Origin of the sequence: Kitasatospora sp. SC0581 (assembly GCF_048159585.1) — a bacterium.
Taxonomy (GTDB): domain Bacteria; phylum Actinomycetota; class Actinomycetes; order Streptomycetales; family Streptomycetaceae; genus Kitasatospora.
On record NZ_JBLRWA010000005.1, the window covers coordinates 57672 to 173014 of the forward strand.

General features: G+C 73.3%; 86 protein-coding genes and 6 CRISPR repeat arrays (2 of these 92 cut by a window edge). Of the genes, 42 read left to right on the plus strand and 44 right to left on the minus strand.

Annotated features, from left to right (window positions below):
- The 18 genes from ACLWS4_RS11335 to ACLWS4_RS11420 all read right to left on the minus strand — a co-directional run.
- Nucleotides 1-3250 carry the 5' portion of a putative baseplate assembly protein gene (locus ACLWS4_RS11335; RefSeq protein WP_416873993.1) on the minus strand. 65 nt of this gene lie to the left of the window's left edge, so the window shows 3250 of its 3315 coding nt (coding positions 1-3250); the start codon lies at nucleotides 3248-3250; its stop codon lies off the left edge, out of view.
- Nucleotides 3247-3636 (minus strand): GPW/gp25 family protein, encoded by a 390-nt coding sequence (locus ACLWS4_RS11340; RefSeq protein ID WP_380741774.1) that lies wholly within the window; start codon nucleotides 3634-3636, stop codon nucleotides 3247-3249. The genes ACLWS4_RS11335 and ACLWS4_RS11340 overlap by 4 nt, the downstream gene beginning before the upstream one ends.
- A gap of 44 nt (nucleotides 3637-3680) precedes the next feature.
- Entirely contained in the window at nucleotides 3681-4013 is a 333-nt protein-coding gene (locus tag ACLWS4_RS11345; RefSeq protein WP_416873994.1) for a hypothetical protein, read from the minus strand.
- 15 nt (nucleotides 4014-4028) lie between these two features.
- Nucleotides 4029-4538: a phage baseplate assembly protein V gene (locus ACLWS4_RS11350; RefSeq protein ID WP_049657827.1), complete on the minus strand. Its 510-nt coding sequence runs from the start codon at nucleotides 4536-4538 to the stop codon at nucleotides 4029-4031.
- Nucleotides 4539-4657: 119 nt separating this feature from the next.
- Entirely contained in the window at nucleotides 4658-5815 is a 1158-nt protein-coding gene (locus ACLWS4_RS11355) for a hypothetical protein (protein ID WP_416873995.1), read from the minus strand.
- Nucleotides 5808-6170 (minus strand): hypothetical protein, encoded by a 363-nt coding sequence (locus ACLWS4_RS11360; RefSeq protein ID WP_416873996.1) that lies wholly within the window; start codon nucleotides 6168-6170, stop codon nucleotides 5808-5810. Before ACLWS4_RS11360 ends, ACLWS4_RS11355 begins: the two co-directional genes overlap by 8 nt.
- Entirely contained in the window at nucleotides 6167-6814 is a 648-nt protein-coding gene (locus ACLWS4_RS11365; protein ID WP_416873997.1) for a hypothetical protein, read from the minus strand. Before ACLWS4_RS11365 ends, ACLWS4_RS11360 begins: the two co-directional genes overlap by 4 nt.
- On the minus strand, nucleotides 6811-7416 hold the full coding sequence (locus ACLWS4_RS11370) for a hypothetical protein (RefSeq protein WP_416873998.1): 606 nt from the start codon (nucleotides 7414-7416) through the stop codon (nucleotides 6811-6813). The genes ACLWS4_RS11365 and ACLWS4_RS11370 overlap by 4 nt, the downstream gene beginning before the upstream one ends.
- A 14-nt stretch (nucleotides 7417-7430) precedes the next feature.
- A complete protein-coding gene (locus ACLWS4_RS11375) occupies nucleotides 7431-13694 on the minus strand; it encodes an eCIS core domain-containing protein (protein WP_416873999.1) in 6264 nt (2087 codons plus the stop codon).
- Nucleotides 13691-14062: a hypothetical protein gene (locus ACLWS4_RS11380; RefSeq protein ID WP_416874000.1), complete on the minus strand. Its 372-nt coding sequence runs from the start codon at nucleotides 14060-14062 to the stop codon at nucleotides 13691-13693. The genes ACLWS4_RS11375 and ACLWS4_RS11380 overlap by 4 nt, the downstream gene beginning before the upstream one ends.
- The gene (locus ACLWS4_RS11385; RefSeq protein ID WP_416874001.1) at nucleotides 14053-16062 is read right to left on the minus strand and encodes an ATP-binding protein; all 2010 of its coding nucleotides are present in this window, start codon (nucleotides 16060-16062) and stop codon (nucleotides 14053-14055) included. The genes ACLWS4_RS11380 and ACLWS4_RS11385 overlap by 10 nt, the downstream gene beginning before the upstream one ends.
- A 41-nt stretch (nucleotides 16063-16103) precedes the next feature.
- Nucleotides 16104-17372: a DUF4255 domain-containing protein gene (locus tag ACLWS4_RS11390; protein ID WP_416874002.1), complete on the minus strand. Its 1269-nt coding sequence runs from the start codon at nucleotides 17370-17372 to the stop codon at nucleotides 16104-16106.
- Between the two features lie 73 nt (nucleotides 17373-17445).
- Nucleotides 17446-18132 carry a hypothetical protein gene (locus tag ACLWS4_RS11395; protein WP_416874003.1) on the minus strand — a complete coding sequence of 229 codons (687 nt, stop codon included), beginning with the start codon at nucleotides 18130-18132 and terminating at the stop codon, nucleotides 17446-17448.
- Nucleotides 18125-18856 (minus strand): hypothetical protein, encoded by a 732-nt coding sequence (locus ACLWS4_RS11400; RefSeq protein WP_387823785.1) that lies wholly within the window; start codon nucleotides 18854-18856, stop codon nucleotides 18125-18127. The genes ACLWS4_RS11395 and ACLWS4_RS11400 overlap by 8 nt, the downstream gene beginning before the upstream one ends.
- Before the next feature lie 14 nt (nucleotides 18857-18870).
- A complete protein-coding gene (locus ACLWS4_RS11405) occupies nucleotides 18871-19395 on the minus strand; it encodes a phage tail protein (protein WP_049649365.1) in 525 nt (174 codons plus the stop codon).
- Between the two features lie 7 nt (nucleotides 19396-19402).
- The gene (locus ACLWS4_RS11410) at nucleotides 19403-21250 is read right to left on the minus strand and encodes a phage tail sheath family protein (RefSeq protein ID WP_416874004.1); all 1848 of its coding nucleotides are present in this window, start codon (nucleotides 21248-21250) and stop codon (nucleotides 19403-19405) included.
- Nucleotides 21251-21442: 192 nt separating this feature from the next.
- Nucleotides 21443-21832 (minus strand): hypothetical protein, encoded by a 390-nt coding sequence (locus tag ACLWS4_RS11415; RefSeq protein WP_416874005.1) that lies wholly within the window; start codon nucleotides 21830-21832, stop codon nucleotides 21443-21445.
- Nucleotides 21833-21941: 109 nt separating this feature from the next.
- A complete protein-coding gene (locus tag ACLWS4_RS11420) occupies nucleotides 21942-23681 on the minus strand; it encodes a peptidoglycan-binding protein (RefSeq protein ID WP_387823794.1) in 1740 nt (579 codons plus the stop codon).
- A gap of 588 nt (nucleotides 23682-24269) precedes the next feature.
- On the opposite strand from ACLWS4_RS11420, the gene ACLWS4_RS11425 reads away from it, so the two are divergent.
- From ACLWS4_RS11425 to ACLWS4_RS11445, 5 genes are all read left to right on the plus strand, one after another.
- The gene (locus ACLWS4_RS11425) at nucleotides 24270-26321 is read left to right on the plus strand and encodes a PEP/pyruvate-binding domain-containing protein (protein ID WP_416874006.1); all 2052 of its coding nucleotides are present in this window, start codon (nucleotides 24270-24272) and stop codon (nucleotides 26319-26321) included.
- Nucleotides 26322-26452: 131 nt separating this feature from the next.
- The gene (locus tag ACLWS4_RS11430; RefSeq protein WP_416874007.1) at nucleotides 26453-27808 is read left to right on the plus strand and encodes an ATP-grasp domain-containing protein; all 1356 of its coding nucleotides are present in this window, start codon (nucleotides 26453-26455) and stop codon (nucleotides 27806-27808) included.
- A gap of 67 nt (nucleotides 27809-27875) precedes the next feature.
- Nucleotides 27876-29015: a nucleotide disphospho-sugar-binding domain-containing protein gene (locus ACLWS4_RS11435; protein ID WP_416874008.1), complete on the plus strand. Its 1140-nt coding sequence runs from the start codon at nucleotides 27876-27878 to the stop codon at nucleotides 29013-29015.
- A 219-nt stretch (nucleotides 29016-29234) separates the two neighbouring features.
- Nucleotides 29235-30483: a CRISPR direct-repeat array (repeat unit 28 nt; unit sequence GAGCAACCCCCGCGAGCGCGGGGCCGAC).
- 191 nt (nucleotides 30484-30674) lie between these two features.
- Nucleotides 30675-30962, plus strand: coding sequence for a glycosyltransferase (locus ACLWS4_RS11440; RefSeq protein ID WP_416874009.1), 288 nt, complete (start codon nucleotides 30675-30677; stop codon nucleotides 30960-30962).
- Between the two features lie 158 nt (nucleotides 30963-31120).
- Nucleotides 31121-32978: a CRISPR direct-repeat array (repeat unit 28 nt; unit sequence GAGCAACCCCCGCGAGCGCGGGGCCGAC).
- A 190-nt stretch (nucleotides 32979-33168) separates the two neighbouring features.
- Nucleotides 33169-33456 carry a glycosyltransferase gene (locus ACLWS4_RS11445; RefSeq protein ID WP_416874010.1) on the plus strand — a complete coding sequence of 96 codons (288 nt, stop codon included), beginning with the start codon at nucleotides 33169-33171 and terminating at the stop codon, nucleotides 33454-33456.
- 64 nt (nucleotides 33457-33520) lie between these two features.
- Here ACLWS4_RS11445 and ACLWS4_RS11450 read toward each other — a convergent pair whose 3' ends face one another.
- Nucleotides 33521-34714, minus strand: coding sequence for a cytochrome P450 family protein (locus tag ACLWS4_RS11450; protein WP_416874011.1), 1194 nt, complete (start codon nucleotides 34712-34714; stop codon nucleotides 33521-33523).
- A gap of 243 nt (nucleotides 34715-34957) precedes the next feature.
- Nucleotides 34958-36268 carry a cytochrome P450 family protein gene (locus ACLWS4_RS11455; RefSeq protein WP_416874012.1) on the minus strand — a complete coding sequence of 437 codons (1311 nt, stop codon included), beginning with the start codon at nucleotides 36266-36268 and terminating at the stop codon, nucleotides 34958-34960.
- A gap of 105 nt (nucleotides 36269-36373) precedes the next feature.
- Between ACLWS4_RS11455 and ACLWS4_RS11460 the strand changes: the two genes are divergently transcribed.
- From ACLWS4_RS11460 to ACLWS4_RS11525, 14 genes are all read left to right on the plus strand, one after another.
- Nucleotides 36374-36670 carry a hypothetical protein gene (locus ACLWS4_RS11460; RefSeq protein WP_416874013.1) on the plus strand — a complete coding sequence of 99 codons (297 nt, stop codon included), beginning with the start codon at nucleotides 36374-36376 and terminating at the stop codon, nucleotides 36668-36670.
- A gap of 230 nt (nucleotides 36671-36900) precedes the next feature.
- Nucleotides 36901-37296: direct repeats of the CRISPR family, unit length 28 nt; unit sequence GAGCAACCCCCGCGAGCGCGGGGCCGAC.
- 93 nt (nucleotides 37297-37389) lie between these two features.
- Nucleotides 37390-39064: direct repeats of the CRISPR family, unit length 28 nt; unit sequence GAGCAACCCCCGCGAGCGCGGGGCCGAC.
- Between the two features lie 173 nt (nucleotides 39065-39237).
- A complete protein-coding gene (gene cas3 / locus ACLWS4_RS11465) occupies nucleotides 39238-42138 on the plus strand; it encodes a CRISPR-associated helicase Cas3' (protein ID WP_416874014.1) in 2901 nt (966 codons plus the stop codon).
- A gap of 234 nt (nucleotides 42139-42372) precedes the next feature.
- Nucleotides 42373-44103 (plus strand): type I-E CRISPR-associated protein Cse1/CasA, encoded by a 1731-nt coding sequence (gene casA / locus ACLWS4_RS11470; RefSeq protein WP_416874015.1) that lies wholly within the window; start codon nucleotides 42373-42375, stop codon nucleotides 44101-44103.
- Nucleotides 44093-44695 (plus strand): type I-E CRISPR-associated protein Cse2/CasB, encoded by a 603-nt coding sequence (casB, locus tag ACLWS4_RS11475; RefSeq protein WP_416874016.1) that lies wholly within the window; start codon nucleotides 44093-44095, stop codon nucleotides 44693-44695. The genes casA and casB overlap by 11 nt, the downstream gene beginning before the upstream one ends.
- Before the next feature lie 137 nt (nucleotides 44696-44832).
- Nucleotides 44833-45975 carry a type I-E CRISPR-associated protein Cas7/Cse4/CasC gene (gene cas7e / locus ACLWS4_RS11480; protein ID WP_416874017.1) on the plus strand — a complete coding sequence of 381 codons (1143 nt, stop codon included), beginning with the start codon at nucleotides 44833-44835 and terminating at the stop codon, nucleotides 45973-45975.
- Nucleotides 45975-46847, plus strand: coding sequence for a type I-E CRISPR-associated protein Cas5/CasD (gene cas5e, locus ACLWS4_RS11485; RefSeq protein ID WP_416874018.1), 873 nt, complete (start codon nucleotides 45975-45977; stop codon nucleotides 46845-46847). The genes cas7e and cas5e overlap by 1 nt, the downstream gene beginning before the upstream one ends.
- Nucleotides 46848-46851: 4 nt before the next feature.
- Nucleotides 46852-47625 carry a type I-E CRISPR-associated protein Cas6/Cse3/CasE gene (gene cas6e / locus ACLWS4_RS11490; protein ID WP_416874019.1) on the plus strand — a complete coding sequence of 258 codons (774 nt, stop codon included), beginning with the start codon at nucleotides 46852-46854 and terminating at the stop codon, nucleotides 47623-47625.
- A gap of 3 nt (nucleotides 47626-47628) precedes the next feature.
- Complete coding sequence (gene cas1e / locus ACLWS4_RS11495) at nucleotides 47629-48651, plus strand: type I-E CRISPR-associated endonuclease Cas1e (RefSeq protein WP_074006006.1); 1023 nt, start codon at nucleotides 47629-47631, stop codon at nucleotides 48649-48651.
- Nucleotides 48648-48926 (plus strand): type I-E CRISPR-associated endoribonuclease Cas2e, encoded by a 279-nt coding sequence (cas2e, locus tag ACLWS4_RS11500; RefSeq protein ID WP_117486717.1) that lies wholly within the window; start codon nucleotides 48648-48650, stop codon nucleotides 48924-48926. The genes cas1e and cas2e overlap by 4 nt, the downstream gene beginning before the upstream one ends.
- Nucleotides 48927-48944: 18 nt before the next feature.
- Nucleotides 48945-49339: direct repeats of the CRISPR family, unit length 29 nt; unit sequence GTCGGCCCCGCACGCGCGGGGATGGCTCC.
- A 220-nt stretch (nucleotides 49340-49559) separates the two neighbouring features.
- The gene (locus ACLWS4_RS11505; RefSeq protein ID WP_416874020.1) at nucleotides 49560-50186 is read left to right on the plus strand and encodes an HAD family hydrolase; all 627 of its coding nucleotides are present in this window, start codon (nucleotides 49560-49562) and stop codon (nucleotides 50184-50186) included.
- Nucleotides 50187-50284: 98 nt separating this feature from the next.
- Nucleotides 50285-51463, plus strand: a complete 1179-nt coding sequence (locus ACLWS4_RS11510) for a helix-turn-helix domain-containing protein (RefSeq protein ID WP_416874021.1) — start codon at nucleotides 50285-50287, stop codon at nucleotides 51461-51463.
- Nucleotides 51464-51921: 458 nt separating this feature from the next.
- Nucleotides 51922-52113 (plus strand): hypothetical protein, encoded by a 192-nt coding sequence (locus ACLWS4_RS11515; RefSeq protein ID WP_416874022.1) that lies wholly within the window; start codon nucleotides 51922-51924, stop codon nucleotides 52111-52113.
- A 588-nt stretch (nucleotides 52114-52701) separates the two neighbouring features.
- Nucleotides 52702-52860, plus strand: a complete 159-nt coding sequence (locus ACLWS4_RS11520) for a hypothetical protein (RefSeq protein ID WP_416874023.1) — start codon at nucleotides 52702-52704, stop codon at nucleotides 52858-52860.
- Nucleotides 52824-53087 carry a hypothetical protein gene (locus tag ACLWS4_RS11525; RefSeq protein ID WP_387823846.1) on the plus strand — a complete coding sequence of 88 codons (264 nt, stop codon included), beginning with the start codon at nucleotides 52824-52826 and terminating at the stop codon, nucleotides 53085-53087. The genes ACLWS4_RS11520 and ACLWS4_RS11525 overlap by 37 nt, the downstream gene beginning before the upstream one ends.
- 715 nt (nucleotides 53088-53802) lie before the next feature.
- A CRISPR array of direct repeats spans nucleotides 53803-55782; the repeat unit is 28 nt; unit sequence GAGCAACCCCCGCGAGCGCGGGGCCGAC.
- A 300-nt stretch (nucleotides 55783-56082) separates the two neighbouring features.
- Here the strand turns inward: ACLWS4_RS11525 and ACLWS4_RS11530 are convergent.
- The gene (locus tag ACLWS4_RS11530; RefSeq protein WP_416874024.1) at nucleotides 56083-56886 is read right to left on the minus strand and encodes an exodeoxyribonuclease III; all 804 of its coding nucleotides are present in this window, start codon (nucleotides 56884-56886) and stop codon (nucleotides 56083-56085) included.
- A gap of 324 nt (nucleotides 56887-57210) precedes the next feature.
- Between ACLWS4_RS11530 and ACLWS4_RS11535 the strand changes: the two genes are divergently transcribed.
- Nucleotides 57211-57984: a GntR family transcriptional regulator gene (locus tag ACLWS4_RS11535; protein ID WP_074003854.1), complete on the plus strand. Its 774-nt coding sequence runs from the start codon at nucleotides 57211-57213 to the stop codon at nucleotides 57982-57984.
- Nucleotides 57985-58630: 646 nt separating this feature from the next.
- On the opposite strand, the gene ACLWS4_RS11540 is transcribed toward ACLWS4_RS11535, so the two are convergent.
- The 3 genes from ACLWS4_RS11540 to ACLWS4_RS11550 form a co-directional block, all read right to left on the minus strand.
- Entirely contained in the window at nucleotides 58631-59794 is a 1164-nt protein-coding gene (locus ACLWS4_RS11540) for an ROK family protein (protein ID WP_049649337.1), read from the minus strand.
- Nucleotides 59795-60040: 246 nt separating this feature from the next.
- Nucleotides 60041-60454 carry a hypothetical protein gene (locus tag ACLWS4_RS11545; RefSeq protein ID WP_416874025.1) on the minus strand — a complete coding sequence of 138 codons (414 nt, stop codon included), beginning with the start codon at nucleotides 60452-60454 and terminating at the stop codon, nucleotides 60041-60043.
- Nucleotides 60455-60492: 38 nt separating this feature from the next.
- Nucleotides 60493-62088, minus strand: coding sequence for a hypothetical protein (locus ACLWS4_RS11550; RefSeq protein ID WP_416874026.1), 1596 nt, complete (start codon nucleotides 62086-62088; stop codon nucleotides 60493-60495).
- Nucleotides 62089-62424: 336 nt separating this feature from the next.
- Between ACLWS4_RS11550 and paaK the strand changes: the two genes are divergently transcribed.
- From paaK to ACLWS4_RS11565, 3 genes are all read left to right on the plus strand, one after another.
- Nucleotides 62425-63774 carry a phenylacetate--CoA ligase PaaK gene (gene paaK, locus ACLWS4_RS11555; protein WP_416874027.1) on the plus strand — a complete coding sequence of 450 codons (1350 nt, stop codon included), beginning with the start codon at nucleotides 62425-62427 and terminating at the stop codon, nucleotides 63772-63774.
- Between the two features lie 83 nt (nucleotides 63775-63857).
- On the plus strand, nucleotides 63858-64577 hold the full coding sequence (locus ACLWS4_RS11560; protein WP_107086481.1) for a class I SAM-dependent methyltransferase: 720 nt from the start codon (nucleotides 63858-63860) through the stop codon (nucleotides 64575-64577).
- A 243-nt stretch (nucleotides 64578-64820) separates the two neighbouring features.
- On the plus strand, nucleotides 64821-66227 hold the full coding sequence (locus tag ACLWS4_RS11565) for a pyridoxal phosphate-dependent aminotransferase (RefSeq protein WP_416874028.1): 1407 nt from the start codon (nucleotides 64821-64823) through the stop codon (nucleotides 66225-66227).
- Nucleotides 66228-66296: 69 nt separating this feature from the next.
- On the opposite strand, the gene ACLWS4_RS11570 is transcribed toward ACLWS4_RS11565, so the two are convergent.
- The gene (locus ACLWS4_RS11570) at nucleotides 66297-67733 is read right to left on the minus strand and encodes an aminopeptidase P family protein (protein ID WP_387967426.1); all 1437 of its coding nucleotides are present in this window, start codon (nucleotides 67731-67733) and stop codon (nucleotides 66297-66299) included.
- Nucleotides 67734-67845: 112 nt separating this feature from the next.
- Between ACLWS4_RS11570 and ACLWS4_RS11575 the strand changes: the two genes are divergently transcribed.
- From ACLWS4_RS11575 to ACLWS4_RS11585, 3 genes are all read left to right on the plus strand, one after another.
- A complete protein-coding gene (locus ACLWS4_RS11575) occupies nucleotides 67846-68469 on the plus strand; it encodes a helix-turn-helix domain-containing protein (RefSeq protein ID WP_380744385.1) in 624 nt (207 codons plus the stop codon).
- A gap of 132 nt (nucleotides 68470-68601) precedes the next feature.
- On the plus strand, nucleotides 68602-69240 hold the full coding sequence (locus tag ACLWS4_RS11580; protein ID WP_416874029.1) for a hypothetical protein: 639 nt from the start codon (nucleotides 68602-68604) through the stop codon (nucleotides 69238-69240).
- Nucleotides 69241-69833: 593 nt separating this feature from the next.
- The gene (locus ACLWS4_RS11585) at nucleotides 69834-70232 is read left to right on the plus strand and encodes a hypothetical protein (RefSeq protein WP_143204603.1); all 399 of its coding nucleotides are present in this window, start codon (nucleotides 69834-69836) and stop codon (nucleotides 70230-70232) included.
- 45 nt (nucleotides 70233-70277) lie between these two features.
- Here ACLWS4_RS11585 and ACLWS4_RS11590 read toward each other — a convergent pair whose 3' ends face one another.
- The gene (locus tag ACLWS4_RS11590; RefSeq protein WP_416874030.1) at nucleotides 70278-71318 is read right to left on the minus strand and encodes a helix-turn-helix domain-containing protein; all 1041 of its coding nucleotides are present in this window, start codon (nucleotides 71316-71318) and stop codon (nucleotides 70278-70280) included.
- A gap of 113 nt (nucleotides 71319-71431) precedes the next feature.
- Between ACLWS4_RS11590 and ACLWS4_RS11595 the strand changes: the two genes are divergently transcribed.
- Complete coding sequence (locus tag ACLWS4_RS11595) at nucleotides 71432-71752, plus strand: hypothetical protein (RefSeq protein ID WP_416874031.1); 321 nt, start codon at nucleotides 71432-71434, stop codon at nucleotides 71750-71752.
- Nucleotides 71753-71760: 8 nt separating this feature from the next.
- On the plus strand, nucleotides 71761-71988 hold the full coding sequence (locus ACLWS4_RS11600; protein WP_049653014.1) for a hypothetical protein: 228 nt from the start codon (nucleotides 71761-71763) through the stop codon (nucleotides 71986-71988).
- Between the two features lie 222 nt (nucleotides 71989-72210).
- On the opposite strand, the gene ACLWS4_RS11605 is transcribed toward ACLWS4_RS11600, so the two are convergent.
- From ACLWS4_RS11605 to bioB, 4 genes are all read right to left on the minus strand, one after another.
- Entirely contained in the window at nucleotides 72211-72657 is a 447-nt protein-coding gene (locus ACLWS4_RS11605; RefSeq protein ID WP_074003766.1) for a hypothetical protein, read from the minus strand.
- A gap of 75 nt (nucleotides 72658-72732) precedes the next feature.
- Complete coding sequence (gene bioD / locus ACLWS4_RS11610) at nucleotides 72733-73467, minus strand: dethiobiotin synthase (RefSeq protein WP_416874032.1); 735 nt, start codon at nucleotides 73465-73467, stop codon at nucleotides 72733-72735.
- The gene (locus ACLWS4_RS11615; RefSeq protein ID WP_416874033.1) at nucleotides 73464-74774 is read right to left on the minus strand and encodes an adenosylmethionine--8-amino-7-oxononanoate transaminase; all 1311 of its coding nucleotides are present in this window, start codon (nucleotides 74772-74774) and stop codon (nucleotides 73464-73466) included. The genes bioD and ACLWS4_RS11615 overlap by 4 nt, the downstream gene beginning before the upstream one ends.
- Before the next feature lie 28 nt (nucleotides 74775-74802).
- Complete coding sequence (gene bioB / locus ACLWS4_RS11620) at nucleotides 74803-76029, minus strand: biotin synthase BioB (RefSeq protein ID WP_375873610.1); 1227 nt, start codon at nucleotides 76027-76029, stop codon at nucleotides 74803-74805.
- A gap of 293 nt (nucleotides 76030-76322) precedes the next feature.
- On the opposite strand from bioB, the gene ACLWS4_RS11625 reads away from it, so the two are divergent.
- A complete protein-coding gene (locus ACLWS4_RS11625) occupies nucleotides 76323-77174 on the plus strand; it encodes a hypothetical protein (protein ID WP_416874034.1) in 852 nt (283 codons plus the stop codon).
- Between the two features lie 106 nt (nucleotides 77175-77280).
- On the opposite strand, the gene ACLWS4_RS11630 is transcribed toward ACLWS4_RS11625, so the two are convergent.
- On the minus strand, nucleotides 77281-79773 hold the full coding sequence (locus tag ACLWS4_RS11630; protein ID WP_416874133.1) for a DEAD/DEAH box helicase: 2493 nt from the start codon (nucleotides 79771-79773) through the stop codon (nucleotides 77281-77283).
- Nucleotides 79774-80256: 483 nt separating this feature from the next.
- Between ACLWS4_RS11630 and ACLWS4_RS11635 the strand changes: the two genes are divergently transcribed.
- Nucleotides 80257-82224, plus strand: coding sequence for a PIG-L family deacetylase (locus ACLWS4_RS11635; RefSeq protein ID WP_416874035.1), 1968 nt, complete (start codon nucleotides 80257-80259; stop codon nucleotides 82222-82224).
- 21 nt (nucleotides 82225-82245) lie between these two features.
- Here the strand turns inward: ACLWS4_RS11635 and ACLWS4_RS11640 are convergent, their stop codons facing one another.
- Genes ACLWS4_RS11640 through ACLWS4_RS11650 form a run of 3 tightly spaced genes read right to left on the minus strand, consistent with a single transcriptional unit; the run spans nucleotide 82246 to nucleotide 85706 of the window.
- Nucleotides 82246-82956 (minus strand): hypothetical protein, encoded by a 711-nt coding sequence (locus tag ACLWS4_RS11640; RefSeq protein WP_416874036.1) that lies wholly within the window; start codon nucleotides 82954-82956, stop codon nucleotides 82246-82248.
- 37 nt (nucleotides 82957-82993) lie between these two features.
- A complete protein-coding gene (locus ACLWS4_RS11645) occupies nucleotides 82994-85222 on the minus strand; it encodes a hypothetical protein (RefSeq protein WP_416874037.1) in 2229 nt (742 codons plus the stop codon).
- 31 nt (nucleotides 85223-85253) lie between these two features.
- Nucleotides 85254-85706: a hypothetical protein gene (locus tag ACLWS4_RS11650; protein ID WP_416874038.1), complete on the minus strand. Its 453-nt coding sequence runs from the start codon at nucleotides 85704-85706 to the stop codon at nucleotides 85254-85256.
- A gap of 270 nt (nucleotides 85707-85976) precedes the next feature.
- On the opposite strand from ACLWS4_RS11650, the gene ACLWS4_RS11655 reads away from it, so the two are divergent.
- Entirely contained in the window at nucleotides 85977-87089 is a 1113-nt protein-coding gene (locus tag ACLWS4_RS11655) for an 8-amino-7-oxononanoate synthase (RefSeq protein WP_416874134.1), read from the plus strand.
- 23 nt (nucleotides 87090-87112) lie between these two features.
- Here the strand turns inward: ACLWS4_RS11655 and ligD are convergent, their stop codons facing one another.
- The gene (gene ligD, locus ACLWS4_RS11660) at nucleotides 87113-88120 is read right to left on the minus strand and encodes a non-homologous end-joining DNA ligase (RefSeq protein WP_181970480.1); all 1008 of its coding nucleotides are present in this window, start codon (nucleotides 88118-88120) and stop codon (nucleotides 87113-87115) included.
- Between the two features lie 66 nt (nucleotides 88121-88186).
- On the opposite strand from ligD, the gene ACLWS4_RS11665 reads away from it, so the two are divergent.
- Entirely contained in the window at nucleotides 88187-89248 is a 1062-nt protein-coding gene (locus ACLWS4_RS11665; protein WP_375873617.1) for an ATP-dependent DNA ligase, read from the plus strand.
- A gap of 79 nt (nucleotides 89249-89327) precedes the next feature.
- Here ACLWS4_RS11665 and ACLWS4_RS11670 read toward each other — a convergent pair whose 3' ends face one another.
- Nucleotides 89328-90797, minus strand: coding sequence for a serine hydrolase domain-containing protein (locus ACLWS4_RS11670; RefSeq protein ID WP_416874039.1), 1470 nt, complete (start codon nucleotides 90795-90797; stop codon nucleotides 89328-89330).
- Between the two features lie 518 nt (nucleotides 90798-91315).
- Here ACLWS4_RS11670 and tdh point away from each other — a divergent pair.
- Entirely contained in the window at nucleotides 91316-92344 is a 1029-nt protein-coding gene (gene tdh / locus ACLWS4_RS11675) for an L-threonine 3-dehydrogenase (RefSeq protein WP_049651233.1), read from the plus strand.
- 84 nt (nucleotides 92345-92428) lie between these two features.
- Complete coding sequence (locus ACLWS4_RS11680; RefSeq protein ID WP_049651232.1) at nucleotides 92429-93622, plus strand: glycine C-acetyltransferase; 1194 nt, start codon at nucleotides 92429-92431, stop codon at nucleotides 93620-93622.
- A gap of 201 nt (nucleotides 93623-93823) precedes the next feature.
- Here ACLWS4_RS11680 and ACLWS4_RS11685 read toward each other — a convergent pair whose 3' ends face one another.
- From ACLWS4_RS11685 to ACLWS4_RS11700, 4 genes are all read right to left on the minus strand, one after another.
- Nucleotides 93824-95437, minus strand: coding sequence for a TolB family protein (locus tag ACLWS4_RS11685; protein ID WP_416874040.1), 1614 nt, complete (start codon nucleotides 95435-95437; stop codon nucleotides 93824-93826).
- A 152-nt stretch (nucleotides 95438-95589) separates the two neighbouring features.
- On the minus strand, nucleotides 95590-96972 hold the full coding sequence (locus ACLWS4_RS11690) for a TolB family protein (RefSeq protein WP_387967464.1): 1383 nt from the start codon (nucleotides 96970-96972) through the stop codon (nucleotides 95590-95592).
- A 163-nt stretch (nucleotides 96973-97135) separates the two neighbouring features.
- Nucleotides 97136-98542 carry a hypothetical protein gene (locus ACLWS4_RS11695; RefSeq protein WP_416874041.1) on the minus strand — a complete coding sequence of 469 codons (1407 nt, stop codon included), beginning with the start codon at nucleotides 98540-98542 and terminating at the stop codon, nucleotides 97136-97138.
- A gap of 192 nt (nucleotides 98543-98734) precedes the next feature.
- Entirely contained in the window at nucleotides 98735-100180 is a 1446-nt protein-coding gene (locus ACLWS4_RS11700; protein WP_416874042.1) for a hypothetical protein, read from the minus strand.
- Nucleotides 100181-100481: 301 nt separating this feature from the next.
- Here ACLWS4_RS11700 and ACLWS4_RS11705 point away from each other — a divergent pair, with 301 nt between their 5' ends.
- Nucleotides 100482-101393: a LysR family transcriptional regulator gene (locus ACLWS4_RS11705; protein WP_049651227.1), complete on the plus strand. Its 912-nt coding sequence runs from the start codon at nucleotides 100482-100484 to the stop codon at nucleotides 101391-101393.
- A gap of 27 nt (nucleotides 101394-101420) precedes the next feature.
- Here the strand turns inward: ACLWS4_RS11705 and ACLWS4_RS11710 are convergent, their stop codons facing one another.
- Nucleotides 101421-102434, minus strand: a complete 1014-nt coding sequence (locus ACLWS4_RS11710) for a hypothetical protein (RefSeq protein ID WP_416874043.1) — start codon at nucleotides 102432-102434, stop codon at nucleotides 101421-101423.
- A 272-nt stretch (nucleotides 102435-102706) separates the two neighbouring features.
- Here ACLWS4_RS11710 and ACLWS4_RS11715 point away from each other — a divergent pair, with 272 nt between their 5' ends.
- From ACLWS4_RS11715 to ACLWS4_RS11745, 7 genes are all read left to right on the plus strand, one after another.
- Entirely contained in the window at nucleotides 102707-104266 is a 1560-nt protein-coding gene (locus ACLWS4_RS11715) for a DUF3604 domain-containing protein (RefSeq protein ID WP_416874044.1), read from the plus strand.
- Nucleotides 104267-104337: 71 nt separating this feature from the next.
- On the plus strand, nucleotides 104338-105126 hold the full coding sequence (locus ACLWS4_RS11720) for a polysaccharide lyase (protein ID WP_416874045.1): 789 nt from the start codon (nucleotides 104338-104340) through the stop codon (nucleotides 105124-105126).
- A 49-nt stretch (nucleotides 105127-105175) separates the two neighbouring features.
- Entirely contained in the window at nucleotides 105176-106738 is a 1563-nt protein-coding gene (locus ACLWS4_RS11725) for an ABC transporter substrate-binding protein (RefSeq protein WP_416874046.1), read from the plus strand.
- 138 nt (nucleotides 106739-106876) lie between these two features.
- Entirely contained in the window at nucleotides 106877-107836 is a 960-nt protein-coding gene (locus tag ACLWS4_RS11730; RefSeq protein ID WP_074003745.1) for an ABC transporter permease, read from the plus strand.
- Nucleotides 107833-108675 carry an ABC transporter permease gene (locus ACLWS4_RS11735; RefSeq protein WP_416874047.1) on the plus strand — a complete coding sequence of 281 codons (843 nt, stop codon included), beginning with the start codon at nucleotides 107833-107835 and terminating at the stop codon, nucleotides 108673-108675. Before ACLWS4_RS11730 ends, ACLWS4_RS11735 begins: the two co-directional genes overlap by 4 nt.
- Nucleotides 108672-110489, plus strand: coding sequence for a dipeptide ABC transporter ATP-binding protein (locus tag ACLWS4_RS11740; RefSeq protein WP_416874048.1), 1818 nt, complete (start codon nucleotides 108672-108674; stop codon nucleotides 110487-110489). The genes ACLWS4_RS11735 and ACLWS4_RS11740 overlap by 4 nt, the downstream gene beginning before the upstream one ends.
- A gap of 17 nt (nucleotides 110490-110506) precedes the next feature.
- On the plus strand, nucleotides 110507-112510 hold the full coding sequence (locus ACLWS4_RS11745) for a hypothetical protein (RefSeq protein ID WP_416874049.1): 2004 nt from the start codon (nucleotides 110507-110509) through the stop codon (nucleotides 112508-112510).
- Between the two features lie 47 nt (nucleotides 112511-112557).
- Here ACLWS4_RS11745 and ACLWS4_RS11750 read toward each other — a convergent pair whose 3' ends face one another.
- The 3 genes from ACLWS4_RS11750 to ACLWS4_RS11760 all read right to left on the minus strand — a co-directional run.
- A complete protein-coding gene (locus ACLWS4_RS11750; RefSeq protein WP_416874050.1) occupies nucleotides 112558-113832 on the minus strand; it encodes a sulfatase in 1275 nt (424 codons plus the stop codon).
- A 3-nt stretch (nucleotides 113833-113835) separates the two neighbouring features.
- Nucleotides 113836-114864 (minus strand): hydroxyacid dehydrogenase, encoded by a 1029-nt coding sequence (locus tag ACLWS4_RS11755; RefSeq protein ID WP_380741226.1) that lies wholly within the window; start codon nucleotides 114862-114864, stop codon nucleotides 113836-113838.
- 64 nt (nucleotides 114865-114928) lie between these two features.
- On the minus strand, nucleotides 114929-115343 hold the 3' portion of the coding sequence (locus ACLWS4_RS11760) for an ROK family protein (RefSeq protein ID WP_416874051.1). The gene runs 800 nt beyond the window's last position; 415 of the gene's 1215 nt are visible here — the last part of the coding sequence; its start codon lies off the right edge, out of view; it ends in the stop codon at nucleotides 114929-114931.

The following is a 115343-nucleotide window of genomic DNA, read 5'->3' on the forward strand; positions in this document are numbered from 1 at the left end:
ACGCGGCGATCTCCAGCGCGCCGAGCCGCAGCAGCCCGTCGTCCAGCTCGCCGTCGTCCCGTCCGAACTGCCGCCGCAGCCTGGTCACTTCAGCACTGACGACGCCCGGCACGGCGGCCGCCGCGGCCACCAGCCTGGAGACCCGCACCGGTTCGCCGAAGCCCAGCGCGTCCGGGTGGAAGAAGCCGAGCCGGCCGTCCGGCAGGGCGCGGTTGCCCAGAACCCGGCGCAACTCGGCCAGGACGTGGCCGCGTTGGTAGCCGGCGGCGGCGCAGACCCGCAGTTCGAGGTCGATCGGCACCAGCAGGGCGGGCCGGACGACCAGGTCGTGGCCGATCCGGCGGTACGCCTCCAGGCCGTGCCCGACCGCCTCCAGCAGGGCCGGGCCGGCCACCGCCTGCCCGAACGGCTCGACGGCGACGTGCACCTCCTGCACGCTGCCCGTCCAGCGGAGCGCGGCCGCGGCCCGCCGGACGCCCGGCAGGGCGGCGGCCAGCTCCGCGTAGTCGGCGGCCGTGACGGCGCGCAGCCGGGTGCGGCCCAGGGCGAGCGGGGCGAGCCGGCGGACCTGGTCGAGCGGTTCGGGCTCGACCCCGCCGGTCGCGGGCAGCGGGTTGCGGACCAGCCGCACCGCGTCCTGCGGCCGGGCGGCGGCGCCGCGCCGGTTCGACTGGGGCGGCCGGTCCCGGCAGACCACCAGGTGGTTGACGGCTTCCGCGCCCACGTTCCCGGCCGTGCCGTTGCCGATCCGGTACGCGACCTCCAGCGTGCCGCCGGGTGCGGGCGGCAGGCCGTGGCGGCCGTCGCCGAAGCGCAGCGCGAGGCGCCCGTCGTCCTCCAGCTCGCCCACGAAGTGCCGGTCCCGGCGGCCGTCGGCGAGCAGGTCCCGGCGCGGCGTCCACTCCTGGCCCGCCGAGGCGGCCCGGACCTCGGGCAGGGCGGCGCGCGGGTCCTGGACGGCGATCCCGGCCGCGGGGCCGGCCAGCGCGGGGGAGTCGGGGTCGAGCCCGGCGGCGTACCGGGCGCCCCAGCTCTGGGCCACCTCCCAGACGGTGGGCCGCCCGAGCACCCCGCCGGAGCGGGCGCGCGCGGTGAGCACCTCCAGGCGGCGCAGCTTGGCGGCGAGCAGGTGGGTGCGGCGGGCCAGCAGCTCGCGCAGCCCGGCGGCGGGCCGCTCCGCGAGCCGCAGCTCCTGCACCACCCGGGCGCCGAACAGCACGGTCAGTTCGGCGAGTTCGGCCCGGGAGAGGTGGTGGCCGTCGCACGCCCGGTGCCACAGCTCCTCCAGCCGCAGCCGGACCCGCTCCGGAACGCCGGCGAGCAGGGCGGCCTGCCCGGCGCAGACGTGCGCCCGGTCGGGGTAGGCGGCCGCCTGGGTGACCGGCGCGTAGCGCAGCAGCGGGCGGAAGGGCTGCGGCAGCACCGGGTAGCGGCTCTGGTCGAGCAGGGTCTCCAGCGCCGCCGCCTGGGCGTCGGCCGTGGGCGGCTCCACCACCGCGCCCCCGCCGTCCTCGCCCTCCGCGGTCGCGCCGGGCGCGAGCAGCACGCTCAGCCCGGCCCGCCGCACCGCCGCCTCGCCGAGCAGCGCGTCCAGGGCGCGGACCTGCTCCGGGCCGAGCTGGCGGCCGTCGCGGGCCTGGTCGAGCAGTTCCCGGATCGCCTCCGCCGCCGGGCTGCCCTCGGCGCGGTCCTCGCAACCGCACCCGCCGGGCCCGCAGGGCGCCGTACGGACCGGCTCCGGCGGCACCGGGAAGGACTCCGGGGCGCCGCCGCAGAAGGTGAGCGAGCGGCCGTGGTCGACCAGGGCGACGTTGCCGCGGGCGACGCTCACGTCGGCGATCGGGCCGCAGTCGCCGCCGCCGTGGGAGGACAGGCAGACCGGGAAGGCGAGCGCGTCCTCCGGCGCCCAGGTGACCTCTAGCACGGGCTGGTCGTACAGCTCGTCGACCAGCGGGGTGACAGAGGTGAGTCGGACGGCCTGGCGGTGCGCGGGGTCGGCGTCGGCGGGCGCGCCGGTGCGCGGGCCGAGGACCTCCTCGATGACCAGCAGGTCGCCGGGGCGCAGCGCCAGGTGGCGGGTGCGGGGCTCGGGCTTGTCGGTGCCGGGCCGGTCGCCGGGCGGGGCGGTGTCCTCGCGCGGGGCCGCCCCGGGCCGGTCGTCGCGCGGGGCCGCCCCGGGCCGGTCCTCGCGCGGGCACGGGTCGGTGTCGGGCCGGTCGTCGCGGAGGGTGGCGGAGGTCGCGCCCCGGGGCAGGACGCAGTCCTGGTCGCCCCAGGTCCAGAACCGGATGGTGTTGTGCGCGGGGTGCAGCACCAGGTCCGCTCCGCCGAGCGGCTCGAACACCTCCACGGCGGCGGTGCGGGCGAGCACGTCCAGGTCCTCGTCCGGGATCACCGTGGACAGCTCCGGGCGCTCCTGCGGGCCCAGCCGGCCGACGTCGACGGCGGCGAACCGGAAGGTGCCGGACCGTAGGGTGACCGAGCGGTCCACCTCCAGTGCGACGAACGCCCGGGCGTTGCAGCCGTCGTGCACGGCATAGTCGACCAGCCGGACGTGCCGGCGCACCGACACCCGGCGGCGGGCCGTGTCGAGGTACGCCTCGGTGGCCACCGCGTCCTGCTGGTAGGAGAGCTGGTCGGCGGTGTAGGCGAGCAGCTCGACCAGGGTGACGCCGAGGTCGGGCAGGTGCCGCTCGGTCCAGCCGGGGACGGTCAGGCTCATCCGGTCCAGCACGAGCCGGCGCAGGCTCTCGTAGTCGCGCGCGGTGTAGTCGATCACCGGGGCCGGCCGGACGGCGGGCGGGCAGCCCTCGTCGGTGCGGCAGTCGTACGGGGACGGGCAGTCGGCGCCGAAGGAGAACCCGGTGTGCGCGTACCGCGGGTCGAAGCCCGGGAACGGGCGGGTGCCCGGCCGGCCGTACGCGTCCGCCAGGACCACGCTCAGCCGGTAGCGGGAGGTGTCGCCCGCCCGGTCGAGGGTGACGAGCATCCGGTCGTCCAGCTCCGGGTCGTCCGCGCGTTCGATGTCGACCGCGAGGGCGCGCAGGCCGGTGATCCGGCGGCCGCCGTCGACCCGGATGTTCTCCGGGCCCAGCTCGTCCGGCGCCCGGCCGAGGAAGGTCACCGTCAGCGTGCGCCCGTCGTCGCTCGGCTCGGCGCCGTCCAGGCCCAGCAGCCGCGCCGCGCGCACGTCGGCCCGGCGAAGTTCCGTGCCGCACTGAGAGGTCGGGAATTCCGCCTGGCCGGTCATGCCGCCACCCCGCCCTCGAACACGTCCTGCCGCCGGGTGCCCGTCCGGCGGACGACGTACGCCAGCTCGACCCGCACCACGTTGTCCTCGCTCTCCACGTCGAGCGCGACGACCTCGATCACATCGCCGAGCCACCGCTGCAGCGCCGCCTGGACGGACAGCTGCAAAGTGGCCGCCAGCTCCGGGCTGTTCGGCGCGAAGACCAGGTCGAGCAGCCCGCAGCCGAAGTCCGGGTGCATGACCCGCTCGCCCGGGCTGGTGAACAGCAACTGCTCGATCAGGTCGCGCACATGGTCGTCGTACGCCGCCCCGGCGGTGCGCCCGCGGCTGTCGATCCGGAACGGGAAGGCGAGGTCCGTCCGGGCGGGCCCTGGCGGTGGTGCCATCAACTCGGCGCCGCCGACGGTCTGTTGGGTGGATCGCGTGGTGCTCATACCCCCTCCGCCCGCTGTTGGACGACGGTGACGACCGGCGGCCCCTGCGGGATCTGCTCGGCGCTCTGGCACAGCCCGGTGGCGGACTGCGGCAGCGCGGGCGAGCCGTTCACCCGGATCCGGGCGGACGGCAGCACCCAGCGGATCGTGACGCAGGGCTGCGGCTTCCCGGCCACGGTGAACGGGCAGCCGGTCACGGTGTACAGGTCGGCCGTGCTGGTGACGGCCTGCCCGGCGACCAGCACCCGGCCCTGGGCGGGCACCGCCGTCGCCTGGGCGCCGTGCGGGCAGATCACCGTCGCATTGACGTGCAGCATTTTTCCGGACAAGACAATCTCCCCCCGTCAGGTCACGCTCAGGGCGTCCTGGTTGATGGTCACGGTGGCGCCGACCAGCGCGATCGAGGCGCCCTGGCCGTTGCTGATCCGGATGCCCGAGTCGTTGATCACGATCGAGGCCCCGCTCGGGATGCGCAGCGTGATCCCCGTGGTCGGGTCGTCGGACAGCACGATCACCCGCCGCCCCGAGGTCTCCAGCACCATGTTCGGGACGCCCGGCGGCCCGGTCGTCGCCTCCACCGGCACCTCCGAGGCGGAGCCGTACCAGCAGCCCGTCCAGATCGGGTAGCTCTGGTCGCCCTGCTCGAACTCCAGCCACACGCCCGCCCCGACCGGCGGCACGGCGTAGTGCCCCATGCCCGGGCCGGCCACCGGGAAGCACGGCATCGCCCAGGTCGACACGGCGTCGCCCAGGACGTCGGGCACCTGGGCCTGGATGCGGCCGATCCCGAGCGGGTCGGTGTTGGTCACCACCGTTCCCCGGTACTTGCCGAGGTAGCGGGTCGGTTCGGCCATGCTGGCAACTCCTGCTGGTCGGGGCGGCCTTGCGGGACTTCGACGCTCTGCGGTGCTGCGGTGCTGCGGTGCTTTGGTGCTGCGGTGCTTTGGTGGTGCGGTGCTGCGGGACTTCGGTGTTACGGGACGACGGTCGGCTGGAGGGCGATCAGGCCCTCGCGGGCCAGGGTGAAGTTCTGTGTGTACGAGCCGCGCTTGAGGTTGTGGGTGACGCTCTTGACGAAGTACAGGCCGTCGTAGGTGATCCCGGCCCCTCGGACGCCGACCAGTTCGCGCGGCCGCAGCACGTGCCCGTACCGGACGACGTCGAGCTGGCCCGAGCCGGAGACGGCGTCCGCCGACTGCATCGCCTTGGCGATCGTCTCGGCGACGGCCTGCGAGGTGTCCTTCTTGGCGGTGTCGGCGATGACCTTCTTCTTCAGCGCCGGCGCCGGCCTGAGCGCGAGCGGCGGCCGCAGGATGCTGACCTCCGGCACCGGCAGGATCGTCGACACCTTGGTCGCCGGCAGCTGGATGCGCGCCTCCGGCTCCTCGCGGGCGGTGCCGTCGAAGGCGAAGGTGAGCTGGTCGACATTGGACAGCGCGTCCATGTTCACGTTCAGCGCGTGCTGCGGGACGCCCAGCCGGACCTCCGGCCCCCAGTAGGCGCGGCTCATCCCCGGGACCGGCCCGGGGTCCAGGTAGAACACGTAACCGTTCGCCTTCGCCAGCTCGTTGACATAGCCGAGGTCGGTGCCCTTCTGGAAGTCGATCCGCCGGGTCGGCATCGGCGTCTGCGGCACCAGCTCCGGGACGACCAGCGGCACCATGCCGTACTGCCCGTACTTGCCGATGATCGCGGCGACCCGGGCCGCCGGGGACATCGCGGGGAAGGGCACACCGGCCTGCTCCTCCAGGTCCATCAGCACCGTCAGGTCCTCACCGGTGACGGTCAGCGTGGACTGGCCGGGCTGGTTGCTGACCCCGACCTCCTGGCGGATGATCACCCCGTCCATCAGCACGGCCGGCGTCCCCGTGACCACCGCCATCAGCACGACCCTGATCTTCGGGTCGAAGAAACCGCCCGGCAGCAGCGCGGTGTTGATCAGCCCGTTCTTCGACAGGTCGAAGGCCAACTGGAACCCGCTGCGCTGCCCCGACGCCACCGTCACCTGCGCCGACAGCAGCGCGTCGGTCACCGGCTGCGGCACCGGCACCGGAATCTGCGGCCCCATCAACAGGCTCAGGTGGATCGACCCGATCGCCCCGCCCCCCGTGACCGCCGAGGCGTCAACCATTCCCCACCCCCGGGCCTGCCCCCGGCACCGCGCCGGGCAGCGCGATCGTGATCCGCCGCCCCGGCGTCGCGGTCAACTCCCGTGGATCGAGCACCGGGTTGGCGTCGGCGATCCGCCACCACTGGTCGGCGCTGCCGAGGTAGCGGTAGGCGAGCAGATCGGGACGGTCGCCTGCACTGACGGTGTGCTCGGCGAGCGGGGTCAGCCCCTCCGTACTCGGCAGCAACCGCCGCCGCAGGTACGGGACCTGGCGCCCGTCCGGCTCCGTGTGCAACGCGACCGGGACACCGTGGTACCGGCTGGTCAACGGGTACGGGGAGGGCGCCGGCAGCGCGTTCAGCGGGTCGATGGTCATTGGAACCCCCCTCCCAGCCCGAGCGCGCCCAACCGGCCGTCGGCCGCGGCACCGCCCAGCCGCTCCTTCTGCGCCAGGTGCGCGAGATACAGCTCCGCCCCGCGGTGCCCGGTCGGCAGATCACTGACGGTCAGGACGCGCAGCCCGATCGCGACAGCGGCCCTGATCGGGTTGAGGTCGATGTCGAAGGCCTCCTCCGTGATGGTCAGTTCGGTCAGCCGCACCGGCAGGATCCGCTTCCCACCCCAGGTGAAGAGCGTCAGCGGCGCCTCGATCGGCGTGACCTCCAAGGTCCCGAGCGAGGCCAACGCCTGGTTCGCCCGCACCTGGGCACTGGTCGGCTGCACCAGCAGCTCGAGCGTCGCCAACTGCGGATGAATCCCGTTCGGCGCCGGAAGGTCCAGCTGGTCGGTCGCGTCCAACTCCGCCGTGAACTTCCAGCTCTCCACGGCCGGCCCCTTCAACCGCAACGCCTCCGTCCGGTCCCCGGTGCCGTCCGCTCCTGCCACCTGCGGCGCCAACGAGCGCTCCAGACTGTCCGGATTGAACTGCAGCACCACGACCCGCTGCGGAGTGCCGCGCAGCGGATCGACGACGACCAGCCCGGCCCTGATCGGCTTCGGCGCATCCGTGTACCCGGTCACTCCCGTGCAACTCCCATGTTGTCGAACGCCGCGAGGATCGAGCGTGCACGGTCCCGCAGGTCCTGGACTTCGTCATTCTCGGAAACGGACTCCAACAGCGGGCGGAGGCTCGGGTACGCCGCGTAGAGCGATGCGAGGATCGACATGTCTCGGACTTCCTTCGCGGCGTCCTCAAGACCGGCGGCGATCCGTGCGAACACATCACTGTCGATGCGGGTGGGCGCCCCTACCCCCAGCCGGATGAGTGCCAAGCCCCGTCGAATGGGGTTTTCGGCGAGATCGGCTTGCTCGACGAGGTCTTCCAGGTTCCACACCGGGAGCTCTTCCTCGGCAATGCGCGCATAGTGCTCCAGGATCTGCAGGTTGGAGCCGGAGGTCTGGACATACCGTTGCCCGGCAAGCTCGTCCTCCACGTAGTGAATCTTCACCGCGGGCCCACAGGACCAGGTGATCTTGTATTCCCACTTGGCCTCCGGATCCAGCCAGCCCTCTCTGACTCGCGGCCACGCGTGGGCCGCGCAGAAGGCCTCGACCTCGGCCTCCCCTGGGCCTGGTCGGAGTACACGCCGGCGGGAGCCGAACTCGATGTCACCTTTACTCATACCGCTCACCATGTTCAAGTCGTTGACCCACTGTGTTTCTCCCAAAGCTTTTCAAGTCTGGCGCGGATGAGCTTCTCCAGCTGGGCGAGTCTCGCTTCGACGACTTGCGGGCTCTCTGCCGCGAGACCCTCCAGTTCCTTCGCCCAGGCCTTCAGGTCGTCGACGCTGGCGAGCCAGGCGCGGAATATTCGGAGCTGCCTTCGGCGCATGTCGGACTTTTCCTGGCCGGCCTTACTGTCCGTGTTGTTGAGCGGGCGCTTGAGGGGATTCCCGCGAGCGCCAACGGGATTGTCCCAGTGCTTCTGGACCGTTTCCATGTGCTTGTGGAGGTTTTTCCGGATCTTCTTGGCCTTCAACTCGCGCATCGGGAAGTCCCGCGCGAACTGCAGAAGATCCGAGTAGTCCACCTCCTCGTCACCGAGCTTCAGTCGACCGCGGCCTCGTGAGGCCATGTCAAGACCCATGGCGGTCAGTGCGAACGTCGCCGGGTCGCGGCCTCCCTCCACCTGGAAGTGCCACTGTGCGAGTTCGGCGGCATTCTGTTGGTGTCGGCCTTCGGGCTTGCCTCCGGAGATGACGGACAGGGCACTGGTTGCCAGTGCGCGGCGCTCCGCAGGAGTCCACTCGCTCTCCAGCTTGGCCGTCCACTCGTTGTGCTTGAGGGCGGCCGACTTCAGGGTATCGTCCTCCCGCCAGGTCCAGTGCACCAGTTGATCTTCCCGTTGGACCTTTCCCGAATAGGACGGTCCCTGGTCCCGTCGTACGCTGGCCAGGATCCGATCGTTGTCGCGATACTCCACATAGCTCGGGATGTTCATGGAATCGCGAGCAGGAATGCTCTGGACCATTCCGGATGCCTGGTACGGAGTCTGGGCGACATCGACCTCGAACCGTTCGACAGTCTGGCGCTTCTTGACGTTCCCCTTGCTGACCAGCCGGCCAAGTTCGGACGTGTCCCTTGCCGCTGATGCCGGCTCGGGTTGAGCCCGTCCGCCGTTGGCCTGCAGGGCCCTCGCGCGGTACTCCTCGCCGATTTTGTTGATCATCAGGACCACGCGGTCGGCAATGTCGACATCGATCCCGTCGACGGCGGTTTCCTGCGGATTGAGCTTCGCCAGTACGTGAAAGGCGGAGGAGCCGACCTTGTCGAGTCCGGTGAGCCGGTACCAGACCCGGAGTGCCCTCAGCACTGCGCTCAGGACCTTGTCCGGCAGTCCTCGGCCGAGCAGCCGGTGCAGTCTCGGGCGCAGACGGGCCAGGATGGCTGCCAGGCGCTGCTGCTTCGCCTCGGGCGAGTTCTCGCGCTTGCGGCGTTGGGCGCGTTGCTGCTGGCGCTTCTGGTGCCAGGTGCGGAGGCGGTCGCGTTGCTTGCGGTAGGCGTCGCGGATCCTGTGGGCGCCGTTGGTGAGGGCGCGGCCCAGCTTGCTGTTGAGGACCTTGCGGCCGAGGGTGCGGGCGGCCGTCCGTACCCGGTTGAGGGCGGCTTTGACGGTCTGGCGGGAGGAGTTGAGGGCGCGGCCGACGGGGGAGGTGGGGCGGCGCGGGGTGGCGGGCTTGGGGCGGGTGGCGGTTGGGCGGTGTTGGGCGGGGCGCTCCGCGTGCTGCACGGTGTGCCGCGCGGGGCCGGTGCGGGCAGGGCGGGCGGGCCGGGCGGGACGGCCGGGGCCGGGCCGGCGCCGCAGGGACTGGGTGGCCCGGCGCAGGCTCGCGCGGGCCTTGTTGACGGCCCGGCCCGCCGCCTTGCGGGCACCGCGACCTGCCCTGGCCAGGCCTTTGAGGATCCGCTGGGCGATCCCCTTGAGCTTGGTGCCGACCGCCTTGCCGGCTCCCTTGAGCTTGCTGAGCAGGAAGTTGGAGATGAAGTCGAGCAGCGCGACCACGCCCGCCGCGACGGCGTCGGCGAAGAGGCAGGCGGCCGATCCGGATTTGACGGCCTTGAGGAAGGCGACGAACTTCCCGATCGCCGCGATGATCTTGCTGATGGTGTTCCAGGCCGCCATCAGCCCCTGGATGATCGTCATGATCGCACCGGCCGCCGGCACGATCATCGAGACCAGCTTCTCGACGACGATCGACACGATCATCCCGGGCAGTGCCGCGACGATCGCCTGCCAGGCCATCCGGCCGATCTGGGCCATCGAGATGCAGCCCTTGACCAGGACGTTGACGATCGTGGACGTCAGCCCGACGACCGACTCGACCTTCTCGTTGAACCAGGTCCGCACCGCGCTCTTGATCGCGCCCCACAGGTAGTGCTGGATGCCGTCGACCGCGGCGGTGCCGAGCTTCTTCAGCCAGCCGCCCGGGTCGGGGGCGATGTCGCCGATCAGGGCCGCGAACTCGCCGAAGACGGCGATCGCCTTCTGGACGAAGTCGATCGCGTCCATGACGGCCTTGCGGACGGCCTCGATGGCGGCCTTGAGTCCTGCCTCCAGCGCGTCCAGCAGTGCGTTCAGCCCGGCGGCGAGCGCGTCGAGGAGCTTGTTGACGGCGTTCTTGAGCCGGTCCGCCCACTCGTTGACCTTGGCGATGGCCTTGTCGCGCCATTCCTCGATCTTCTTGCGGAACTTGTCCCGCAGTTCGGGGAAGGCCGCCAGCAGGACGTCGCAGATCTTGATGAGCGCGTCCGCGAGCTTGTCGATCAGCTCGACGGCGAACTTCCGCGCCTGGTCGATCGCCCAGTTCGCGAACTTCCGGAAGCCGTCGATGATGTCGTTGATCAGGCCGCGGAAGAAGTCGAAGACCTTGGTGACGGCCTCGACCAGTGCGTCGAAGGCCGCCTTGACCTTGGACTTGACCCAGCCCCACCAGCCTTCGGACTCCTCCTTCTTGCGGTCCTTCTCCTTCTGGGCCTTCTCCTCGGCCTCCTTCCGCTTGTCCTGGATCTTCTGGTTGTCCTGCTGCTGGCGGTCCTGGACGTCCTTGTCGGCCCCGGCGCGCTTCTTGTCGATCTGGCCGGTCTTGTCGGTGTGCTCGGCACCGGCGTCCTGGTCCGCGGTGGTGATCTTCCCGTCCTGCTCGGTGCGCCACTGCTCGCGTTCGGCCTTGACCCTCTCTGCGGCGTCGCCCCGTTCCCCGGCCTGGGCCTGGGCGTTGTCGGCGACCGCCTGGTCGACCTCGGCCTGGTTCTGCCGCCGGGCGTCGGCCTCGCCCTGCTTCTGCTGGGCCTGTTCGGAGCCCAGCCGGCCCTGGCCCTCGCCGACCGCGGCCTGGATCTGCGGGCCGCGCTCCTGCTGGGTGACGATGCCGATGCCCGGCTTGGTGTCGACGGCGCCGCCTGCCCTGGCGCCCCCGCGCTTGCCGCCGCCACCGGGGACGGAGGCGGTGAGGGTCTCCTTCGGGACGTCCGGGTAGATCCGGTCCTCGCCCATCGGCTTGGCGGTGTCCTCCCGGCCGACGCCGAGGATCCTGCCGGAGCTCTCCTTGAGCTTCGCGGCCTGCCGGTCGGTGCGTGCCGGGTCGCTCTCCCCGGTCAGTTCGACCTTGGGCGCGGCGCCGACGGTGGTGTTCAGCGCCGGGTCGGTCGAGGGGACGCCGTCGACGGCGACCTGGGCCTGCTGCACCTCCTGCGCCGAGACCTGGTTGCCCGCGTCGTCGGCGACATTGGGCGGGGCGACCCGGTCGCCGGGGTTCCGGCCCTCGACCTTCTTCTGGTCGGCCGTCCGCTGCCCGCCGTCCGCGCCCTCCGGGCCGACCCGCTCCAGCCGCTCCGTCACGGCTTCGGCGGGCGGCGCCGCCTCGGGTGCGCCGGACTGGGTCTGCGGTGCGCCGGAGGGCCGCTGGGTGGTCGGCGGGGCGGCCTGCAGTCGGGCGTGCTGCTCACCGACCGTACGGTCCACCGATCCGTCCACGCCGTCCAGGGTGGTGGCCAGCTGATCGGGCGGAAGGCTCGCGGCGGTGGCGAGCGCGCTCTGCGGGTCCTGGCCGGAGACGTCGGGCGCGGCCGGCTTCTGCTGCTCCTGCCCGCCCTGGGCGCCCCCGGCCGCGGCCCCGCCTCCGCCCGCACAGCCGCCGCCGGCGCCGCCGGTGCCGTCCTGCTCCGCCTCGGTGGTGGGCTGCTGGGGGCCCGCGCAGGCGCCGCCGCCCGCCTCCAGCGAGGCGTCGGGGGCGGCCTGGGCGGTGAGTCCGCCGGGCGCGTCGGCCTGCTCGGCGGCCGGGCCGGGGGCGGCGTCCAGGGCGGTGTCGGGGGCTGCCCCGGGAGCGCTGTCGAGGACGGCGCCGTCCCCGCCGACCGGCCCGCTGCCGCCGACCGGCCCCGGCGCCACGGGGGCGGTACGGTCCGGGCCGCTCGGCTCGGGCGAGGCGGCCGCCTCGGGGGCCGCCTCGGGTGCGGGTTCGGCCTCGCGCGCCGCCTCGGCGGGGGTTTCGGGCTGCGGCGCCTCCGGCTGCGTGGGCTCGGCAGGGGCCGGCGCCGGGGCCGCGGCCGGGTTCGCGGTGGGTTCGGGGCCGATCTCCTGCTCGACCGGCTGCTCCGGCTGGAGGTCGCGGGCGCTCCGGTCCTCGGCCTCGGTGGCGGGGGTCGGCTCGGGGGCGGCCTGGGGTGCCGCCCCGGGCTCCGCCTGCTCGGGCGGAGCCGGGGCCGTCTCCGCGTCGTCCTCCGGCCGGCTGTCCCGCTCGGCCTGCACCTGCTCGGCCTTGGTCGCGGGCGGCTCGGGGAACTCGGGCGCCTCGGCCTGCGCGGGGGGCGTGCCGTCCGCCGACAGGGTGAGCTGATCGGCCGTCGGGACGGCGGACACGTCGAGGTCGGCGGAGGGCAGGAAGTCCCCGGGCTTGAGCTCGGGCCCGGGGACGGCCGACGACGGCCGGTCCTCGCCCGCGGCGGGCGCGTCGTGGACCTCGGAGTCGGCGCCGGGCTCCATGCCCAACGGCCGTTCCTCGTCCGGGGCTTCGCCCTGCCGGTGGTCGCCCTCCAGCAGCCCGTGCCGGGCCAGCGGGCTGTCCTCGGCCCGCGCGATCGCGTCCAGGCGCTCGGGCTTGACCGGCGCGGTCTGCGGCAGAAGCCCGGCGGCGGGCTCCTGCGGCTTCGTGCCGGCCGAGGGCCGGGTGCCGATGCCCTGCTGCTCGGCCTCGGGCGAGCCGGGTACGGTGGCGGCGACCGGCTGGGCGGCGCCCTCCTCGGCCGGTACGGGCGCCTGTTCCGGGCCTGCCGCGGGCGCCTCCTCGACAGCCGACGGCTGCGCCTCCGTGGGGAGTTGGGCCTGACCGGCCTCCGGCTGCGCGGCGGGCTGTGCGGCCGGTTCGGTCTGAGCGGCCTCGCCCTCCGCGGGTGGTGCCTGCTGTCCGTCCTGCTGCTCCGGGCGTTCCTCGTCGCCGTCCTTCTCGTCCTTGCCGCCGTGGCCCTTGCGGTGTTTCCGGTGCTTGCTGCGAGCCTTCGGGTCGTCCGACTGCCGTTCCTCGTCGTCGAGTTGTTGCTTCCGGTCCCGTTCCTCGCGGTCCTCCTGGTCGGTCCGGTCGCGGTCGTCGGTGGTCCGGTCGGCGGCATCGGTCACCGGCTCGGGGGTCTGGGCGGCGTCCACGTCGGCCGGGCGGTGCTCGGCGGCCTCGACCAGTTCCAGCACCCGGGTGTAGTCGGAGGAGGGCAGCAGGACCGCCAGCCGGTCCAGGACGGAGGACTGCAACTCGGGCGCGAATCTGGCGAGTTGGAGGCGGACTCGGCCGGAGGAGTCGGTCGGGTCGCCGCGCAGCGAGCGCAGGATGCCGGACGCCAGCCGGTCGACCAGGGTGGCCGGGTCGAGCCGTTCGGTGCGGAAGCGGTCGGCGTCGACGGTCGCGTAGCGGAGCCAGCCCGGTGTGGCGCTGGGCGTCGCCGTCGTCGGCCGGTCCCCGCTCGCGCCCTGCTCCGCCTCGCGTTCGACGGCGTCCTGCGGCAGGCTCACCGCGCCCAGGTCGCGGCCGGCCCGCAGTGCGCCGAGCGGGTTCGGGGCCTGGATGGTGTGCAGCAGCTCGTGGGTGAGCAGTCGGCGGCCGTCCTCGGCGGCCGGCCGGTACTTGCCCTCGCCGAAGAAGAGGTCCGGGCCGACGGCGACGGCGTCCGCGCCGATCAGCTCGGTCAGCGCGGCGGAGTCCCGGTCGGTGTGCACCCGGACCCGGCTGAGGTCGTGGCCGAGCCGCGCCTCCAACTCCCGGCGCACGCCCGGGTCGAGCGGCTGGCCCGCGCCGGAGACGATCTCCTTCGGCTCGGGGGTGCGGGCCTTCGGTGCCCGGGTCTTGCGCCGGGCCTGGCCGCCCTGCTTGGCGTCCTGCGCGGAGTCCCGGGCGGGGGCGTTGAGTTGCGTCACGTCCGCCCCCGTTCCACGTGCCGCCCGGTACCCGAGAGCCGCCCACCAGCCGGGAGCTGACCAGTACCCGACAGCCCGGCGTGCACGGCGCGGGCGAGCGCCTCGCCGAGCCGCTGCGGTGAGGCGCCCGCCGGCAGCGGCGGCAGCCCGGAGAGCAGGTCCAGCGCGCGGTCGCCGCCCGCCGCGAGCGGTACGCCGCGCGTCTCGACCAGGCGGGCCAGCTCGCCGCGGAACGCCGTCGTCAGCCGCTCGTGGTCGATCCGCTCGAAGCCGTCGAGGACCAGCTCGCCGATCTCGACCTCGATCCGCCCGGCACCCGGGTGTTCGGGGGTGCCCGGCCCGCCTCCGTCCCGCGCGTTCACACCCATCCGCCGACCTCCGAGGGTGACAGCGAGCGCTCCAGCTTCAGGTACTCGGTGCGCGCGGCGGCCAGCATGTGCCGCATCTGCACCGGGCAGCCCTCGTCGGCGGCCAGGAAGGCCGCGGACAGCGCGATGTTGCGGATCGAGCCGCCGGCCACGGTGAGTTGGGCGAGCCGCTCGGGGTCGAGGCCCTCGCTGGGGGTCCGCGGGGGGATGACCCGCCGCCAGATCTCGGCGCGTTCCGGCACCCCGGGGAACGGGAAGTCGACCACGAACCTGATCCGCCGCATGAACGCGGGGTCCAGCGCCTTCTTCATGTTGGTGGTGAGCACGGCCAGGCCCCGGTAGGCCTCCATGCGCATCAGCAGGTAGCTGACCTCCAGGTTGGCGTAGCGGTCGTGGCTGTCCTTGATCTCGCTGCGCTTGCCGAACAGCGCGTCGGCCTCGTCGAACAGCAGCAGCGCGCCGCCGCGTTCGGCCGCGTCGAAGACCCGCCGGAGGTTCTTCTCGGTCTCGCCGATGTACTTGCTGACGACCTGGGAGAGGTCGATGACGAACAGGTCCACCCCGAGCCGCCCGGCGACGACCTCGGCCGCCAGCGTCTTTCCGGTGCCCGAGCCGCCGGCGAACAGCGCGGTCACCCCCAGGCCGCGCCGCAGCACCGCTTCGAAGCCCCACTCCTGGTAGACCGTGCCGCGCCGGCGGACGTGGGCGACGATCTCGCGCAGCGTCGCGCGCTGGCGCTCCTCCAGGACCAGGTCCTCCCAGTCGGCCCGTGGCTCGACCCGCCGGCCCAGCTCGTCCAGGGACATCCGGGCCTCCACCAGCCCGGCGTGCCAGGCCAGTTCGCCGACGTCCTGGTCCTTCTCGGCCGCCCGCCGGGCCGTTGCGGCGGCCGACCGGATCACATGGCCGGGCAGGGAGAACTGCGCGGCCAGCGCCCGGAGTTCGGCCTCGGCGATGCCCGGCGCGCCGTCCAGCGCCTCGGTCCAGATGCCCAGCTGCTCCTCGGGGCCGAGCGTGGGCACGGTCAGCCGGGCGCGGTCGGAGGCCCCGGCCGGCCGGGGCTCGTCGCCGGACACCACCAGCGGCACCGCCAGGCTCGCGAGGAAGGCCTCCGCGCCGTTCGGGGACCGCGGCTGCTCCCGGGCCGGCTCCCCGTCCTCGACCAGCAGCGCGGCCGGGATCAGGATCGCCTCCCGCTGCCACAGCCGGGCGAGCTGCTCGCGCTCGGCGGGCTCGGTGGGCAGGTCCTCGCGGTGCGCGACGTAGAGGCCGAGCCCGGAGCGGTGGGCGGCCGCCGAGGCGATCTCCCAGCGGGTGCGGCGGTCGGCGCCGCTCAGCTCGGCGTGCGGCGGGCCGGTCAGCCCGGCCGCGGACCACCCCTGGGCCAGCTCGGCCGCGCACCGCTCGTGGGGTTCGGGCAGTTCGCCGGGCGGCCCGACCCGGGTGAGCAGGCCGTGCAGCCGTACGTCCAGGTAGGGCACGCCGACCAGGAAGTGCAGCACCCGCTCGTCGATCCGCAGCCGGGAGGCGGTGAGCGCCGTCTCGTCGTCCAGCTCGACCAGCCGGAAGCGGCGCAGCGGGCCCACCGGGGTGAGCGCGCTCCAGTGCGGCCGGTCCAGGGCGGCGAGGGCGAGCGAGAAGGTCGGGTACCCGCGCCCGGGGTCGCCGCCGGCCGCGGCGCACCGGGCGGCGGCGGTGGGGTCGATCTCGGGCGCGGCGGCCAGCACGAGGACGTCCCGCTCGAAGGGGGTGAGCCCGAAGGAGGCGGCGAGCGCGTCCAGGGCGGTGGCGGGCTGCCGCCGCCCGGTGCGGCGGGTGCCGGGGGCGGGCGGCTCGGCGGTACGGGTCGTCTCCGGGGTCGACGGCGGGGCCGGCTCGGCGGTACGGCCGGCCGCGTGCGCGTCGACCCGTGCGAGCACGGCGGCGACCGCGGCCGACAGCGACTGCCGGTGCGACTCGTCCGCCAGGCCTTCGCGGTCCTGCCTGCGGCGCGTTGCCATCTCTCCCCCCGTCCCGTCCGTTGTGTTGGTGCGTCCTGTGGTCAGTGCGTCAGGTCCACCACGGGGCCGGTGAAGGCCCCGTCGCCGGACACCGTCAACTCGCTCGGCACGCCGTCCACTTGGACCCGGGCCAGGTACACCGTCGGCCGGACGCCGGTGACCGGCACCCGGACCGCGAACGGGTCGCTGCGCGGCTGCGACGGCACGGGTGCGCGGAACTGGTAGCTCGCCCCGGCGCGCCCGGTCGGCGGGCTCAACTCGTCCAGCAGCAGCAGGACCTGCTGGTCGTCCCGGAGTGGAACGTCCAGTCGGACGTCCACCTGGGCCGAGACCCCGGCCGGTCCGTCGGTACGGTCCGCCGTACCGATCGGCGCGGCGATCCGCGGCTGCCGGGCGAAGGTCTGCGCGTTGGACTCCACGGCGAGGTGCTCCGCGGCGGGCCGGCCGTCCAGCGCCAGGCCGTGCAGCACCTGCAGCTGGTACACGCCGGGCGGCAGGTCCGCCGGGACGGCGACCACCAGCCGGTCGTCCCGCACACCGCCCGGGGCGACCGGCACCCGGCGCCCGCCCAGCCGGGCCACGACCAGCTCCGCGCGCAGACCGGAGCCGACCACCACCAGCTCCCGGTCCCTGGTCACCGGCCCCTCCTCGGGCGCGCCGGTGGACCCGGCCGGGCGGGACAGCACCCGCTCGACGACCGGCCCGCGGGACGGCACGGCCCGGACGGTGCGGCGCAGCACCGGCTTGCCCGCGACCGGATCGACCTTGCCCTCCACGAACACGGCGGTGGCCTGGTAGGTCACCGACAGCGCGTAGGGGGTCTGGAGCAGCGTGCTCCACAGCTTGGACATCTCGTCGACGTCCATCGTGGTGGGGGTGAAGCGCACCCGCTGCGGCGAGGCGGCGAGGTCCGTCCCCACGAGGTACGGCTGGGCGGCCGCCTCCTCGATCAACTGCCGGGACAGCGCGGGCTGTTCGGTCAGCGTCCGGACGACGCAGCCGAGCAGCCGCTGGCCCACCAGCTGGGACTCCTCGCCGTAGCAGCTGATCAGGTAGTGCAGGTCGAGGGCGGCGGCCGGCCGGGTCAGCACGGTGCCGTCGGTCGCGCGGGTGGGCGCGTCGTGGTTGCGCAGTGAGGCGTTGGGCGTGACCTGGTAGAGGAACACGGTGATGGTCGGGTCGGCGGGTGGTTCGGTCGGCGGCTTGCGGGTGCCGACCTCGACCGCGAACGGGATGTCGGGCGAGAGCGCGCGGGAGACGAGCAGCCGCAGCGCCTCGGTCACCGTGGCGATCGCGAGGTGGTTGCTCATGCGCCCTCCCCGTTTCGCTCGGCGGCATCTGCCCGTGCGCGACGTGTGACGGCCCGCAGGCCCACTCGCCTGGTCATGGCCGCTCCCGGTCGAGGTACGCGCCCAGGTCGAGCGCGGGGGAGGGGCGGGCGGCCGCCGCCCGGCGCGGGCCGGCCGGGGCGCGCTCCGCGGCCCTGACCTCCACCCGCCCGATCTGGACCCGGACCACCCGCTCGGTCGGCCGCGGCCGGCCACGTGCCGCCTGAGCGGCGGCCCGAGCGCCCGCGGCGGCCGGGCGCCGGGCGGCCGGCGCGACGCCGAGCCGTCCCGTGGCCGGTGGCGGGGTCGCCGCCTGTTCCGGGCCCGGCGGCCGGACGGGTGCGGTGACCGCCGGTACGGCCGCCGGGCGGGCGGCCGTACCCTCCGACCCGGGCCCGGCGGGTGCGGCCGGCGCGACGCGAGCGGGCGCGAGCGGGGGCGTGACCAGCAGCGGCGTGCGCGGCAGCGGGAGCGCGGCCGGAGGAGTCGGCGGCGCCTCGCGGAGCGCCGGCCGGAGCGGCCCCGCGGACGGCAGCGGACGCGGTGCCGCCGACGGCCGGGGGAGTGGCGCGGGCCCGGGCTGTCCGACCTCCCGGCCCGACGCGGCGGCCTCCCCGGCGGGCGGCGGCGCCGCCCCGAGCGTCTCGATCCGTTCGAACGGCCCCGGCAGGCGCGGCCGGACGCGGACGGTGTCCCCGCCGGGGCCGCCCTTCGCGACCAGGCGGTCGAAGTAGTCAGGCATCTGCGCACAGCTCCAGGTAGTAGCGGCGCCGCAGCGGGCTGAGCGCCAGGACCTCCGGCTCGCTCCAGCCGTAGGCGGTGGCCAGCAGGTGGACGTCGAGCAGGGTCGCGCGGGCCCAGGCGTCCAGCTCCTCCCAGAGGTAGGAGGCGATGTCCAGTTCGGCGAGGGCCTGTCGGCCGCAGTCGGGGCAGCCGAGGTTGAGCCGGACGTCCGCGCAGGGGTCGGCCGCGGCGGCGGCCTCGGCCACCTGCCGCTGGACCGGCTCGGGGAGCCGCCGGGCGGGCACCGGCTCCCCGTCGTGCTCGGCGCTCAGGACGCACCGCTCCAGCAGGACGGTCCTGGCCTCGCCCGCGGGGGCCCGTTCGGCGGCGGCCAGGTCGCCGGTGGTGGGCAGCCGGAAGCCGACCCGCCAGCCGTCCGACTCCACCCGCAGCGGCCCGGCGGCCGGTCGACCGGCACCGACCACCTGTCCGGCGTCGAAGTCGAACTCCATCTCCTCGGCGCACCCCGGGCAGCCCACCCGTACGGTGAGCTGTTCACCGAACAACTCGCCGCGCAGGCCGAACAGTTCGGCGTCCCGCTCGCCGACCGGTACGGCCAGCAGCTCCTCCGGCCCGGCGGCGGGCCGGGCGACGGCGTGCAGCAGCAGGGCCCGCCCGCTGCGGCCGGCCGCCACCCCGGCCTCCCAGGTGGCCAACAGGGCCGCCTCCCCCGCGAGTTCCATCGCGCTCAGGCCCCTCAGGCCGGCTGCTGGAACGAGGGCTCTTCCGGCTCGGGCGTCTCCTCGTCCCGTTCCCAGCCCTCGACCTCCAGCTTGAGGCTCTGGATGGCCACCGCGTTGGCGTTGGCGTCCAGTTCGCCCAGCACCTGGTACTCGCTCGGCCAGGCCCGGTACAGCTTGTGGGCGACCGCCACCTGGCCGGCTTCGTTGAGCACCTGGATCACCAGGTCCTTGCGGAAGTCCCGGAGCGAGACCTCCGCCCCGCGGCCCGCGCCGACCATCCAGACCTTGTTGGCCCAGCGGTCGAACTCCGGGTCGTGGGTGACCCCGCGCTCCAGGGTGACCGCCTCGAAGTCGGTGCGGCCCGGTGACTTGCGCGGCGCGCTCGGATCGCCCCCGCTGCGGTGCTTCACCACCTCGGTGGTGCGCTTGAGCGGGCTGATCTTGCTGATTCCGGCGACGACCCGTCCGTCCCAGACGACCAGGAACTTGAAGTTCTTGTACGGATCGAACCGGTGCGGATTGACGGTGAACTCGACCATGGAGATCCTAAACCTCGAACTGTCCGGCGAGTTGCTCGATTTTGACGATCACGAATTCCGCGGGCTTGAGCGGCGCGAACCCGACCACGACGTTCACCACGCCGCGGTTGACGTCGTCCTGGGTGGTGGTGTCCCGGTCGCACTTGACGAAGTAGGCCGAGCGCGCGGACGTGCCCTGGAACGCGCCCTGCTGGAACAGCGAGTGCAGGAACGTGCCCACGTTCAGCCGGATCTGCGCCCACAGCCGCTCGTCGTTGGGCTCGAACACGACCCACTTCGTGCCGCGGTAGAGGCTCTCCTCCAGCATCAGCGCGAGGCGCCGCACCGGCACGTACTTCCACTGCGAGCCGAGCACGTCGGCGCCGGCCAGGGTCCTGGCCCCCCACACCACGGGGCCCACCACGGGGAACGTCCGCAGGCAGTTCACCGCGAGCGGGTTCAGCAGGCCGTTCTCCCGGTCCGTCATCGGGACGGTCAGGGCGCGCACCCCGGGCAGGCCGGCCTCCGTGCCCGCCGGGGCCTTCCACACGCCCCGCTGGCCGTCGGTGCGCGCGATCACCCCGGCGACGGTGCCGGACGGCGGGAAGGCGCGCAGCCGCCCGGTGAGCGGGTCGACCAGCTCCAGGTGCGGGAAGTACAGCGCCGCGTGGTCGCCGCGCACCGAGTCGAAGGCGGACAGGCCGGCCCGGGCGGCGTCCAGCGTCGTCCACGCCTGCGGCGAGTCGACGATCAGGAACATCCGCTTCTCCACGCAGAGCGCCTGGGCGGCCGAGACCACCGTGACGGCGTCGTCCACGTCGGTGTAGCCGGCCAGTTCGGGCAGCACCAGCAGGTTGACGTCCTGCACGTCGCGCAGCGCCTGGATGCCGGTCTTGCCCGCCTCGCTGCCGATCAGGTCGGTCAGCCCGGGGGCCCCGCCGTCCTGGCCGCCGGCGAGGGCGAAGACCGGCGGGCTGACCGAGCCCTCCAGGCCGAGGTTGTTGGCCGCCTCGCCGAGGAAGCGGACCACGTCGGCCGGGTCGGTGGAGCCGGCGACGGCCTGGAGCTGCCGGCCGAACGCCGTCACCCGGGTGCCCGCGAAGACGCGTTTGCCCGGGGCGTCGGGCAGCGCGCGGAGCTTGCGTTCGAGCAGCAGGGCGAGCTCGGTGACGGTGGTCGGCGCGGCGCCGTCCACGGCCGGGTCGTAGATCCTGACCGTCCGCGTCACGTCGCCGATCTTGACCTGGACCTCGTGGGTGAGGTCGGGCAGGGCGGCCGCGAACGGCTTGGACACGGTGCCCACCGGGTCCGGCCGGCTCGCCGCCCGGACCTTCACCCGGACCACCGCCGAGCCGCTGTTCACCACCGTCTCGGCGAACCGGGGGCTGCCGTCCTGGACCGACAGGTCCGCGAAGGACTCCCGGACCGCGCCCGAGGTGTCGAACACCTGGAGGTTGAACGTGTCGCCGGGCGTGGGCGTCCGGTAGTCCACGGCGACCCGCAGCGTCCCGCCCCAGAGCCCCGGCTCGACGGCCGTGACGTCCAGGACCGGGGTCGCGGTGGAGGTCTGCGTCGAGGTGAGCGTGGCACCCGCGGCGGCGCCGGTGCCGGCCGCGGCGACCCGGACGACGACCGCGACCGAGCCCCCGTTCAGGAAGAACTGCTGGACGGCGTAGCTGACCGGGCTCTGCGCCGCGAGCCCGCCGAAACGGCGTTCGAAGTCCGCGAAGCTGGTGAGGGTGACCGGCTGGTCGAGCGGGCCGCGCCGGGTGGCCCCGACGAAGGCGGTCACCGAGGTGCTCACCGCGGTGATGGTACGGACGCTGCTGGGAAGTTCTTCGATGTAGACGCCGGGGTAGGTCGGTATCGTCGGCAAATTCCCCCTCCGTTCACTTCGTGCATCAAGGGACCGATGGTGCCCGATGCAGTGGTGGCAGGCTCAGTTTCATAATCGGGTGACAATTCGTCAAGACCTGAACTGAGAAACTTAATTGTATTACTGCGCCTATTTCGTGGGGTTGCGGAGCAGGGAATTCCGCAACCCCGGGTCGGTCTCCCGTCCGGCCGGTCAGCCGCCTTCGGGCAGGTTCCGGTAGTCGGGGCGGGTGGTCGTCGGCGGCGTGGGCGACTCGGTCGCCGTCGGTGCGGCTGGTGTGGTGGCCGCCGTGGTCGGCGTGGTCGGCGTGGCTGCTACCGGCTTGGCGGCCGCCGGCGGGGTGGCCGCCGGCTGCTGGTAGGACGGCGGCCTGGCGGCCCCCAGGAACCAGCCCCAGGTCGCGCCGAACCGGTGCTCCAGGAAGCGGAACACCGCGTAGTAGGCCGTACCGAAGCCGGTGACCAGGGCGGAGGTGACGGAGGCGTTGTCCAGGTGGAGGCCGAGCCGCGCCGCCTGCACCGCCAGGAACGCCACGATGTAGGGCACACAGGTGCGCCACAGGGACAGGGCGATTTGGTACATCGATCCTCCTCGGACGACGTCGGCCGGTGACTGCGGATCAGCCGGCGACCGCGGATCGGCCGGTGGCCGTGGATCAGCCAGTGACTGTGGATCAGCCGGTGGCCGTCGATCAGCCGGTGACCGTGAAGCCGTGCGCCTGGCCGAGCCGCGTCAGCGAGTCGATGCCGGGGATGCCGTCCGCCTGCTGCCCGCTGTACCCGTACCGGCGCTGCAGGGCGGCGTAGGCGTCGATGGTGCTGGTCCCGAACGAGCCGTCGACCCACTGCCCGTCGAGCAGCCCCTCGGCGCGGAGCGCCTGCTCCACCGTGTACACGTCGTCCGGGTACGTGGTGGCGCCCTGGGCCGCGTCCGGGTCCTGGCGGGCGGCCGCGACCACCCGGGACTTCGACACCTCGGCCAGCGGGACCGCCCCGCCCAGCAGCCGGCGCAGCGAGGCCTCGCCGGGCACGCCGTCCGCGTCCCCGCCCGAGTACCCCAGGCTGCGCTGGTAGTCGGCGTAGTTGAGGGTGTCGGCGTCGGTCCAGTCCGGGCCGGGGCCCTGGGTGTAGTGCGAGCCGAAGTTCGCCGCCACCAGCGCCTCGCCGACGATGGTGACCTGCGGACCGTGCGCGCCGTAGCCGTACGACAGGCCGCCGACGCTGCTCTGGTAGCGGGCCGGTGTCGGGTCGGGCTGCGGCGCGGGCTGGGACGGCGGGGTGACCACCGTCCCGGACGGGCGCGGCGCACCGGACCGCACCCAGGCGTACAGCGCCGGGCCGGGGCAGTCGGTCGAGTAGCCGTCCTGGTGCCCCTTGATCTCCGGGCCCGCCGGGCCCTGCTGCTCGCAGTATTCGATCGCGTCCCGCAGCCCGTTGAGCTGCTCCGGGGTCGGCTCCGTCGACCCGGAGGAGCCGACCAGCCCGCACACCGCGTAGTGGGCCTCGTTGAGCGGGACGTCGCCGTTGGCGCTGTTGCGCCGGTTCAGGCCGCGGCCCTCGTACACGAAGCCGTGCTCGCAGACCACGAAGCTGTAGCCGATGTCCGACCAGCCGTCGTCGTTCATGTGCGAGGCCTGGAGGCGCCGCACGTAGGCCGGGCAGGTGTCGTGGGTGTCGAAGGCGTACCGGGTGCCCAGGTAGTGCACCTTCACCCCGGCGCGCGCACCGGCGTACGGGATCGAACCGTTGGGCTCGCGCCATGCCCGCGCGCCCCACTGGTCCCGGCTCACCAGCTGCAGCCCCGGCCAGTCGGGCACCGAGGGTGTGGGATTCGGCGTCGGCGTCGGCGCGGGTGTGTCGGGGGCCGGGGCCTGGCCGCTGCCGGCCCACGCCCTCAACTCGTCCAGCGAGCCGTTGAAGACGTCCGCGTCGAGCGGGTCGTCGCTGTACTGGTGGAAGCGCCAGGACGCTTGGACGCGCGGCGAACCCGGGGACACGTAGTCCGCGATCCACAGGAAGTCGCCCGCGTTGTCGTCCGTCCGGAACCAGTAGTCCCGGTTGGTGTAGAGCCCGACCAGGTGGTCCGGATAGCGCTGTTTGACCGCCGCCAGCCACTGGTTCTTCGCCGCGGTCGCGTCGCCGTCGGCGACAGACTGCCCGTACGGCTCGAAGTCCAGCACCAGCAGTTCGCCCGCGGGCACCTGCCCGACGACCCGGCAGAAGTGCTCGATCTCGCCGTCGACCGGGTTCTCCGCGTGCAGGAAGTGGTAGTGCCCGACCACCAGTCCCCGCCCCCGGGCGTCCGCCAGCTTGTCGGTGTACCCCGACTGGCCGGTGCGACCGCCCTCGGTGGCCTTGATGAAGACGAACTCCGCGTCCCCCGGAATGCCCGACTGGAAGTCGGAGACGTCATAACCCTTCGCGTATGCCATCAGGAAGCTCCCCCTTCGCGCCGATGGCAGCTACGGCCGACCCGCCCGGGCCCGAGCCCGGGACGCGACGCCGACCGGAGCGTCATGCCCACCTCACCGTACCCCTCGGTATGCGTCAACTCCCTTGAAATACAAGGGATCTACGCACTTTCGCCGCATCCGGGAGTGGGCCGTTCCGGGCAATATGCCACTGGCACTGGAGGGTCGTACGCCCTGTCCTGCCCCGGTGTGCAGCCGAGGCCGCCGGGACCGCCGGATCCGTCGGCCGGATCCGATCGGGGTGCGCGGGGAGGGTGCGCGAGGAGTGCGCGCGCCCTCCTGAGGTCGTACAGGAATCAATGATTCCGGAAATGCTCGATCGCTCACCAAGCACCGGTCGCCCCTTGTTGTGACCTTTACCACAGCTTGATGCGGCGGGGCGGATTCCCCTATCGGATTCCCGTGGCCGGATCGTTCCATGATGGCCTGATGTGACATGACCATTCGTCAAACATTGAAATCGAATGGCAATGTGGGCGCCGTCGTACCGACCCTTCTGCACCAGGTGTACTGATCGTGTACACGACGAAGAATGGCTGAACTGTGCGCATGACCCGTTCGGATCGCAACGACGCGACCACGCGGCCCCGCCTCGCCGGCGAAAAGCTCACCCTGGAGGAGTTCTCCGAGCTCGCCGGCCAGGTCGGGGGCTATCCCTATGTGAAAGTCGTGCTCGACCGCGACGAGTCGGTGCTCCACTTCATCGACAGCGCCGACGGCACCCTCCACGTCCGCTACATCGCGTGCGAGATCCTCGGCATGTCGATCGACGAACTGGCGCGCGGACTCGATTCGTTCAATGACGACGTGTACCGGAATCCCGACCGTCGCTTCTATCTCGGCACCCTCGCCCGCCACACCCGCCGCGCCGCGGAAAACGGCCACGAGGCCGACACCTTCCTGTCCCTGGAAACCGTCGACGTCGACACCATGTCCCAGGACATGCTCCGGTTCTTCTACCACCGGGTGCGCGAGCACATCGACCCCTCGCTGCCGCTGGTCCTCAAGCCGGCCGGCCACGAGCAGGAGGGCTACCTCGCCCGCATACCGGAGACCGAGATACCGCGCGTCCTGTCCCACGAGCTCTACTCCGCGGCCTCCTACGTACCGCTGAACGCCGGGACCGCCCACGGACGGCTGCGCGTGTTCGGCTCGGAGGACGAGTACCGGGCCGACCCCGAGCCGCTGGAGTGGCACGACATCGTGGTGATGCCCCGGGTGCCCGAGGACATCCCCCGGGTCTCCGGAATCATCCACACCGAGCACACCACACCGCTCTCCCACATCAACGTGATGGCCGCCGGATGGCGCATCCCCAACGCCGTCGGCGTCGAAGCCGCCGAGCGCATCGACCGCGCCGGGCTGCGCGACCGATGTTGGGTGCACTACCGCGTCGAAGCCGACGGCGGAGACCTCCTCCTCGAAGCCGCCCGGCCCGGCGACCGCGAGGAAGCCCCGCCGACCCCGCCGACCGACCGCGTCGCCGTGGACCTGCCCGACCTCACGCCCACACCGGTCACCCCGCTGTCCGCACTGCGCGAAGGGGACCACGTCCGGTTCGGCACCAAGGCCGCCAACCTCGGCGAACTCACCCACCTGCTCCAGCACGGCTCACCGCGCTGGCTCGGCTTCTACAGCGTGCCCCGGCCGCCCCGGGACAACCTGCTCCGCTACCTCGCCCGGCAACTCGGCGCCCCGGAGGACGCGGACAGGACCGAACTGGACGCTGCCGCGCAACTCCTGGTGAAGGAGTACGCCCACGTGCCGCGCGGCATCGTGCTGCCGTTCTCCCTCCAGCAGCGCTTCCTCGACTCCTCGGCGGAACTCCGCACCGCCGTCGACCGGCTGGACTCCGCCCTCCGGGACGGGACTTCGCTCCACGAGGGGACGCGGATCGAGGAACGCATCGAGGAACTCTGCCTCGAAGCCCAGCGGCTGATCCGCGACACCCCGCTGCCCGACCCGATCCGCACCGAGATCGACCGGGCGATCGACCGGCACCTGTACGGCGCCCACGTCCAGGTCGTCCGCAGCTCCTCCAACGCCGAGGACCTGGCCGGCTTCTCCGCCGCCGGACTCTACGAATCGGTGGCCGACGCCAGCGGCACGGACGCCGTCCTCGACGCGGTCCGCGAGGTCTGGGCCTCGCTGTTCTCACCCCGCGCGGTCCTGCTGCGCCGCCAGGCGGGCATCCCCCTGGACCACTGCCGGATGGCCGTGATCGTCCAGGAACAGGTCGGAGCCACCGTCGGCGGCGTCCTGGTCACCTGCAACCCGCTGAGCCCGCAGGACTTCCGCAACGTCTACCTCAACATCTCGCCGCGCTCCGTGACCGACGTGGTCTCCGGCCGGGGCGCCCCGCTCCAGTACCTGTGCAACACCATGGAAGGCGGCAGCCGCACCGTCTCGCTCGGCACCGCCGGCACCGACCTGGACGCCGGGACCAAGGACCTCGTACGCCGACTGGCCCTGATCAGCAGGCTGTTGCAGTCGCACTTCTCGCCCGACGAGACGTACGCAACCCCGGTCGACATCGAGTGGGCGATCGAGGGCGACCAGATCAGCCTGCTGCAGCTGCGCCCCTTCCGCACCGCCGGCTGACGTGGCCGGCCGACACCGTCGGCTGATGTCGCCGGAACACCGCACGGGCCCGCGCACGAGCGCGCCCGTGTGCCCCTCCGCGCCCTTTCCCGCGGCCGCCCACGAGTGAACTTCTCTCAGGAGCAAGTACGTTGAACCGGATTCTGTACGTCTACGTCAAGGGCGGCGCCCCGCTGGAGTACGCCTTCCCGCGCATCGCCGCCTGCGGGGAGCTGCACGTCCTCGCACTGGCACCGCTGCCCGCGTCCGGGGAGGACGTGTGGCGGCCCAGCTGCACCAGCATCGAGCTGGTGCCCGAGGCGCCGCGCGGGGACGACCTGGTCGAGCTGATCGTGGAGTACGCGAAGGCCATCGGGGCCGACGCGGTGCTGACCCTCTCCGAGTTCGCGGTCCTGGCCGTCGCCCAGGCCGCGATCCGCCTCAACCTGGCCGGCCCCGGCGAGGGGATCGTCCGCGCCAGGGACAAGCGGCTGATGCGCGAGGCCTGGGCCGCCGCCGGGGTCCCGATACCCGCGTTCCGCCGGGTCGACAGCCTCGCCGACCTGGACACCGCGCTGGCCGAGTTCACACCCCCGCTGCTGCTCAAGCCGGCCTGGGGCGCCGGGTCGGTCGCCCAGATCGTGCTGGACAAGCCCGAGGACGCCGCCCCGGCGTGGGCCGAGATCGAGCGCGGACTCCAGGCCGGCAGCCGGGTCGGCATGAACGAGCTGTACGCCGCCGACACCGACCACGACCGCCTCGTCGAGGAGATCGCCCAGGGCTCCACCGAGGGCTGGTACAAGGAGCCCGGCTACGGCGACTACGTCAGCGTGGAGGGGATCGTCGCGGACGGCGTCTACCGCCCCCTGGCCCTCACCGCCAAGCTGCCGACCGTACCGTCCTTCGTCGAGGTCGCCAGCACCTCGCCCTCCGTCATGACGGTGCCGGTCCAGCGCCGGATCGAGGAGGTCTCCCGACAGGCCGTCGACGCGCTCGGGCTGGAGAACTGCGGCACCCACACCGAGCTGAAGCTGATGAAGGACGGCGAACTGGTCGTCATCGAGACCGCGGCCAGGTTCGGCGGCCTGCTCACCACCAGGCAGGTCCACGAGGTCTTCGGACTCGACCCGATCGGCATGCTGGTCCGCCAACTGCTCGGCGAGCGCGTCGACTACCCCGAGGCCATGCCCACCACCGGCACCCGGGCCGCCGCGTCACTGGCCGTCGTCCCGGCCGACGCCTCGGGCGTGCCCTGGCAGAGCACCCCGCTCTGGAACCCGCAGGCCGTCGACTGGCAGAGCCTGCTCTCCCCGGGCAGCACCATCGAAGCCGTCCCCGCCTTCGTGATGCCCGCCGGCCGTCCCGTCCCCGCCTTCGACCCGTCCGCCGGCTCGCGCAACTGGCTGGGGGTCTACCTGCTCAGCGCCGTCGACGCCAAAACCCTGCAGCACGACTGCAACGCCGTGCTGAACGGCATGGAAGCCGCCCTGCACCGGGCCGCCTCCTGACCCCCCGTCCTCCTCCCATCTCCTCCGTCTCCCTCTTTCTCTTTCTCTTTCTCCCCGAGGTTCCATCATGCGTGTACTGTTCGCCGGCGCACCCGGCCTGGGCCACCTGTTCCCGCTGGTCCCACTGGCCAGGGCGATGCGCGAGCTCGGCCACGAGGTCGCGGTGGCCTCGATGGACGGCGGCGAAGGGGTCGCCGCGTCCGGGCTGCCGTACCTGCCCATCGCGCCCGGGGTCGACTGGCGCAAGGAGATCAGGGAGGCCGGCCGCACCCGGCGGCCCGACCTGATGCGGCGGGTGGTCGAGAGCAACTCGGCCGACCGCGAGGCCTTCGTCCCACTGGCCGCCCACGTCAACAGCCGGGTCGCCGACGAGACGGTCGAACTCGCCGCGCAGTGGCGGCCGGACCTGGTGGTGTACGAGTACCAGTTCCCGGTGGCCCTGCTCGCGGCGACCCGCCTCGGCGTGCCCGCCGTCCAGCACGACCTCGGATTCGCCCGCACCCCGAAGCTGCGCGCGCTGATGCTCGCCGAAATGGCGGACACCTTCGCCCGTCACGGAATCGACCGGCTGCCCGACCCGGCGGACACCATCGACCTCGCGCCGCCCAGCATGGCCGGCGACGAGCGGTACGGCACCTCGATGCGGCCCGTCGCCTACAACGGCGAAGGCGAACTCCCCGCCCAGCTGGCCGCACCCTCCCACCGCCCGCGCATCGCGGTGACGCTGGGCACCGTCCCGCCCAAGACCGACGGCCTCACCAGGATCGAGCGCGTCATCGCGGCAGCCGCCGACATCGACGCCGAATTCGTCCTCGCCACCGGCGACCTCGACCTCGGCACGCTCGGCAGCCTGCCGGACAACGTCCGCCCGTACGGCTGGGTCCCCTGGCAGGCCCTGCTGTCGACCTGCGCCGCCGCCATCCACCACGGCGGCAGCAGCACGGCCCTCGGCGCACTCGACGCGGGCATCCCCCAGCTGGTCCTGCCCGACGGCTCCGACCGCTTCATCACCGCGGCCGCCGTCCACCAGCGCGGAGCCGGCCGCAGCGCGACCGCCGAGGAGATCACCCCGGCCCTGCTCCACCGCCTCCTCACCGACGACACCCTGACCCGCGCCGCCCGCGAGGTCAGCACCGAAATCGCGGCGATGCCCAGCCCGACCACCGTGGCGGAGCACCTCACCACCCTCGCCCGCCCCACCCCCTGAGCCACCCAGCCAGGCAACTCCCGAGAGCCTGCCCCGAGATCTCCACGCCAGTTGGCCGCCGTGCCACAGGGGCCCACTCGGTCAGCACCGAGACGCCACAATGAGAGCCCCCCGGCACGCGCCGGGGGGCTCCCTTCTGCGTGGGCCTACCATGCAGGGGAGCAACCCCCGCAGCGCGGGGCCGACCTGCTGTACGGCGCTGCGGACTGGGAACTGGGGGAACAACCCCCGCGAGCGCGGGGCCGACGAAGTTGCCGAACTCGCCCATCCGCCTGCTCTGGAGCAACCCCCGCGAGCGCGGGGCCGACGCGGCGCCCGGGATCGCCGACACCGTACGCAGGGAGCAACCCCCGCGAGCGCGGGGCCGACGACAAGCCGGACGTTGAGCCCCTCCCGGACCCGGAGCAACCCCCGCGAGCGCGGGGCCGACAGCACCGGCCGGGCACCGGTGTTCAGCATGGCGGAGCAACTCCCGCGAGCGCGGGGCCGACGCCGAGGCCAAGCTCACCCAGCTCCAGCAGCAGGAGCAACCTCCGCGAGCGCGGGGCCGACCTGCTTCGACCAGATCGTCTCGCCGAGGACGTCGAGCAACCCCCGCGAGCGCGGGGCCGACGATGCCGAGAGCACCACGCTCCCCTGCATGCCGGAGCAACCCCCGCGAGCGCGGGGCCGACGTGCTACCCGGTGGACGGGAGGTCGGCAGCCCGGAGCAACCCCCGCGAGCGCGGGGCCGACGATCGTCAGCTGGGCTGATCGATCGGGAGCGGGGAGCAACCCCCGCGAGCGCGGGGCCGACGCGCTGGCCAAGCTGGCGCCGAACGCGAGGGAGGAGCAACCCCCGCGAGCGCGGGGCCGATACCGCCAAGGCTGACGGCCGGCGAACCGCGTGGGAGCAATCCCCGCGAGCGCGGGGCCGATTCAACACGTTTTCAACATCCCCGTACACATGGGGAGCAATCCCCGCGAGCGCGGGGCCGACAGCCCACCGAGTGGGTCCTGACGCCCAAGAACCGAGCAATCCCCGCGAGCGCGGGGCCGACGACGACCACGACGACCAGCGCGGCCGCAGCAGGGAGCAATCCCCGCGAGCGCGGGGCCGACAGGAAGACGAAGCAGAGCATGTAGCCCATGGGAGAGCAATCCCCGCGAGCGCGGGGCCGACCCGCACCGCCGCCGCCGGGTCGTACAACGCCCGGAGCAATCCCCGCGAGCGCGGGGCCGACCGACCACCAACTCGAACTTGGCTGCCGAGAGCGGAGCAATCCCCGCGAGCGCGGGGCCGACGGCCTTCGCCGCGGTGGCGCGGGCGACTCCCCAGAGCAATCCCCGCGAGCGCGGGGCCGACGTCAGAGTGGGTGGTCTAGGCCCTGACCAGGGGGAGCAATCCCCGCGAGCGCGGGGCCGACCCCGGTGGCACGCGGGCGTACGTGCGTCAGGAGGAGCAATCCCCGCGAGCGCGGGGCCGACACTTCCTGACCTGCGGTGATCTGCGTCAACTGGCGCCGGTTGATTCAGTTCGATTCGGTTGGCTTCCCATAGCAGACCTCATGCGCCGATCGTTGTCTATTTGTGAATCCAGGGTGGATTGTCAGTGCCTCGATCTACGCCCCGAAGCGTACTCGGACATGGAGGTCGAGGCATGGTCGATGACCGCTGGCAGTGGTACCAGGCGGCAGCAGCACCACCCTTGGCACACTCGATGCGGGCATCCCTCTACTGGTCCTGCCCGACGGCTCCGACCGCTTCATCACCGCGGCGGCCGCGCACCAGCGTGGAGCCGGCCTCAGTGCGACCGCCGAGGAGATCACCTCGGCCCTGCTCCACCGTCTCCTCACCGACGACACCCTGACCCGCGCCGCCCGCGAGGTCAGCACCGAAATCGCGGCGATGCCCAGTCCGACCACCGTGGCGGAGCACCTCACCACCGTCGCCCGCCCCACCCCCTGAGCCACCCAGCCAGGCAACTCCCGAGAGCCTGCCCCGAGATCTCCACGCCAGTTGGCCGCCGTGCGACAGGGGCCCACTCGGTCAGCACTGAGACGCCACATTGAGAGCCCCCCGGTACGCGCCGGGGGCTCCCTTCTGCGTGGGCCTACCAGGTAGGGGAGCAACCCCCGCGAGCGCGGGTCCGGCACCAGCGGGCAGTGGAAGGACGGCACCGCGCTGGAGTAACCCCCGCGAGCGCGGGGCCGACACCCAGAAGTTCGAACTCGCCTGGGACTCAACGGAGCAACCCCTGCGAGCGCGGGGCCGACTGCCGCGGCCATCGTTCTCATCGGCAGCTGGGGGAGCAACCCCCGCGAGCGCGGGGCCGACGCGCCAGGAGGCACTCTACGAGCCCCAGAAGCGGAGCAACCCCCGCGAGCGCGGGGCCGACTCTGCCGAGCGGGTGCGCAGGACCATGGCGCCGGAGCAACCCCCGCGAGCGCGGGGCCGACGACCACCGAGGGCCTCGTCCACTGTGCGCTGCAGAGCAACCCCCGCGAGCGCGGGGCCGACGCGGCGCCCTTCCAGCGCAGGGCTGTCGGCGCGGAGCAACCCCCGCGAGCGCGGGGCCGACCATCTCCCTGTTCGTGCTGTTCCTCGTGCTCAGGAGCAACCCCCGCGAGCGCGGGGCCGACTCCGTGCCGCGCCGGTGGGAGAAGTGCGGCCTGGAGCAACCCCCGCGAGCGCGGGGCCGACGGTACGTGGCGTTGTACTTGACATGCTCTGCCCGAGCAACCCCCGCGAGCGCGGGGCCGACTACGGCGTCGACAACGTGAACTCCACCGCCCAGGAGCAACCCCCGCGAGCGCGGGGCCGACTTACGGACCCGGTCAGGGACCGGCTTGCCCTGGGAGCAACCCCCGCGAGCGCGGGGCCGACTACCTGGACGCCTGCCCGCCCGCCCCGGCCTGGGAGCAACCCCCGCGAGCGCGGGGCCGACTGCGTGCCCGCCCACTGCGCCAGCCTCGCCCGGGAGCAACCCCCGCGAGCGCGGGGCCGACCTGGCCGGCTCCCGCCACTCCTCGGTCATCCCGGAGCAACCCCCGCGAGCGCGGGGCCGACCTCCTCGGCCTGTACGTCGGGTGGGTGAGGGTGGAGCAACCCCCGCGAGCGCGGGGCCGACCCGATTCGGGTGAGGAGCTGGAAGGGCGCCATGGAGCAACCCCCGCGAGCGCGGGGCCGACGGGACCACGGTCCCGTCCTGGCGGTAGATCGGAGAGCAACCCCCGCGAGCGCGGGGCCGACCCAGCGCCGGGGCGGCGAGACGCGCCGCCCGGGGAGCAACCCCCGCGAGCGCGGGGCCGACTTGGCGATCTGGTCGTGCACCCCTTCTCGCGGGGAGCAACCCCCGCGAGCGCGGGGCCGACCAGCAGCTCGAAGCCGTCGCCGCCGCCCGGGCCGAGCAACCTCCGCGAGCGCGGGGCCGACCCGCCTTTTCCGAAGGTTGAAGCGGCTGGCCTGGAGCAACCCCCGCGAGCGCGGGGCCGACGGCCGTCTGGCCGTCAAGCCCGATCTTCCGGAAGAGCAACCCCCGCGAGCGCGGGGCCGACGTGTATCAGAGATACCCAGGCACATGTTCATGGGAGCAACCCCCGCGAGCGCGGGGCCGACCGCCACCCTCAACGGCACCGCCAGCCGCCGCCGGAGCAACCCCCGCGAGCGCGGGGCCGACGAGCTCCTGCAGGATGGCGGCCTGGGCACGGAGGAGCAACCCCCGCGAGCGCGGGGCCGACTTTTCGCGCGCCGATTACAACAATCGAGGTCGGGAGCAACCCCCGCGAGCGCGGGGCCGACCGGCCCAGATGGCCCACATGACCGGCCAGCCGGGAGCAACCCCCGCGAGCGCGGGGCCGACGTCGTCGGCGTCACCGGCGGGAAAGTCGAGGAAGAGCAACCCCCGCGAGCGCGGGGCCGACCCGTTGGTGGTCGTCTGGGTGGGCTGCTGGGTGGAGCAACCCCCGCGAGCGCGGGGCCGACACTTCCTGACCTGCGGTGATCTGCGTCAACAGGCGCTGATTGATTCAGTTCGATTCGGTTGGTTTCCCAGAGCAGACCTCATGCGCCGCTCGTTGTCTTTGTGAATCCAGGGTGGATTGTCAGTGCCTCGATCTACGCTCCGAAGCGTACTCGGACATGGAGGTCGAGGCATGGTCGATGACCGCTGGCAGTGGTACCCGGCGGCAGCAGCACCGTCCTCGGCGCCCTCGACGCGGGCATCCCCCAGCTGGTCCTGCCCGACGGCTCCGACCGCTTCATCGCCGCGGCCGCCGTCCACCAGCGTGGAGCCGGCCTCAGCGCGACCGTCGAGGAGATCACCCCGGCCCTGCTCCACCGCCTCCTCACCGACGACGCCCTGACCCGCGCCGCCCGCGAGGTCAGCACCGAGATCGCGGCGATGCCCAGTCCGACCGCCGTGGCGGAGTACCTCACCACCGTCGCCCGCCCCACTCCCTGAGCCACCTCGCCCGGCACCGGGCGCCGACCGATCCGGGGGCCACTGCCCGTTACCGGACGGTCCGTCAGACCTGCTCCAGGTGCAGCGGCAGGTGGTTCAGCTCCCAGCCGACCGGGCGGCCGCCGGGGATCAGGGTGCCGGGGTCCGCCGCGAGTGACAGTCCGGGGTAGCGGTCGAGGAGCCGCCCGAAGGCGATGGCCGCTTCCAGCCTGGCCAGCGCCGCGCCCAGGCAGAAGTGGATGCCGTACCCGAAGGAGAGGTGGTGGTCGGCCTGGGCGGCCCGCTTCCGGGTCAGGTCGAGCCGCTCGGCGCGGTCGTGGTGCCGCAGGTCGAGGTTGGCGGCGTCGAGGTGGGGGTGGACGGCCTCGCCCCTGCGGATGTGCACGCCCCGCAGGACGAGGTCGCGGTCGGCGTACCGCAGGCGTGCGGAGGGCACCGGGCCGCACCAGCGCAGCAGTTCCTCGACGGCGTGCGGCAGCAGCGTGCGGTCCCGGCGCAGCAGGGTGAGCTGGTCGGGGTGGGTGAGCAGGGCCAGGGTGCCGTTGGCGATCAGGTGGGCGGTGGTCTCGTGGCCGGCGAGGACGAGGATGAGGGTCATGCTGACCATCTCGTCCTCGCTCATCGCCGCGTTGGAGGGGCCGCCGTCCGGGCCGCTGTCCGGGCCGCCGTCCGCGCTGTCGTCTCGCGCCTGGAGCATCCCGCTGATGAGGTCGTTGCCGGGCTCCGCGCGGCGGCGGTCGATCAGTTCCCGGACGTACCGGACCAGGGCGGGTGTTGCCGTCCGCAGCCGTTCGGTGTGGCCAGCCGTCAGGTTCCGGCTCCAGTCGGACCAGAGGTGCCGGTCGGGCTCCGGGACGCCGACCAGTTCGCAGATGACGGCGACCGGCAGCGGGTAGGCGAAGTGCTCGACGAGGTCGACGACGCCGGACTCGTCACGGTGGTCGGGTAGTTCGTCGAGCAGCCGGTCGGTGATCAGCTCGATCGACGGGGCGAGGAGCTGGATGCGGCGGGCGGTGAACTCGCGGGACACCAGCCGGCGCAGGCGGGTGTGGCGCGGGGGGTCCAAGTCGACGATGGCGTTGAGGAAGTAGTGGTGCGTCTCCGGCGGTAGCCCGAGCGCGGTCAGGCCGGCGATGCGCGGGTCGGGGGAGCCGTCGGCGGCGAGGGTGGAGGGTGCGCTGGTCAGGCGGGGGTCGGTGAGGACGTCGCGTACCTCGGCGAAGCCGGACGCCACCCAGCCCATGGACCCGTCGGGCATCCGGCTCTCGCGGACCGGACATCCGCCGGCGTGCTCGGCGAGTACGGGTGCGGGTGCAGGTACCGGCGTTGGTACGGGTGCCGGCGGTGCTACCGCCTGGTCGTTCGGCATCGTGCGTCGTCCCTTTCCGGGGCGGCCCGGTGCCTCGGGCACCGGTCGGGCCTGTCTGAGGCGGTCGGACATCTCTGCGGCGGAGGGGTCCCGGGAGGCGAAGGACGTCCAGGGCCCGGGCCCGCCGGCCGCTCACAGGTGAAGCGGGAGGCGGGTGAGTCGGCGGCCCACGCCCGGCACGTGGACGCGTTCCAGCCGGTCCGGGGCGACGGCCAGCCGGAGGCCGGGGAACCGGGCGGTCAGTGCGCCGAGCACGACCTGCGTCTCCAGGCGGACGAGGGCGGCGCCGAGGCAGAAGTGGGCGCCGTGGCCGAGGGCGACGTGGTCGTCCTGTGCGTCCTGGTCGCGGGTGATGTCGAACCGGTCGGCGTCGGGGTGGTACCGGCGGTCGCGGTTGGCACCGAGGAGCGAGAGGACGACGGCCTCGCCGGCCCGGATGCGGGTGCCGTGCAGGTCGATGTCCTGAGCGGCGAAGCGCGGCCGGGTCGCCGGGACGGAGCCGCCCCAGCGCAGCAGCTCCGTCACGGCCAAGGGGAGCAGGGCGGGGTCGTCGCGCAGCAGGTCCAGCTGGTCGGGGTGGGCGAGCAGGGCGGCGAGGCCGTTGGCGAGGAAGTAGGCGGTGTTCTCGTAGCCGACGTTGGTCACCAGCATCGTCATCGTGACGATGTCCCGTTCCGGGAGGGGAGGTTCACCGTCCGGGGAGGGCGTCACCATCGCGCTGATGAGGTCGTCGCCGGGGGTGCGCCGACGCTCCTCGATCAGCGCGAGCACGTGGTCCACGAGGGCGGGCGCGGAGTCGCGGACGAGGTCGGTGTCCAGGCCGTTGAGGTCGTCCGCCCAACGGCGCCACAGCGGGCGGTCCTGCTCGGGAATGCCCACCATCTCGCAGATCACCGTGATCGAGAGGGGGAATGCGACCTCCTCGATGAAGTCGACGCTGCCGTCGGCGGCCGTCCGTCCGGGCAGCTCGCTCAGGAGCCGGTCGGTGATCTGCTCCACCCGGGGCCGCAACGCGTGGATCCGGCGCGCGGTGAAGTGCGGTGCGACCGCCTTGCGCAGCCGGGTGTGGTCGGGTGCGTCGAGGTCCAGCAGGGCGCGCAGCAGGTACTGGTTCATCCGCTCGGGCAGGCCGAGCCACCGGATCTGCGCCATGCGGGGGTCCTCGCCGGTGAACCCCGGCACAGAGAGCGGGGACTGCACCAGCCGCGGGTCCCCGAGCCCGGCCCGGACGTCGTCGAACCGGGTGATCATCCACGCCGGCAGCCCGCCGGGCAGGGTGATCCGCACGACGGGCGCCTGCTCCCGCAGCCCGCCGAGCACGTCCTCGGGCAGCTCCGGGCACTGCGGATCGAAGATCAACGGGCAGGCGGAGAACTCCGGTTGGCCGGGCGCGGGGGAGTCACCGTCGGAAACCTCGCGCGGATTCGCCGGGCTGGTGGTCATGACGCACCCCACTCTGTGAACGCACTGCTCATGCCCCCTGCAACTCCTACCCGCCGGGATCGGTCACGGCCTCGTCCCCCGCAGGCGTGACGCCTGGACACCGCCTTGCCCGCGCACGCCGAAGCCCGCCGCGGAGTCCGGACGAAGTCCCCCACCGCCACGACGGACCGGGGCCGTCGGCCGCAACGCACCTACGCCACCACCGACCTCAGCGCGATCGCCGAGGAGGTCATCCCGGCCCTGCTCTACCGCCTCCTCACCGACGACGCCCTGACCCGCGCCACTCGCGAGCTCAGCACCGAAATCGCAGCGATGCCTAGCCCGATCGCCGTGGCGTCGCACCTCGCCACCCTCGCCCACCGGGCTGCCGCACGGCCCCGCACGGAAACCCCTCCGCGTTGATGTCGCCGGTCGTCAATGCGCTCTCTCGCCCAGTAAGCCTTCGAGAGGCTGGTCTGCGATCCTCAAGCCTGCGGGGGCTCCTTCCTTAGATGGTCTGTCAGGCAAGGCGGCAATCCCCGCGAGCGCGGGGCCGACGATCGGCGCCCACATGTGGGTGACGGTCCCGGGGAGCAACCCCCCGCGAGCGCGGGGCTGGCCCGGCCTTCCAACAGCCGTACCCGGTCCTGGAGGAGCAACCCCCGCGAGCGCGGGGCCGACCCCCGCGGCGTTGTCCACGGGAGTCCCGAGCAGAGAGCAACCCCCACGAGCGCGGGGCCGACGTCAGCGATACCTTGGCCATCGGTCAGCTCCCGGAGCAACCCCCGCGAGCGCGGGGCCGACAGGCGACCGCAAAGGGGGCCGGAGTCCAACGGGGAGTAACCCCCGCGAGCGCGGGGCCGACGAGATCACCCGATGGGTGGCACCTGCCTGATGGGAGCAACCCCCGCGGGCGCGGGGCCGACTCCCAGGTGTACGCGACGTTCCTGCAGCCCTTGGAGCAACCCCCGCGGGCGCGGGGCCGGCGGCCTTGCCGCGCTTCGAGCTGGCCTGGCGCAGGAGCAAACCCCGCGAGCGCGGGGCCGACCTGCCGCCTCCCGGCAACACACCGGCCGCACCGGAGCAACCCCCCGCGAGCGCGGGCCGACTCACCTGCGGTCGGCACGCTGCTGAAGGGGAGGGAGCAACCCCCGCGAGCGCGGGGCCGACGGGCACTTGGAGCAGGCGGCCGAACTGCTGCGCGAGCAACCCCCGCGAGCGCGGGGCCGACGACCGAACCCTGCGCGCCGGCGGCTCGCGCGCCGAGCAACCCCCGCGAGCGCGGGGCCGACATCCAGCCCGTCGCCGTGGTTCACCGGGCTTCGGAGCAGCCCCCGCGAGTGCGGGGCCGACCCGAGTTCGTGCATCGCCGCCCGGAGTTCCTCAGAGCAACCCCCGCGAGCGCGGGGCCGACAGGGCGCGGCCCTGGTAGGCCTCGGGCAGGCCGGAGCAACCCCCGCGAGCGCGGGGCCGACCCCCACGTTCGGCGCGTTTGGTCAGCGACCGTGGAGCAACCCCCGCGAGCGCGGGGCCGACAGCCGGTGCTTGCCGATGCCGGGGATGATGTGGGAGCAACCCCCGCGAGCGCGGGGCCGACGGGGACCGCACCGCCCAGCAGTGCATCAAGAGGGAGCAACCCCCGCGAGCGCGGGGCCGACGTGCTCGACGCCGTCGAAGCGTTCCACCGTCGCGAGCAACCCCCGCGAGCGCGGGGCCGACGTGCGCAGCTGCTCGACCGCCTGTCGGATGCGGGAGCAACCCCCGCGAGCGCGGGGCCGACAGGGTGTGGCAGCCGGTGCACATGTAGCCCTCGGAGCAACCCCCGCGAGCGCGGGGCCGACACCGTCGTGCCGATGGACTCGGCCCGCGTCCCGGAGCAACCCCCGCGAGCGCGGGGCCGACGGGCCGTTCACGGTCGCGTTGTCGCTGACGCCGGAGCAACCCCCGCGAGCGCGGGGCCGACGCCTGGCCCGCCGTCTCCTTGCTCCCGTCGGGGGAGCAACCCCCGCGAGCGCGGGGCCGACTCGTTGCGGCAGCCGAGCGCGTCGCGGACCTTCGAGCAACCCCCGCGAGCGCGGGGCCGACGCTGGCCAGTTCGTTCTCGGCGGTGCGGAGCTGGAGCAACCCCCGCGAGCGCGGGGCCGACAACGGGACCGCGTCATCCTGGACCTTGATCTTGGAGCAACCCCCGCGAGCGCGGGGCCGACTGGATGCGGCGGGGTAGCGGGAGAGGCTCCCAGGAGCAACCCCCGCGAGCGCGGGGCCGACTCGGTGGGGTCGTAGTGGACGAGCCACTGGCCGGAGCAACCCCCGCGAGCGCGGGGCCGACCCGCGGGCGGCTCGGGCGGCGGCTCGGTCGGCGGAGCAACCCCCGCGAGCGCGGGGCCGACCGATGGTGAAGGTGCGGCGGCGGGCGGTCACTGGAGCAACCCCCGCGAGCGCGGGGCCGACTCGTCGTCGGGGTTCTCGTGCACGGGCGGGCCTGAGCAACCCCCGCGAGCGCGGGGCCGACGCGCTGTCGCCGGCGGCCTGGACGGCGTCGGGGGAGCAACCCCCGCGAGCGCGGGGCCGACTGGATCCTCGCCCCCTGGCCCTCGTACCTGATGGAGCAACCCCCGCGAGCGCGGGGCCGACCGACCACCAACTCGAACTTGGCTGCCGAGAGCGGAGCAACCCCCGCGAGCGCGGGGCCGACGCACTCAGTGGGCCGACCTGCACCACGTGATCGGAGCAACCCCCGCGAGCGCGGGGCCGACCGGCCTGGCGCTGTCCGCCGCCGACGACATCGGGAGCAACCCCCGCGAGCGCGGGGCCGACACTTCCTGACCTGCGGTGATCTGCGTCAACTGGCGCCGGTTGATTCAGTTCGATTCGGTTGGCTTCCCATAGCAGACCTCATGCGCCGATCGTTGTCTCTTCGTGAATCCAGGGTGGATTGTCAGTGCCCCGACCTAGGCTCCGAAGCGTACTCGGACATGGAGGTCGAGGCGATGGTCGATGACCGCTGGCAGTGGTACCCGCCTGAGGTAGAGGGCTGGTTGGGTGCCCTGTGGGGCAAGTCTGCCGGGCGGGCCGGAGGGACGGCCAACCTGCTGTTGTCGCACATGCTGGACACCGCTGCCGTGGCGGAGATCGTCTGGGACCGATACCTGCCGCCGGTGACGCGGCGGCGTCTGGACGCCGTCGCGGGCGGGCCGGGCAAGGGGCGACGGCTGTTCGCCTGGCTGTGCGGGATCCATGACTGCGGCAAGGCCACCCCGGTGTTCCAGTGCCTCGACCCCGCTGGCGAGGCCGCGGTCCGCCAGGCGGGCCTGAGCTGGGACAAGTACGCGGTGAAGGGGGTGTCCTGGCGGCACGACAAAGCCGGTGCCCGCGTGTTGAGGGCGCTGCTCACCGAAGCGACGTGGTCGAAGGAGCAGGTCGGTTGGGTCTGGCCGCTGGTCGCCGGCCACCACGGTCTGATCCCGACACTGGGGCAGCTGAGCCCGCCGAAGAGGAACGAGAGGCTGCAGGGAAACAGCCGGCCCTGGAAGCTCGCGCAGTCGGCGCTGGTGGAGGTCTTCTCCCGGGAGCTCGGCTACGAGGGCGAGGCGCCGCTTGCCGCCGTCGAACCTCTGGAGGTGCCGAGCCGAGCGGTGCATCTCCAGCTGGCCGGCTTCGTGGTGATGGCGGACTGGATCGCCAGCGACGAGCGGCACTTCACGGGCGTGTCGGATCTGGCGAGGGTGACGATGCCGCAGGCGCGGCAGCGGGCTGCGGCAGCGTGGGCGCGGCTCGGCCTGCGCGGTGGATGGGGAGCGCTGCCGGTACCTGGTCCGGAGGCGTTCCAGGACCGTTTCGGCCACGGGCCCAGGCCTTCGCAGGAGTTGGTCCTCGACGTGGTGCGCCGGATGGGCGGGCCGGGCCTGGTGATCGTCGAGGCTCCGATGGGGGAGGGGAAGACGAAGGCGGCGCTGGCGGCGGCCGAGCTGATGGCCGCCCGTCATGGCGCGGACGGAGTGTTCCTGGGTATGCCGACCCAGGCGACCGCGGACCCGATGTTCACCCAGGTCCGGTCGTGGCTGCGAGAGGTCGGTGACGGCCTGGAGGACCAGGTCGCGCTGCTGCACGGCAAGCGGATGGTCAACGCGGAGTGGCGCCGTCTGCTGGAGGGCACCGGTGAGTGGGGGCAGGACGCCGACTCCTACTACTCGTCCGTGGGGGAAGACGAGTTCGGGATGTCGGCCGACTGCTTCGACGGCTGCGAGGGCGGGGAGCGCAGGGTCCCCGCCGAGTGGTTCCTGGGCCGTCGCCGAGGTCTGCTGAGCCCGTTCGCGGTCGGCACCATCGACCAGCTCCTGTACGCCGCGACCCGCACCAAGCACGTGATGCTGCGTACGGCCGGCCTGATGGGCAAGGTCGTGATCCTCGACGAGGTCCATGCCGCCGACGTCTACATGTCGCAGTTCCTGCTGGAGGGCCTGTGGTGGCTCGGACAGGCCGGCGTGCCGGTGGTGCTGCTCTCGGCGACTCTGCCGCCCGAGCAGCGGCGTGATCTGGCCGCCGCCTACCTGGCCGGCACGCAGTCCGCGGAGGCCCCGGCGGCGCCGGAGCTTCCCGGGCCGCAGGGCTATCCGAGCGTGACGGCGGTCTGGCCGAGGCGGGACGGGCAGCCGGAGGTTCTCGTGGAGAGCACCGAGTCGTGGCGCCACGATCTCCAGGTACGGGTCGAAGTGCTCCACGAGCAGCCGGCGGAGACGGATGCCCGGGCCGCGGACGACGGCGCCGGGCCGGCGGATGCCGCCGTGACCGACTACCTGCGGGAGCGGCTGACCGACGGCGGATGCGTGCTGATCATCCGCAACACCGTGGCCCGCGCCCAGGCCACGTTCGACGCCCTCCACAAGGAGTACGGCGCCGACGTGCGGCTCCTGCACGCCCGTCTGCACGCAGGCCACCGGGCCGACCGCACCCAGGAGGTGCTGGAACTCCTCGGCCCGCCGAGAGAAGGATCCGAGCGCCCCGGCAGGCTGATCGTCGTCGCCACCCAACTCGCGGAGCAGTCCTTCGACGTCGACGCCGACCTGCTGATCACCGACCTCGCGCCCATGGACCTGCTCCTCCAGCGCATCGGCCGCCTCCACCGCCACGACGGCGTCAAGCGCCCCCACACGCTGTCCCGGCCCACCGTCGTCGTCACCGGCATCGGCCTCGACGACGACAGGGCGCCGTACATCCTGCGGGCCTCCGAGGGGATCTACGGCCGCTACCTCCTGCTGCGCACGGCCGCCGAGGTCGAAAGGGCGACGACGTCCGACGGAGGCGCGTGGAGCATCCCTGGCCAGGTGCCCGACCTTGTCGCCCGGGTCTACGGCACGGACCCGGTCGTCCCGGCGGCCTGGGCCGAGGCCGAGGCGCAGGGCTGGCAGGAGTGGGAGGAACGGCAGACCGAGCGTCGAGCGAAGGCTGCCGGGTACCTGCTGACCCGTGCCGGTGAGCACGGGGCCCAGACGCTAGCGGGCCTGCACTACGGAGCCCTCGGCAGGCTGGCCGAGGGGCAGTTCGAGGCGCTCGTCCGGGACGGCGACCCGAGCGCGGAGGTCGTCCTGGTGCGCCGCCTCGGGGAGGACGACTTCCGTGCAGTGACGGGCCGCAGCCTCGGCCCGAACGGCGAGGTCGCGGCCGAGGTGGTGGACGACGTGCTCTCCGGCACGGTACGCCTTCCCACCAGGCTGACCGAAGCGGCCGAGCAGGCGCTCGGTCCGCTGCCGGGCTGGCGGGACCATCCATGGCTGCGCCACAGCCTGGCCCTGGAGCTCGACGAGCACGGCGCCGCGGTCATTGGCGACTTCCGGCTGCGCTACGACGACCTGCTCGGCCTCGTGGTGAGCGGAGGAAGACCGTACCGGTAGCGGGGCGTGTGGGCAGGAGAGGCAGAGTGCCGCTCCGCCCACACGACTCCAACCCCGCGAAAGCGGGGCCTACTTGCAGCCGGGACCGGCTCGCAGACAGAGCCAGGGGCCATCCCCGCGCACAAGATCCTGCGGGGCCGAGGAGCAATTCAAGCATTCGCCCCACAGCACACCTTCACCGATGCCACGATGAATCAGCGGCGAGCTAGACAGAGCCAGTTGGGAGTTCAGCGCGTGCCTGGGTACAACCTTGTCGATGAACCGTGGCTGGCGGTGCGCCCCGTCGGCGGCGGGCCTCCCGTGAAGCTGGGGATCGCCGAGGTCCTGGCCCGGGCCCACGAACTGGAGTGCCTCGTCGTCGAGTTCTCCACCCAGCTGCCGGCCGTCCTGCGCCAGGTCCTGCTGCCCGTCGTCGCCCACGCCACTGGCGCACCCGTGACCCTCCGGAACAAGGGCGACCGGCTCGCGCAGAAGGACGGGTTCACACAGGACGAACTGGACAGGCTCCAGGCCCACTTCGACAAGCACCGCGCGCAGTTCGACCTCTTCGACCCGGTCTCCCCCTTCGCGCAGGTCGCCGGACTGCGGACCGCCAAGGACGAGACGAAGGGCTCCGCCGCCCTGGTGGCGACCGCGGCGAGCGGCAACAACGTCCCGCTGTTCGCCAACCGCAGCGACGCGGACCCGCTCGACCTGACGCCGGCCCAGGCCGCCCACTGGCTCCTGCACGCCCACTGCTGGGACACCGCCGCCATCAAGACCGGCGTCGTCGGCGACGACCAGGTCAAGGCGGGCAAGACCACGGGCAACCCGACCGGCCCGCTCGGCCAGCTCGGCGTCATCGTCCCCACCGGGCGCACCCTGTACGAGACCCTCCTGCTGAACCTCCCGGTCACCCCGCCCGAGGTCCTCGGCGTCCCGCAGTGGATGCGCGGCCCGCACGAACCCGCCTGGAAGCCCCGTAAAGCCGAGGGCCTCCTCGACCTGTGGACGTGGCAGGCGCGGCGGATCCGCCTCATCCCGCACCAGGACGAGACCGGTCGGCCGAGGGTCGCGCGGGTGGTCGTCAGCGCCGGTGACCGGCTCACGCCGATGTCCGAGCAAGAGCCGCACACGGCCTGGACGTTCACCGCGCCCGCCAAGAAGGCCGCCGCCGCCCTGCCCGAGCGCAGGCCGCGCCGCCACACCCAGGGCAAGGCCGCCTGGCGCGGCCTGGACGCCCTCCTCGCGCCCACCCGCCAGAGCTCCGACGGCGCCTTCGAGACCAGCGTTCTGCTCGACGAGGTCAGCGCCCTGCGGGAGGACGGCCGGCTCCCCGCCGACTACCCGCTGCAGGTCGAGACCTTCGGCATGGTCTACGGCACCCAGTCCGCCATCGTCGAGGACGTCATTCACGACGCCATCCCCCTGCCCCTGCTCGCCCTCCACCAGGACAGCGAGGCCCACCAGCTCCTCCTGGACGTGGCCGAGCAGGCGGAGCAGCTCGCGAAGGCCGTCAACAACCTCTCCGCCGACCTGCGCCGGGCCGCCGGCGCCGACCCCATCCCCTGGGACAAGGGCCAGCGCCCCGGCGACCTCCTCCTGCACACCCTCGACCCCCTGGTGCGCCGCCTGCTCGCCGGCGTCCGCGACGCCGGAGCCGACGACGACGTCCTGGAGCGGGGCAGGCTCGCCTGGGAGGAAGTCGCCCACCACCGCGCACGGGACGCGGCGAACGAACTCCTGCTGGCCGCCCCGGCCACCACCTTCACGGGCCGCACCATCACCCCGGCAGGCACGTCGGGCACGTCGGGCAAGTCGCAGACCTACAAGCTCGGCACCGCCGGCGCCAACTTCCGGCACCGGCTCGACGAGATCCTTCCCCGGTACGCCGACGCCGTCCGGGAAGCGGCCGCCGCCCGCGCCGCCGGGACCGGACGCGCCCTCGAACCCGATCCCGCCCCTGGAGCGGACCTTGACGACTGAGCACACCACCACCGCCAAGCAGCGCCGGTACTGGGACGAGTACACCGCCCCCGACCACACCTGGCGTCTCGACCCCCGCACCAAGCAGCCGCGCCGGCCCCCCGGCGAGGACCTCGCGGCCATGCGCTCCGGCCTGGGCCGCCCCGTCATGGACAGCCCCAAGATGTGGCCGCTCTACAGCTGCGAGGTCAACGACGTCCTCGCCCTGCGCGACGAGGTCTCCGACGAGCAGAAGGCCGAGCACGCCGCCCTCGCCCTCTACGGCCTGCACCAGCAGAGCCAGTCCAGGCCGATGCACCGCCGCGGCGTCAAGCTCGGCGAGGCCCTGCGGGCGCTGCGCCGCAGCGGCAAGTTCAGCGAGGAGGCGCTCGACACCCGCGTCGCCCAACTCGCCGGTGCCACCAGCGTCTCCGCGCTGCTGGTCCACCTGCGCGGCCTGGTCACCCAGCTGCGCACCGTCGGACAGCCGCTGGACTACGACCACCTGATGGCCGACATCCAGGCCTGGCACCACACCGACCGGCGCCCGCAGGTCCGCCTCAAGTGGGCCGTCGGCTACCAGGCTTGGAAGGACAAGGCGCCCGCCGACTGATCGCCCGCCGGCCGATCGCACGCCGCTCAACCGCACGCCGACCGATCACACGCTGACCGGTCACCCGCCGCCTAATCACCCGCCGCCCAATCGCCCGCCGACCTACGCCCGGACCACCACCCTTCGAGGAGCAGCGCATGACCGACCGCCTCTACATCGACGTGCACATCCTGCAGACCGTCCCGCCGGCGAACCTCAACCGAGACGACAACGGCAACCCGAAGGAGGCCTACTTCGGCGGCAAGCGCCGCTCCCGCGTCTCCTCCCAGGCCTGGAAGCGCGCGACCCGCATCCACTTCGCCGAGAGCCGCGACCGGCAGGACCTCGCCACCCGCACCAAGCGGATCGCCGCCCAGCTCGCCAAGGGCATCGCCGAGCGCACCGGCCTCGCCGCCGAGGACGCCCAGCGGCTCGCCGACGCGCTGATCAAGTCGACCGGGATCTCCGCGGGCAAGAAGGAGGGCGACACCGCCTACCTGCTCTTCTACGGGCGCCGCCAGCTGGACGCCATCGCCGCCCTGGTCGCCGACACGGCCGCCGACCTCGCCGCCCTCGACGCCAAGGCCCTCGACGAGGCGGTCAAGGCCCTGCCGGTCAAGGAGCAGCTGCAGACGGGCCACCCGGCCGACGTCGCGCTCTTCGGCCGTATGGTCGCGGACATCCCGGGGCTGAACGTGGACGCCGCGACGCAGGTCGCGCACGCGATCTCGACCCACGCCGCCGAGCTCGAGTTCGACTACTACACGGCGGTCGACGACGAGAACGCGGCCGACGAGACCGGCGCCGGGATGATCGGCACCATCGGCTTCAACTCGGCCACGCTCTACCGCTACGCGACCGTCGGCCTGCACCAGCTGTGGGAGAACCTCGGCGACGACAAGGCCACCGTCGACGCCGTCGACCTGTTCGTCGACTCCTTCGCCCGTTCCATGCCGACCGGTTACGGCAACTCCTTCGCCCACCGCACCCGTCCGAGCCTGGTCGCCGTCGTCGTGCGCGCCGACCAGCCGGTGAACCTCGTCTCCGCGTACGAGAACCCGGTCCCGGCGAGCCGGGGCATCGTCGCGGAGTCCGCGCGCCGCCTCGCGGGGGAGTTCGCCACCGCCACCGAGCAGTGGGGCGACACCCCGCTGTACGTCGGCATCTGCCACACCCTCGGCACCGCCGACGCCGACGAGACCGGGCAGCAGCTGGCGGAGGCCTTCGGCGCGAACCGCACCTTCCCCGAGCTGCGCGAGGGCCTGCGCACCGCGCTCATCGAGCGGGTGAACGACAACTGATGCCCGCCGACCCCACTCCCACGACGGTCCCGAAGGACGAGGCGCAGGCGGTCCTCGTGCTGCGCCTCGCCGGGCCGCTCCAGTCCTGGGGTGACCGCAGCGCGTTCAACCGCCGCGACAGCCGGCCCCAGCCGACCAAGTCCGGCGTCGTCGGCCTGCTCGCGGCCGCCGCGGGCCGCCCGCGCGAAGCGGACATCACCGACCTGGTCGGCCTGCGCCTGGGCGTGCGCATCGACCAGCCCGGCACCCTGCTGCGCGACTACCACACCGTCAGCGACTACCGGGGCCGGCCGCTGCCGCAGGCCGGGGTGAACGCCAAGGGCGTGCAGAAGCCGACCTCCCCGGCCAAGGACACCCACGTCACCCACCGCTACTACCTCCAGGACGCGGTGTTCGTCGCGGCCGTCCAGGGCCCGGCCGCCCTCGTCGAGACGCTCGCCGAGGCGATCCGCCGCCCCGCCTTCCCACTCGCCCTCGGCCGGCGCTCCTGCGTGCCCACCCAGCCGCTCGCCCTCGGTGCCGTGCGCGACGGCACCCTGGAGGACGTCCTCGCCGACGAACCCTGGCAGGCGGGCGACGCGGCCAAGAGCGCCTACCGGCGGCGGGCCGAGCGAGCCGCGGAGCCGTTCTCGCCGCACCGGATCGACCTGGCCGCGACCTTCGACGACCCGTCGGGCGACGACACCCTCCAGGATGTCCCGCGCTCCTTCGACCCCCGCGAACGCGGCTTCTCCACCCGACGGATCCGCCACGCCTGGCTTACCGTCCCCACCGGCCTCGCCCCGTCCACCACGACCGCGCAACCGTCCGCCGCCGCCTCGGCCGCAGCTGCGACCACCGGCCACGACCCGTTCGCCCTGCTGGGCTGGTGACCCGATGACCTACCTCTCCCGCGTCCGCATCAACCCGCTGCGCGCCGCCAGCCGTACCCTGCTCGCCAACCCCCGCGCCCTGCACGGCGCCGTGACGGCCGGCATCCCCGACACCGAACCCGGTGACCGGATCCTGTGGCGCCTGGACGCCGACCACCCGCGCCGCCCGATGCTGCTGGTCCTCACCCCCTCCAAGCCGGACTGGACCCACATCGTCGAACAAGCGGGATGGCCTGACGCCGACGGCGAGCACTACGCGATCCGCGACTACAGCCCGCTGCTCGGCCAGCTCGCCGTCGGCCGCGAGTTCGCCTTCCGCCTCAAGGCCAGCCCCGTCCAGAACACCTCCAAGCCCGAGAAGCCCAGCGCTCACCACACCAAGAGCGCCGCCGAACTCCACCACCGCTCCTACCGCTTGGCCCACCGCACCGCCGCCCAGCAGCTCGCCTGGTTCCTGGACCGCACCGAGCGCTGGGGCTTCACCGTCCCCGAGGCCCGCACCGACCACCCGGCACCGGGCCTCGAACCGTCGGACTCCGCCGCCCCCGCCGACGCGCGGCCCGCCCGTGAGGTACGGATCACCGACCGCAGCCGCAGCAGCTTCACCAAACCCGGCACCCGCACCGCCGTCACCCTCACCACCGCCACCTTCGAAGGCCGCCTGCGCATCAGCGACCCAGCCCTCCTGCAGACGGCGCTCCTCGGCGGCATCGGCCCGTCCAAGGCCTACGGCTGCGGCCTGCTCACCCTCGCGCCGCTGCCCGCCGGAGCCCGCTGACCGATGGCCGACATCTGGTGGAAAGCCCACCCCCACGACCTGCACCGCCTCGCCGACCGGGTCTCCAGCGTCTACGTCGAGCGCAGCCACATCGACCGCGACGAGAACGCCGTCGTCGTCATCAACAAGCGCGAGACCGTCCGCGTCCCGGCGGCGATGGTCGCCGTCATGCTCCTCGGCCCGGGCACCCGCATCACCCACGGCGCCGTCAACCTCCTCGCCGACTCCGGCACCACCGTGTGCTGGGTCGGCGAGCAGGGCGTGCGTATGTACGCCGCCGGCCTCGGCCCCAGCCGCGGCGCGGCCCTCCTCAACCGGCAGGCCTGGCTGGTGAGTCGGACGAAGGAACGCCTGGCCGTCGCACGGACCATGTACCGCATGCGGTTCCCTGGCGAGGACGTCAGCACCGCCACCATGCAGCAACTGCGCGGCCGCGAGGGCGCCCGCATCCGCAAGCTCTACCAGGCCGAAGCCCGCCGAACCGGCGTCCCCTGGAACGGACGGGTCTACAAGGCCGGCGACGCGTACGCCGCGGGCGACGACCTCAACCGCCTCCTGTCGGCGGCCAACGCCGCGCTCTACGGGATCTGCCACGCGGTCATCACCGGCCTGGGCGCCAGCCCCGGACTCGGCTTCGTCCACACCGGACTGGCCACCTCGTTCGTCCTCGATATCGCCGACCTCTACAAGGCCGAGTACACGATCCCCCTCGCCTTCGACCTCGCCCAGCAGGGCCACACCGAGGAACGCGACGCCCGCCTCGGCCTGCGCGACCGCATCGCCCAGGACAAGCTGCTGGGCCGCATCGTGAACGACGTCAAGACCCTCCTCAGCCCGGAGGGCACCGAGATGCCCGACGTCGAGGTCAACGAACTCTGGGACGAACGCGTCGGCACCGTCCAAGGCGGCGTCAACTGGTCCGGCACCGAAGGCCCGCCGGTCCCCGCCGCCTCCGACCCGGGCATGGGCGACGACCACCTGGCCATCATCGGCCCGGAGTTCACCCAGGACACGAGCAGCCCATGACCGTCATCCTCCTCATCGCCGCCCCCGAAGGCCTCCGCGGCCACCTCACCCGCTGGATGGTCGAAGTCAGCGCCGGCGTCTTCGTCGGCACCCCCAGCCGCCGCATCCGCGACCGCCTCTGGGACCTCCTCGCCACCCGCATCGGCGACGGCCAAGCCGTCCTCGTAGAGCCCGCCACCAACGAACAAGGCTGGACCGTCCGCACGGCGGGCAAGGACCGCTGGAAGCCTGTCGACTTCGACGGACTGATCCTCTCGGCCCGCTCCCGCAGATAAACACGCAGGTCAAGAAGTGTCGGCCCCGCACGCGCGGGGATGGCTCCGCGATGGCGAAGGAGACGCTGGCCACCGCCGGGTCGGCCCCGCACGCGCGGGGATGGCTCCTGATGCTGCTGGCGGCCCGCTTCGAGTGACGGGTCGGCCCCGCACGCGCGGGGATGGCTCCCTCGCGGGTGGACGACGTGACTACCCGTGTGGGTCGGCCCCGCACGTGCGGGGATGGCTCGCAGAAGGTGGCCGAGCGCGAGCGGGACCAGCTATCGGCCCCGCACGCGCGGGGATGGCTCCGGCTACGTGTTCCTCGACTGGACGGAGGACGGATCGGCCCCGCACGCGCGGGGATGGCTCCCGCTCGCGTCTGCCGCTGCCGCGTGCCTCGACATCGGCCCCGCACACGCGGGGGTGGCTCACATCGCGCCACCTCTCGGCTCTCCTTCGGAAAAGGCCGTGAGGTGGCGGTTTGTTGTAGTTGTGGGAGATATGACCGATCTGTCACCATCCCTCGCCATGCACCTCGGCCGCATGGCGATCGTCGCGCAGGACCTGCCCGCCTCGACGCGAGCGTGGATCCCGGGCGCGATCGAGCCGCACTTCACGCCGGCGGCGAGGACGGGTCGGTAGGCTGCGGATATGCGTTCCGTGGTGTTCGACATCGGCGAGACCCTGACCAGCGACACCAGGTACTGGGGTGACTGGGCCCGGTGGCTCGGCGTCCCCACTCACACGATGTCCGCGCTGGTCGGTTCCGTGCTGGCCGAGGGCCGCGATAACGCTGACGCGATCCGGATCATCAGGCCGGGCGTGGATGTGGCCGCCGAGTGGCGGGACCGGCAGACGGCCGGACAGGGGGACTATCTCGACGAGTCAGACCTGTACGCGGACGTCCGTCCGGCGCTGGCCCGACTGCGCGAGGCTGGGCTGTGGGTGGGCATCGCGGGTAACCAGAACTCGGTGGTGTCGGACCTGCTGCGCGGCCTTGACCTGCCGGCGGATGCCATCGCCACCTCAGCCGAGTGGGGCGTTTCCAAGCCCTCGCCGGAGTTCTTCGAGCGGGTGACCGAGTGGGCGCCCGGTGAGCCTGACGGGATCGTGTACGTCGGTGACCACCCGGCGAACGACATCACCCCGGCCCGGGCGGCCGGCCTTCGGACCGCGCACCTTCGCCGCGGTCCGATCGGGCTCACGACCAGTGCGCCTGCCGCGGACTGGACGGTCAACTCGCTGACCGAGCTGGCCGACGCGCTGATCGGCCAGTAGCAGAACCGCCTCGGCGGCGTGCCCGCCGAGGCGATCCGGTCCGGCGCCGGAGGGGTGCCGGTACCGTTCCGAGTGCGACCACGGAACGGAGCCACTCTGTGCCCGAAACCACCACCCTGGGCCTACGGATCGAAACAGCGCGGCACGCAGCGAAATTGACGCGTCGTCAACTAGAAGCGCTGTCCGGCGTCTCGTACAGCACCATCCGCAAGGTCGAGCGCGCCGAACGGTGGCCAGGCGACGGCATCCTGGAGGCACTGACCCACGCACTCGGCCGCACCCCGGAGGACCTTCTGGACGGTCCCGGCCGTACCGACAGCAGAGTGCACGCGGCCGTCCCTGCACTGCAGCGCGCGATCGCCGCGTACGACCTGCCAGAGGACGGCCCGGTCCGCCCCCTTCCGGAGCTGGCGGCGGCCGTCGACCGAGCGGTCGAGGACCGGGTGCAGTCGCAGTACGCCCGGCTCGCTGAGGACGTGCCGGGCCTGCTGGCGGAGCTGTTCCGTGCGGTCGATCAGGCACTCGCCGCCGACCACGCCCAGGCCGCCCGTTGCCTCGCGCTGGCCATTCGGTCAGCGGACGCGGTGGCCTACAAGTACGGGTACCGTGATCTGTCGGCCAGGCTGGTCGAACTGATGCGGTGGGCTGCCGCGCTGGCCGCTGATCCCGCCCTTGAAGCCGCAGCTGCCTACGTTCGCATGGAAACCTTCTTTTCTGCCAACCAGCTCGACCCCGGCCTGCGGTCGCTCAGGGCCGCCATCGATCGGGTGCCACCGCTCAGCACGGAGTCACTCAGGGCTGCCGCAGCGGCCCTGCACATGCGGGCCGCGGTGGTGGCCGGCCGCATGCGGCGGCCCGACGATGCCCGGGAGCACCTGAGGGATGCCGAGGCGCTGGCCTCCCGGGTGAGGGAGCAGCTGTACGACGGCACCGCCGTGGGCCCGGACAGCCTGGAGATCCACCGCCTGGCGGTGGCGGTGGAGTTGGGTGAGCCGGGTGATCTGCGGGAGGCAGTGGATGCCGCGACACGGTGGGCGCCGCCGTGGGACCTGCCTGCCGAGCGCCGCTCTCACTACTACATCGACCTCGGAAGGGCCCAGGTACAGCTGGGCCGACCGCAGCACGCTGCCGATAGCCTCCTGGTGGCCCGGCAGATTGCGCCGCAGCACGTCCGCGAGCACGGGCAGGTACGGACCGAGCTGGCGACGATGGTCCGGCTGACTCGCGGACGCGATGCCCGGGTGATGGCGCTGGCCCGGTGGGCGCGGGCCGTGTAGCGAGCCGGGGTGCCACAGGTTGTGGCACTTCTGGGGGCAGTGGCCGGGGATCGTGGTCCGTGTGACAGGGACACCGAACGAGATCGCTGTGGACCCGGCCACGATCAGCCCTGCACGTCTCCATGGCGAGGCGTGCGTACGGTGCGGCTCCCCTGAGCCGCCGCTGATCGCGGCCGGTCACGTCTACACCCCGACCAGTGCTACCTCGGCTCCGCTCGGCTGGGCCGTAGTTGCGCACCTGAGCTGCATGGAGGAGCAGTGACCTTCCACCTGCCCACCGTTCAGCCCGCAGCCGCTCGTCGTCCGCCCCGCGCGGCGCCCCCGGGCGACGCGGACGCGACCTGGGCCCGGACGCGGCGAGACGAGCACCGGTCCGTCGCCGGCGGCTGCCCCCGCTGCGGCCTGCCGTGGCCGTGCCCCGCCGCCGTGGACGCGCGGGAGCGCATTATGGAGAACCGGTGACGGAGCAGACACAGAGCCAGATCGACACCCAAGCCCCGGCCGACCCTCGCGAACGGGTGTGCGGTCACTGCCGCACCTGCGGCCAGTACGGCCTCGGTACCTACGACGGGCAACTCGGCGCGAGCCTCTACGACTGGATCGCCGACCACGTCGGGTGCCTGAAGCGAGACACGGAGGCGAAGTGGTGACCGGCGACGCGGATGCGTCCTCTGCCTGGATCACCGCGGAACTCGACCAGGCCCGGGCCGTACGGAGGGACGGGCGGCGGACCCTGGACTTGGGGGGCAACGTTCCCGTCCACGCCGGTCAGGAGCTCTGGCTCCGAGCGGTTGCCGTAGCCATGGTGATCAGCGAGGGCAACGAGTGAGCGCCGTCGGTGGGATGCCTGCCGGGGGCTCAGGATGAGTGGGGGTTGTGCACTGGCTGCTGGACATGGGTCAGGGGCCCGGTCCTGAGGGATATCACGGCGTACACCTCCGAGGTGGCCCACTGCCAGCCGGACGCTTCCCCTGCTCCGAGTACAGGAGGTCTGCCGTCACTGCCCGCAGGGCTGGTCGGCGGACCTCCTCCGGGGCGACCTGCTCGGTGAACGTCAAGGCTGCGACCGTGTGGCGATGCTCGCCGAGGTGGTGTCACATGCGCGTGCAGTCCGTGCCGTACCGGCCCGGCGCTCTGGTGTCGGCAGCCGCTCCGGGGCGATCCGTGCCGCGTGCGGGACGCCTTCATCAGGGCCCACAGAGTCCGTCACGAGTGAAGCTCTGCCCGACCACCCCGAGGTGCAGAACCCGGCCCACCACACCCCGCAGCCCGGTAGCCTGCCGCACAGCGACCAGCCCGCGGCCGCCATGGCCTGCCCGATGTGCGGGTCGGGCGCCACCTACCAGACCATGGACGGCCGGTGGGGCTGCACCCAGTGCGGCTCGACCTGGGCCTGAGCAAGCAGGAGGACGGCAGCATGCCGATCTGCGCCGAGTGCTGCACAGCGGATGCAGTCATCGAGGACCTGGACGTGGACCCCCCTCGGCCGTGGTGCCTGGGGTGCGCCACCGCCCTGGTCGCCGCAGGTGACCCGGTGATCAACTACCGGTCCCTGACAGCCTCGGCAGCCGAGTACTCGCGTACTCTGACGGCCCGCAGCACCGCGACGTTGCCGTTCGGGTAGTTGCCGACCGACCACACGACGAACGCGCCCCCGCCCGGCCGAAGCCGAGCGGGGGCGCGGTAGTTCAGAGGCAGAGCCCAGCGAGGACAGCCACCAGCGCGGCCAGCAGCCCCGAGACGATCCCGACGACCGAGGACACCGGGCTGCGCACCTGTCGCCGGTCCGCTTACGGCACTTCCTCGGCCGCAGTACGGGCGCGCTCACCTTCGACCGGGCGCCGCTCGTGGTCGGCGAGCGTGGGTGCTGTGGAGCCACCCCGCGAGCGCGGGGCCGACCGCCGCCTCCCGGTCTTGCGCGCCCGCGCGAAGGAGAAGCCCCCGCGAGCGCGGGGCCGACACGAACCGCACCAGATCGCGGAGGTCATGGGCAGAGCAACCCCCGCGAGCGCGGGGCCGACAGGAACTCGATTCCGTCGCAGTGGTGAATCAGGGAGCAACCCCCGCGAGCAGGTGGTGGGCTACATCCGGATGCCGGAGCAACCCCCGCGAGCGCGGGGCCGACAGCACCGGCCGGTGGTCGGGGATCGGCTCGACCGAGCAACCCCCGCGAGCGCGGGGCCGACCGGGAATCCATCACCATCGTGGACCGCTACCGGGAGCAACCCCCGCGAGCGCGGGGCCGACTGATTCCGTGACGGAACCGGAATCCTCTACCCGGAGCAACCTCCGCGGCGCGGGGCCGACATCCGCGACCTGAACGAGCATGCGTGGGACACGGAGCAACCCCGCGAGCGCGGGGCCGACGCGCACATGGACATGGACGCCTTTGTAAGCCGGGAGAAACCCCCGCGAGCGCGGGGCCGACGGAACCGGTCTTCAACGGTGGGTGGAGGCGACGGAGTAACCCCCGTGAGCGCGGGGCTGATGCGATGGCCACGTCGAACGGCAGGTCGGCGGCGGAGTAACCCCCGCGAGCGCGGGGCCGACGAGCAGTTCGTCAAGTCGGCCGCCTACCAGACGGAGTAACCCCCGCGAGCGCGGGGCCGACCGAACGTCGCCGGCGGCGCGGCGGCGAGCGCCAGAGTAGCCCCTGCGAGCGCGGGGCCGACGACGGTGTGGGTCAGCCCGACTCGATCACCGAGGAGTAACCCCCGCGAGCGCGGGGCCGACACGCCGCTCGGGAGCTGGACGCCGTACGCCCCGGAGTAACCCCCGCGAGCGCGGGGCCGACCCGGACACTGCCCCCGTGGTGGACCACTGGTGGGAGTAATCCCCGCGAGCGCGGGGCCGACGTCCAGGACGACCCGACGCGGGGGCTGTTCCCGGAGTAACCCCCGCGAGCGCGGGGCCGACGTCGATGCCGAGCTGTGCTGCGCGGGTCTTGAGGAGCAACCCCCGCGAGCGCGGGTCCGACCGTGATCCGGTAGCGCTCCAGGTCCGCAGCCTGGAGCAACCCCCGCGAGCGCGGGGCCGACAATTCCGTGTGGGTCGAGGACTACATGCACGAGGAGCAACCCCCGCGAGCGCGGGGCCGACCCCGGCCTGACCTCCCTGGCCCGCATCCTTCAGGAGTAACCCCCGCGAGCGCGGGGCCGACGGTGGTCTGCTCGGACATTTGGTGGCGCTCGTTGAGCAACCCCCGCGAGCGCGGGGCCGACGACGACGATCGAGCGGGCGAGCAGGCCGGAGAGGAGCAACCCCCGCGAGCGCGGGGCCGACTCCCAGTCCCCCGACACCGGCGCGACCACGGAGGAGCAACCCCCGCGAGCGCGGGGCCGACAGGACGGCGGGTCGGGTGAGTGGCTGGTATCGGGAGCAACCCCCGCGAGCGCGGGGCCGACGCAGCCGTTGGCCGGTGATCGGGCGGCGAGGGGGAGCAACCCCCGCGAGCGCGGGGCCGACCCTCGCGGTGAACGAGGAGCCGAGCCCGCTCCCGAGCAACCCCCGCGAGCGCGGGGCCGACGTCCGGGGAGCGTGCCTGTGACGGCGGGGGCTGGAGCAACCCCCGCGAGCGCGGGGCCGACCTCCTCGTACTCAACCTGCTGGCGAGCGGCGCGGAGCAACCCCCGCGAGCGCGGGGCCGACCCGTCGCAGAGCGGGACGACCCTGGTGCGGCCGGAGCAACCCCCGCGAGCGCGGGGCCGACGTGTGTGCCGGTCGGGGTGGGTTGGCTGTCTGTGAGCAACCCCCGCGAGCGCGGGGCCGACCACCGGGACGGCGTCCGGTGAGCGCCGACTTCGGAGCAACCCCCGCGAGCGCGGGGCCGACGCGCTGTCGGGTCGGGTGGGCCTGCGGCGCCGGGAGCAACCCCCGCGAGCGCGGGGCCGACGTTTCGTCCGGGGTGGGGCCGCCGGGCCCGCCGGAGCAACCCCCGCGAGCGCGGGGCCGACCGAGGATGAAGAACTCCTCCCCGGCGGTGGCGTGAGCAACCCCCGCGAGCGCGGGGCCGACGCTGAGCGTGGAGGACGGGCCGGACCTGCCGGAGAGCAACCCCCGCGAGCGCGGGGCCGACTCCGTCTTCTCCGCCGACCAGCCGTGCTTGTCGGAGCAACCCCCGCGAGCGCGGGGCCGACATCTTCAGCGCCCGGGAGATGATCCGGTGCACCGAGCAACCCCCGCGAGCGCGGGGCCGACCGCAGGCCGGGCAGAGGGCCTGGTCCTCGGTGGGAGCAACCCCCGCGAGCGCGGGGCCGACGGTGGGTGTCACCGATGCGCCACGGGCCGGGCGGAGCAACCCCCGCGAGCGCGGGGCCGACGCTTGCTGACCTGCGGTGATTCGCTTCAGCGAGCGCTATTTGATTCAGTTCGATTCGGTTGGCTATCCATAGTGGAGCTCATGGGTAGTTGGTGGTGGAGTTGGCTGGCCTTGTGGTGATGGTGGGCTGGATGGCAAGTGGCGAGCGGGACTTCGCAGGCGGGCTGACGCTGACCAGGGGCACGGTGGAGGTTCCCGGGTCGAAGACGCTTGGGGACGGCGGGGTGAGGAGGTGCCCCGGTGTGCGGTACAACCGCGCACCGGGGCACCTCCAGCCTGCCCAAGTGGTGCTATGCGTCGGTCAGTTGTCCACGTCGTAGGCCACGGTGACTGGGGCGTGGTCGGACCACCGCTCCGCGTGGGTGTCGGCGCGTTCGACGCGGGCGTCGGTGGCCTTGGTGGCGAGGGTGGGGGTGGTGACCTGGAGGTCGATGCGCCAGCCGGAGTCGTTGTCGAAGGCGCGGCCGCGGTAGGACCACCAGGAGTAGGGGCCGGTGCGGTCGGGGTGGAGGGCGCGGACGACGTCGACGTAGCCGGCCTCGTCGTAGACGCGGGAGAGCCAGGCGCGTTCTTCGGGGAGGAAGCCGGCGGACTTCTGGTTGGCCTTCCAGTTCTTGAGGTCCTCGGGGCGGTGGGCGATGTTCCAGTCGCCGCAGACGACGACCTCGCGGCCGTCGGCGGCGGCGCGGGCGCGCAGGGCGGTGAGGTGGACGAGGAATTCCGCCATGAAGCGTTCCTTCTCCTCCTGGCGCTCGGTGCCGACTTCGCCGGAGGGGAGGTAGAGGCTGGCGATGGTCAGGCCGGGCAGGTCGATTTCGACATACCTGCCCGAATTGTCGAATTCATCCGAGCCGAATCCGATCGCCGTGCGCTGCGGCTCCGCGCGGGAGAGGACGGCGACGCCGGCCCGGCCCTTGGTGGCGGCGGGGGCCCAGACGGCGTGCCAGCCGTCCAGGTCGCGCAGTTCGACGGGTAGCTGCTCGGGTTCGGAGCGCACCTCCTGGAGGCAGACCACGTCCGCCTCGGTGCCGGCCAGCCATTCGACGAAGCCCTTCCTGGCCGCCGCCCGGATTCCGTTCACGTTCACACTCGTCACCACGATCACCCGAGCAGCCTACCGACTGGGCGTTCCCGGCCCGAACCGTGACGCGCGGGGTCGGGCGGGTCCCGTCGGAGGGTGTCGATGGTGGTGACAGTGGCTGACAGGAGCTGTCGTGAACGCGGCATGAAGATGTGCGGCAGTCCCATCGAGCCCCGCCATTGGTCTTGACCATCTCCGGACGGAGCACCTAGGGTCACTTACTGCAAGGACCTTTAATAAAGAAGGACGGATAAAGGCCCGCTCTCCCACCTGCCGCGACTGCGGACAGTGGGCTCGGGATCCGCCCTCCTTGTCGCAGGGCGGACAAACTCACGGGTGGAGGACGCGGTGGGGACGACAGGACAGCTTTCGGCGGTGCCGGAGCCGAAGTACTGGCACCTGCGCACGGTGCTGCTGCGGGCCATCGACTCGGAGTTCTCCACCGGTCAGGTGCTGCCCAACGAGCGCGAGCTCTCGGCCCGCTTCGGCGTCGCCCGGGCCACGCTGCGTCAGGCGCTCGACCAGCTGGAGCTGGAGGGCCGCCTGGTGCGCCGCCGGGGGATCGGCACCCTGATCGCCGCCCCGCGGGTCGGCGTCCCGGTCAACCGGCAGGAGGAGGGCTGGCCCGGCACCGCGCGCAACCAGGCCTGGCGGACGGTCGACTGCACCACCGCCCCCGCCTCCGCGCAGCTGGCGAAGGGCCTCGGCATCGCCGAGGGCGCCACCGTGCACACCGTGCGCCGGGTCCGCCTGGTGGAGGGCCGCGCGGTGGCCAGCGAGTCGCTGCACGTCCCGGCCGCCGCCCTGCCGCACCTGCCGGGCTTCCGTGCCGAGAGCGACCGCGCCCGTTCGGTGCTGCGCCAGCTGGAGCGCCTGGAGGTGGACGGCGAGTCCCGCTCGGTCGAGCTGGGTGTCGCCGAGGCCGAGCAGGCCGCCCTGCTGGAGCGCCCGCCGGGCGCGCCCGTCCTGGTCATGACCACCCAGTACGCCTCGGCCGGCCGGCTGGTGGCGCTGGCGGTGGCCACCTACCGGGCGGACACCTGCAAGCTGACCTTCGGCGAGGCCGGACTCGTGGAGGTCACCCCGGTCGGTGCGACGGCCGAGGTCCGTACCGCCTCCTGACGCACCACCCGTGAATCCCTGAACCCCTGAACCATTTTCCGGAAACCCTCAGGTCGAGGCCCGGGCGCCAACTGGCGTCCGGGCCTTTGCCGTTGGGGCCCTGCCGTAAACCGGGCCGGGTCGCCTGGTAGCGTCCGCGTGGCAGTGGTACAGCCACGCAACGGGTGAGGACGGGGGCGACCGGTGAACGCGGTCCTCGCATCGTGGGCGAGGTCGGAGGTGCTGGCCTTCGACTGCCTGTTCCGGGCGGACGGCACGGCCCGGGAGGCGGATATCGACGGGCCGGAGCACCTCCGGCTGGAGCTGGGCGGGCCGGTGGACGTGGCGGCCCTGGTGGCCGATCCGCCGTGGGACGCGGGCAGCGTCGAGGTCATCGACGAGGTCGAACTGCCGGACGGGCTGGGCTACGTGGTCCACGGTGACAGCGGCCTCGGGCGGCCTCAGGCACCTTGGCTTCATCGGTCGGCTCGGACCGGACCGCGGACTGCGGTGGCTCCTGACCATGTCGACCGGCAACCCGTTCGTCGGGGCGTCCGTCGACTGGCCGTTGGCGCACTTCGTCAACGACTGGGGCAGCACGCTCACCCTCGACCTGACCGACCCGGACTTCGCGCCCTGAGGTGACCCCCGCTCCTTGAGCGCGGCGTCAGGCCCGGGGCGGGTCGACGGCGAAGAGCTGCTCCTCGACGTGGTCGAGGGCGACGCGCAGGGCGCCCATCGCCACGACCTCCGAGCCGAGGGCCGCCAGGGCGACCTCGGGAGCGCGCAGGGTGAACTGGGCCAGGCGTTCGCGCAGCGGGTCGAGGACGCCGTCGAGGCCGGCCGCCCAGCCGCCGATGACCACCAGCTGGGGGTCGATGGCCAGGACGAGTGCGGCGACGCCCTGGACGAGGCGGGTGAGGAAGCGGTCCATGGCGACCTTGGCGACCTCGTCGCCCTCCCGGGCCAGCCGCAGTACGCGGGCCACGGCGGCCTCGTCCAGCGGGTTGAGGGGCTTTCCGGTGGTGGACAGCAGGCGCTCGGGGGTGACCTCCTGGCCGAGCAGGTGCAGGGCGCCGATCTCGCCGGCCGCGCCGCCGAAGCCGCGGTGCAGCCGGCCGCCGATGAGGGAGCCGGCGCCCGGGCTGAGGCCGGCCATCACGAAGACGACGTCGTCGGCGCCGACCGCCGATCCCTGCCAGTGCTCGGCGATGGCGGCCAGGTTGGCGTCGTTCTCGATCAGGACCGGGCAGCGGAACGAGCGCCGCAGCTTGGCGCCGAGGTCGAGGCCGGTCCAGCCGGGCATCGCGGTGCCCAGTTGGACGGTGCCCTCGCGGTCGACGATGCCGGGGGTGCCGATGCCGACCGCCCACAGGTTGTCGCGGGAGATGCCGGCCTTGCGCAGCACCTCGGCGACGGCGGTGCGGACGGCGGCGAGCCGGTCCTCGGCGTCGAGGGTCTCGTCCACCGGTTTGAAGTGACTGCCCACCACCTCGCCGGTGAGGTCGGCGAGGATGACCCGGATGTCGTGCACGCCGATCTCGATGCCGAGGATGTGCCCGGCCTCGGCGCGGAAGCGGAACCAGCGGGCGGGGCGGCCGCGGCGGCCGGTGCCCGGCTGGCCGTCCTCCCTCGGCTGCTCGACCTCGGCGACCAGTCCGGTCTCGACCAGGCCCTCGATCACGCCCTCGACCGTCGGGCGGGAGAGCCCGGTCTCGCCGACGAGCTGAGTGAGGGTCACGGAGTGGCCGTTCCGCAGCGCCCGAAGCGTGACCGCCGCGTTGATCCGCCGCAGCAGCGAGGAGTCTCCTCCGGTGAGCCGATCCGCCAATGCGATGCCCTTCGCCGTTCGCGCGACTGCCCTGGCGCGCGGTGTCGAGTGCGCGGTGCCCACCGAATGGCCCGCGGGGGTGCGCCCCCGGAGAACGCGGCAGGGCGGCAGGGGGCCGCCTGCGCGAGGGCCGGAGGACAAGCGGAGCCTACCCGGGGACGGGCCCGGGCGGCGAGGATCTCCGCAGCTCATCCAGGCTTCGGTATCGAAATGGTACGGATCGGGTGGCGGTGCGTGATCCGGACTTCACCGCCCGGCCACGGCGGGCCGGTAGGGGAGCCGCCGGGACAGCACCGACCGGAGGGAACGTTCCGACAGCAGCGGGCCGAGACCGCGCCGGGAGCCGACCGACAGGAGGCCGAGGGTCGAGCAGGCCGAGCCGATCGAGCCGAGGGAGAGGACGGAGCCGATCGAACCGATGGACAGCACCGACCCGATCGAGCCGATGGACAGCACCGACCCGATCGAGCCGATGGACAACACCGAGCCGATCGAACCGAGGGAGAGGGCGGATCCGATCGAGCCGGTCGACAGCACCGACCCGATCGAGTCGATCGACCGGACGGACACGATCGAGCGGATCGAGCGGATCGAGCGGAGGGAACCGATGGAGCCGACGGACCCGCGGGCGGGCCGGGCCGGACGCGCGGAAGTGGTCATGACTTTTGAGCGTAGCCAGCCACACCCCCGCCCGCCCGTCAGTCCACCCGGGCCGCGAACAGCCGCTGCCCCAGCAGCCCCATCGGGTGTCCGTCCTCCGGCAGGGTCAGCACCGTCGGGCAGCCCGCGGCGGTGAGCGCCGCCCGCCACTGCTCGGCGGGGCGGGCGGTGAGGCCGTGGGCGTCGCCGGTGATCAGCAGGTCGAGCTGTTCGGTGGTGGGGGCGAGCAGCAGGAGTCGGCCGCCGGGGGCGAGCAGCCGGACCAGCGCCGGGACGTCCTGCACCGGTTCCACCGCCAGCCCGCCCGCGCTCGCCACCGCGCCCGCGCCCGCCACCGCCGCCCCGCCCGCGCTCGCGATGACGACGTCGTAGCGCCCGCCGTCGGGGGCCGAGTGGTGCTCGATGTGCGGCCGGGGCCGGGTGGTGAGGGCGCGGGCGACGGCGGGCTCGCCGCCCTCCGCGTCCAGTTCGAGGACGCGCAGCGGCCCGGGCCCCTGGTGGGCCTCGGCGGTGCCGCGCACCAGCGCGCCGAGGGCGGCGCCGAGGAAGCCGCGGGAGGCGGCCCAGCGGACGGGGGAGACGTCCGGCCGGGGGGCCTCCTGGCCGGTGATCAGCCGGGGCAGCCGCAGGGCGCCGCGCCGGACCCGGTCCAGGGCGGCGGCCGGGCCGAGCCCGTCGGCCCAGGTCTCGGCGGCGGGGCGCCAGGCCTCCCGGACCTCGGCGGCGTCCGGCCCGGGCCGGCCGTGGAAGACCGGGCCCTGGGCCCCGCCGTCGTGCCGGGTGAGCAGGCCGTGCCGGGCGAGTGCGTCCAGCCAGCGGACGACCCGGGGGCGCTGGGCGGGGGTGACCATGGCGGCGGCGAGGACCTCGGCCTCGGGGTAGCCGCGGGCGGGGTCGGTGAGCACGCCGTTCTGCTGGAGGGTGTGCAGGAGGGCGGCGAGCACGGCCCGGTCGAGCTGGGCGCCGAAGTCGTGGACCTGCTCGGCGGTGACGCCGATGCCGTACTTCCAGGCGGCGGCCGAGGCGTTGGCGGCGTCGGCGCGCAGTCGGCGGTCGGCGGCCTCGGCGTTGCTGTCCGGGGCGCGGACATGGGCGAGGACGGCGCCGAGCGCGTCGACGGCGGCGTACACGTCCTCCTGCCGGGGTTCGGGGCCGACGTGCAGGACCAGGCGCAGCGCGGCGAGGTCGTGGGCGGCGAGCCCGGGCTGTCCGCTGAGCCGCCAGAGCAGGGCGGAGGGCAGGCTGAGGTGGGTGGCCCGGGCGGTGGCGACGGCTTCGAGCTGCTGCTCGGGCCGCTGGTCGGGATCGCCGCAGTGGACGGTGCCGCCGGCCAGCAGGGTGGCGAGGGCGAGGTCGACGGCGAGGTCGGTGACGGGGTGCAGCACGGTGTGCCGGATCGGGGGCGCACCGAGGACGCCGGCCCAGTAGCGCAGCCGCTGTTCGGCGGCCCGGGCGGCGGAGGGCGGCAGGGCCGCGTGCTCGGCTATGCGGCGGGCGAGGGCCTGGGGGAGTCCGCCGGGCGGGGAGACGCCGAGCAGCAGGCCGATGCCGCTGATCGCGCGCCCGTCGGCGACGACGGCGGGTCGGTCGCCGAGTTCGCGCAGCGCGCTGACCAGGGCGGGAGTCGTGGGCACGGTGATCACTCCGGGGTGCGGGACAGAAACCGCACTACTGAACCATGGGGGCGGGGCGGTGAAGGGCGGAAGCAAGTCAAACTTCTGTAATGATTTTCATATCGGCTAGCCAAGCTCCCGACACGAAGTTGCCGCGAAGCGGTCGGAACTTCACATTCCGGAAGGTCCGCGCGATCCCTTGACAGGTGGTTCGGGTACTGGATCAATGGAGCGCAGGGGAGCTGACCGAACGATCGGTCGGTGATCTCGGCCTGGGCGTCCTCGAAGCGAGCGAACCTCGGCCGAGCAGCGAAATCGGCCGAGCAGCGAAATCGGCAGAGCAGCGAAGGAGCGACGATGACCGGCACCGTACCCGTCCCGCGCCGACACCTCGGGGAGCCGCTACCGCCCGAGCTCCTGGACGCCGGCGAGCGGATGGGTCCGGACCAACTGCGCGCCCACCAGCTCACCCGGCTGCGGGCCACCCTGCGGCACGCGTACGACAACGTCGAGCTCTACCGCCGCAAGTTCGACGCGGCCGGCGTCCGCCCCGAGGACTGCCGCACCCTGGACGACCTCGCCCGCTTCCCCTTCACCACCAAGGCCGACCTGCGCGAGGGCTACCCCTTCGGCATGTTCGCCGTCCCGATGGAGCGGGTCCGCCGGATCCACGCCTCCAGCGGCACCACCGGACTGCCGACCGTGGTCGGCTACACCGACAACGACCTCTCCATGTGGGCCGACGTGGTCGCCCGCTCGATCCGCGCGGCCGGCGGCCGGCCCGGCCACAAGGCGCACATCGCGTACGGCTACGGCCTGTTCACCGGCGGCCTGGGCGCGCACTACGGCGCCGAGCGGGCCGGCTGCACCGTCATCCCGGCCTCCGGCGGCATGACGGCCCGCCAGGTGCGGCTGATCCTCGACTTCGAGCCCGAGATCATCATGATCACCCCGTCCTACCTGCTGACCCTGCTCGACGAGTTCGAGCGGCAGGGCGTCGACCCGCGGAGCACCTCGCTGCGGATCGGCATCTTCGGGGCCGAGCCGTGGACGGAGGAGATGCGGCGCGAGATCGAGGAGCGGCTCGACCTGCACGCCGTCGACATCTACGGCCTCTCCGAGGTGGTCGGCCCGGGCATCGCGCAGGAGTGCGTGGAGACCAAGGACGGGCTGCACATCTGGGAGGACCACTTCTACCCGGAGGTCGTCGACCCGTTCACCGACGAGGTGCTGCCCGAGGGGGAGGGCGGCGAACTGGTCTTCACCTCGCTCACCAAGGAGGCGCTGCCGATCATCCGCTACCGCACCCGCGACCTCAGCCGGCTGCTGCCCGGCACCGCGCGGCCGGCGTTCCGGCGGATGGAGAAGGTCACCGGGCGCAGCGACGACATGATCATCCTGCGCGGGGTGAACGTCTTCCCGACCCAGATCGAGGAGATCCTGCTGCGCACCCCGGGCGTCGCGCCGCACTTCCAGCTGCGGCTCGGCCGGCAGGGGCGGCTGGACACCATGACCGTCCGGGTGGAGGCCCGGCCGGAGGCCCCCGCGGAGCAGCGGGAGGCGGCGCGGGCGGAGATCGTCCGGGCGGTGAAGGACGGGGTCGGGATCACCGTCGCGGCCGAGGTGGTGGACCCGTACACGCTGGAGCGCTCGGTCGGGAAGATCAAGCGGGTGGTGGACGAGCGGGGGTTGAGCGAGAGGGGGTGAATCCGGCCGTCGGGCACATGGGCGGGGGCGTCCCGCCGGGCGGGTGGCGGGGAGCACCCCCGCGCGGGCCCTATGCTGCGGACATGCCGAGTGAGCTGCGCACTCTCCGATCCGCTCTCCCGCCCGCCCTTCAGCCCGATCCTCAGTCCGATCCTCGGACCGCCGAGGACCTCGCCTTCATCCGGCGGGAGACCGAGCTGAAGCCCGTCCCCTTCGTGCCCGAGATCAGCCTCCACATGGCCGAGGACGCCATCGCCCTGTGGGAGACCACCGAACGGGCGCGTGGGCGGGCCGGGCTGCCGCCGCCGTTCTGGGCCTTCGCCTGGGCGGGCGGGGTGGCGGTCGCCCGCTACGTGCTGGACCACCCCGAACTGGTCGACGGCCGTACGGTGTTGGACGTCGCGGCCGGCTCCGGGCTGGTCGGGGTGGCCGCCGCGCTGCGCGGGGCGACGGAGGTGCGCGCCGCCGAGATCGACGCCTACGCGGTGGCCGCGATCGGGCTGAACGCCGAGGCCAACGGGGTACGGGTGGACGGCGCCCTGGTGGACCTGGTGGACGGCGACGGCGGGCCCGCCGAGGTGGTGCTCGCGGGCGACGTCTTCTACGAACGGGCCATGGCCGCCCGCTTCCTGCCCTTCCTGGAGCGGGCCGTGGCGCGCGGCGCGACCGTCGTCGTCGGCGACCCGGGCCGGGCCTACCTGCCCCGGGACCGGTTCACCGCGGTGGCGGCGTACCAGGTGCCCGTGGTCGCGGACCTGGAGGACACCGCGGTCAAGACCACGACGGTGTGGCGACTGGGCTGACCGGCCAAGGGCAGCAGCATCACGGGCGACGGGCTGAAGCGGGTCCCCGGTCCGGACGGCGGGTCGGGGCGCGCCCGCCGTCCGGACGGCCGCCGAGCGCTGGCGGCCGGGTCCGGGGCGTGGTCGGCTGGGGCCGATGCGTGTGCGAACGGCATCGTCCGGCCGTGTCCGGCGTCGTTCGGCACCCTTCCGGCACCCTTGCTGGCGCGCTGCCGGACCCGCCCACCCGACAGGGGACCCACCATGACCATCACCGAGAACGGACTCAGGATCGCCTCGCCCCAGGCGATCGCCGACCTGCACGCCGGCCTGCCCGACTTCGAGCAGGCCCTCGCCTTCTACCACCAGCACCTGGCGCCGGACACCGCCGTCGACCTGTCCGTCGCGGAGAACGTCCTGCTCTACCACGACTCGATGCAGCAGGACGTCTTCGAGAAGATCCGGCTGATCCCCGAGCTGAACATCAAGTACATGGCCCCGGTCGGCATCCCGTGGCTGCGCCAGCAGGCGGCGGACCTGCTCACCCGGGCGTTCGGCCGCACGGTCGTGATGGAGGACGTCTTCGGTTGCGCCGGGGTCTCCTCCGCGCTGGAGTGCATCGCCTACGGGCTCATGCGGCGGCAGGGGACGGGCGGCGTGCCGCTCAAGCCCGGGGACGAGGTGCTGATCCCGGCGCCGTACTGGCAGGGCTTCAACTGGTCGTTCCAGGAACGGCCCAAGCTGAAGTGCGTCCCGGTGCACCTGCCCACCCACGGGGAGGACCGCTACCGGCTCACCCTGAACCTGATCGTGAACGCCTACGAGGCGCGGAAGGAGGCCGGGCACAACCCGCGGCTGCTCGTCCTCACCAATCCGCACAACCCGCTGGGCGTCAACTACCCGAAGGAACTGCTCGACGAGATCTACGGCTGGGCGCTCGCGCACACCGACCTCCACATCATCTCCGACGAGATCTACTGCCACTCCCAACTCGACACCGGGACGACGCCGTTCACCAGCGCGGTGGCCCTGGATGCGTACCAGGAGCACGCCGACCGGGTCCACGTGGTCTGGGGCTTCGCCAAGGACTTCGGGCTGTCCGGCTTCCGCACGGGGTTCGTCATCTCCAAGAACGAGGCCGTGCACCGCGCCATGCTCGGCAGCGACGACCCGGCCGAACAGACCCGCGCGCTGCCCTGGTTCACCCCGTTCGACTCGCTGAAGACCTACGTCATCGGGGAGCTGTTCAAGGCCACCGTCGACGGGGAGCCCTACCCGGTGTACGCGATGCGCGAGTACCGCACGCTGCTGAGCGCGAGCTTCCGCAGGACCAAGGACGCCCTGGACGCCGCCGGGATCGAGTACGTCCACCAGGACGGCGACAACGCCGCGATGTTCTTCTGGCTCGACCTCACCAGGTACCTCGGCAAGCGCGCGCCCGGCGAGCACGTGAACGGGCTGCCGGCCATCGGGCCGGACGGGCTCGACCCGAACGAGGAGTGGCTGTTCCGCTACCTCGCCGCCAAGCCCACCGAGGTCTCCCTGCTGCCCGGCGGGACCATGCACAACGCGGAGCCGGGCTTCTTCCGGCTCTGTTTCACCAGCCGGATGCCCGACGACGTCGAGGCCGCCGTGCGGCGGGTGGGCGTGGCGCTGCAGCAGCTGAAGTAGCCGGAGCGGCTCAGGTAGTCGTACGGCGCGAGCGGCACCGGGTACGCCCCGGTGCCGCTCTTCCGCTGCTCAGCCGCGCAGCCGGGCCAGCCAGGCCTCGACCTCGTCGGAGCGGCGCGGGAGGTCGGCGGAGAGGTTCTCGTTGCCGTCCTCGGTGACCAGGATGTCGTCCTCGATCCGCACCCCGATGCCCCGGTACTCCTCCGGCACCGTCAGGTCGTTCTCCTGGAAGTAGATGCCCGGCTCGACGGTGAGCACCATGCCCGGCTCCAGCGGGCCGTCGACGTGCTCCTCGGTGCGGGAGTGGGCGCAGTCGTGGACGTCGATGCCCAGCATGTGGCCGGTGCCCGCCAGGGTGAAGCGGCGGTGCAGGCCCAGCTCGTACACCTTGTCGGCGCTCAGGTCGCCGAACAGGCCCCAGGCGGTGAGGTGTTCGGCGAGCTCGCGCTGGGCGGCGTGGTGGAAGTCGCGGAACCGCCCGCCCGGCCGGACGGCCGCGATGCCGGCCTCCTGGGCCGCGTACACGGCGTCGTAGACCTTGCGCTGGAGCTCGGTGAAGCGGCCGCTGACCGGGAGGGTGCGGGTGACGTCGGCGGTGTAGAGGTGGTTGGTCTCCACGCCGGCGTCGAGCAGCAGGAGGTCGCCGGGGCGGGCGTGGCCGTTGTTGCGCACCCAGTGCAGGGTGGTGGCGTGCGGGCCGGCTGCGGCGATGGTGCTGTAGCCCACGCTGTTGCCCTCGACCCGGGCGCGGACGAAGAAGGTGCCCTCGATCAGCCGCTCGGCGGTCTCGGAGTCGGTGCCGAGGACGCGGACCACGTCCTCGAAGCCGCGGGCGGTGGCGGCGCAGGCGAAGCGCAGCTCCTCGATCTCGAACGCGTCCTTGACCAGGCGCAGCCCGGACAGGAAGACCTCGAACTCCTCGTCCCGCTCGGCCGTGATCCGGTCCGCGAGGGCCTCCTCGACGCCCGCGTCGTGGCGGCGCAGCACGCGCGCCGGGCCGGTGGCGGCGCGCAGGTCCGCGCGGGCGGTGCGCACGTCCCGGCAGGGCAGGCCGAACAGCCGCTCGCTCTCGGTCAGGCTGTTGCGGCGGCCGTCCCACAGCTCGCCGTGGCCGTCCAGCCAGAACTCGCCGTTGTCGGTGCGGGAGCGGTCGCGCAGGTAGAGCACGGCCTCGTGGCCGCTGTCCCCGGTCGGGGCGAGCACCAGGACGCCGTCCTCGGACTGGTCGCCGGTCAGGTAGGCGTAGTCGGAGGAGGGGCGGAACGGGTAGTCGGTGTCGTTGGCCCGCACCTTGGGGTTGCCGGCCGGGACGACCAGCAGCTCGCCGGGGAAGGCGGCGGACAGCGCGGCGCGGCGGCGGGCGGTGTGCGCGGCCTGGGGGACGGGCTCCAGGGCGGTGCGCTCGGTGTCGGCCCAGCCCTGCTTCATGCTCTCCGCGAGCTCGTCCGTGACCCCGCGGGTCAGGCCGTTCTTCCGGTACTTGATGGTCTCGGCGGGCTCGGTCACTGCGGTCTCCTGGTGAGGGTGAGGGCAGCGGGGTGTTTCGCTACGCTGCCCCGTCCGTCGGTGTGCGTCCCGTACGGTATATCGAACACTGCCGCAAGAGAAGAGGCCCAGCGTGAACGACGCCGAGGAATCCGTCCGGGGCGTCCTCGCCGCCAACCTGAAGCGGGTGCGGGCCCAGCGCGGACTGTCGCTGTCCGAGCTGTCCCGGCGGGCCGGGGTCGGCAAGGCGACGCTCTCCCAGCTGGAGTCCGGGGCCGGCAACCCGACGCTGGAGACGGTGCTCGGGCTGTCCAGGGTGCTCGGCGTGCCGATCTCCGACCTGGTCGAGGCCCGGCCGGCCGGCGAGGTGACGGTGGTGCGGGCGGCCGAGGCCGAGGTGCTCAGCGGGCGGGGCGTCGACCTGCGGCCGCTGCGCCGGATCGAGTCCGGGGACACCGTGTTCGAGCTCTACGACCAGGTGGTGCGCACCGGCGCCGCGCAGGAGTCCGGCGGACACACCGGCACCGAGCACACCGTCGTCCAGGCCGGCCGGCTGGGCGTGCGGGTGGACGGCCGCGAGATCGAGTTGGGACCGGGCGACTACATCGGCTTCGACGCCGCGCTCCCGCACGCCTACACCGCGCTGGACGGCGAGCCGGTCCGCTCGGTGCTGGTGCTGCAGTACCGGGCCGAGCAGCACGGCCACCTCGCCGAGGCCTCGCCGGTCCGGCCGGCCGTGTGGGGGCTCTGGCACTGACGCTCCGGCGCCGGGGCTCCGGTATCGGACGGCCTGGCGGGCGGTTCGGTGGCCGGCTCGGCGGGTGGTTCGATGGACGGTCGGATCGTTCGGAATACCGAACGAGCGGGTGGGTGCGGCAGGATGATCATCATGACGGACGCACTCACCTGGCTCGCCGAACCCGAATCGATCGCCTACGGAGGTTACAGCGTCGTGCTCGCCCGCGGCCTGGAGCCGGAGGAACTGGCGGCCCGGCTCGCCGAAGGGCTCCCGGAGCGCACGGCGCGGCCGCTCGACGAGCTCACCGCCGAGGACCTGGTGGAGGAGTACGAGCTGGAGTTCGCCGGCGGCATCGAGGACATCGCGCTGCACCACGGGCGCAGCGGCGACCTCGCCTTCGCGGTGGCGTACGGCTACTGGCAGGGGGAGCTGAGCGTCCGGCCGGAGGTCTCGTGCGGCGGCGCCGAGGTCTACCACCTGGAGTTCGAGGAGGAGAACGGCAAGCCGGTGCCGCCGTTCTTCAGCGCCCACCGGGACGGGCGGGAGGTCTGCTCCCTCAACCTCCACCTGGACCCCTCCTGGGGCCCCGGCGACGTCCAGGGCGAGCCGGCCACCGCCGCCGCTCTGACGGCCGAGCTGGCCGCCGTCGGCCTGCCCGACCACGACCGCGCGGGCGACGACCTCCACCGCACCTGCCTGGAGGTGCTCGGCCGCCACTTCGGCCTCACCCTGCCGCGCGACCTGGTGCGGGAGGCCGAGCTCCCGGCCCTCCTGCTGGAGACCGACTGACGGGGGCGGCCGGCCGAGGCTCCGGCCGGCGCGCCCCCTGCCCTGACCCTGATCCCCCCGGCGGCCGCCGAGGAGGTGGCGCGCCGGGCGGGGTGGGGTGCGGGGTCAGAGCCGCTTGTCAGCCGAGCGTCCGCGACCGGGAGCGGGTCCGCCGGGCCTTGTCATCGGTGCGCTTGAAGGAGCGTGACATCGCTGATCAACTCCCCTCTCCGACGGGTGACTTGGCGGGCTCCCGTGCTCACCGGGGTGCCTGACGCCGATTCTGCGCGAGGTCGGTGGGCGAGGAGAATCCCAGAAATCTGGGACATGTCCGTGCCACCCTTCGCCGTGAAGGCCCGTTCGGGCGCGAGGGCGGTCGGCGTGCACTCCGAGGTGTGCGGCCCGAAGCCCGAGCCGGGGCGAGCCGGCCCGAACCGGGCCGAGCCGGGCCCCGGGTGCGTCAACCCGCCGTGCGGATGTCCGCCCTGGGGCGCGAACTGCGCGGGAACGGCCCGTGAATTGTTCCCCGGTCGGGTGACGGTGCGGCCGGTCGGTGGGGCCCTGCGGGCATCATGGGCCGCGACACGGGACGTCGCGGAACAGGGAGTCGACCGATGGGTAGGCCGATGGCGGAGTTCGGTTGCGCGAAGTGCTACGGCGAGGACGAACGGGCGGTGTGGGGGCGGCAGCGGGAGGGCTTCGAGCACGAGGCGGAAGTGGTGGACGGCTCGCGCTTCGCCGTCAACCTGCGGCGCTGCCTGGGGTGTTCGCAGCGGTTCGTGTGGATCTTCACCGAGGTCGTGGACTGGATGGGCGGGGACGACGCCCAGTACGTGACGATCATGCCGGTGACGGCCGAGGAGGCCACCGGCCTGAGGAGCGGTACCCTGCGCCCCCACGCCCTCGGCGCCCTCGGCCGCGACCGCCGCCACCTGAACCACGACTGGCCCACCGGCGGCCCGGCCCGACTGCACTGGCGCTCCGGCCGCTTCCTCGTCGCCGGGGCCCGCTGAGCAGTGGTGCCGCCGCCCTGCCGAAGCGGCAGGGCGGCGAGGGAGTCAGATGCTCCCGAACTCGCCGGACTTGACGCCCGCGATGAAGGACTGCCAGGCGTCCGTGCCGAAGGCGAGCTGCGGGCCGTCAGGGTCCTTGCTGTCGCGGACGGGGAGGACGCCCGGGAGGCCGGGGGCGACCTCGATGCACTGACCACCACCGTTGCTGTACGAGGACTTCAACCAGGAGGCGGGCTTGACCGTCGCGATGGGGAACATGGCTTGGAACTCCTTGAGCCGGGTGCGGATGAGCGCCAGCGAGTCCGCACATGAGAGGGCTTGGGCCTGGAGCCAATCGTAAACCCTTGACAGGGAACGGATCTTGTCCTCGTCGTCCCGCTCGACGTAGCCCCGTTGGATGGTCTCGAGGTAGGCCATCCAGTCCCCGTCCGGCGAGGTCAGGAGCGTGAACGGCCACGTCGAAGGGAGGTCTTCACCGAGGCTGGACGGCGCGATCTGCAGCATGACGTGGGGAAGGCCGGCGATGCTCTCCAACCGACGAAGCTGCTCGGCCATGACGAAGGGGCCGCCGATGGGCCGCAGGCAGCTCTCCTCCATGATGATGTGGACGGAGGGAGCGGGGTCCCGGTACAGCAGGGCCTGCCGCGCCATCCGGACATTCAGGCGCTCGATGGCCTTTTCCTCGGGGATCTCGCCCCGCCGGGCCGCGGCGTAGATGAGCGCGGAGGCGTAGGCCCGCGTCTGGAGCAACCCGGGGATGACGTTCATCTCGTAGATCTTGAGGGCGGTGGCCTTGCCCTCGTGCTCGATGTAGGCGAGGAACCCGCCGATCAAGGTGCTGCTCTTGGCCGTCCAGTACAGGAGTTCAAGCGCTTGGCAGGTGTCGAGTTCCTTGTCGCACCGCCGAACGAGGGGCAGCGGCGCGGGGCGGTCGCCGTTCTCGATCATGGAGATGAGTGAATCGCTGTAGTTGGTCCGCCGCCCGAGCTGGACCTGCGTGAGCCCCCTGGCCTTGCGGAAGCGCCGGAGCTGAACGCCGATGGCCGCGTCCGGCGACGAGGTGGGGTCTACTTCCCGATGGGGCATGGTGATTACCCGATTCCACAGTGCTCGCTGTCAAAGTGAAGCTCTTCCGATGCTAGCCGTGATTGGCCACTCTTGGTGAGGGGATAGCAACAGAGAGGAACTAATCGGTGGATATGACGAACAGTCAATGCGGCGAAAGCCTCGTCCTGCGGCGGAACTTCCCGCCGTGCCGATGCGCGCAGTGCGGCGACGCCATCCCCGAGGCGCGGATGAACGCCTCCGCCATGACCCCGGCGGCGCCGCCCGTGCGACGGGTGGCGCCGCCGACCAACCCCTACCGGCCCTCGACCGTCGGCGAGCGGGTCTTCGACGTCCGCTCGGGTCGCTGGGCCGCCTTCATGGGGTGGCAGCACGGCCGCGCCTACCTCCGGCCGCTCGGCGGCGGCGTCGAGTGGGACACCGAAGCGCGCTGGCTCACCGACACCGAACAGTGAGATGCCCCATGAGCAGCATGATCGACAAGATCACGGCGGAGGACCGTCGCGCCGCGGCCGACGTCCTCGACGACCTCCAGGCCGTCCTGAACGCCGCCGACGTGAAACTCCCGTCCCTCGGCATCGACTGGCGCTCGGCCAAGGCCACCGGCGTCATCCTGATCGACCTCGGGGCCGCCCGGCCGGACGTCATCGAGCGGCTGGTCGTCGTCCTCCGCAGAGGTATGCGGCCGTAGCCGGAGCCGGCGTCATCACCGCCGGAAGCCTCGTGTTCGCGGCATCGGTCCTCCTGCTGATTCCCGAGCGCGTACCGCCGGTGGCGAGCGCCCTGGTGTTCGTCCTCGTCTTCCTCGCCGCCTCGACGGGCGCGTTCATGCTCGTGGCGGGCTGGATGAGAGTACGTGCATAGCAGCGCGGGCTTCGAGTCGTCTCGAAGCCCGCGCCGAATTCCCCGTCCCTCAGGTGCCGTTGAGGGCGTAGCTGCGGAACGTGGCGAGCAGGGGCAGGACTTCGGTCTTGCTCGGGTCCTCGGTGACGGCCCGCATCGCGTCGATCACCGTGTGGGCGATGATCTTGATGACGGGGAGGTCCTCCGACGGCGCCAGGGTGCCCCAGGCCTTGAGGGTCTGGGTGAGCAGGGCGCTCATCCGGGCACCGATGTTGGAACTGACGGCGTCGGAGATCTCCGCGATCTCCTCGTCGCTCATGGTGGCGCGCAGCCCGAACGCGAGCGCCATCAGGGTGTCCATGGCGTGCTCGCCGTACGCGGCGACCAGCGCCGGGAGCGGCCGTTCACCGGGCCCGCTCGCCGCCAGGGCGGTCAGTGCCTCGTCGTCGTCCTTGAACGCCGCCTCCAGGGCGGCCAAGGCCCGCAGGGCCTCGTCTGCGGTGAGCCCGTCTGTCATGGAAGAACGGTATTGAGCCATCCCGGCTTCCGACAGTGGCGGAAGCCGGGATCACCCCTTCGAGCGAAGCGGGCCCTATTCGGGCCGGTACGCGCCCTCGAAGTGCTCCGCGTTCCAGGTGCCGCCGAGTGCGGGGGCGAGTGCGGTGACGGCGAGGGCGGCGAAGTCCTCGGCGCGGCCCGCGCGTTCCGGGAGGGCGCCGAGGAGGGGGGCGCCGGCGGAGCGGGGGAGGTCGGCGAGGTTGCAGCGCTCGGCGAGGCCGGGCTCGGCGGGCCAGGAGCCGACGAGCACGCCCGCGAGGGGGAGTTCGCGGGCCGCCAGGGCCTCCGCCGTGAGGGAGACGATGTTGAGCGTGCCGAGTCCGGCGGAGGCGATCAGCAGCACCTCGGCCGGGAGCCCGGCGTCGAGCACCGCCCGGGCCTGGTCGGCGAGGGTGCGGCCCTCGTCGTCGTAGCGGACCAGCAGTCCGCCCGCGCCCTCCACCAGTACCAGGTCGTGGGTGGCGGCGAGTTCGGCGACCTCGGTCACCACCTCGGCGGGGGAGAGGTACGGCATCCCGGCCCGTCGGGCGGCGGTGTCGGGTGCCAGCGGCTCGGGGTAGCGCACCAGTTCACGGATCGTCAGTTCGCCTGCCAGGCGCCGGACTTCGGCCGCGTCCCCGGGCTCCTCGGGCGAGACGCCGGTCTGCCCCGGCTTGAGCACCGCGACCTTCAGTCCGGCCCGCAGCGCCGCCGAGGCGACGGCCGCGGTGGCGACGGTCTTGCCGACGTCGGTGTTGGTCCCCGTCACGAACAGGATGCGCGCGTTCATCCGGACACCGCCGCGGCGGTCACGGCGGCGGCGATGCGTGCCACGTCCTCGTCCTCCGTCACATAGGGGGGCATGGTGTAGATCAGGTCCCGGAAGGGCCGCAGCCACACGCCTTCGCGCGCGGCCGCCTCGGTCGCCGCCGGGACGTTCACGGGGTGGTCCAACTGCACGACGCCGATGGCGCCCTGGACCCGTACGTCCCGTACGCCGGGCAGTCCGGCCGCGGCCGCGAGGCCCTCGGCCAGTCCGGACTCGATGCGCTTGACCTCCACCGACCAGTCCTGCCCGAGCAGCAGCTCCAGCGAGGCGTTGGCGACGGCGCAGGCCAGCGGGTTGCCCATGAACGTCGGCCCGTGGGCGAGCACCGGCACCTCGCCGCGGCTGATCCCGTCGGCGACCTCGCTCGTGCACAGCGTGGCGGCCAGCGTCAGGTAGCCGCCGGTCAGCGCCTTGCCCAGGCACATCACGTCCGGAGAGACGCCCGCGTGGTCGGCGGCGAACAGCGCGCCGCTGCGCCCGAAGCCGGTGGCGATCTCGTCGAAGACGAGCAGCACCCCGTACCGGTCGCACAGGTCGCGCAGCATCCGCAGGTAGGCCGGCGAGTGGAAGCGCATCCCGCCGGCGCCCTGGACCACCGGCTCGACGATGACGGCGGCCAGCTCGTCGGCGTGCCGGGCCATCAGCTCCTCGAACCGCGCCGCGTACGCCGGGTCGAGCGGGGCGTCGAACCCAGCCGGCGGCTCGGGGGCGAACAGCTGGCCGGGCAGCACCCCGCCCCACAGGTGGTGCATCCCGCCGTCCGGGTCGCACACCGACATCGGGTGGAAGGTGTCCCCGTGGTAGCCGCCGCGCCAGGTGAGCAGCCGGCGCTTGGCCGGCCGCCCGGTGGACTGCCAGTACTGGAGGCACATCTTCATCGCGACCTCGACGGCCACCGAGCCCGAGTCGGCGAGGAAGACGTGCCGCAGCGGCTCCGGGGTGATCTCCACCAGCGTGGCCGCCAGCCGGACGGCGGGCTCGTGGGTGAGCCCGCCGAACATCACGTGGCTCATCCGCCCCAGCTGGTCGCGCACGGCCTCGTCCAGCACCGGGTGCCGGTAGCCGTGGATCGCCGCCCACCAGGACGACATCCCGTCGACCAGCTCGCGCCGCCCGCCCGCGACCGGTTCGGCCAGGCGCAGCCGCACCCCGGAGGCGGACTCGACCACGTACGGGGTGACGGTCCCGGGCATCGGCCCGTACGGGTGCCAGACGTGGGCGCGGTCGAGGGCGAGCAGGTCGGTCGCGGATACGGGCGGCTGGAGCATGGTGCGTTCTCCGGAGGAGTCGGAACTGTCAGGCGTTGGGCGCGAGTTCGGTGCCGGCGCCGCGGCGGCGGACCTTCACCAGGTCGCCGCGGAGCTCGTCGTCCGATGCCTCGGACGCCTCCCCGGCCGGTGCGGACGGGGCGTGGGCGTGCCCGCCGCACGGCCCGCAGCCGCCGCCGCTGCCGCACGCGGAGGCCGCGCTGCCGCAGCCGCCGGAGGCGTGGCCGGCCTGGGCGGCCTCGGCGACGTCCGCGCGGTGGCGCGGCAGGGTGGCCTCGCCGGCGCCCTCGACCTCGAAGCCGGCGTCCTTGATCATGTCGAGGTCGGTCTGCCCGGCCTGGCCCTCGCTGGTCAGGTAGTCGCCGAGGAAGATGGAGTTGGCGATGTGCAGGCCGAGCGGCTGCATCGAGCGCAGGTGCACCTCGCGCCCGCCCGCGATCCGTACCTCGGTGTCCGGGTTGACGAAGCGGACCATCGCCAGGATGCGCAGGCAGCGCTGCGGGGTGAGGTTCCACTCCTTGGCGAGCGGGGTGCCCTCGAACGGGATCAGGAAGTTGACGGGGACGGAGTCCGAGCCCAGCTCGCGCAGCGCGAAGACGACGTCGACCAGGTCCTCGTCGCTCTCGCCCATGCCGGCGATCAGGCCGGAGCAGGCGGACAGCCCGGCGCCGTGCGCCTTCTGCACCGTGTCGACCCGGTCCGCGTAGGTGTGGGTCTTGGTGATGGTCCCGTAGGTGCCCTCGGAGGTGTTGAGGTTGTGGTTGTAGGCGTCGGCGCCGGCCGCCTTGAGCCGCTCCGCCTGGTTGTCGGAGAGCAGGCCGAGGCAGACGCAGATCTCGACCTCGGGGTCGGCGTCCTTGATGGCGGCCATGGTGTCGGTGACCCGGTCGATGTCGCGGTCCGTCGGGCCGCGGCCGCTGGCGACCAGGCAGACCCGCTTGGCGCCGCCGGCCACCCCGGCGCGGGCGGCGTCGGCGGCCTGGTCCGGCTTGAGCCAGGTGTACTTGAGGATCTCGGCCTTGGACCCGAGCCGCTGCGAGCAGTACGAGCAGTCCTCCGGGCAGAGCCCGCTCTTCAGGTTCACCAGGTAGTTGAGCTTGACCCGGCGGCCGAACCAGCGGCGGCGCACCTTGCCGGCGGCGGCGACCACGTCGAGCAGCTCGTCGTCGGTGGTGGCGAGGACGGCCAGGGCCTCCTCGCGGGTCGGGACTTCGCCGCGCAGGCCCTTGGCGGTGAGGGTATCGAGCAGATCCATGGGGCGATCCTGCCTGGTGGCGATCGAGCGGCGCCAGAGCAAACCCGCCAGAAGATCGGTGTGAGGATGTGCCGATTGCCACAGTGTCGAAGGTCACGGTTCCGCCGCTGGTCACGAGCTTGACGCGGGGCCGGACCTCCGGTTACCGGCCGGTAGCGATCGGGATGGCGAGCGGGGTGCCGGCCGACCGGCGGCCGACCGGCGGCGGGCCGGTGGCGGGCTCCGGCGGACGATGATCCACAACCCCCGACCCCGTGATCCACGCCACGCCGGGGGTGCTTAGAATCTGCGCCATGACCACGCAGGGGGAGCACACCCCGACTCCGGGAGAAGGCCGGGACGACCGGGCAGGGCAGCGGACCGGCGGGGGCGCCGACACCGACGGGGGGACGGACCTCAGGCGGGGCCGCCGGCTGACGGGCCGTCGAGCGGCCGGCTGGATCGTCGTCGTCGGAGTGGTCGCGGCCGGCGGATGGCTCATCACCCGCCCGATGCCCGGCGACTACATACCCGGGCTCGGCCCGTCCACCAAGGACTCGTCCGCGACGCCGCGCGTGGTGGGCGCCCCGCCGCCGCGCACCGACCCCGAGGCCCTCAACGTCGACAACCTCTTCCCCGCCCAGCGGCCGGTCGAGGTCGGCGCCTTCAAGGCGCGGCGCAACGGCGTCCGGCAGGGCGAGAACTGCGTCGAGGTGCTCCAGGACCGCGGCCAGGACCCGCTGAAGGACACCGGCTGCCAGGGCTACCTGACCGTCAGCTTCAGCGGCCAGGACCACCCGGTGCTCAGCAGCGTCACCCTGCTGCGCTTCCCCGACCAGCCCTCCGCCGCCCGGGCCGCCGACGCCCTGCGGACCAAGCCCGGGGCGGTCGCCTTCATGCTCGCCGACACCACCACCGGCCCCGTCCAGGCCCCGGGCGCCAAGCAGGGCGGCGACCCGCGGGTCGAGGCGGTCGGGCACTACGTGACGGTCACCAGCTCGCGGCCCGGCGACGGCCGCCCGGCGGGCTCCGCCCCGAGCGGCACCGGGGCGCCGACCACGCCCGGCCAGCCGGCCACCGGCGCGGCGCCCAGCACCGAGCAGACCCTGGACGAGGCCACCCGGGCGCTCTCCTACGCGGCGGGCTCGCCGTTCTCCTGGATGTGACGGCGCTCCCCGGCTGCGACAGCGGCCCGTCCTGACGTGACGACGCCCCCGGAAGCCGAAGCTTCCGGGGGCGTCGACGTACAGCCGGCGTCGACGTACAGCCGGCTCAGCCGCCGAGCCGGTCCACCGAGGTCACCCGCAGCACCGCGCGGCCCTCCTCGTCCGAGCCGTACAGGTCGACCTCGGCGCTGATGCCCCAGTCGTGGTCGCCCTCCGGGTCGTCGAAGATCTGCCGGACCCGCCAGGAGGAGTCCTCCTCCTCGATGAGCAGCATCTTCGGGCCGCGCGCGTCCGGGCCGGTGCCGAGGTCGTCGTACTCCTCCCAGTACCCGTCCATGGCGTCCGCCCAGCGGTCCGCGTCCCAGCCGTACTCGCCGTCCAGGTCGGCGAGCTCCTCGTAGTGCTCCAGCGCGCACAGCTCGACCCGGCGGAACATCTCGTTGCGCACCAGGACGCGGAAGGCGCGGGCGTTGGCGGTGACCGGCGCCGGCTTGTCGTCCAGCCGCACCTCGGCGGCCTGCGGCTCGGTCGGGTTGGCCAGCTGCTCCCACTCGTCGAGAAGGCTGGAGTCGACCTGGCGGACCAGCTCGCCGAGCCAGGCGATGACGTCCTTGAGGTCGTCGGTCTTCACGTCCTCGGGGACGGTCTGCTCCAGCGCCTTGTACGCGCCGGCCAGGTAGCGCAGCACGATGCCCTCGGTGCGGGCCAGCTCGTAGAAGCCGACGTAGTCCGAGAAGGTCATCGCCCGCTCGTACAGGTCGCGGACCACCGACTTCGGCTGCAGCTGGTGGTCGCCGATCCACGGGTGCGCCCGGCGGTACACCTCGTAGGCGTGGGTGAGCAGCTCCTCCAGCGGCTTCGGGTAGGTGATCTCCTGGAGCCGCTCCATCCGCTCCTCGTACTCGATGCCGTCGCGCTTCATCTCGCCGACGGCCTCGCCGCGGGCCTTGTTCTGCTGCGCGGCGAGGATCTGGCGCGGGTCGTCCAGGGTCGCCTCGACGATGGAGACGACGTCCATCGCGTACGAGGGCGAGGTCGGGTCGAGCAGTTCGAAGGAGGCCAGCGCGAAGGTGGACAGCGGCTGGTTGAGCGCGAAGTTCTCCTGGAGGTCCAGGGTGAGGCGGACGATCCTGCCCTCGGCGTCCGGCTCCGGCAGCCGCTCCACCACGCCGCCCTCCAGCAGCGAGCGGTAGATGGCGATCGCGGTGCGGATGTGCCGGCGCTGCGCGGCCCGGTCCTCGTGGTTGTCGGTCAGCAGCTTGCGCATCGCCTCGAAGGCGTTGCCCGGGCGGCCGATCACCGACAGCAGCATCGCGTGGCTCACCTTGAACCGGGAGACCAGCGGCTCCGGGTCGGCGCCGATCAGCTTGTCGAAGGTCTCCTCGGTCCAGCCGACGAAGCCCTCCGGGGCCTTCTTCCGGACGACCTTGCGCTTCTTCTTCGGGTCGTCCCCGGCCTTGGCGATCGCCTTGTCGTTCTCGATCACGTGCTCCGGCGCCTGGGCCACCACCTGGCCGACGGTGTCGAAGCCGGCCCGGCCGGCCCGGCCGGCGATCTGGTGGAACTCGCGGGCGCGCAGGATGCGCACGCGCTGCCCGTCGTACTTGGACAGGGCGGTGAACAGCACCGTGCGGATCGGCACATTGACGCCGACGCCGAGCGTGTCGGTGCCGCAGATGACCTTCAACAGGCCCGCCTGGGCGAGGCGTTCGACCAGCCGGCGGTACTTCGGCAGCATGCCCGCGTGGTGCACGCCGATGCCGTGGCGCACGTAACGGGACAGGTTGCGGCCGAACTTGGTGGTGAAGCGGAAACCGCCGATCAGGTCGGCGATGGCCTCCTTCTCCGCCTTCGAGCACATGTTGATGCTCATCAGCGACTGGGCCCGGTCCACCGCCTCCTTCTGGGTGAAGTGCACGACGTAGACCGGCGCCTGGCCGGTCTGCAGCAGCTCCTCCAGGGTCTCGTGCATCGAGGTGCGGCGGTACTCGTAGAACAGCGGCACCGGGCGGGTCGCGTTGCGCACCACCGTGGTCGGCCGGCCGGTGCGGGGGGTCAGGTCCTCCTCGAAGCGGCGGACGTCGCCGAGCGTCGCGGACATCAGCAGGAACTGCGCCTGCGGCAGCTCCAGCAGCGGGATCTGCCAGGCCCAGCCGCGGTCCGGCTCCGCGTAGAAGTGGAACTCGTCCATGACCACCTGGCCGATGTCCGCCCGGGTGCCGTCGCGCAGCGCGATCTGGGCGAGTACCTCGGCGGTGCAGCAGATGATCGGCGCGGTCGGGTTCACGCTCGCGTCGCCGGTCATCATGCCGACCTGTTCGGTGCCGAACATCTTCACCAGGTCGAAGAACTTCTCCGAGACCAGCGCCTTGATCGGCGCGGTGTAGAAGGTCCGCTTCCCCTCCGCCAGCGCGGCGAAGTGCGCCCCCGCCGCCACCAGGCTCTTGCCCGACCCGGTCGGCGTCGCGAGGATCACGTTGTTCCCCGACACCAGCTCGATCAGCGCCTCCTCCTGTGCCGGGTACAGCGTGATCCCGCGCTCCTCCGACCAGGCTGCGAACGTCTCGTACAGCGCGTCGGGGGTGGCGGGCTTCGGCATCAGATCAAGGAGGGTCACCCGGCTATCTTGCCTGCTCGCCGCCACCCCGGGCAAAGCCCGGTGCCGCGAGGGGAGGGTCGGAGGGGGTTCCGCGGACGTCGATCAGGCGGTGCGGGACGGCGGCGGGGCGTCCGTCCCGCTCCGGGGCGTCGCGGCGGACCGGCGGTAAAGCGCGCGGTGGACCAGGGGGAAACCGGTGGGAAGCCGGTGGGAAACCGTGCGGCGGACCGGCGGGAAAGCGGAGGGAAACCGGCGGGAACGGGGGAAACGCCGTGGTCGGCCGGGGTGTGCGGCTCGACGGAGGAACGGGTTCGTCCGGAAACGAGGATACCGGGAAGGAAGTGGGCGAAGACGTTTGAGCGTGCGTCAACTGTCTTTCCAGTACGACACGTTCACGGAATGCGGCGCACGGCATTGTGGACCCGGGGATGGGTTAACCTCCTTCTGGCATGCTCACGTCCCGATCTCGAATTGGGGGATCCCATGGCAATCGGACGACGACAACTCCTCGCCTCCGTCGCGCTCACCGCCCTCGCCGCACCCGTCCTGACCAAGGCGACGGCGACCCGCGCGGCCGCGGCCGAACCCGGAGCCGCAGCCGTACCCGGAGCCGGAGCCGGAGCCGCGGCCACCGGCTCCGGACCGCTGTTCATGCAGATCGTCGCGCACGAGGACGACGACATCCTCTTCATGACCCCGGACCTCTCCAACGCCCTCGCCGACGGCACGCCGTCCGTCACCGTCTTCGTCACCGCGGGGAACGCGACCGGCGACCCCTGCGCCACCGTCTGCTGGGACACCGCCGGCGAACCGCTGCGCACCTGGAACCGGCAGATGGGCGCCGTCAACGCCTACTCCCGGATGACCGGGGTCGGCGACACCGACCCGGCCACCGACGAGGTCGGCCACTGGACGGCCGAGGCCTGGACGGTCGCCGGCAAGCAGGTCGAACGGTACGTCCTCAAGGGCCGGCCGGTGCACCTGATCTTCCTCAACCTGCACGACGCCCGGCTCGGCGGCGTGCTGAACGGCGGCACCGACACCACCGTCGTCCCGAAGGACAGCCCGCTGTCCGGGCCGTCCACCTACACGGCCGCGGACGTCGTCGAAGTACTGCGCCAGCTGATGGCGACCTACCGGCCGACCGTGCTCCGGGCCCAGGACGAACTCCCGGACCGCCGCTACTCCGGCGACCACTCCGACCACGTCGCCGCCGCGAAGTTCGCCGGCCAGGCCGCCGGCCTCTACGGCGGCAACCTGATCCAGGTGAACTACCGGGACTACAACATCGGCGACGCCCCGGTGAACCTCGACCCGGCGACAGCCGGCGCCAAGGGCGTGTACTTCTCCGAGTACGCCGGCCACGACCACTCCGACGGGAACTACTCCGCCCTCTGGTTCTCCCGGATGTACTACCGCTGGTCGCGCGGCACCTCCTGGGCCGGGCTCAACCAGGACGGTCGCCCGCAGGTCTTCGTCGTCCGGGCCGGCGCCCTCCACACCTACTGGCGCCAGGCCGACGGCAGCTGGGGCGGCCCGCTCCGGATGGCCGACCCCGGCGGGCGGATCGCCCCCGGCATCGCCGTCGGCACCAACGCCGACGGCCGGCTGGAGGTCTTCGCCCGCCGCCTCACCGACCACCACCTCCTCTCCCTGCCGCAGGCCGTGCCCAACGGCCGCTGGTGGGACAGCTGGGCCGACCACGGCAACCCCAACACCGGGCTCGGCAACGAGGACCAGGTCGGCGTGCCCGCCGTCGCCAACTCCCTGGACGGGCGGCTGGAACTCTTCGTCAAGAACGGCGGCGGCGGCCTCAGCGGCATTCGGCAGACCACCCCGAACGGCGTGTGGACGGGCACCTGGACGGACTTCGGCGGCACCGACCTCCAGGACCCGGTCACCGCGATCCGCAACGGCGCCGGGGCGATCGAGGTGTTCGCCGCCACCCGCACCGCCGTCCTCGGCTGGCACCAGAGCACCCCGAACGGCGCCCTCACCGGCCCCGACCCGCTCCCGGACGCCCGCCCGGCCAGCCCGCCCAAGGCCGCCCTCGACCAGGACGGCCGCATCGAGCTCGCCTACCGCGAGGTCGGCACCGGCGCGGTGCTGGTCAGCTACCAGACCCGGCCCGGCGGACCGTGGAGCCGGACCCCGGCCCCCCTCGGCGGCCACGGCGGCGTCGGCGAACCGGCCGCGGCCACCCTCGCCGGCCGCGTCGTCCTGTTCGAACGCAACGCCGCCGGCGGCGTCAGCACCACCGCCCAGACCGCCCCCGACAGCGGCTACGGCCCCTGGCAGGACCTCGGCGGCACCGTCCTCGACCACCCGGCCGCCCTCACCGACGGCACCGGCGTCCTCCACCTCTTCGCCATCGGCACCGACGGCCGGGTGTACCTCCGCACGGCCACCACCCCCACCACCTTCGACCCCTGGCAGAGCCTGCCGCTCTGACCGATCGCCCCGGCGGCCGGGTCAGGACGGGACGCGGGGGGCGGTAGCGGCCAGCGTCACGGTGTTCCGGCACTCGTACGCGGTCGCTGCCGCCCTGCCGATCTTGAGGGCGATGTCCGCGTACGCCTGATGGGCCTTGCGGAGGGAGGCGCCGTCGACGACGTCCCCGGAGATCAGCACGCCGAAGTACTTCGGCGGGGGCTGGTCGCTGTCGTCCCTCGGGGAGTCGAAATCGCACGGTACGTAGAGCCGGACCGACGTGTTCCCGGGGACGACGTCGCTGGCCGTGGCCCACCCGGTCGTGCCGGGGCCGAAGTCGAGCGGGGCGACCGATCCACCACTGGCATCGTTCCTCCGGTCGGCGTCGATCCGGTCGCGCGCCGGACGTACCTCCGCGTCGAGCAGGAAGGTCGCGCCCGGCCACATGACGCGGCAACGGGAGTCGCGGCTCCCCGAGGCGGGCTTCATGGGGGTGGCGATCTCGCGGGCCGGCCTGGGCTCGGTGGCCTTCCCGTCCGGGCCCGTCAGCGGCTTCAGGTCGTTCGCGTCCAGGACCCCCCAGCACGCGCTCTGTGGCAACTCCACCGACTGCCAGGGTTTCCACGCCCACAGCCCGCCGCCCACCGCGGCGGCCACCGCGAGGGCGACGGCGGCGTGCCAGGGCCGGACCCGGGATCGGCGCCGGGGCGGGTCGTCCGGGGACGGCGGGATGATGTGGGCGACGTCAACCATGTCTCAACGCTCTCGTGGCAGGTGGTGGGACGCGGGGTCAGTTCTTGTGGGTCGCATCGTGGTACAGGCTCCGGCCGCTGTTGTAGCCGGTGTCCTCCTCCTGGGCGGCTCGGCGGGCCACGTCGTTGATGTAGTTCGGGTCGGCGCCGGTGTTGCGCCCGGCGTCGTGGATGGCGTTGAGGATCGCCTGGTGCGACTTGCGCTCGGCTTCCGTCCTCGCGGTGGCGGCCTCGTCGCTGGCGTCGTTGTGGGTGTCCACCTTGTAGCTGTCGGCGACGCTGTCCATGATCTGGTTGACCGCGGTGTCGATGCCCTCGCCGATCAGGGGCGCTCCGCCCTTGATCGCGTCGCCGGCGAACGACCAGACCTGGCCGGCGATCTCCCGCTTGGTGTCGATGGCGGCGTTGAACTCGGCGTCGCTGGCGGTGTGCTTGTCGTAGATGGCTTCGATCATGGCGCTGGTGATCAGACCGTTGACCTTCCCGGCCGGGTTGGCGACGTTCTCGACCGCCATGCCCAGGTCCTTGTGCAACTCGGGGTGGGCCAGTACGTCCTGGAGCTGGGCCGTGGTGTACGCCTGCTGCGCGGTCGCTATCGAGGCATAGGCGTCCGGATCCTGGCCGAGCGCACCGAGCAGGCGCGCGACCGCGGGCTGGCCGAGGAGGTTCGAGCCGGCGCCCGCTCCCTCCAGCGCGTTCTGGACGTCGCCGATGTAGTTGGCGGTCATGTTCCCGAGGCTGCCGTTGAGGTTCGCGAACAGGCCGCCCTTGAGCAGGTCCGGGCCGTCCTTGCTGCCGAACCTGTCCACCACGCTCTTCATGATGTCGTTCATCGCGGCGGCGTGCGGGGGGAACTTTCCGTCGTCGTCGTACGCCTTGCCCGTGGTGGCCGCCTCCAGGGCGTGGCCCAGGGCGGTGACGTCGAACGGGTCGGCCGTGCCGGGGTTGGGCCGGGGTGGGTACTGCTGGTCGATGAGGACGGACCGCGGGCCGGTGTCGGTGAGTATGTCGAGGTAGGTGTTCTTGCCGCCGGTGCTCTTGACGGTGCCGTCCGGGTTGTAGGTGGTCGGGGCGTCGTGGAAGAACCTGGTGGCGGCCTCGGGGCTGTGGCCGAGCCCCTCCAGGACGGCGGACATCGGGTTGATGCCCCGGATGTTGCCGTCCTTGTCCGGCACACCGATGAACTTGAGCTCGGTGAACGGGTACGCGGCCTTGGTGGCCGCGTCCCAGCGCATCGGGTTCTCCTGGGTGAGCTGGGTGATGTGCTGGGCGACCGGCGTGAGGAAGTGCGCGTCGTACGACCCGGTCCGCAGCAGGTTGGCCATGATCTGGTAGCCGTACGGACTGTGCGCCGGGTCGGCGCCGGGCGGCACCGGGATCTGCTTCGCCCCGGCGGCGCGGAACCTCTTCTCCCATTCGTCCGAGACGTGCAGCGGCTGCTTGGTGTCGGTCGCGGTGGCCAGGGTGAGGCCCAGGTCCTGCTGGATGCCCTTGATCGCCGCGGTGCGGGCCGAGCTGTTGGCGTAGTCGCCGCTCTGCGCCATCGCGCCGTACTTGGCCATGAAGGTCGCCGGGTCCTGGTTGCCGTAGAAGGAGGTGGCGAACCGCGGGTCGTTCTTGTGGTGGTCCAGGATGTCCTGGAGGTGCTTGAGCTGGGCGTCGGAGGCCTGGTCGCCCAGGCTGAGGATGTAGGTGGCCGCCTTGGCCTCCTCCTCCGGGATGCCGCCGACGGGGTTGGCGTTGAACGCGGTGCCGTCGCTGCCGGTGTCGTCGCCCAGGGCCCTGGAGGCGTCGAGGTCGGCCTCGGTGGCGCGGTCGATCGCGTCGCCGATGGCCTTGGCGGCGGTCTCGGCCTTGGCCTTCCAGCTCTTGGCGTACTCGGCGTCCTTCTTGTCCGCCTGGTTGGTGGGCGGCGGCCAGTGGACCGCGCCCTCGCCGTCGACGGTGAGGCCGGCGTCCGTGGCGTTCCGGACCGCGGTGGTGAGGTCGTTCTTCGCGGCCGTGATCTCGGTGTGGGCGTCGCGCAGTGTCTTCGCCAGGGCCGAGGCCTCTTCGAAGGCGGCGTGGATCTGGTCGCGGGCCCAGGTGAGTTTGGCGTTGGCGAGTCCGGCGGCGTCGCCGTGCCAGCCGGACTGCTGGATGGTGCCGATGACCTCGTTCTGCATCCGCTGGGTGAGGTCCCACTTGCGGACGAGGCTCTCGAAGTCGCCCGCCGCGGAGGCGAGGCTGCCGAGGTCGACCTGATTGAGCTGACTGTACGTCACCATGGTGGTGCTGCTTCCCCCGTGTGTGCTGTGACTAGCTGGTGGCGCCCTGCGTCTGGTTGAAGTTGGCCTGGATGTCGGAGTCGGTCCTGCTGTAACTCCGGGCCGTGGTCTGCAGGTTGGTCCCGACCTCGCCGACGGTGCTCTGGAGGCTCGCGGACTGGTTGCTCCAGGTGCTCCAGGTGCCGGTGAGCGTGCCGCCGAGGTTCCAGCCCTTGAGCGACGCGGCGGCGGCGTTGACGTGCTCGCCGGGCTGGTCGCACTCCGTCTTGACGGAGTCCCGCAGGGCGAAGGCGTTCTGCGCGGCCTGCTGGAGCGCGCCGGCGTTCACGGCGATGGTCTTGCCGCCGCCCGCCGGGGCCAGTGAGACCGGGGCGGCGTTGGCCCCGGCGAGGTCCGGGAACTGCTTCTTCGCGGCTTCGGTCAGATTGCCCTTGTCGTCGAAGAGCCACGGATTCATGCGGCGCTCGAATTCGAGGTCGGTCATTTTTCCATACCCCCCAGGTAAAGATCGGCATGGATCTTACTATTTATGCGGCGAGGAGTTCGATGAATTGGATATTGATATGTGGTTAACAACTGGTGAATCGCGACAGGAGTGGCGCGTCGATATGTGCCGATCCGCACATTGCCCGACGCGCGGTGGCATGCCAGAGTGCCGGGCATGAACCATCCGCTCGCGGCCGAGCCGCGCCCCTCCGTCCTCGCCGCTCCTGCCTCCGCGCACGTCTTCGACTGGCTCGACGAGACGGCCGCGATGCGGGCGGAGGCCGGGCTGACGCGGACGTTGCGCAGTCGGGGGGCGGACGACGCGGTGCTGGACCTCGCGGGGAACGACTACCTGGGGCTGACCAGGCATCCGGTGGTCGCCCGGGCGGCGGCGGACGCGGCGCTGCGGTGGGGCGGGGGCTCGACGGGGTCGCGGCTGGTGACCGGGACGACGGCGCTGCACAGCGAACTGGAGGAGGAGCTGGCCGAGTTCTGCGGGGTGGAGGCCGCGCTGGTGTTCTCCTCCGGGTACACGGCCAACCTCGCGGCGCTGACCGCGCTCACCGACCCGGACACCCTGATCGTCTCCGACGCCTACAACCACGCCTCCCTCATCGACGGCTGCCGGCTCTCCCGCGCCGACGTCCACCGGGCCCCGCACAGCGACCCGGCGGCGGTGGCCGAGGTGCTCGCCGGGCGGGCGCAGCGGCGGGCGCTGGTGGTCACCGACTCGGTGTTCTCGGTGGACGGCGACGCGGCCCCGCTGCCCGCGCTGTCGCAGGCCGTCCGCGCGCACGGCGCCGCGCTGCTGGTGGACGACGCGCACGGGCTGGGCGTGCTCGGCCCCGGCGGCACCGGGGCGCTCGCCGCGGCCGGGCTGGCCGGGCAGCCGGACACGGTGGCCACCGCCACCCTGTCCAAGTCGCTCGGCTCGCAGGGCGGCGTCGTCCTCGGCCCGCGCCGGGTGATCCGGCACCTCACCGAGACCGCCCGCACCTTCATCTTCGACACCGGCCTCGCCCCGGCCGCCGCCGGGGCCGCCCTCGCCGCGCTGCGCCTGCTGCGCGCCGAGCCGGCCCGCGCCGAGCGCGCCCGCGAGGTCGCCCGCACCCTGGCCCGGCAGCTCACCGCCGCCGGGCTGCACGCCTGCGAGCCGCAGGCCGCGGTGGTCTCCGTCCGCGCCCCGGGCCCGGAGGCCGCCGTCGCCTGGGCCGCCGACTGCCGCCGTGCGGGCCTCGCCGTCGGCTGCTTCCGCCCGCCGTCCGTCCCGGACGGCATCTCCCGCCTGCGCCTCACCGCCCGGGGCGACCTGACGGACGGGCAGATCGCCGAGGCCGTCCGCATCGTCGCCGAGCTGGCGCCGGTGGGTGCGCGGGGCTGAGGCTCCGGAGCGGACGGAGCGTTCTACTTCTTCTTGGCCCGGCTCGGCTGCACCCGGGTGGGTTCGCCGGCGGCCTTGGGGTGGTCGGGCGGGTAGGGGAGTTCGCCGAGGCCCTCGTCGTGGAGCTGCTTGTCGTACAGCTCCAGCAGGGGCTCCAGGCGGAAGGCCTGGCCGTCCATCCCGGCGTTGAGGTCGCCGAGTTCGGCGAAGCGGGCGGGGACGGTGCGCAGGTCGAAGTCCTCGGGGGCGGCGTCGTCCAGCTCCTCCCAGCGCAGCGGGGCGGAGGCGGTGGCGCGGGGGCGGGCGCGCAGGGAGTAGGCGGAGGCGATGGTGCGGTCGCGGGCCATCTGGTTGTAGTCGACGAAGATCCGCTCGCCGCGCTCCTCCTTCCACCAGGCGGTGGTGACCTTCCCGGGCATCCGCTGCTCCAGGACCCGGCCGAGGGCGATCACCGCGTGCCGCCCGTCGGTGAAGGTCCACTCGGGCACCAGCGGCACGTACACGTGCAGGCCGCGCCCGCCGGAGGACTTGGGCCAGCCGCGCAGCCCGTACTCCTCCAGCAGGGCGCGCAGTTCGTGGGCGGCGCGGACGGCGTCGTGGAAGTCGGTGCCGGGCTGCGGGTCGAGGTCGATGCGCAGTTCGTCGACGTGGCCGGTGTCGGAGCGCCGCACCGGCCAGGGGTGGAAGGTGAGGCAGCCCAGGTTGGCGGCCCACAGGACGGCGGCCGGCTCGGTGGGGCAGATCTCGTCGGCGGAGCGGCCGCTGGGGAACTCGATCCGGGCGGTGGGCAGCCACTCCGGCAGGCCCTTGGGCGCGCGCTTCTGGTAGAAGAACTCGCCGTCCACCCCGTCGGGGAAGCGCTGCAGGGTGGTCGGCCGGTCGCGCAGTCCGCGCAGCACCCCGTCGGCGACGGCCAGGTAGTACTGCGCGACGTCCAGCTTGGTGAAGCCGCGCTCGGGGTAGTACACCTTGTCCGGGTTCGACAGCCGGACGGTGCGCCCGGCGACTTCCAGTTCCACGGCTGAGCCCATGCCCTTCACGCTAAGGGCCGGGCGCCCGGCGCGCGCCCCGGGGCGAAGCGGGCGAGGATCGTTCGCATGGACCTGCCCGTGATGCCACCGGTGGCGCCGATGCTCGCCAAGTCGGTGGCCAAGATCCCGCCCGGGATGCAGTACGAGGCCAAGTGGGACGGCTTCCGTTCGATCGTGTTCCGCGACGGCGACGAGGTGGAGCTCGGCAGCCGCACCGGCAAGCCGCTGACCAGGTACTTCCCCGAGCTGGTCGAGGCGTTCCGGCGGGAGCTGCCGCCGCGCTGCGTGCTGGACGGCGAGGTGGTGATCGCCCGGGACGGCCGGCTGCGCTTCGAGGAGCTGCTGGAGCGCATCCACCCGGCCGCGAGCCGGGTGAAGCTGCTCGCCGAGCGGACCCCGGCCTCCTTCGTCGCCTTCGACCTGCTCGCCCTCGGTGACGACTCGCTGGTGGACGAGCCGCTGTCGGTGCGCCGCCCGGCCCTGGAGGCCGCGCTCGCCGACGCCGCCGACCCGGTGTTCACCGCCCCCGCCGCCACCGACCTCGACCTCGCCCGGACCTGGTTCGCCGAGTTCGAGGGCGCCGGGCTGGACGGGGTGGTCGCCAAACCGCTGGACCAGCCGTACCGGCCGGGGGAGCGGAGCATGTACAAGATCAAGCACGAGCGCACCGCCGACTGCGTGGTGGCCGGCTACCGCGAGCACAAGAGCGGCCCGGTGGTCGGCTCGCTGCTGCTCGGCATCTTCGACGACGGCGGCAGGCTGCAGCACGTCGGCGTCTGCGCAGCCTTCCCGATGGCCCGCCGCCGCGAACTCGCCGAGGAACTGGCCCCGTTGCGGATGGACGACCTGTCCCGGCACCCGTGGGGCGGCTGGGCGGACGAGGCCGCGCACGCCGAGGGCCGGCTGCCCGGCGCGGTCAGCCGCTGGACCGGCGGCAAGGACCTCTCCTGGATCGCGCTGCGCCCCGAGCGGGTGGTCGAGGTCGCGTACGACCACATGGAGGGCACCCGGTTCCGGCACACCGCGCAGTTCCGCCGCTGGCGCCCGGACCGCACGCCGGAGAGCTGCACCTACGCGCAGCTGGAGGAGCCGGTCTCGTACGACCTCGGCAGGGTGCTGGGGATCTGAGGACCGGGAGGCCGAGGACGTGACGGAGGCCCGACCCGGTGAGCCGGGTCGGGCCTCCCGTACGGTCCGAGCGGGTGGGTCAGGAGATGTGCAGCGTGGCGGTGGCGCCCGCGGTGGGCGAGGCCGTCGGGGACGGCGAGGCCGTGGGGGAGGCGGTCGGGGAGGCTGTGGGGGAAACCGAGGGCGAAGCGGTGGGGGAGGCGGTGGGAGACGCGGAGGCGGAGGCGGAGGCGGAGGCCGAGCCCGAGGCGGGCGGGGTGGGCAGCGTGTAGACGTTGTTCGGCGAGACGATCTGGGTGATCGCCCGCGCCACGAACGTCGAGGGCTCCGAACCGTCGTGCAGGATGTCGGTGTTGAGCATGATGGACAGGCTGGCCTGCGCCTGCGGCAGGTAGAGCACCACGCTCTCGTACCCGGGCAGTGAGCCGTTGTGGCCGATCCACCCGTGGGTGGTGAACACCCCGAAGCCGTAGCCGAGGTCGGGGGTCGGTCCGGTGGCCTTGGTCTTCAGCCGCTCCGCCTGGGTGGCGGGCTTGAGCAGCGGTTCGCCGGTGGCCAGCACCTTCGACCAGGTCCGGAAGTCGGCGATGGTGGAGATGGCGGCGCCGGCCGCCCAGCCCCAGGACGGGTTCCAGGTGGTGGCGTCCTCGACCGCGCCGGTGAGCGTCTGGTTGGTGTAGCCGTGGGCGTGCGGGTCGGGGAAGGCGGCGTCGGTCGGCAGGCTGGTCTTGGTGAGCCCGGCCGGGGTGAACACCTGCTGGTTCAGGAAGTCCTGGAGCGGCTGCCCGCCGACCTTCTCGACGACCAGGCCGAGCACGATCAGGTTGGTGTTGGAGTACTCGAACTGGGCGTCCGGCTGGAAGTTCGCCGGGTGCTTGAACGCGTACGCGAGCAGCTGGTCCGGGGTGAAGGGGCGGCTCGGGTCGTTGAAGAAGGCCTGCTGGAAGTCGGAGTCCAGGGTGTAGTTGAACAGGCCGCTGCGCATGTCGCCGAGCTGGCGCAGGGTGATGCCGTCGCCGCCGGGCACGTTCGGGACGTACTTGGAGACCGGGTCGTCCAGGCCCAGCTTGCCCTGGTCCACCAGCCGCAGGACGGCGGTGGTGGTGAAGGTCTTGGTGACGCTGCCGATCCGCATGTACAGGTCGGGGGTCATCGGGGTCCCGGCGTCCTTGTCGGCGACGCCGAAGGCGCGCTGGTAACTGCCGTCGGGGGTGGCGTAGTCGACGATCACCCCGGGGATGGCGACCTGGCTCATCACCTGCTTGATCGCGTCGTCCAGCTGGGTCGTGACGGCCGGGGTGAGCGGCACCACCCCGCCGGAGGGGCTGCCGCCCGGCGTGGCGGACGGGCTGAGCGCGGCCGGTTCGGCGGTCACCGCCGGACCGGCCTGCCGCGCGGGCTTCGACTCCCCGGAGCAGGCGGAGACGGCGAGCAGGCCGGTCAGCGCGAGGGCGGCGGAGGCCACCCGCACGGCGGAGGCCGCCCGGACGGAGCGGGGGACGCGAACGGAGCGGGGAACGGACGGTCGCGGCCGTCGGGTGTCGGTCATCGGCGCAGGCGCCTCTCTGGGGCGGACGGCCCCGTGGCGAAGGGCCCCGGAGCGCGGCTCGGCCAGGCCGGAGCGCTGCTCCACGGGGCCGTGGGGGAACGTCGTCACCGTAAGCACCCGCTTCGTACCGCCGCGCGCGGGTCGGCGGCCGACTGGACCGAACGGGAGCACCGTCAGCCGAGTGCCCCGCCCGGCTGGCGGCCGGTGGTCGTCCACTCCGAGGGTCGAGTACCGGCCTGGGGCGGGTCGGCCAGCCGGGAGCCGCCGGGCCCGCGCTCGGCCGGACGGGTGAGCACCGGCACGCCGCGCCCGCCCGCGCACCCGCCGCCGACCACCGCTCGGGCACGATCGTTCAGCCCAGCTGTGGCCGCCCTTAAGAATTCCTCGATGGACCGCACCCCCTCCGACCAGGCAGATTTCTGCCTGCCCGGAGCGCGTCCGCCAGGAGCGGCCGAACCGGGCCTCCTCGGCCTGCCCCCGTACCCGCAGGCCGTCCCACCCGCACGTCAGGAGCCGCCGTGAAGGCACTCGTCAAGCAGCAGGCCGAGCCCGGGCTCTGGCTGATGGACGTCCCCATGCCCGAGATCGGCCCCGGCGAGGTGCTGATCAAGGTGCTGCGGACCGGCATCTGCGGCACCGACCTGCACATCCGCAAGTGGGACGGCTGGGCGCAGCAGACCATCAGGACCCCGCTGGTGCTCGGCCACGAGTTCGTCGGCGAGGTCGCCGAGCTGGGTGCCGGCGTCACGGACATCGCGGTCGGCGACCTGGTCAGCGGCGAGGGCCACCTGGTCTGCGGCAAGTGCCGCAACTGCCAGGCCGGCCGCCGCCACCTGTGCCGCAACACCGTCGGCCTGGGCGTGAACCGGGACGGCGCGTTCGCCGAGTACGTGGCGCTGCCCGCCTCCAACGTGTGGGTGCACCGGGTGCCGGTCGACCTGGACGTGGCCGCGATCTTCGACCCGTTCGGCAACGCCGTGCACACCGCGCTGTCCTTCCCGCTGGTCGGCGAGGACGTGCTGGTCACCGGCGCCGGCCCGATCGGCATCATGGCCGCCGCCGTCGCCAAGCACGCCGGCGCCCGCAACGTGATGATCACCGACGTCTCCCCGTACCGCCTCGACCTGGCCCGCAAGGTCGGTGTGACGCTGGCGCTGGACGTCTCGCAGCACACCATCGAGGAGGGCCAGCAGAAGCTCGGCCTGCGCGAGGGCTTCGACGTCGGCCTGGAGATGTCCGGCCGCCCCGAGGCGATGCAGTCGATGATCGCCAACATGACCCACGGCGGGAAGATCGCCATGCTCGGCCTGCCCGCCGAGCAGTTCCCGGTGGACTGGGCCTCGATCGTCACCTCGATGATCACCATCAAGGGCATCTACGGCCGGGAGATGTTCGAGACCTGGTACGCGATGTCCGTGCTGCTGGAGGGCGGCCTGGACCTCGCTCCGGTGATCACCGGCCGCTACGCCGCCACCGACTTCGAGGCCGCCTTCGACGACGCCGCGAGCGGCAACTGCGGCAAGATCATCCTCGACTGGACCGCCTGAGCCCGGCTCAGCCCCGCCGAAGCTCCCCCGCCGAACCCGCCGAACCCGCCGAACCGCCCCGCCGAACTGATTGAGGAGACCGCAGTGTTCGACAACGTGCGTGCCGACGTCGCCGCCACCCTGGACGAGATCCGCGAGGCCGGGCTGTTCAAGCCCGAGCGGGTGATCGGCACCCCGCAGAGCGCCGCCGTCACCGTGACCGCCGGCGGCCTGCCCGGCGAGGTGCTGAACTTCTGCGCCAACAACTACCTCGGCCTGGCCGACCACCCCGAGGTGCTCTCCGCCGCCAAGGACGCCCTGGACCGCTGGGGCTACGGGATGGCCTCGGTCCGCTTCATCTGCGGCACCCAGGACGTCCACAAGGAGCTGGAGGACCGCCTCTCGGCGTTCCTCGGCCAGGAGGACACGATCCTCTACTCCTCCTGCTTCGACGCCAACGGCGGTGTCTTCGAGACCCTGCTGGACGACCGGGACGCCGTCATCTCCGACGCGCTGAACCACGCCAGCATCATCGACGGCATCCGGCTCAGCAAGGCCCGCCGCCACCGCTACGCCAACCGCGACCTGGCCGACCTGGAGAAGCAGCTCCAGGACACCCAGGACGCGCGCCGCCGCCTGATCGTCACCGACGGCGTGTTCTCGATGGACGGCTACGTCGCCCCGCTGCGCGAGATCTGCGACCTGGCCGACCGCTACGACGCCATGGTCATGGTGGACGACTCGCACGCCGTCGGCTTCGTCGGCCCGAACGGCCGCGGCACCCCCGAGCTGCACGGCGTGACGGACCGCGTGGACATCATCACCGGCACCCTCGGCAAGGCGCTCGGCGGCGCCTCCGGCGGCTACGTCGCCGCCCGCCGGGAGATCGTCGCCCTGCTGCGCCAGCGCTCCCGCCCGTACCTGTTCTCCAACTCGCTGGCCCCGGTGATCGCGGCCGCCTCGCTCAAGGTGCTCGACCTGGTCGAGAAGTCCACCGAGCTGCGCGAGCGGCTGGCGGCCAACACCGCGCTGTTCCGGGCGAAGATGACCGAGGCCGGGTTCGAGATCCTGCCCGGCGACCACCCGATCGCCCCGGTGATGATCGGCGACGCGGCCAAGGCGGGCCGGCTCGCCGAGCTGCTGCTGGAGCGCGGCGTGTACGTGATCGGCTTCTCCTTCCCGGTGGTGCCGCACGGCCAGGCCCGGATCCGGGTGCAGCTGTCCGCGGCGCACTCCACCGAGGACGTCGAGCGCGCCGTCGCGGCCTTCGTGGACGCGCGCGCCGCCCTGGAGGACTGACCTCCACCCAGGCCGCCCGTGGGCCGGACCGCTCGGAATCGGACCGGCCCACGGGCTCACCAACCGCCGTGCGGCGCAGGCGAATCGATCCGCCCCGTGCCGTACGGACCAGAGACCACCTGCCCCACCCTCCCGCTGCGGGGGCGGGACGCCGGCCCAGCCGACGTCCCGCCCCCGTCGCGGTTCCCGGGCAGCGGCCGGTCAGTCGTCCCAGCCCTCGCCCTGACCGTCACCCTGGTCGTCGCCCTGGCCGTCGTCGTCCTGGGCGGCGTCGAGGCCCTGGTGGCGGCCCGCGGGCTTGGCGAACACCTGGGTGTTCTCCTCCGCCGCCGGGCCGTCGGCGCCGGCGACCAGGTTGCCGCTGGTCGAGTCGAACAGCACGGTCCGGCCCGAGGCGGCCACGACCGGGTCCCGCGACGAGCCGTTGCCGAACGAGCCGTCCGGCGCGGTGGAGATCCGCTCGGTGCGGCCGGTGCGCAGGTCCTGGCGGTAGACGTCCCAGCCCGGGTGCTGCGGGCCGGCCACCAGGTTGTCGGCGGCGGACTCGAAGTAGATCCAGCGGTTGTCGGCGGTGATCGAGCCGTGGTCGGAGGAGCCGACCGAACTGGTGCCCGGCAGGCCGCCGCTGACCTTCGTCACGGTGCCCTTCTTGAGGTCCCGGACGTAGAGCACGGTGTGGGAGCGGTGGCCGCCGGTCGAGCCGCCGGGCTCGGCCAGGGTGTAGACCGCGTGCCGTCCGTCGGGGCTGATCGTCGCCTCGAAGCTGGCGCTGCCGATCTGGCCGTCGAGGCCCGCGCTCACCGCCGTGATCTTCCCGGACCGTACGTCGTAGGTGTAGTAGGGAGCGGCGTTCGGACGGGCCAGGGTCGGTTGCGCCGCGTTCTGCGGGACGTTCTGGCGTGCGGCCTCGGCGGCGCTCGGGGTGAGGTCCACGTCGGCGGGAGCGGCGGCCGAGGCGGTGGTCGCGGCGGCGAGTCCGGGCGCCTGCTCGTCCGGCAGCAGGTTGGAGATGGAGCCGAAGCCGATGGTGCGGCCGTCCGCGCTGATCGTCGGCCGGAAGGAGGTGCTCTCGCCCGGCTTGCCGTGCACGTCGCGGGTGACCAGCCGGGTGGTGTGGGTCCAGCGGTCGGTGAGGTAGACGTTGATCTTCCAGGTGTAGGGCCTGGCGAGCGAGGGGGCGGTGCCGGAGTCGGGCTCCGGCTCCTCCACGACGGTCGGGTCCAGGTCCTTCCGGGAGGACACGAAGACCACGTACCGGCCGTTGCCGCTGACCTGCGCGTTGTACGAGCCGTGGTACTGGTCGGCGTCGGTGTTGGTGGGGCTGTCGCTGACCAGCTCGGTGCGGCCGGTCCTGCGGTCCCTGATGTACACCTCGGTGCGGTTCTTGACCTGCGCGCCGGGCGCCACGTTCTCGTCCTCGCTGTCGAAGACGACGTAGCGGCCGTCGGCGCTGATCCCGGCCTGGTCGGTCGAGCCGCTCAGCGCCCCGCCCGCGTCGGACAGGTTGACCTGTTCGAGGCGGCCGGTGCGCAGGTCCTTCACATAGGCGTTGCTCCAGCCCACCGGGGGGTTGGGCAGCAGGTTCGTGGCCCGGGAGGTGAACAGGGCGTAGCGGCCGTTGGCGCTGATGCCCTGGGTGGTCGACAGGTTGTCGGGCGCCGCGCCGTTCGGCCCGACGCTGACCTGGGTGGTGCCGCGCGGTAGTGGGGCGGCCTGGGCCGGGGCGGCGGTGACGGCGAGCACGGCGGCCGCGGCCAGGATGCCGCCGCCACCGGCCAGCCACCGGTTGCGGGTCGTCCGGGTGGTACGGGACATGAGGTCTTCCCCCCTCTGATCACCCGGCCGGGCTCCCTCCCGACGGCGGGCTTTCGCAGAGCCAACCGTCGGGAGGGCAGGGGGGTCAACGTCCTCGGGTGATCTCGGCCGAAAATACGTCAACAGACGTATGCCGCAAGGGAATCAGGCCATCAGGGTCGGCGCAGGAAGACGTCCGCGGCGCCGTTGGTGTCGCCCGGCACCAGGTTGCCGTCACCGGCGGTGAAGAGCACCGTGTCGCCGGCGAAGTCGACGAACGGGGCCGTGGAGCCGGTGGTGCTCTGCCCGCCGTCCCGGGTGAGGCTGACCCGTTCGATCGCCCCGGTCCTCAGGTCGCGGCGGAAGATGTCGCTGACGCCGTTGGTGTCGCCGGGGACGAGGTTGTCGGCGCTGGAGTCGAAGTAGACCCAGCGGCCGTCGAAGGTCATGGCGGGGTAGTGGGCGCCCTCGGTGGTCGTGGTGCCGGGCAGGAAGGCGTTGAGCCAGGTCAGTTTGCCGGTGGCCAGCTCCCGGGCGTACAGGTCCATCCGGTAGCGGTAGGAACCGGGCCGGCCGATGTGGACCGGCAGGCCGAAGAGGGCGTAGCGGCCGTCCGGGCTGAGCCGGGGGCCGATGCTGGTGCCGCGCAGGTAGCCCTGGTCGTCCACGCTGGCGCCGGAGACCTTGCCGGTGTCGGCCTTCCAGACGAAGTAGGGGTAGAAGCGGGGCTTGGCCAGTCCGGGCGCACCGGCGTCGGTGCCGTCGGTGCCGGCGCCCGGTTCGGTGGCGGCCGGGTCCTGCGGGAGCAGGTTGCCGGCCCGGGAGCTGAAGCCGACGGTGGAGCCGTCCGCGCTGATCGTCACACCGTAGGAGGAGTTGTTGGGGGCCTCACCGTCCGCGCCGGTGGTGACCACCCGGGTGGTGCCGGTCCAGCGGTCGGTGACGAGGACGCTGAAGTAGCGCGGATTCGAGCCCGGGGCGAGGTCGGTGCGGTTGGAGGTGTAGGCGATGTAGCGGCCGTCCCGGCTCAGCGAGGGCTCGGCGGAGAACGCGCCGTCGGGGGAGCCGCCCGGGCCGACCGGCTCGGTGTGCCCGGTCCAGCGGTCGCGGACGAAGACGTCGCTGCTGCGCACTACCTGGCCCGGCACCACGTTGGTGGCGCTGGTGCTGAAGGCCACGTACCGGCCGTCGGCGCTGATCGAGGCCTCGCTGGTGGGTGCGTTCAGCCGGGAGCCGTCGTCGGCGACGCTGACCTTCTCGACGTGCCCGTTGCGCAGGTCGCGGACGTAGACCTCGTCGGAGTTCGGGGTGCCGGGTTCCGGCAGCAGGTTGGTCGCGGTCGAGGTGAAGAGCGCGGAGCGGCCGTCCTCGCTCAGCCCGAGCGCGACGGAGTCCCCGTTGAGCTGCTCGCCCTTGGCGGTCTCGCTGATCCGGGCGGTGTCGCCCTTGGGCGGCTTGGCCTCGGCGGCGGGCAGCGCCGCGCCGGCGGCCACGGCGGTGGCGGCCAGCACGGCGGCGGCGCGGGCGAGCCGGCGTCGGGCGGGTGTGTGCGTCATGGATCGTCCTCCCCTGGTGGCGGTCCCGGGCTCACGACCCCCGCGGCCCGGTTTGAGGAGAGCCAAGCGTCGTACGGATCATCGGTCAACGACCGGCGGCGATCTCGGGCGGAAATACGCCACCGGTCGTATGCCATAAGGGAGATGAGTGGCGGTCAGGCCGTCACAGGCGGCGGAGGAAGGCGTCCGTGACGGCGTTGGTGTCCCCCGGGACCAGGTCGCCGTCGTCGGCGGTGAAGAGCACCGCGTCTCCGGTGGCGTCCACGGACGGACTGTAGGAGGGGGAGGTGCTCGGCGCGCCGTCCCGGGTGAGGCTGACCCGTTCGATCCGGCCGGTCCACAGGTCGCGGCGGTAGACGCTGCTCTGGTTCCTGACGTCGTCGGGGAGCAGGTTGCCGGCGGAGGAGTCGAAGTAGACCCAGCGGTCGTCGGCCGTCATGACGGCGCCGGAGGAGGACCCGTTCGCCGTGGTGCCCGGCAGGCCGGCGCTGACCTCGGTGACCTTGCCGGTGGCCAGGTCGTGGACGTACACGTCCAGCCGGACGCCGCCGTGGCCGGGCAGGCCGGTGCCGTAGACCGCGACGCTGTAGACGGCGTAGCGGCCGTCGGGGCTGATCCGGCCGTCGCTGCTGCCGCTCAGCTGCCCGGTGCCGTCCACGCTGCCGGCGACGATCGTGCCGGTGGCGGCCTTCCAGACGTAGGAGGGGTGGTGCATGGGCCCGCCGGTCACTCCCGGCGACCCGGCGTCGGAGCCGGTCTCGTCGGAACCGGGGCCGGCGGGGGCGGCCGGAGCCTCCGGGAGCAGGTTGCCGGCCCGGGAGGTGAAGGCGACGGCGGAGCCGTCCGCGCTGATCATCGGATCGAGGGAGTAGTTGCTGGCGGGCTCGCCGTCCGCGCCGACGGTGACCAGGCGGCTGGTGCGGGTCCAGCGGTCGGTGACGTAGATGTTGTTCCTGCCGCGCCGCACGGGGCCCGGGGCGAGGTCGGAGCGGTTGGAGACGTAGGCGACGTAGCGGCCGTCCCGGCTGATGCTGGGGCTGGTGGATCCGAAGCCGCTCTGGTCCTCGGCGCCCGGCAGGGCGGCGGCGGTGACCAGTTCGGTGTGCCCGGTCCAGCGGTCGCGGACGAAGACGTCGCTGGGGTGGGCCGGCTGGCCGGGCACCACGTTGGTGGCGGTGGTGCTGAAGGCCACGTACCGGCTGTCGGCGCTGATCGAGGCGTCGGTGGTGGGTGCGTTCAGCCGGGAGCCGTCGTCGGCGACGCTGACCTTCTCGACGTGGCCGTTGCGCAGGTTGCGGACGTAGACCTCGTCGGAGTTCGGGGTGCCTGTTCCGGGCAGCAGGTTGGTCGCGGCGGAGGTGAACAGGGCGGAGCGGCCGTCCTCGCTCAATCCGAGCGCCCTGGAGGGGCCGTCGAGCTGCTCGCCCTTGGCGGTCTCGCTGATCCGGGCGGTGTCGCCCTTGGGCGGCTTGGCCTCGGCGGCGGGCAGCGCGGCGCCGGCGGCCAGGGCGGTGGCGGCCAGGACGGCGGCGGTCCGGGCCGGCCACCTACGGGTGCGTGCGGTGGGCATGAGGTCTTCCTCCCCTGGGATCGCCCGGCCGGGCTCCCTCCCGGCGGCGGGCTTTCGCAGAGCCAACCGTCGGGAGGGCCGGTGGTCAACGGCCGGGGGTGATCCCGCCGGGAAATACGCCAACGGGCGTATCCGGCAAGGGAGTCAGGGCGTCACCGAGGGAGTCGGGGCGTCACCGAGGGAGTCGGGGCGTCACAGGCGGCGCCGGAAGACGTCCGTGAGGTCGCTGTCGACGACGGGCGCCAGGTTGCCGTCCTGGGCGCTGAACAGCAGCGTCGTGTCGTCGGCGTCGACCTGCGGGAAGGCGGCGGAGGTGGTGCTCTGGGAGCCGTCGTGGGCGAGGGAGACCCGCTCGGTGTGCCCGCTGCGCAGGTCGGTGCGGAAGACGTCGGCCTGCTCGTTGGTGTCGCCGGGCACCAGGTCGGCGACGTCGGAGACGAAGTACACCCAGCGGTCGTTCATCGGCATCACCGGGTCGTAGGAGGAGTCGCGAGGGGTGGTGCCGGACAGTGGCTTGTTGACCTTGGTGGTCGTGCCGGTGGCCAGCTCGCGGACGTACACGTCCTGGTGGCGGCCGTGCGAGCCGGGGCGGCCGCCCTCCTCGAAGACGGTGTAGGCCGCGTAGCGGCCGGAGGGGCTGATCCGCCCGTCGTTGCCGCTGTTGACGAACTCGCCGGCCTCGTTGTAGCTGGCGCCGGTGATCTTCCCGGTGCGGGCGTCCCAGACGTAGTACGGGTAGGCGCGGATGGCGGCCAGTTCGGCGCGGGCGGAGGCGGTCCGCGGGGCCCGCGCGGCCTCGGCGAGGTCCGTGCCGTCGGCGGGGTCCGAGGCGGCCGCGGCGGCGAGCGCGGGCGGGGTCTGCTCGGCCGGGAGCAGGTTGCCGGCCCGCGAGGTGAAGCCGATGACGGTGCCGTCCGCGCTGATCGTCGGGCGGAAGGAGTTGTTGTCGGCCGGGGTACCGTCCGCGCCGGTGCTGACCACCCGGGTGGTGTGGGTCCAGCGGTCGGCGAGGAAGACGTTGAACTTGCCGCGGCGCACGCCGGGGGCGAGGTCGGTGCGGTCGGAGGAGTAGACCACGTAGCGGCCGTCGGCGCTGATGGCGGCGTTGAAGGCGTTGCGGATGCTCTGGTCGTCGCCCGCGCCGGAGACGCCGTCGCCCGCGGAGAGCAGCTCGGTGCGGCCGGTCCAGCGGTCCCGGACGAAGACGTCCGAGGGGTGCTTCGGCTGCCCGGGCACCGCGTTGGAGGCGTAGCTGCTGAACACCACGTACCGGCCGTTGCCGCTGATCGCCGCGTCGTTGCTGCCGTTGTCCAGGGCGGAGCCGTCGTCGGCGACGCTGACCCGCTCGGTGTGGCCGTTGCGCAGGTCCCGCACGTAGACGTCGCCGAAGACCCCGGCGCCGCCCGGCAGCAGGTTGGTCGCCGCCGAGGAGAACAGGGCGTAGCGGCCGTCGCCGCTCAGCCCGAGCGCGAGGGAGGTGCCGTTCAGCGGCTCGCCCTTGGCGCCCTCGCTGACCCGGGCGGTGTCGCCCTTGGGCGGGCGGGCCTCGGCGGCGGGCATCGCGGCGCCGGCCACGGCCACGGCCACCAGGACGGCGGCGGTACGGGCCAGGCGGCGGCGGGTGCGTGCGGTGGTCATGGATCATCCTCCCCAGATGACGGTGCCGGGCCGTCGACACCCCCGTGGCCCGGTTGGGGAAGAGCCAAGCGCCGTGCGGGTGTCCGGTCAACGGACAGGAGCGATCTCGTCCGGAAATACCTCACCGGTCGTATCTCCGGCCGAAATCTCCCACGCCGGTACAACCGTCCCGCCGTACGGGGCGGGTGGCCGACGAACGGGAGCCGTCCCGACCGGCCGGCGCGGCCGTCGGCGGACCCGGTGGACCCGGTGGAACCGTGCTCCGGTCGGGTGCGCCGTGCCGCGCTGGCAGAATTGGTCCGTGATCGACGCACGACGGCTGCGGACCCTGCGGGCCGTGGCGGACCACCGCACCGTGACCGCCGCGGCGGCCGCCCTCTACCTGACCCCCTCCGCGGTCTCCCAGCAGCTGGCCGCCCTGGAGCAGGAGACCGGCCACCACCTGCTCGCCCGGGAGGGCCGGGGCGTGCGGCTGACCGCCGCCGGGGAGATCCTGCTCGGCCACGCCGACGTGGTGCTCGCCCAGCTGGAGCGCGCCGAGGCCGACCTCGCCGCGTACAGCGCGGGCGTCTCCGGGGAGGTGACGGTCGCCTCCTTCGCGACCGCCATCGCCTCCGTGCTCGCCCCGGCCGTCGGCCTGCTCGCCGGGCGCGCGCCCGGGGTGCGGCTCAAGGTGCTGGACGCCGAGGGCGACGCCAGCCTGCCGATGGTGCTGGACGGCCGGGCCGACCTCGCGGTGGCCGTCGAGTACCGGGGCGCCCCGCGCGCCGACGACGCCCGGCTGACCAGGGTGCCGCTGTACGCCGAGCCCTTCGAGGCCGTCCTGCCGCTCGGCCACCGGCTGGCCGCCGAGTCCGGCCCGCTGGCCGTCGCCTCGCTGGCCGACGAGCCGTGGATCGGGCCGTACCCGGGCAACCCCTGCCACGACGTGGTGCTGCTGGCCTGCGAGCACGCCGGGTTCCAACCTCGGCTGCTGCACTCCTCGGACGACTTCCGGGCCGTGGTCGCGCTGGCCTCGGCCGGCCTCGGGGTGGCGCTGGTGCCGCGCTCGGCGCTGCGCGGCGTCGACCTCGGCGAGGTCGCGGTGCGCCCGGTGGACAGCGAGCTCGCCACCCGCCGGGTCTTCGCCGCCGTCCGGGCCGGCGCCGACGGGCACCCGCTGGTCCGGCCGGTGCTGGACTCCCTCGCCGAGGCGGCCGCCGCGGGCGCGTGAGCCGGGCGTCTCAGTCGCGGTCCGGCGTCATCGGGCCTTGACTGGGCCGCCGTCGGGGCGGACCCCGGCGAACTCGTCCAGGACGGCCACCCGCAGTTCGTGGGCGCCGTCCGCGCGGCTCTGCTCGTAGTAGAGGTACCAGCGGCCGCGGGCCGAGACGAGGTCGGCGTACCGGACGTCCAGCCAGGGGCCGTCCGGGGTGAGGCGGTGCCAGGCGCGCAGGTCGGCGGAGGCGGCCAGGCCGCAGCGCTCCTCGTAGTTGCCGGCGGCGTCCGCCGAGCCGTCGTAGAGCGCGAGCCAGCCGCCCCGCCCGTCGGGGAGGACGGTGGTGATCCGGGACTCGTAGCCGTCCCAGGCGCCGGCCGGGCCGACGTCCAGGGCCTCGGCGGCGCGGCCGGGCGGGGCGGTGAAGCGCAGCCCGTCCGGGGAGAGCGCGAGGGCGGTGGGCTGGACGGTGAGGCCGGTGGTGTGGATGTCGGCACTCGCGTGGGCGCGGGCCCGCTCCTCGGGGGTGAACGGCCGGGCCCGGGAGACGGTGGCGAACAGGTGGACGCCGGCGTCGGTTTCGAGCAGGTACGGGTCCTTGACGCCCTCGGTGCCGGTGGTCGCGGCGGTCAGGACGGGGGTGCGGGCGCCGGGGTCGAAGGAGTCGGGGGTGTCGGCGCGGAGGGCGTCGATGCGCCAGCGGTTGTCGGCCGGGTCGACGTGGCTGAGGTGGAGCAGGTAGCCGCCGTCGCGGCGCAGCAGGGCGAGGCGCTCCATCGAGGGGGAGCCCAGCTCGTCGCTCCGGACGGACCACAGGTCCCGGAAGGCGATGCCGTCGGTGCTCTCGGCGACGGCGCAGCGCCAGCCGCGGTCGGGCCCGCCCGCCGCGCCGCGCGGGCGGCGCTCGCGGTAGGTGAGCAGGAAGCGGTCGCGGTCCGGCTCGTACCGGACGCCCGGGCAGCCGGCCCAGTAGCCGGGTTCGGGGCGCTCGGGGGCGCGGACCAGGTGGGAGGCGCTCAGGTCGGGCGCGGCGGGCAGGGCGGCGGGGTGCGGCACGGGACCGTCCTTCGGAGGGGTCGGGAGGGGATGAGAAGAGTTTCTATCAGATCGATCAAAAGTCCGAGCGGCTTGCGGTAGACCGGGCCCGGTCGGCTGGCCTGCGCCTTCCCGCTCCCACCTGCCGGATGTCTGTGAAGCCGATGTTTCGCCCGATGGCGATCGCACGACATCGACCGGCTGGGCCTTGACCGGCCCCCGGAGATCACGGCTAGCTTCTTCTCAGAGTCGATCAAACACCGCCGACCCCGACCCGAGGAAGCCCCGCCCCGATGACCGCCCCCACCACCGACGCGCCCGGCTACGCCGGTCTGGGCCTGTACGTCGGCGACCTCCACAACCACTGCGGCATCAGCTACGGCCACGGGAGCATCGAGGACGCCTACGCCAACGCCCGGCTCCAGCTCGACTTCGCCAGCGTCACCGGCCACGGCTGGTGGCCCGACCTGCCCGAGCGCACCCCCGAGCTGGCCAGCCTGGTCGACTACCACACCGAGGGCTTCGCCCGGCTGGCCCGGCTCTGGGACCACGTCCAGGACGTCACCGCCGCCGCCCACGAGGACGGCCGCTTCGTCACCTTCCAGTCCTTCGAGTGGCACAGCCTCGCGTACGGCGACCACTGCGTGTACTTCGACGGCCCGCGCGGCGAGATCATCCGGGCGGCGGACCTGGAGCAACTGCGCGCCCGGCTGCGGGAGCTCGCCGCCCAGGGCGTACGGACCTGGGCCCTGCCGCACCACATCGGCTACGGGCCGGCCCGCCGCGGCATCGACTGGGCCTCCTACACCGAGGAGTTCGCCCCGGTGGTGGAGATGGTGTCGATGCACGGCTGCGCCGAGTCCGACGAGGCGCCGCGCGGTTACCTGCACACCATGGGCCCGCGCGCCGCCGCCGGGACGGCCGTCCACGGCCTGCGGCTGGGCCACCGCTTCGGGCTGATCGGCTCCACCGACCACCACAGCGCCTTCCCCGGCAGCCACGGGCACGGCCGGGTCGCGGTCTGGGCCCCGGAGCTGACCCGCGACGGGATCTGGACCGCCGTCCAGCAGCGCCGAACCTACGCGATCACCGGCGACCGCATCCTGCTCGCCACCTCCGTCAACGGCGCCCCGATGGGCGCCGAGGCCCCCTCCGCCGACCGGCGCCGGATCCAGGTCACCGTCCAGGGCCGGGACGCGCTCGACCACGTCGAACTGCTGCGCAACGGCGTCCCCGTCCACCGGGTCAGCCGCCCCGAACTGCTCGCCCGCGCCGCCGCCGAGGACACCTTCACCGGCACCCTGGGCTTCGCCGTCGGCTGGGGCCGGCGCGGCGAACCGGTGCACTGGGACGTGGAGTTGCGGATCGAGGGCGGGCGGCTGCTGGACGTCCAGCCCCGGCTGCGCGGCCCGGAGACGGTCGCGCCCGCCGAGGCCGAGCCGGACACCTACCGGCCGTCCCACTGGGAGCGCACCGGGCCGCGGGAGGTCCGGCTGCGGACCGTCACCGACGGCAACCCCAACACCGCCACCGACAGCACCCAGGGCTTCTCGCTGCGGATCGAGGGCGACGAGCGGACCAGGCTGGTCGCCGTCGTGAACGGCGTCGAGACCGCCCACGCCGTCGGCGAGCTGCTGGCGGGCGCGCGGACCGGCTTCACCGGGGGGTTCGTCTCCGGCGCCTACCGCTTCGACCGGGCCGTGCCCGACCGGGAGACCACCGCCGAGTTCGAGCTGACCGACGAACGCCCCGGCGGCGACGGGGACTTCTACCACGTGAGGGTACGACAGGTGAACGACCAGTGGGCCTGGTCCAGCCCGACCTGGGTGGGACCGGCCGGCTCCTGTCGCTAGGGCCGGTTGATCCCGTCAGCCGGCCCCGACCACCGGTCGCCCGTACCCGAACCCGAGATGGAGAAGAACCCGTGTCCCGACTCCCCGGCCGCCTCGCCGGCGCCGTGCTCACCGCCGCCCTGGCCGTGACCGCCGCCGCTCCCGCCCACGCCACCGCTCCCGCTCCCGCCCCCGCGGCCGTGACCGCCGCCACCGAGGTCTTCGCCGACGACTTCGAATCCGGCACCCTCGCCGCCTGGACCCGCCAGCGCGTCGACGGCAACGGCAGCATCACCGTGGCCCCCGCACCCGCCGGAGGCACCGGCCAGGCCGCCCGCTTCAGCGTCCCGAACGACGGCGCCTCCTACCGCTCCGAGGTCGCCGTCAACTCCCTCGGCTGGGGCAGCTACCGCTTCGCCCTCGCCGACTACCTGCCCACCGACTGGGTGCGGACGTCCACCGAGACGATCCTCGCCCAGTGGCACGGCTACCCGCTCGCCGACGGCAGCGACACCAAGCCGCCGATCGCGCTGACCGTCAAGGACGGCAGCTGGCGGCTCAAGGTGCACTGGCTGACCGACCCGAGCACCGTCCAGGAGGCGGTGATCCCGCTCGGCGACGTGCAGTTCGGCCACTGGAACCAGTGGGCCTTCGACATCACCTGGTCCACCGACACCACCCCCGGCGCCGTCACCGTCTATCGGGACGGCACGCAGGTCGGCGCGTACAGCGGCCTCAACAACTACCACCAGAACCAGTCGCCGTACTTCAAGACCGGCATCTACCGGGCCAACTGGAACCCGGCCAAGAACATCCCCTACCCGACCGGCGGCCCCGACGTGGTGGCCTGGAGCGACAGCGTCGTCGTGACCAGGTACTGACACCGCACCCGCCGACCGAGACCCCGAGAACCGAAGAGGTAGCACCACCATGAGCGACGCGGCCCGCCACCACGGCCTGCCCCGAAGAGGCTTCCTCGGCCTGAGCGCCGGAGCGGTCCTGCTGGCGGCGGGCTGCCGCTCCGCCACCGAGGACGCCGCCGGCGGGGCCGCGGCCCCCGCCACCGCCTCCGCGCCGGACCTCCAGATCGTCTACGGCGCCGCCCCCGACCCCACCCAGCTGCTCCACCGCGGCCCGGACACCCCGGTGTTCGTCAACCTGGTGCTGGACCGGCTGGTCGACCTCGACCCGCAGACCCTCCAGCCCGTGCCCTGGCTCGCCACCTCCTGGGAGTGGAGCGCCGACCGCACCAGGCTCGTGCTCAAGCTGCGCGAGGACGTCACCTTCCACGACGGCCGCCCGCTCAGCCCGGACGACGTCGTCTTCTCGCTCACCGGCGCGGCCAAGTCCTCCCAGGTCAAGCCGCTGCTGGAACGGCTCGCCGACATCCGGGCGAGCGCCCCGAACGAGGTCACCCTCACCCTCGCCAAGCCCACCAGCAACCTGTTCGACGCGCTGGCCTTCAACCCCGTGGTGGACGCCCGCACGTACGTCGACGGCAAGGCCGCCGACAAGGTCAACGGCACCGGGCCGTTCACCTGGCAGGCGTTCAAGGGCGGCAACCAGCTCGACCTGGCCCGCTACGACCACTACTGGCAGAGCGGTCGGCCGCACTTCGAGCGGATCACCGTCCGGTCGGTGACCAGCAGCCAGGCCGCGCTGTCCGCCCTCCAGTCGGGGCAGTCCCACCTGATCGGCGCGGTGCCCGGCCGCGACCTCAAGGTGCTCGGCGGGAACCCGGCCTTCACCGTGCAGTCCGCCAGGTCCTCCTACCAGCAGGCGTTCCTCGGCGTGAACGTCACCAGCGGCCCCTTCGGCGACCGCCGGGTGCGCCAGGCCCTCCAGTACGCGGTGGACCGCGACCGCATCGTCGCCCAGGTGTACGGCGGCCACGCCGAGGCGAGCAGCCTGCCCTGGCCCTCCAACACCCCCGGCGTCACCCCCGACCAGGTCACCCGCTACCCGCACGACCCGGAGAAGGCCCGCGGACTGCTCCGGGAGGCCGGCGCCGAGGGCACCCGGGTGCCGCTCACCGCCGCCAACTCGCCGGTCTTCGCCTCCCTCGTGGAACTGGTCAAGTACGACCTGGAGCAGGCCGGGTTCGGCGTCGACGTCCAGCTGCTGGACAACGCCGCGCTCCAGCCGAAGATCCAACAGGGCACGCTGGACGGGCTGTTCATTGCCAACCACGGCATGGTCAGCGTCTCCCCGCTGAGCGGGATCACCGTCTCCGGCCCGCTCCAGGTCGGCCGGAACACCTCGCACGTCACCGACCCCGCCTACGCCGACCTCCAGTCCCGCGCCTTCGCCGCCGCCGACGAGCAGGCCCGGGCCGAGGTCAACCACGACCTGTCCGAGTACCTGCTCACCGAGTCCTTCCACATCACCCTCGCGCACGCCTGGGAGACCTACGCCCTGGCCTCCTCGGTGCGCGGCGTGGCCACCAGCGCGCTCGGCTACCTGCGGCTCGACGACACCCGGCGCACCGCCTGACACACCGCCTGAGACGCCGCCGGACGTACCGCCGGGCGCCGTCGCCGCGCCGCACCGTCGGACGCACCGCCTGACGGCCGTCCCAGGGCGACCCCCACCGCCCTGGGGCGGCTCCTCCGACCCCCTTGGAGTACCCCCGTGCCCTACTGGACCAGAAAGGCGGCCGGCGCGCTGGCCACGCTCTGGCTCGCCTCCGTCGCCGTCTTCCTGCTGCTCCGCCTCGCCCCCGGCGACCCGGTCTCCGCCGCGCTCGGCGCCGAGGCCGACCAGGAGCAGCGCGACCGGCTCGCCGGCAGCCTCGGCGTGGACCGGCCGATGCCCGTCCAGTACCTGGGCTGGCTGCACGGACTGCTCACCGGGGACCCGGGCAGCTCCTTCCACTACCGGGAGCCGGTCACCCGGCTGATCGGCCAGAGCGTCGGCAGCACCGTCCAACTCGCCCTCGTCGCCGGGCTGCTGATGCTGGTCCTCGGCCTGCTGCTGGGCGTCGCGCTGGCCGCCGAGCGCCGCGGCCGGCTCGCCCGGGTGCTCGACCCGCTGGCCACCGCCCTGCTGGCGCTGCCGGTGTACGTCACCGCCGTGCTCTTCGTCTTCGTCTTCGCGGTCCTGCTGCGCCTGCTGCCCGCCGGCGGCGAGCGGGACCTGTTCACCGCGCCGGACCTCGCCGTCCAGTACCTCGCCCTGCCCGCCGTCGCGCTCGCGCTGCCGGGGGCGGCGGTGCTGGCCCGGCTGCTCGCCACCGAGCTGCGCCGCACCCGGCAGGAGGAGTTCGTGCTGACGGCCGTCGCCAAGGGGGCCTCGCCCCGGCGGGTCCTGGCGCGCCACGTGCTGCCCAACAGCCTGGCCCCGTTCTGCGTCGAATTCGGCCTGCACCTGGGCGAGTTGCTCGGCGGCGCGGTGGTCGCCGAACAGCTCTTCGCCCGGCACGGCCTCGGCCAGCTGCTGCTGGACGCCATCAACCAGCGGGACTACCCGGTCGCCCAGACCCTGATCATGCTCGCCGTCGCCGTCGCCGTACTCGTCCAGCTCGGCTCGGAGCTGCTGGTCGGCCGGCTCGACCCGCGGATCGCCCGCGCCGGCACCGGGGAGGACCGGTGACGAGCACCCTCGCCGTACGCCGCCGGCCCGCCCTGCCCGCGCTCCCGGCCGCGCTGCGCACCCGGCGCGGGCGCACCGGCGCGCTCCTCGTCCTCCTGGTGGTGCTGCTGGGGCTGCTCGGCCCGCTGCTCGCCGCCGACCCCTACCGGCAGGGCCCGGACGCCCTGGCCGGACCGTCGGCGGCCCACCTGCTGGGCACCGATGAGGTCGGCCGCGACCTGCTCGCCCGGGCGCTGGCCGGGATCCGCACCGAACTGCTGGTCTGCCTGCTGGCCGTCCCGGCGGCCGCCGTGCTCGGCACCGCGCTGGGCCTGCTCGGCGGGCTGAACCGGCTGCTGGGCGAGGCCGTCCAACGGCTGTTCGACCTGCTGCTCGGCCTGCACGGCGTCCTGCTCGGTCTCGCGCTCGCCCTGCTGGTGCGCCCGGGGCTGGGCACCGTGGTCGCCACCATCGTGCTCAGCGCGCTGCCCTCCTTCGGACGCCAGGCGCGGGCGGCCCTGCTCGCCCAGCTGGCCCGCGACCACGTGGTGGCGGCCCGGGTGCTCGGCGTGCCGCGCGGCCAGATCCTGCGCCGCCACGTGCTGCCGAACGTCGTCGACGCCACCACCGCGCTGCTGGCCGTCGCGATGGCGCACGCCGTCAAGACCGAGGGCGGCCTGAGCGTGCTGGGCCTCGGCATCCAGCCGCCCGCCCCCTCGCTCGGCACGATGATCAACACCGGCTCCAAGTACCTCTTCCTCCACCCGGGTTACGCCCTGGCGCCGGTCGTCCTGCTCGGCCTGCTGGTGTTCGGCCTGACCCTGCTCGCCGACTCGTTCAACCGGGAGAGACTGCGGTGACCACGACCGATGCCCTCACAACGGCCCGGGCCAAGACCGCCGTTGCCGTGCCGGGTTCGCCGCTGCTGGAGGTGCGCGGCCTGCGCGTCACGGCGGGCGGCGGCGAGGCGGTGCGCGGGGTGGACCTCACCGTGCGGCCGGGCGAGATCCTCGGCCTGGTCGGCGAGTCCGGCTCCGGCAAGACCCTCACCGCGCTGGCCGTCAACCGGATGCTGCCGCCGGGCTGCCGCACCACCGGCGGCGCCGTCCGCTTCGACGGCACCGACCTGCTGGCCCTGCCCGAGCCCGCCGTGCGCGCGGTGCGCGGCCGGCGGATCGGCATGGTCTTCCAGGACCCGCTGGCCCACCTCAACCCCCGGATGCCGGTCGGCCGCCAGCTCGCCGAGGCCGCCCTGGTGCACGGCGCGAGCCGCCGCGAAGCCCGGGCCCGGGCGCTCGAACTCCTCGACCTGGTCGGCATCGCCGAGCCCGCGCGCCGCTACCGCGACCGGCCGCACGAGTTCTCCGGCGGCATGCGCCAGCGCGTGCTGATCGCCATGGCGATGGCCAACCGCCCCGAGCTGCTGATCGCCGACGAGCCGACCACGGCGCTCGACCCGAGCACCCGGGTGGAGATCCTGGACCTGCTGGTCCGGCTGCGCGACGAGACCGGCACGGCCGTCCTGCTGATCACCCACGACCTCGGCGTGGTGGCCCGCAGCTGCGACACCGTCCAGGTGATGTACGCCGGACGGATCGTCGAACGGGCGCCCACCGCAGGCCTGTTGGCCGCGCCCCGGCACCGGTACACCGCCGGGCTGCTGGCCGGCGTGCCCCGGCTGGACGGCCCGCCCGGCGCGCCGCTCACCGTCATCGGCGGACGCCCGCCGGCAGCGGGGGAGGCGCCGCCCGGCTGCGCCTTCGCACCGCGCTGCGCGGCCGCCACCGACCGCTGCACGACCTCGGCGCCGGAGTGGGCCGACACCGGAGACTCCGGCTTTTCCTGCCATCGTCCGGTGGCACAAGCGGTGGTGACGGAACGTCAGATCGTCGAGGCGCGACGGGTGGAGCGGGCCGCCGAGCCCGTCCTGGTCGCCGAGGGCCTCACCGTGCGCTACGCCCGCCGCCGGCCCCCGGCGCTGGACGGCGTCAGCCTGGGCGCCGCGCCCGGCCGGGCGGTCGGGGTGATCGGCGAGTCCGGCTCCGGGAAGTCCACCCTGGCCCGCGCGCTGCTCGGGCTGGTCCGCCCGCAGGCCGGGACGGTCCGGGTGGACGGCCGGTCCTGGGCCGGGGCCGACCGCGCGGAGGAACGCGAACTGCGGCGCCGGGTGCAGCTGGTCTTCCAGGACCCGTACGCCTCGCTCAGCCCCCGGATGACGGTGCGCGAGGCGCTGGCCGAACCGCTGACGACCCACGGGCTGCGGGACCGCGACCCGCGCGGGCTGTGCGAGCTGGTCGGCCTGCCGGAGGCGGTGCTCGACGCCCGGCCGCACCGGCTCTCCGGCGGCCAGCGCCAGCGGGTCGCGATCGCGCGGGCGCTGGCCGTCGGCCCGCAGGTGCTGGTCGCCGACGAGCCGACCTCCGCGCTGGACGTCTCGGTCCAGGCGCAGATCCTCAACCTCTTCGCCGACCTGCGCGAACAGCACGGCGTGGGGCTGGTGTTCATCTCGCACGACCTCGCGCTGGTCCGGCACCTCTGTGACGAGGTGCTGGTGCTGCGGCACGGCCGGGTGGTCGAACGGGCGCCCGCCGCCGAGCTGTTCGCCGCCCCCGCGCACCCGTACACCCGGGAGCTGCTGGCGGCCGCCGGCGCTCCCGAACCGCCCCGCCCATGACCGGACCCTGGAGCCCCATGCCTGCCGTGAACCCCTCCCGCCGCCAACTCCTGCTCGGCACCGGCGCGGTGGCCGCTCTCTCGGTGCTCGGCCCGCCCGCCTCGGCGGCAGCCCCCGCCGCGCCCGCGGCCCGCGAGCCCGAGGTGACCGGACTCGGCCCCGGGAACAGCGACTTCCCCCTGATGAGCGCCACACTGATCGACGACACCCTGTGGATCGGCTCGCGCAACCTCGCCCCCGCCCGGGTGATCGGCTACCACCTGCCGACCGGCCGGGTCACCGCCACCGTCGACCTGCCCACCGGCAACTTCGTCCAGGGCTCGGCCGCCCACGGCGGCGTGCTCCACCTCGGCGTCACCGACGCCCCGGGCGCGGCCAACCTCTACCGCTACGACGGCACCCTCACCGCGCTCGGCAGCGTCCCCGGCGCCGACGTGCGGGACGTGGCCGTCGCGCCCGACGGGACGGTCTACGCGACCGGACGGCAGAAGGGCCGGGCCGCCGGCCCCGGCCTGTACGCCTGGAGCCCGGCCACCAGCGCCGTCACCGAGGTCGCCTCCCCGGCGCCGAACGCCACCCAGGGCCGCGCCGTCGCGGCCACCGCGACCCACGCCTACCTCGGCGTCGGCAGCAACCTCGCGGGCGGCGGCGGGGCGACCCGGGCCAGCCTGTACGCCGTCGAGCGGGCCACCGGCGCCGTCACCGACATCACCCCGCCCGACCTGCGCGGCGACACGATCATCCGCCGGATCACCGTCCTCGGCGACGACCTGCTGGCGGTCTCCACCGAAGGCGCGCCCGCCCACGTGGCGCTGCTCGACCCGGCCGACCACCGGGTGCTGCGCTCCTTCGCCGTCCCCGGCACCAAGAGCGTCACCAACTTCCAGCGCCGGGGGGACACCCTCTGGTTCACCTCCACCGAGCACGGCGTGCTGTGGCGCCACGACCTCGCCACCGGCGCGCTCGACCAGCTCGCCGTGCCGGTGCCGGACGGCAACTCCTGGGGCCTCGGCCGGCTCGGCGACACCCTCGCGGGCGTCACCGAGGGCGGCACCGTCTGGACCCTCGACCTCGGCACCGGGGCCGTCGCCACCCGGGACCTGGTCGAGGCGGGCGCCCCCGCCGCCGCCCAGCTCGGCATGTCGGTCGCGGCCCGCGCCGGGCGGGTCTACGTCGGCGGCAACGGCTCGCTCGCCCTGCACGACCTGGCCGCCGGGACCGTCCGCAAGCTCCCGGTGCCGGGCGAGGCCAAGGACACCGTGGTCCTCGACGACGGCACCCTCTACCTGGGCGTCTACTCCTCGCAGGGCATCTGGCGCTACCGGCCGGGAAGCGACCCGGCACCCGTCAAGGAGGCCGCGCTGCCGCAGGAGCAGAACCGGCCGCAGGTGATCCGCCGGGACCCGGACAGCGGCCTGCTGCTGCTCGGCGTCCAGGCCGACACCACCGGCGGCGGCTCCTTCGTCACCTACCGCCCGGGCAGCGGCCGGCCCACCGTGCACACCGACCCGCTCGGCCCCGAACAGCTGGTGCGCGCCGTCGCCGCCGGGCACGGCCAGGCCTTCCTCGGCGGCGACAACGCCCGGCCCACCGGCCCGCGCGGCGACCTGGCCGCCTGGGACCCGGTGGCCGGCCGCGAGCTGTGGCGCACCGCGACCGACCTCGGCGCGGGCGTCAGCAGCCTCGCCGTGCTCGGGAACACCCTGTACGGCCTGACCGTGAACGGCCGGGCGTTCACCGTCGACCTGTGCGGCTCGCGGCGGGCCGGGTTCGTGCCGGTGATCGGGCGGCGCGCCGACCTGGGGGCGGTGTCCGGCGCCAACCCGCGGCTGCTGGCGCTCGGCGGGGCCCTGTACGGGGTCAGCGAGCGGAGCCTGTTCCGGCTGGACCGCGACACCCTGGCCGCCACCGTGCTGGTCGGGCTGGACGCCGAGTGGTACAGCGGTGCCCGGCTGGCCGCGGACGAGCACGGCGTGCTCTACACGCTGCGCGGGCGCGAGCTGATCGCCGTCCGGCCGTAACGACCGCGAGGGAAGGGGCCGGCCCGGGTAGGCCGGCCCCTTTCGCGTCAGCGCGCGGCGTGCGGCACGAAGCGCGCGAACGGGTCGGCGACCTCCGCGCAGTGCCCGGCCAGCAGGCCCCGGAAGCGGTCGAGCAGCGCCGCGTGCCGGGCGTCGACCGCGAGGTTGACCAGCTCGCCGGGGTCGGCGGCGAGGTCGAAGAGCTGCTCCCGGTGGTCGCCCCAGGCGTAGCAGACGTACTTGTGGTGCCCGGCGCGGACCATCCGGCCCAGGGCGTTGTTGAAGCCGGGGATCTCCCAGCGGGTCTCGACCACCACGCTGTCGTGCGGCCGCGGCGCGCGGACGCTGCGGCCGGGCAGCCCGTCCGGCCCCTCGATCCCGGCCAGGTCGCAGAGCGTCGGGATGAGGTCCAGCCCGGCCGCGACCAGCCGCTCGTCGACCGCGCCGGCGGCCACCCCGGGGCCGGTGACCACCAGGGGCACCCGCACGCACTCCTCGTACAGGGCCCACTTCTGGTTCCAGCGGTGGGCGCCCGCGCCGTCGCCGTGGTCGGAGCTGAACACCACCACGGTCTCCCGGTCGCCGCCGCGCTCCGCCAGCGCGGCCAGCAGCAGGCCGATGTGCCGGTCCACCCGCTCCACCAGGGCGTAGTAGGCGTGCCGGTAGCGGCGCCAGTCGTCCTCCCGCCACTGCTCCGTCGGGTGGGTGTGCGGCTGGGCCAGCCGGGCCAGCCGGGGCAGCGCCGGATCGTACGGCCCGACCGGGAAGTTGGCGGGCAGCGGCGGGAGTTCGGGGACGGGCGGCGCGGCCGGGAGCGGGCCGGTGCGCGGGTCCTGGCCGCGGGCCCACTCGCAGATGCCGTGCGGCTCCAGGAAGGAGGCGACCAGCAGGAACGGCCGCTCGCGCGGCGCGCGGACGAACCCGGCGGCGGCGCGGGCGAGTCCGGCGTCGTCCCCGCCCGCCGGGTGGATCCGGCGGAAGCCCCGGTCGGCGGGCAGGTCCAGCTCCGGCAGGTGCCACTTGCCGCCGTAGCCGCAGTCGTACCCGGCCTCGGTGAACAGGCGCCCGAGCAGCGGGTCCTCGGGGCCGCCGGTGTTGCCGGTGACGCCGACGGTGCTGGGCAGGCGGCCGGTCATCAGGCTGGCCCGGGAGGGGGTGCAGAGCGGCTGGGCGCAGTAGGCGTTGGGGTAGCGGGTGCCGGCGGCGGCCAGCGCGTCCATCGCGGGGGTGCGCAGGTACGGGTTCCCGGCGGCGCCCATCGCGTCGGCGGTCTGCTGGTCCGTCAGGATCAGGACGACGTCGGGGCTCTGTGGATCCGGCACGGGTCAGGCCATCCGTTCGTAGGTGTGCGGGTCGAGCGCCCGGCGCAGCGGGGCCCCGTCCAGCCAGCGCTCGAACTCGCCGACGACCAGGTCGCCGAGGCGGCGGCGCTCCAGCCCCCGGCTGCCCGCCAGGTGCGGGGTGACGACCACGTTGGGCAGGGTGAACAGCGGTGAGCCGGGCAGCGGCGGCTCGGGGTCGGTGACGTCCAGCACGGCGAAGAGGTCCGGGCGTTCGGCGAGGACGGCCAGCAGCGCGGGCTCGTCCAGGACGGCTCCGCGCGCGGTGTTGACGAGCGTGGCGCCGGGCTTCATCGAGGTCAGCAGCCGCCGGTCGACGAGGCCTCGGGTCGCCGGGAGGAGCGGGGTGTGCACGCTCACCACGTCGGCGGCGGCGAAGAGTTCGTCCAGGCCGACGGCGCGCACCCCGGGCGGCACCGGGGCGTACGGGTCGTGCGCGAGGACCTCGACGTCGTAGCCGCGCAGCATCTCGCAGACCAGGCGCCCGGCCGCGCCGAGCGACAGGACGCCGACCGTGGAGCCGTACCCGCCCGGGGTGCGGGCGGCCGGGACGGCGGCGCGGGCGGCCCGGGCGTCGAGGACGTGGCGCCAGCCGCCCTTGAGGGCGTAGACGATCTGGGCCACGGCGAACTCCGCGACCGGGACGGCGTTGGCGTGGGCGGCGGTGACGATCGGGACGCCCGCCGCCCAGAACGCCTCCCCGGCGATCCGGCGCACCGAGCCGGCCGCGTAGAGCACCAGCCGCAGGCGGGGGAGCCGGGCCAGGGCGTCGGCGTCCAGGACGGGCCCGCCCCAGCCGGTGAACAGCACCTCGACGGCCCGCAGCGCCTCCGGCGCGGCGGCGGCCAGCCGCTCGGCGCTCCACACCCCGTCGGGCGAGGCCGGGTCGGCCAGCACCTCGGCCCGGGCGGCGACCCGGGCGCGGGCCCGCGGGCCGTAGACGTCGGGGAAGCGCTCCGGGTCCATCGCGAAGGCGGCGGTGGGCATCCGGTTCTCCTCGGGTCGCTGACGCACAAGGAGTTTCTATCACAGTGAGAAATAGTGGGAGGAGGCGGTAGAGCCGGCCGGGCCCCGGACCTCAGCGGGTGATGAACGTCGCCCCGTCCGCGAGCCGGACCGCCGCCGCGGCCGCGCCGACCAGCTCGGTGGTGGTGCTGTGCACGACCACCAGGCGCGGCAGGACCGGCACCCGCCCCTGCAGCCGGCTCTCGATCGCGGCCGGCAGCTCGCCCCCGCTCTCCCAGAACAGCCGCCCGCCGAGGGCGATCAGCTCCGGCGCCAGCACCGTGCTCAGGTTGGCCACCAGCAGCGCCAGGTCGTCGGTGAGCTCGCCGATCAGCCGGACCGCCGCCGGGTCGCCCTCGCGCCCCAGCCGGAACAGCCCCGCCACCCGCTCGGCCGGGGTGCCGGACACCGTCAGACCGGCCTCGGTGATCCGCCGGTCCACCGCGTGGTCGCCGATCCTCGCCTGGGTGTCGCCGGTCCGCCCGAGC

Excerpts from the sequence above, each read along its gene's own strand:
- ACLWS4_RS11340 (WP_380741774.1), bottom strand. The coding sequence starts at position 3,636 with ATGGCACCACCGCCAGGGCCCGCCCGGACGGACCTCGCCTTCCCGTTC.
- ACLWS4_RS11350 (WP_049657827.1), bottom strand. The coding sequence starts at position 4,538 with ATGGCCGAACCGACCCGCTACCTCGGCAAGTACCGGGGAACGGTGGTG.
- ACLWS4_RS11355 (WP_416873995.1), bottom strand. The coding sequence starts at position 5,815 with ATGGTTGACGCCTCGGCGGTCACGGGGGGCGGGGCGATCGGGTCGATC.
- ACLWS4_RS11360 (WP_416873996.1), bottom strand. The coding sequence starts at position 6,170 with ATGACCATCGACCCGCTGAACGCGCTGCCGGCGCCCTCCCCGTACCCG.
- ACLWS4_RS11370 (WP_416873998.1), bottom strand. The coding sequence starts at position 7,416 with ATGAGTAAAGGTGACATCGAGTTCGGCTCCCGCCGGCGTGTACTCCGA.
- ACLWS4_RS11380 (WP_416874000.1), bottom strand. The coding sequence starts at position 14,062 with ATGGGTGTGAACGCGCGGGACGGAGGCGGGCCGGGCACCCCCGAACAC.
- ACLWS4_RS11385 (WP_416874001.1), bottom strand. The coding sequence starts at position 16,062 with ATGGCAACGCGCCGCAGGCAGGACCGCGAAGGCCTGGCGGACGAGTCG.
- ACLWS4_RS11390 (WP_416874002.1), bottom strand. The coding sequence starts at position 17,372 with ATGAGCAACCACCTCGCGATCGCCACGGTGACCGAGGCGCTGCGGCTG.
- ACLWS4_RS11395 (WP_416874003.1), bottom strand. The coding sequence starts at position 18,132 with ATGCCTGACTACTTCGACCGCCTGGTCGCGAAGGGCGGCCCCGGCGGG.
- ACLWS4_RS11400 (WP_387823785.1), bottom strand. The coding sequence starts at position 18,856 with ATGGAACTCGCGGGGGAGGCGGCCCTGTTGGCCACCTGGGAGGCCGGG.
- ACLWS4_RS11405 (WP_049649365.1), bottom strand. The coding sequence starts at position 19,395 with ATGGTCGAGTTCACCGTCAATCCGCACCGGTTCGATCCGTACAAGAAC.
- ACLWS4_RS11415 (WP_416874005.1), bottom strand. The coding sequence starts at position 21,832 with ATGTACCAAATCGCCCTGTCCCTGTGGCGCACCTGTGTGCCCTACATC.
- ACLWS4_RS11420 (WP_387823794.1), bottom strand. The coding sequence starts at position 23,681 with ATGGCATACGCGAAGGGTTATGACGTCTCCGACTTCCAGTCGGGCATT.
- ACLWS4_RS11425 (WP_416874006.1), top strand. The coding sequence starts at position 24,270 with ATGACCCGTTCGGATCGCAACGACGCGACCACGCGGCCCCGCCTCGCC.
- ACLWS4_RS11435 (WP_416874008.1), top strand. The coding sequence starts at position 27,876 with ATGCGTGTACTGTTCGCCGGCGCACCCGGCCTGGGCCACCTGTTCCCG.
- ACLWS4_RS11450 (WP_416874011.1), bottom strand. The coding sequence starts at position 34,714 with ATGCCCGACGGGTCCATGGGCTGGGTGGCGTCCGGCTTCGCCGAGGTA.
- ACLWS4_RS11455 (WP_416874012.1), bottom strand. The coding sequence starts at position 36,268 with ATGACCACCAGCCCGGCGAATCCGCGCGAGGTTTCCGACGGTGACTCC.
- cas3 (WP_416874014.1), top strand. The coding sequence starts at position 39,238 with ATGGTCGATGACCGCTGGCAGTGGTACCCGCCTGAGGTAGAGGGCTGG.
- cas7e (WP_416874017.1), top strand. The coding sequence starts at position 44,833 with ATGACCGACCGCCTCTACATCGACGTGCACATCCTGCAGACCGTCCCG.
- cas5e (WP_416874018.1), top strand. The coding sequence starts at position 45,975 with ATGCCCGCCGACCCCACTCCCACGACGGTCCCGAAGGACGAGGCGCAG.
- cas6e (WP_416874019.1), top strand. The coding sequence starts at position 46,852 with ATGACCTACCTCTCCCGCGTCCGCATCAACCCGCTGCGCGCCGCCAGC.
- cas1e (WP_074006006.1), top strand. The coding sequence starts at position 47,629 with ATGGCCGACATCTGGTGGAAAGCCCACCCCCACGACCTGCACCGCCTC.
- cas2e (WP_117486717.1), top strand. The coding sequence starts at position 48,648 with ATGACCGTCATCCTCCTCATCGCCGCCCCCGAAGGCCTCCGCGGCCAC.
- ACLWS4_RS11505 (WP_416874020.1), top strand. The coding sequence starts at position 49,560 with ATGCGTTCCGTGGTGTTCGACATCGGCGAGACCCTGACCAGCGACACC.
- ACLWS4_RS11545 (WP_416874025.1), bottom strand. The coding sequence starts at position 60,454 with ATGACCACTTCCGCGCGTCCGGCCCGGCCCGCCCGCGGGTCCGTCGGC.
- paaK (WP_416874027.1), top strand. The coding sequence starts at position 62,425 with ATGACCGGCACCGTACCCGTCCCGCGCCGACACCTCGGGGAGCCGCTA.
- ACLWS4_RS11560 (WP_107086481.1), top strand. The coding sequence starts at position 63,858 with ATGCCGAGTGAGCTGCGCACTCTCCGATCCGCTCTCCCGCCCGCCCTT.
- ACLWS4_RS11565 (WP_416874028.1), top strand. The coding sequence starts at position 64,821 with ATGACCATCACCGAGAACGGACTCAGGATCGCCTCGCCCCAGGCGATC.
- ACLWS4_RS11580 (WP_416874029.1), top strand. The coding sequence starts at position 68,602 with ATGACGGACGCACTCACCTGGCTCGCCGAACCCGAATCGATCGCCTAC.
- ACLWS4_RS11585 (WP_143204603.1), top strand. The coding sequence starts at position 69,834 with ATGGGTAGGCCGATGGCGGAGTTCGGTTGCGCGAAGTGCTACGGCGAG.
- ACLWS4_RS11590 (WP_416874030.1), bottom strand. The coding sequence starts at position 71,318 with ATGCCCCATCGGGAAGTAGACCCCACCTCGTCGCCGGACGCGGCCATC.
- ACLWS4_RS11595 (WP_416874031.1), top strand. The coding sequence starts at position 71,432 with ATGACGAACAGTCAATGCGGCGAAAGCCTCGTCCTGCGGCGGAACTTC.
- ACLWS4_RS11600 (WP_049653014.1), top strand. The coding sequence starts at position 71,761 with ATGAGCAGCATGATCGACAAGATCACGGCGGAGGACCGTCGCGCCGCG.
- ACLWS4_RS11605 (WP_074003766.1), bottom strand. The coding sequence starts at position 72,657 with ATGACAGACGGGCTCACCGCAGACGAGGCCCTGCGGGCCTTGGCCGCC.
- bioD (WP_416874032.1), bottom strand. The coding sequence starts at position 73,467 with ATGAACGCGCGCATCCTGTTCGTGACGGGGACCAACACCGACGTCGGC.
- ACLWS4_RS11615 (WP_416874033.1), bottom strand. The coding sequence starts at position 74,774 with ATGCTCCAGCCGCCCGTATCCGCGACCGACCTGCTCGCCCTCGACCGC.
- bioB (WP_375873610.1), bottom strand. The coding sequence starts at position 76,029 with ATGGATCTGCTCGATACCCTCACCGCCAAGGGCCTGCGCGGCGAAGTC.
- ACLWS4_RS11625 (WP_416874034.1), top strand. The coding sequence starts at position 76,323 with ATGACCACGCAGGGGGAGCACACCCCGACTCCGGGAGAAGGCCGGGAC.
- ACLWS4_RS11630 (WP_416874133.1), bottom strand. The coding sequence starts at position 79,773 with ATGCCGAAGCCCGCCACCCCCGACGCGCTGTACGAGACGTTCGCAGCC.
- ACLWS4_RS11635 (WP_416874035.1), top strand. The coding sequence starts at position 80,257 with ATGGCAATCGGACGACGACAACTCCTCGCCTCCGTCGCGCTCACCGCC.
- ACLWS4_RS11640 (WP_416874036.1), bottom strand. The coding sequence starts at position 82,956 with ATGGTTGACGTCGCCCACATCATCCCGCCGTCCCCGGACGACCCGCCC.
- ACLWS4_RS11645 (WP_416874037.1), bottom strand. The coding sequence starts at position 85,222 with ATGGTGACGTACAGTCAGCTCAATCAGGTCGACCTCGGCAGCCTCGCC.
- ACLWS4_RS11650 (WP_416874038.1), bottom strand. The coding sequence starts at position 85,706 with ATGACCGACCTCGAATTCGAGCGCCGCATGAATCCGTGGCTCTTCGAC.
- ACLWS4_RS11655 (WP_416874134.1), top strand. The coding sequence starts at position 85,977 with ATGCGGGCGGAGGCCGGGCTGACGCGGACGTTGCGCAGTCGGGGGGCG.
- ligD (WP_181970480.1), bottom strand. The coding sequence starts at position 88,120 with ATGGGCTCAGCCGTGGAACTGGAAGTCGCCGGGCGCACCGTCCGGCTG.
- ACLWS4_RS11665 (WP_375873617.1), top strand. The coding sequence starts at position 88,187 with ATGGACCTGCCCGTGATGCCACCGGTGGCGCCGATGCTCGCCAAGTCG.
- ACLWS4_RS11670 (WP_416874039.1), bottom strand. The coding sequence starts at position 90,797 with ATGACCGACACCCGACGGCCGCGACCGTCCGTTCCCCGCTCCGTTCGC.
- ACLWS4_RS11685 (WP_416874040.1), bottom strand. The coding sequence starts at position 95,437 with ATGTCCCGTACCACCCGGACGACCCGCAACCGGTGGCTGGCCGGTGGC.
- ACLWS4_RS11690 (WP_387967464.1), bottom strand. The coding sequence starts at position 96,972 with ATGACGCACACACCCGCCCGACGCCGGCTCGCCCGCGCCGCCGCCGTG.
- ACLWS4_RS11695 (WP_416874041.1), bottom strand. The coding sequence starts at position 98,542 with ATGCCCACCGCACGCACCCGTAGGTGGCCGGCCCGGACCGCCGCCGTC.
- ACLWS4_RS11700 (WP_416874042.1), bottom strand. The coding sequence starts at position 100,180 with ATGACCACCGCACGCACCCGCCGCCGCCTGGCCCGTACCGCCGCCGTC.
- ACLWS4_RS11715 (WP_416874044.1), top strand. The coding sequence starts at position 102,707 with ATGACCGCCCCCACCACCGACGCGCCCGGCTACGCCGGTCTGGGCCTG.
- ACLWS4_RS11725 (WP_416874046.1), top strand. The coding sequence starts at position 105,176 with ATGAGCGACGCGGCCCGCCACCACGGCCTGCCCCGAAGAGGCTTCCTC.
- ACLWS4_RS11745 (WP_416874049.1), top strand. The coding sequence starts at position 110,507 with ATGCCTGCCGTGAACCCCTCCCGCCGCCAACTCCTGCTCGGCACCGGC.